This window comes from Subtercola frigoramans (assembly GCF_016907385.1).
Lineage (GTDB): Bacteria > Actinomycetota > Actinomycetes > Actinomycetales > Microbacteriaceae > Subtercola > Subtercola frigoramans.
In genome coordinates this window covers 738641-853983 of sequence record NZ_JAFBBU010000001.1, presented here as the reverse complement: position 1 = coordinate 853983, position 115343 = coordinate 738641, and the positions used below count along the sequence as shown (strand labels likewise).

At 64.3% G+C, this 115343-nt stretch carries 104 protein-coding genes, 4 tRNA genes and 6 pseudogenes (1 of these 114 cut by a window edge); 52 read left to right on the top strand and 62 right to left on the bottom strand.

The genetic code is table 11. The annotated features are described in order from the left end of the window. Positions 1-57: 57 nt before the first annotated feature. The 4 genes and pseudogenes from JOE66_RS04115 to JOE66_RS04100 all read left to right on the top strand — a co-directional run. Positions 58-909 (top strand): annotated as a pseudogene (locus JOE66_RS04115) (IS256 family transposase); the annotation flags it as partial. A gap of 57 nt (positions 910-966) precedes the next feature. After that, entirely contained in the window at positions 967-2175 is a 1209-nt protein-coding gene (gene istA, locus JOE66_RS04110) for an IS21 family transposase (protein WP_205106297.1), read from the top strand. Beyond that, positions 2175-2933, top strand: coding sequence for an IS21-like element helper ATPase IstB (gene istB, locus JOE66_RS04105; RefSeq protein ID WP_205107004.1), 759 nt, complete (start codon positions 2175-2177; stop codon positions 2931-2933). The genes istA (JOE66_RS04110) and istB (JOE66_RS04105) overlap by 1 nt, the downstream gene beginning before the upstream one ends. Positions 2934-2988: 55 nt before the next feature. Next, a pseudogene (locus JOE66_RS04100) lies at positions 2989-3408 on the top strand (transposase); the annotation flags it as partial. A gap of 439 nt (positions 3409-3847) precedes the next feature. Here the strand turns inward: JOE66_RS04100 and JOE66_RS04095 are convergent. The 9 genes and pseudogenes from JOE66_RS04095 to JOE66_RS04055 all read right to left on the bottom strand — a co-directional run bounded on the left by JOE66_RS04095 (position 3848) and on the right by JOE66_RS04055 (position 14582). Further along, positions 3848-4591 carry a TetR/AcrR family transcriptional regulator gene (locus JOE66_RS04095; RefSeq protein WP_205107002.1) on the bottom strand — a complete coding sequence of 248 codons (744 nt, stop codon included), beginning with the start codon at positions 4589-4591 and terminating at the stop codon, positions 3848-3850. A gap of 34 nt (positions 4592-4625) precedes the next feature. Then, positions 4626-6350: an allophanate hydrolase gene (locus JOE66_RS04090; RefSeq protein WP_205107000.1), complete on the bottom strand. Its 1725-nt coding sequence runs from the start codon at positions 6348-6350 to the stop codon at positions 4626-4628. Beyond that, complete coding sequence (gene uca / locus JOE66_RS04085) at positions 6347-9991, bottom strand: urea carboxylase (protein ID WP_205106998.1); 3645 nt, start codon at positions 9989-9991, stop codon at positions 6347-6349. Before uca ends, JOE66_RS04090 begins: the two co-directional genes overlap by 4 nt. Positions 9992-10005: 14 nt before the next feature. Then, positions 10006-10704 carry an urea amidolyase associated protein UAAP2 gene (locus JOE66_RS04080; RefSeq protein ID WP_307827276.1) on the bottom strand — a complete coding sequence of 233 codons (699 nt, stop codon included), beginning with the start codon at positions 10702-10704 and terminating at the stop codon, positions 10006-10008. A gap of 68 nt (positions 10705-10772) precedes the next feature. Continuing rightward, complete coding sequence (locus tag JOE66_RS04075) at positions 10773-11621, bottom strand: urea amidolyase associated protein UAAP1 (protein WP_205106996.1); 849 nt, start codon at positions 11619-11621, stop codon at positions 10773-10775. A 27-nt stretch (positions 11622-11648) separates the two neighbouring features. Continuing rightward, on the bottom strand, positions 11649-13199 hold the full coding sequence (locus tag JOE66_RS04070) for an APC family permease (RefSeq protein WP_307827040.1): 1551 nt from the start codon (positions 13197-13199) through the stop codon (positions 11649-11651). Between the two features lie 173 nt (positions 13200-13372). Continuing rightward, positions 13373-13565 (bottom strand): annotated as a pseudogene (locus JOE66_RS04065) (transposase); the annotation flags it as partial. 75 nt (positions 13566-13640) lie between these two features. Next, complete coding sequence (locus JOE66_RS04060; RefSeq protein ID WP_205106989.1) at positions 13641-13778, bottom strand: hypothetical protein; 138 nt, start codon at positions 13776-13778, stop codon at positions 13641-13643. Between the two features lie 261 nt (positions 13779-14039). Then, positions 14040-14582, bottom strand: a complete 543-nt coding sequence (locus tag JOE66_RS04055; protein ID WP_205106310.1) for a hypothetical protein — start codon at positions 14580-14582, stop codon at positions 14040-14042. 269 nt (positions 14583-14851) lie between these two features. Here JOE66_RS04055 and JOE66_RS04050 point away from each other — a divergent pair, with 269 nt between their 5' ends. From JOE66_RS04050 to istB (JOE66_RS04010), 9 genes and pseudogenes are all read left to right on the top strand, one after another. After that, entirely contained in the window at positions 14852-16243 is a 1392-nt protein-coding gene (locus tag JOE66_RS04050) for an ABC transporter permease (RefSeq protein ID WP_205106987.1), read from the top strand. Between the two features lie 7 nt (positions 16244-16250). Next, positions 16251-16940, top strand: a complete 690-nt coding sequence (locus JOE66_RS04045; RefSeq protein WP_205106985.1) for an ABC transporter ATP-binding protein — start codon at positions 16251-16253, stop codon at positions 16938-16940. Between the two features lie 25 nt (positions 16941-16965). After that, positions 16966-17646, top strand: coding sequence for a response regulator transcription factor (locus JOE66_RS04040; RefSeq protein ID WP_205106307.1), 681 nt, complete (start codon positions 16966-16968; stop codon positions 17644-17646). After that, complete coding sequence (locus tag JOE66_RS04035) at positions 17643-18590, top strand: sensor histidine kinase (protein ID WP_205106306.1); 948 nt, start codon at positions 17643-17645, stop codon at positions 18588-18590. Before JOE66_RS04040 ends, JOE66_RS04035 begins: the two co-directional genes overlap by 4 nt. 326 nt (positions 18591-18916) lie before the next feature. Continuing rightward, positions 18917-20197: a COG4705 family protein gene (locus JOE66_RS04030; protein WP_239518214.1), complete on the top strand. Its 1281-nt coding sequence runs from the start codon at positions 18917-18919 to the stop codon at positions 20195-20197. 24 nt (positions 20198-20221) lie between these two features. Continuing rightward, positions 20222-20839 (top strand): annotated as a pseudogene (locus JOE66_RS04025) (transposase); the annotation flags it as partial. A 212-nt stretch (positions 20840-21051) separates the two neighbouring features. Then, positions 21052-21255 (top strand): annotated as a pseudogene (locus JOE66_RS04020) (tyrosine-type recombinase/integrase); the annotation flags it as partial. Between the two features lie 217 nt (positions 21256-21472). After that, a complete protein-coding gene (gene istA, locus JOE66_RS04015; protein ID WP_205106297.1) occupies positions 21473-22681 on the top strand; it encodes an IS21 family transposase in 1209 nt (402 codons plus the stop codon). Further along, the gene (gene istB / locus JOE66_RS04010) at positions 22681-23439 is read left to right on the top strand and encodes an IS21-like element helper ATPase IstB (RefSeq protein ID WP_205106983.1); all 759 of its coding nucleotides are present in this window, start codon (positions 22681-22683) and stop codon (positions 23437-23439) included. The genes istA (JOE66_RS04015) and istB (JOE66_RS04010) overlap by 1 nt, the downstream gene beginning before the upstream one ends. Positions 23440-23728: 289 nt before the next feature. On the opposite strand, the gene JOE66_RS04005 is transcribed toward istB (JOE66_RS04010), so the two are convergent. Both JOE66_RS04005 and JOE66_RS04000 read right to left on the bottom strand, forming a co-directional pair. Beyond that, complete coding sequence (locus JOE66_RS04005; RefSeq protein ID WP_205106982.1) at positions 23729-28078, bottom strand: NACHT domain-containing protein; 4350 nt, start codon at positions 28076-28078, stop codon at positions 23729-23731. 79 nt (positions 28079-28157) lie between these two features. Then, a complete protein-coding gene (locus JOE66_RS04000; RefSeq protein WP_205106981.1) occupies positions 28158-28313 on the bottom strand; it encodes a hypothetical protein in 156 nt (51 codons plus the stop codon). 54 nt (positions 28314-28367) lie between these two features. Between JOE66_RS04000 and JOE66_RS03995 the strand changes: the two genes are divergently transcribed. From JOE66_RS03995 to JOE66_RS03985, 3 genes are read left to right on the top strand one after another with little or no spacing between them, the layout of a single operon-like run. Next, positions 28368-28706 (top strand): helix-turn-helix domain-containing protein, encoded by a 339-nt coding sequence (locus JOE66_RS03995; protein WP_205106980.1) that lies wholly within the window; start codon positions 28368-28370, stop codon positions 28704-28706. Continuing rightward, complete coding sequence (locus JOE66_RS03990) at positions 28703-29503, top strand: ImmA/IrrE family metallo-endopeptidase (protein ID WP_205106979.1); 801 nt, start codon at positions 28703-28705, stop codon at positions 29501-29503. The genes JOE66_RS03995 and JOE66_RS03990 overlap by 4 nt, the downstream gene beginning before the upstream one ends. Beyond that, positions 29500-30132: a PIN domain-containing protein gene (locus JOE66_RS03985; RefSeq protein WP_205106978.1), complete on the top strand. Its 633-nt coding sequence runs from the start codon at positions 29500-29502 to the stop codon at positions 30130-30132. Before JOE66_RS03990 ends, JOE66_RS03985 begins: the two co-directional genes overlap by 4 nt. Positions 30133-30299: 167 nt before the next feature. On the opposite strand, the gene JOE66_RS03980 is transcribed toward JOE66_RS03985, so the two are convergent. Next, positions 30300-30389 (bottom strand) — tRNA-Ser (locus JOE66_RS03980). Positions 30390-30476: 87 nt separating this feature from the next. Here JOE66_RS03980 and mgrA point away from each other — a divergent pair. The 4 genes from mgrA (at position 30477) to radA (ending at position 34749) form a co-directional block, all read left to right on the top strand. Then, the gene (gene mgrA / locus JOE66_RS03975) at positions 30477-31502 is read left to right on the top strand and encodes an L-glyceraldehyde 3-phosphate reductase (RefSeq protein ID WP_205106977.1); all 1026 of its coding nucleotides are present in this window, start codon (positions 30477-30479) and stop codon (positions 31500-31502) included. A gap of 100 nt (positions 31503-31602) precedes the next feature. Continuing rightward, positions 31603-32430 (top strand): PIG-L family deacetylase, encoded by an 828-nt coding sequence (locus JOE66_RS03970; protein WP_205106975.1) that lies wholly within the window; start codon positions 31603-31605, stop codon positions 32428-32430. Positions 32431-32447: 17 nt separating this feature from the next. Beyond that, positions 32448-33221 (top strand): hypothetical protein, encoded by a 774-nt coding sequence (locus tag JOE66_RS03965; protein WP_205106973.1) that lies wholly within the window; start codon positions 32448-32450, stop codon positions 33219-33221. Between the two features lie 199 nt (positions 33222-33420). After that, on the top strand, positions 33421-34749 hold the full coding sequence (gene radA / locus JOE66_RS03960) for a DNA repair protein RadA (RefSeq protein ID WP_205106971.1): 1329 nt from the start codon (positions 33421-33423) through the stop codon (positions 34747-34749). A gap of 118 nt (positions 34750-34867) precedes the next feature. On the opposite strand, the gene JOE66_RS03955 is transcribed toward radA, so the two are convergent. From JOE66_RS03955 to ptsP, 3 genes are all read right to left on the bottom strand, one after another. After that, positions 34868-36631, bottom strand: coding sequence for a carboxylesterase/lipase family protein (locus JOE66_RS03955; protein ID WP_205106969.1), 1764 nt, complete (start codon positions 36629-36631; stop codon positions 34868-34870). A 91-nt stretch (positions 36632-36722) separates the two neighbouring features. Further along, entirely contained in the window at positions 36723-37433 is a 711-nt protein-coding gene (locus JOE66_RS03950; RefSeq protein ID WP_205106967.1) for a hypothetical protein, read from the bottom strand. 25 nt (positions 37434-37458) lie between these two features. Continuing rightward, positions 37459-39147, bottom strand: coding sequence for a phosphoenolpyruvate--protein phosphotransferase (gene ptsP / locus JOE66_RS03945; RefSeq protein WP_205106965.1), 1689 nt, complete (start codon positions 39145-39147; stop codon positions 37459-37461). Between the two features lie 102 nt (positions 39148-39249). Between ptsP and JOE66_RS03940 the strand changes: the two genes are divergently transcribed. The 5 genes from JOE66_RS03940 to JOE66_RS03920 are packed head-to-tail and all read left to right on the top strand — an operon-like array spanning position 39250 to position 45035. Beyond that, positions 39250-40827: a phenylacetate--CoA ligase family protein gene (locus JOE66_RS03940; RefSeq protein WP_205106963.1), complete on the top strand. Its 1578-nt coding sequence runs from the start codon at positions 39250-39252 to the stop codon at positions 40825-40827. Next, positions 40827-41732, top strand: coding sequence for a hypothetical protein (locus JOE66_RS03935; protein ID WP_205106961.1), 906 nt, complete (start codon positions 40827-40829; stop codon positions 41730-41732). Before JOE66_RS03940 ends, JOE66_RS03935 begins: the two co-directional genes overlap by 1 nt. Further along, the gene (locus tag JOE66_RS03930) at positions 41729-42868 is read left to right on the top strand and encodes a hypothetical protein (RefSeq protein WP_205106959.1); all 1140 of its coding nucleotides are present in this window, start codon (positions 41729-41731) and stop codon (positions 42866-42868) included. Before JOE66_RS03935 ends, JOE66_RS03930 begins: the two co-directional genes overlap by 4 nt. Beyond that, positions 42865-43998, top strand: a complete 1134-nt coding sequence (locus JOE66_RS03925) for a hypothetical protein (RefSeq protein WP_205106958.1) — start codon at positions 42865-42867, stop codon at positions 43996-43998. Before JOE66_RS03930 ends, JOE66_RS03925 begins: the two co-directional genes overlap by 4 nt. Continuing rightward, complete coding sequence (locus tag JOE66_RS03920) at positions 43995-45035, top strand: alpha/beta hydrolase (protein ID WP_205106956.1); 1041 nt, start codon at positions 43995-43997, stop codon at positions 45033-45035. Before JOE66_RS03925 ends, JOE66_RS03920 begins: the two co-directional genes overlap by 4 nt. A 144-nt stretch (positions 45036-45179) precedes the next feature. Here JOE66_RS03920 and JOE66_RS03915 read toward each other — a convergent pair whose 3' ends face one another. From JOE66_RS03915 to ftsH, 19 genes are all read right to left on the bottom strand, one after another. Continuing rightward, positions 45180-45659 carry an 8-oxo-dGTP diphosphatase gene (locus JOE66_RS03915; RefSeq protein WP_205106954.1) on the bottom strand — a complete coding sequence of 160 codons (480 nt, stop codon included), beginning with the start codon at positions 45657-45659 and terminating at the stop codon, positions 45180-45182. Positions 45660-45668: 9 nt separating this feature from the next. After that, complete coding sequence (locus JOE66_RS03910) at positions 45669-46208, bottom strand: amino-acid N-acetyltransferase (RefSeq protein WP_239518213.1); 540 nt, start codon at positions 46206-46208, stop codon at positions 45669-45671. Between the two features lie 204 nt (positions 46209-46412). Then, positions 46413-48902, bottom strand: a complete 2490-nt coding sequence (locus JOE66_RS03905) for an ATP-dependent Clp protease ATP-binding subunit (protein ID WP_205106952.1) — start codon at positions 48900-48902, stop codon at positions 46413-46415. Between the two features lie 125 nt (positions 48903-49027). Further along, entirely contained in the window at positions 49028-50557 is a 1530-nt protein-coding gene (locus JOE66_RS17575) for a DUF4214 domain-containing protein (RefSeq protein ID WP_205106950.1), read from the bottom strand. 109 nt (positions 50558-50666) lie between these two features. Beyond that, positions 50667-51065 (bottom strand): DUF5684 domain-containing protein, encoded by a 399-nt coding sequence (locus JOE66_RS03895; protein ID WP_205106948.1) that lies wholly within the window; start codon positions 51063-51065, stop codon positions 50667-50669. Between the two features lie 78 nt (positions 51066-51143). Continuing rightward, positions 51144-51302 carry a hypothetical protein gene (locus tag JOE66_RS03890; protein ID WP_205106946.1) on the bottom strand — a complete coding sequence of 53 codons (159 nt, stop codon included), beginning with the start codon at positions 51300-51302 and terminating at the stop codon, positions 51144-51146. Positions 51303-51336: 34 nt separating this feature from the next. After that, on the bottom strand, positions 51337-51504 hold the full coding sequence (locus tag JOE66_RS03885) for a hypothetical protein (protein ID WP_205106944.1): 168 nt from the start codon (positions 51502-51504) through the stop codon (positions 51337-51339). A 2-nt stretch (positions 51505-51506) separates the two neighbouring features. Beyond that, complete coding sequence (locus JOE66_RS03880) at positions 51507-51650, bottom strand: hypothetical protein (protein WP_205106942.1); 144 nt, start codon at positions 51648-51650, stop codon at positions 51507-51509. Between the two features lie 55 nt (positions 51651-51705). Beyond that, on the bottom strand, positions 51706-53307 hold the full coding sequence (gene lysS, locus JOE66_RS03875; protein ID WP_205106940.1) for a lysine--tRNA ligase: 1602 nt from the start codon (positions 53305-53307) through the stop codon (positions 51706-51708). 189 nt (positions 53308-53496) lie between these two features. Then, positions 53497-54411 carry a pantoate--beta-alanine ligase gene (gene panC / locus JOE66_RS03870; protein ID WP_307827039.1) on the bottom strand — a complete coding sequence of 305 codons (915 nt, stop codon included), beginning with the start codon at positions 54409-54411 and terminating at the stop codon, positions 53497-53499. Positions 54412-54447: 36 nt separating this feature from the next. Then, positions 54448-55167, bottom strand: coding sequence for a Rossmann-like and DUF2520 domain-containing protein (locus JOE66_RS03865; RefSeq protein ID WP_205106938.1), 720 nt, complete (start codon positions 55165-55167; stop codon positions 54448-54450). Then, the gene (locus JOE66_RS03860) at positions 55164-56894 is read right to left on the bottom strand and encodes a PH domain-containing protein (RefSeq protein ID WP_205106936.1); all 1731 of its coding nucleotides are present in this window, start codon (positions 56892-56894) and stop codon (positions 55164-55166) included. Before JOE66_RS03860 ends, JOE66_RS03865 begins: the two co-directional genes overlap by 4 nt. Beyond that, positions 56891-57388 (bottom strand): PH domain-containing protein, encoded by a 498-nt coding sequence (locus JOE66_RS17110; RefSeq protein ID WP_205106934.1) that lies wholly within the window; start codon positions 57386-57388, stop codon positions 56891-56893. The genes JOE66_RS03860 and JOE66_RS17110 overlap by 4 nt, the downstream gene beginning before the upstream one ends. A 4-nt stretch (positions 57389-57392) precedes the next feature. Further along, positions 57393-57878 carry a DUF3180 domain-containing protein gene (locus JOE66_RS03850; RefSeq protein ID WP_205106931.1) on the bottom strand — a complete coding sequence of 162 codons (486 nt, stop codon included), beginning with the start codon at positions 57876-57878 and terminating at the stop codon, positions 57393-57395. Further along, a complete protein-coding gene (gene folK / locus JOE66_RS03845; protein ID WP_205106929.1) occupies positions 57875-58399 on the bottom strand; it encodes a 2-amino-4-hydroxy-6-hydroxymethyldihydropteridine diphosphokinase in 525 nt (174 codons plus the stop codon). Before folK ends, JOE66_RS03850 begins: the two co-directional genes overlap by 4 nt. After that, positions 58396-58827, bottom strand: coding sequence for a dihydroneopterin aldolase (gene folB / locus JOE66_RS03840; RefSeq protein WP_307827038.1), 432 nt, complete (start codon positions 58825-58827; stop codon positions 58396-58398). Before folB ends, folK begins: the two co-directional genes overlap by 4 nt. A 31-nt stretch (positions 58828-58858) precedes the next feature. Then, positions 58859-59653 (bottom strand): dihydropteroate synthase, encoded by a 795-nt coding sequence (folP, locus tag JOE66_RS03835; protein ID WP_205111580.1) that lies wholly within the window; start codon positions 59651-59653, stop codon positions 58859-58861. A 95-nt stretch (positions 59654-59748) separates the two neighbouring features. After that, positions 59749-60312: a GTP cyclohydrolase I gene (gene folE, locus JOE66_RS03830; RefSeq protein WP_239518464.1), complete on the bottom strand. Its 564-nt coding sequence runs from the start codon at positions 60310-60312 to the stop codon at positions 59749-59751. Positions 60313-60435: 123 nt separating this feature from the next. Beyond that, on the bottom strand, positions 60436-62448 hold the full coding sequence (gene ftsH, locus JOE66_RS03825) for an ATP-dependent zinc metalloprotease FtsH (protein ID WP_205106923.1): 2013 nt from the start codon (positions 62446-62448) through the stop codon (positions 60436-60438). A 255-nt stretch (positions 62449-62703) separates the two neighbouring features. On the opposite strand from ftsH, the gene JOE66_RS03820 reads away from it, so the two are divergent. Next, positions 62704-64221, top strand: a complete 1518-nt coding sequence (locus tag JOE66_RS03820; protein WP_205106921.1) for an MFS transporter — start codon at positions 62704-62706, stop codon at positions 64219-64221. Between the two features lie 107 nt (positions 64222-64328). Here JOE66_RS03820 and JOE66_RS03815 read toward each other — a convergent pair whose 3' ends face one another. Further along, on the bottom strand, positions 64329-64988 hold the full coding sequence (locus tag JOE66_RS03815) for a TetR/AcrR family transcriptional regulator (RefSeq protein WP_205106920.1): 660 nt from the start codon (positions 64986-64988) through the stop codon (positions 64329-64331). A 122-nt stretch (positions 64989-65110) separates the two neighbouring features. On the opposite strand from JOE66_RS03815, the gene JOE66_RS03810 reads away from it, so the two are divergent. Then, positions 65111-66655 carry an MFS transporter gene (locus tag JOE66_RS03810; RefSeq protein ID WP_239518212.1) on the top strand — a complete coding sequence of 515 codons (1545 nt, stop codon included), beginning with the start codon at positions 65111-65113 and terminating at the stop codon, positions 66653-66655. Between the two features lie 139 nt (positions 66656-66794). Here the strand turns inward: JOE66_RS03810 and hpt are convergent, their stop codons facing one another. Beyond that, on the bottom strand, positions 66795-67346 hold the full coding sequence (gene hpt / locus JOE66_RS03805; RefSeq protein ID WP_205106916.1) for a hypoxanthine phosphoribosyltransferase: 552 nt from the start codon (positions 67344-67346) through the stop codon (positions 66795-66797). Positions 67347-67510: 164 nt separating this feature from the next. Continuing rightward, the gene (gene tilS, locus JOE66_RS03800) at positions 67511-68629 is read right to left on the bottom strand and encodes a tRNA lysidine(34) synthetase TilS (protein WP_205106914.1); all 1119 of its coding nucleotides are present in this window, start codon (positions 68627-68629) and stop codon (positions 67511-67513) included. A 92-nt stretch (positions 68630-68721) separates the two neighbouring features. On the opposite strand from tilS, the gene JOE66_RS03795 reads away from it, so the two are divergent. From JOE66_RS03795 to JOE66_RS03775, 5 genes are all read left to right on the top strand, one after another. After that, positions 68722-69216, top strand: a complete 495-nt coding sequence (locus JOE66_RS03795; RefSeq protein ID WP_205106912.1) for an inorganic diphosphatase — start codon at positions 68722-68724, stop codon at positions 69214-69216. 210 nt (positions 69217-69426) lie between these two features. After that, positions 69427-69499 (top strand) — tRNA-Glu (locus JOE66_RS03790). Between the two features lie 113 nt (positions 69500-69612). Next, a tRNA-Asp gene (locus JOE66_RS03785) sits at positions 69613-69686 on the top strand. Positions 69687-69748: 62 nt separating this feature from the next. Then, positions 69749-69821, top strand: a tRNA-Phe gene (locus JOE66_RS03780). Positions 69822-69993: 172 nt separating this feature from the next. Next, a complete protein-coding gene (locus JOE66_RS03775; protein WP_205106910.1) occupies positions 69994-70569 on the top strand; it encodes a hypothetical protein in 576 nt (191 codons plus the stop codon). A 91-nt stretch (positions 70570-70660) separates the two neighbouring features. Here the strand turns inward: JOE66_RS03775 and JOE66_RS03770 are convergent, their stop codons facing one another. Next, positions 70661-71536 carry a bacteriorhodopsin gene (locus JOE66_RS03770; RefSeq protein WP_307827036.1) on the bottom strand — a complete coding sequence of 292 codons (876 nt, stop codon included), beginning with the start codon at positions 71534-71536 and terminating at the stop codon, positions 70661-70663. 138 nt (positions 71537-71674) lie between these two features. On the opposite strand from JOE66_RS03770, the gene JOE66_RS03765 reads away from it, so the two are divergent. After that, positions 71675-72130, top strand: coding sequence for a MarR family winged helix-turn-helix transcriptional regulator (locus tag JOE66_RS03765; protein WP_205106908.1), 456 nt, complete (start codon positions 71675-71677; stop codon positions 72128-72130). Positions 72131-72139: 9 nt separating this feature from the next. On the opposite strand, the gene JOE66_RS03760 is transcribed toward JOE66_RS03765, so the two are convergent. The 3 genes from JOE66_RS03760 to JOE66_RS03750 form a co-directional block, all read right to left on the bottom strand. After that, positions 72140-72916, bottom strand: coding sequence for a creatininase family protein (locus JOE66_RS03760; RefSeq protein WP_205106906.1), 777 nt, complete (start codon positions 72914-72916; stop codon positions 72140-72142). Between the two features lie 72 nt (positions 72917-72988). Further along, complete coding sequence (locus JOE66_RS03755; RefSeq protein ID WP_205106904.1) at positions 72989-74452, bottom strand: amidase family protein; 1464 nt, start codon at positions 74450-74452, stop codon at positions 72989-72991. After that, complete coding sequence (locus tag JOE66_RS03750; RefSeq protein ID WP_205106902.1) at positions 74449-75624, bottom strand: LLM class flavin-dependent oxidoreductase; 1176 nt, start codon at positions 75622-75624, stop codon at positions 74449-74451. The genes JOE66_RS03755 and JOE66_RS03750 overlap by 4 nt, the downstream gene beginning before the upstream one ends. Positions 75625-75754: 130 nt before the next feature. Here JOE66_RS03750 and JOE66_RS03745 point away from each other — a divergent pair, with 130 nt between their 5' ends. Continuing rightward, entirely contained in the window at positions 75755-76465 is a 711-nt protein-coding gene (locus tag JOE66_RS03745) for a GntR family transcriptional regulator (RefSeq protein ID WP_205106900.1), read from the top strand. Here the strand turns inward: JOE66_RS03745 and JOE66_RS03740 are convergent. The 8 genes from JOE66_RS03740 to JOE66_RS17570 all read right to left on the bottom strand — a co-directional run bounded on the left by JOE66_RS03740 (position 76429) and on the right by JOE66_RS17570 (position 85468). Then, on the bottom strand, positions 76429-77673 hold the full coding sequence (locus JOE66_RS03740) for an ROK family protein (RefSeq protein ID WP_205106898.1): 1245 nt from the start codon (positions 77671-77673) through the stop codon (positions 76429-76431). The two genes, JOE66_RS03745 and JOE66_RS03740, sit on opposite strands and share 37 nt — an antisense overlap. 106 nt (positions 77674-77779) lie before the next feature. Then, the gene (locus JOE66_RS03735) at positions 77780-78772 is read right to left on the bottom strand and encodes an isopenicillin N synthase family dioxygenase (RefSeq protein ID WP_205106896.1); all 993 of its coding nucleotides are present in this window, start codon (positions 78770-78772) and stop codon (positions 77780-77782) included. Positions 78773-78945: 173 nt separating this feature from the next. Next, positions 78946-79629 carry a GntR family transcriptional regulator gene (locus JOE66_RS03730; protein ID WP_205106894.1) on the bottom strand — a complete coding sequence of 228 codons (684 nt, stop codon included), beginning with the start codon at positions 79627-79629 and terminating at the stop codon, positions 78946-78948. A gap of 11 nt (positions 79630-79640) precedes the next feature. Beyond that, complete coding sequence (locus JOE66_RS03725) at positions 79641-80600, bottom strand: sugar phosphate isomerase/epimerase family protein (protein WP_205106892.1); 960 nt, start codon at positions 80598-80600, stop codon at positions 79641-79643. A 31-nt stretch (positions 80601-80631) separates the two neighbouring features. After that, on the bottom strand, positions 80632-81465 hold the full coding sequence (locus JOE66_RS03720; protein ID WP_205106890.1) for a carbohydrate ABC transporter permease: 834 nt from the start codon (positions 81463-81465) through the stop codon (positions 80632-80634). Then, positions 81462-82421, bottom strand: coding sequence for a carbohydrate ABC transporter permease (locus tag JOE66_RS17105; protein ID WP_205106888.1), 960 nt, complete (start codon positions 82419-82421; stop codon positions 81462-81464). The genes JOE66_RS03720 and JOE66_RS17105 overlap by 4 nt, the downstream gene beginning before the upstream one ends. Next, positions 82418-83722, bottom strand: a complete 1305-nt coding sequence (locus JOE66_RS03710) for an ABC transporter substrate-binding protein (RefSeq protein WP_205106886.1) — start codon at positions 83720-83722, stop codon at positions 82418-82420. Before JOE66_RS03710 ends, JOE66_RS17105 begins: the two co-directional genes overlap by 4 nt. A gap of 234 nt (positions 83723-83956) precedes the next feature. Then, positions 83957-85468, bottom strand: a complete 1512-nt coding sequence (locus JOE66_RS17570) for a GMC oxidoreductase (protein ID WP_205106884.1) — start codon at positions 85466-85468, stop codon at positions 83957-83959. Between the two features lie 51 nt (positions 85469-85519). Between JOE66_RS17570 and JOE66_RS03700 the strand changes: the two genes are divergently transcribed. Continuing rightward, positions 85520-86776: an amidohydrolase family protein gene (locus JOE66_RS03700; RefSeq protein WP_205106882.1), complete on the top strand. Its 1257-nt coding sequence runs from the start codon at positions 85520-85522 to the stop codon at positions 86774-86776. Between the two features lie 42 nt (positions 86777-86818). Here JOE66_RS03700 and JOE66_RS17440 read toward each other — a convergent pair whose 3' ends face one another. Continuing rightward, positions 86819-87541, bottom strand: a complete 723-nt coding sequence (locus JOE66_RS17440; protein ID WP_205106880.1) for a GntR family transcriptional regulator — start codon at positions 87539-87541, stop codon at positions 86819-86821. Between the two features lie 287 nt (positions 87542-87828). Between JOE66_RS17440 and JOE66_RS03690 the strand changes: the two genes are divergently transcribed. From JOE66_RS03690 to JOE66_RS03680, 3 genes are all read left to right on the top strand, one after another. Next, positions 87829-88572, top strand: coding sequence for a cysteine hydrolase family protein (locus JOE66_RS03690; protein ID WP_205106878.1), 744 nt, complete (start codon positions 87829-87831; stop codon positions 88570-88572). Positions 88573-88621: 49 nt separating this feature from the next. Then, on the top strand, positions 88622-89104 hold the full coding sequence (locus JOE66_RS03685; protein ID WP_205106876.1) for a cupin domain-containing protein: 483 nt from the start codon (positions 88622-88624) through the stop codon (positions 89102-89104). A 240-nt stretch (positions 89105-89344) separates the two neighbouring features. Further along, on the top strand, positions 89345-89680 hold the full coding sequence (locus JOE66_RS03680) for a hypothetical protein (RefSeq protein ID WP_205106874.1): 336 nt from the start codon (positions 89345-89347) through the stop codon (positions 89678-89680). 97 nt (positions 89681-89777) lie between these two features. Here the strand turns inward: JOE66_RS03680 and thiD are convergent. Further along, positions 89778-90608: pseudogene (gene thiD / locus JOE66_RS03675) on the bottom strand (bifunctional hydroxymethylpyrimidine kinase/phosphomethylpyrimidine kinase); the annotation flags it as partial. Positions 90609-90748: 140 nt separating this feature from the next. On the opposite strand from thiD, the gene JOE66_RS03670 reads away from it, so the two are divergent. Then, positions 90749-91096, top strand: a complete 348-nt coding sequence (locus JOE66_RS03670) for a VOC family protein (RefSeq protein WP_307827035.1) — start codon at positions 90749-90751, stop codon at positions 91094-91096. Positions 91097-91102: 6 nt separating this feature from the next. Here the strand turns inward: JOE66_RS03670 and JOE66_RS03665 are convergent, their stop codons facing one another. Next, entirely contained in the window at positions 91103-92110 is a 1008-nt protein-coding gene (locus tag JOE66_RS03665; RefSeq protein WP_205106870.1) for a DUF8686 domain-containing protein, read from the bottom strand. A gap of 208 nt (positions 92111-92318) precedes the next feature. On the opposite strand from JOE66_RS03665, the gene JOE66_RS03660 reads away from it, so the two are divergent. Continuing rightward, on the top strand, positions 92319-93221 hold the full coding sequence (locus tag JOE66_RS03660) for a hypothetical protein (protein WP_205106868.1): 903 nt from the start codon (positions 92319-92321) through the stop codon (positions 93219-93221). A 9-nt stretch (positions 93222-93230) separates the two neighbouring features. Here JOE66_RS03660 and JOE66_RS03655 read toward each other — a convergent pair whose 3' ends face one another. The 7 genes from JOE66_RS03655 to JOE66_RS03625 form a co-directional block, all read right to left on the bottom strand. Then, positions 93231-94175 carry a PfkB family carbohydrate kinase gene (locus tag JOE66_RS03655; RefSeq protein ID WP_205106866.1) on the bottom strand — a complete coding sequence of 315 codons (945 nt, stop codon included), beginning with the start codon at positions 94173-94175 and terminating at the stop codon, positions 93231-93233. 54 nt (positions 94176-94229) lie between these two features. Continuing rightward, the gene (locus JOE66_RS03650) at positions 94230-94634 is read right to left on the bottom strand and encodes a VOC family protein (RefSeq protein ID WP_205106863.1); all 405 of its coding nucleotides are present in this window, start codon (positions 94632-94634) and stop codon (positions 94230-94232) included. Positions 94635-94644: 10 nt separating this feature from the next. Next, positions 94645-95100 (bottom strand): helix-turn-helix transcriptional regulator, encoded by a 456-nt coding sequence (locus tag JOE66_RS03645; protein ID WP_205106861.1) that lies wholly within the window; start codon positions 95098-95100, stop codon positions 94645-94647. Between the two features lie 129 nt (positions 95101-95229). Continuing rightward, a complete protein-coding gene (locus JOE66_RS03640; protein WP_205106859.1) occupies positions 95230-97815 on the bottom strand; it encodes an ATP-dependent Clp protease ATP-binding subunit in 2586 nt (861 codons plus the stop codon). A 170-nt stretch (positions 97816-97985) separates the two neighbouring features. Continuing rightward, positions 97986-98744, bottom strand: coding sequence for an ATP-binding cassette domain-containing protein (locus JOE66_RS03635; protein WP_205106856.1), 759 nt, complete (start codon positions 98742-98744; stop codon positions 97986-97988). Continuing rightward, positions 98741-99775 carry an ABC transporter permease gene (locus JOE66_RS03630; protein ID WP_205106854.1) on the bottom strand — a complete coding sequence of 345 codons (1035 nt, stop codon included), beginning with the start codon at positions 99773-99775 and terminating at the stop codon, positions 98741-98743. The genes JOE66_RS03635 and JOE66_RS03630 overlap by 4 nt, the downstream gene beginning before the upstream one ends. Before the next feature lie 140 nt (positions 99776-99915). Further along, positions 99916-100926, bottom strand: a complete 1011-nt coding sequence (locus tag JOE66_RS03625; protein ID WP_205106852.1) for a substrate-binding domain-containing protein — start codon at positions 100924-100926, stop codon at positions 99916-99918. A gap of 227 nt (positions 100927-101153) precedes the next feature. Here JOE66_RS03625 and JOE66_RS03620 point away from each other — a divergent pair, with 227 nt between their 5' ends. From JOE66_RS03620 to JOE66_RS03575, 10 genes are all read left to right on the top strand, one after another. Further along, positions 101154-102299: a LacI family DNA-binding transcriptional regulator gene (locus JOE66_RS03620; protein ID WP_205106850.1), complete on the top strand. Its 1146-nt coding sequence runs from the start codon at positions 101154-101156 to the stop codon at positions 102297-102299. Further along, the gene (locus tag JOE66_RS03615) at positions 102296-102601 is read left to right on the top strand and encodes a putative quinol monooxygenase (RefSeq protein WP_205106848.1); all 306 of its coding nucleotides are present in this window, start codon (positions 102296-102298) and stop codon (positions 102599-102601) included. The genes JOE66_RS03620 and JOE66_RS03615 overlap by 4 nt, the downstream gene beginning before the upstream one ends. Positions 102602-102628: 27 nt before the next feature. Then, positions 102629-103603: a carbohydrate kinase family protein gene (locus JOE66_RS03610; RefSeq protein ID WP_205106846.1), complete on the top strand. Its 975-nt coding sequence runs from the start codon at positions 102629-102631 to the stop codon at positions 103601-103603. Positions 103604-103724: 121 nt separating this feature from the next. Further along, positions 103725-104348, top strand: coding sequence for a MerR family transcriptional regulator (locus tag JOE66_RS03605; protein WP_205106844.1), 624 nt, complete (start codon positions 103725-103727; stop codon positions 104346-104348). Between the two features lie 5 nt (positions 104349-104353). Continuing rightward, complete coding sequence (locus JOE66_RS03600; protein ID WP_205106843.1) at positions 104354-105244, top strand: hypothetical protein; 891 nt, start codon at positions 104354-104356, stop codon at positions 105242-105244. A 261-nt stretch (positions 105245-105505) separates the two neighbouring features. Next, positions 105506-106885, top strand: coding sequence for an LLM class flavin-dependent oxidoreductase (locus tag JOE66_RS03595; protein ID WP_205106841.1), 1380 nt, complete (start codon positions 105506-105508; stop codon positions 106883-106885). Then, positions 106882-108012: a methionine ABC transporter ATP-binding protein gene (locus JOE66_RS03590; RefSeq protein ID WP_205106838.1), complete on the top strand. Its 1131-nt coding sequence runs from the start codon at positions 106882-106884 to the stop codon at positions 108010-108012. Before JOE66_RS03595 ends, JOE66_RS03590 begins: the two co-directional genes overlap by 4 nt. Beyond that, positions 108009-108791 carry a methionine ABC transporter permease gene (locus JOE66_RS03585; protein WP_205106836.1) on the top strand — a complete coding sequence of 261 codons (783 nt, stop codon included), beginning with the start codon at positions 108009-108011 and terminating at the stop codon, positions 108789-108791. Before JOE66_RS03590 ends, JOE66_RS03585 begins: the two co-directional genes overlap by 4 nt. Positions 108792-109082: 291 nt before the next feature. After that, positions 109083-109997 carry a MetQ/NlpA family ABC transporter substrate-binding protein gene (locus JOE66_RS03580; RefSeq protein WP_205106834.1) on the top strand — a complete coding sequence of 305 codons (915 nt, stop codon included), beginning with the start codon at positions 109083-109085 and terminating at the stop codon, positions 109995-109997. A gap of 342 nt (positions 109998-110339) precedes the next feature. Beyond that, entirely contained in the window at positions 110340-110624 is a 285-nt protein-coding gene (locus tag JOE66_RS03575) for a GNAT family N-acetyltransferase (protein WP_205106832.1), read from the top strand. On the opposite strand, the gene JOE66_RS03570 is transcribed toward JOE66_RS03575, so the two are convergent. From JOE66_RS03570 to JOE66_RS03560, 3 genes are all read right to left on the bottom strand, one after another. Further along, positions 110614-111933, bottom strand: coding sequence for an ATP-binding protein (locus JOE66_RS03570; RefSeq protein ID WP_205106830.1), 1320 nt, complete (start codon positions 111931-111933; stop codon positions 110614-110616). The two genes, JOE66_RS03575 and JOE66_RS03570, sit on opposite strands and share 11 nt — an antisense overlap. Before the next feature lie 62 nt (positions 111934-111995). Then, the gene (gene gad, locus JOE66_RS03565; protein ID WP_205106828.1) at positions 111996-113489 is read right to left on the bottom strand and encodes a glutamate decarboxylase; all 1494 of its coding nucleotides are present in this window, start codon (positions 113487-113489) and stop codon (positions 111996-111998) included. A gap of 7 nt (positions 113490-113496) precedes the next feature. After that, on the bottom strand, positions 113497-114333 hold the full coding sequence (locus JOE66_RS03560) for a putative protein N(5)-glutamine methyltransferase (protein WP_205111574.1): 837 nt from the start codon (positions 114331-114333) through the stop codon (positions 113497-113499). A gap of 176 nt (positions 114334-114509) precedes the next feature. On the opposite strand from JOE66_RS03560, the gene JOE66_RS03555 reads away from it, so the two are divergent. Then, a complete protein-coding gene (locus tag JOE66_RS03555; RefSeq protein ID WP_205106826.1) occupies positions 114510-115238 on the top strand; it encodes a GAF and ANTAR domain-containing protein in 729 nt (242 codons plus the stop codon). 17 nt (positions 115239-115255) lie between these two features. Beyond that, positions 115256-115343 carry the beginning of a GAF and ANTAR domain-containing protein gene (locus JOE66_RS03550; protein WP_205106824.1) on the top strand. Its footprint extends 623 nt past the window's final position, so the window shows 88 of its 711 coding nt (coding positions 1-88); it begins with the start codon at positions 115256-115258; its stop codon lies beyond the right edge, outside the window.

Below are 115343 nucleotides of genomic sequence, written 5' to 3'. Positions count from 1 at the left end.
CGTGTGATGGTCAGTGAGAACCGATCAAAGCTACTCACAGAAAGACACAAACACACGATGGCTCTGGACCAGTCTGCCCTGCTCGAACTCCTCGCTCAACTCAAACTCACCGACGTGCCCGACCGGATCCGGGTCGCGACTGAGACGCTCTACCAGCAACTGATCGACGCGGAAGCGACCGCGTTCATCGGTGCCGCACCGTTCGAGCGTTCTGATGCCCGCACAGCTCAGCGAAACGGGTCACGCCCGCGAACCCTGACGACGACCGCTGGGGATCTGAACCTGTCGATTCCGAAGTTGCGGCAGGGCTCGTTTTTCCCCGCGCTGCTCGAGCGTCGGCGGCGGGTGGACCAGGCGTTGTACGCGGTCGTGATGGAGGCGTACCTGCACGGCGTATCGACCAGGAAGGTCGATGACCTCGTCAAAGCGCTCGGCGCTGACACCGGCATATCGAAGTCCGAAGTCTCCCGTATTTGTGCTGATCTTGATCAAGAGATCGGCCAATTCCGGAACCGCGACCTATCAGCGTTGGCGTACCCGTACGTGTTCCTGGATGCCACGTACTGCAAAGCCCGCGTCAATCACAGGGTCGTGTCCCAGGCTGTCGTTGTCGCGTTCGGTGTCGCCGCTGACGGGCGCCGCGAGGTCCTCGGCTTCGACGTCGGTGACAGCGAAAACGAGGCGTTCTGGACCGAGTTCCTGCGCACGTTGAAGGCCCGCGGGCTCGGCGGGGTGCGCCTGGTCATCTCTGACGCGCACTCCGGATTGAAGAAAGCTATCGGTGTCGTTTTCCAAGGCGCGTCGTGGCAACGCTGCCGGGTGCATTTCATGCGCAACGTGCTCGCTGTTGTGCCGCGTGCGTCGCAGGAAATGGTCGCGTCGATCATCCGGACCGCGTTGTTAACGCCGACTGAAAACAGGGCCAGTACTGCCAACTGAAAACAGGGCCACCAACCACTATGGAAGGTGATCACTTTGGATGACTGGGCAGAAATTCGTCGGTTGTATGCGTCGGGCGGGCACTCGAAAAGAGAACTCGCGAAACGGCTTGGCGTTTCGCGAGGGACGATCGATCGGGCGTTGCAGGCTGACCGGGTGCCGCGGTATGAGCGGGCGTTGACGGGGTCGAGTTTCGATGAGGTCGCACCGGCGGTTCGGAAGCTGCTGACCGACTCGCCGCGGATGCCGTCGCCAGCCCTGGCGGAGCGGGTGGGGTGGTCGGGTTCGTCGTCGTTGTTCCGGTTGAGGGTCGCAGCGATCCGGCCTGAATATCTGCCGCCGGATCCCGCTGACCGGATCGATCACCAGCCCGGTGTGCAGGTGCAATGCGATCTGTGGTTCCCGCACCAGGCGATCCCGCTGGGTCATGATCAGCACGGCATGCCGCCGGTGTTGGTGATGACGTCGACGTTCTCGGGGAACATCCAAGCGTTGATGCTGCCCTCCCGGACAACCCCCGACCTCCTCGGCGGGATGTGGCAGCTGTTGCAGCAGGCCGGCGCGGTGCCGGAGCGGCTGGTCTGGGATAACGAGACCGGTATCGGCCGGCGTAAGCTCACCGAGCCCGCTGCCGCGTTCGCTGGCACGTTGGGGACGAAGATCGTGCTGCTGCCACCGCGGGATCCGGAGTCCAAGGGCATGGTCGAGCGGATGAATCAGTTCTTCCGCTCGAGGTTCATGCCCGGCCGCAGCTTCGCATCGCCAGCGGATTTCAACAACCAGCTCGTTGACTGGTTGCCCGTCGCGAATGCCCGCTACTCGCGCTCACGGCGCGGGAAACCCGCCGAGCTTGTCGGCCGTGATCGGGCCGCGATGCGGGCCTTGTCGCCGGTGCCACCGGAGGTGCTGTTCCGGAACACGGTCAGGCTGCCTCGGGATTACTACGTGCGGGTTTTCACGAACGATTACTCGGTCAGTCCGGGCATGATCGGTCGGATCGTTGATGTTACTGCTGACCTGCACCAGGTCACTGTCACCCATGACGGCACTGTCATCGCGGTGCATCAGCGGGAGTGGGCCCGCCAGCTGATCGTCACCGATCCGGCCCATGTTGCCGAGGCGGCAGTGCTGCGGCAGGCGTTCAAACAAGTCCGCGGCTACCGGCCGTTGGAAGCTGTCGAAACCCGCGATCTTGCTTCCTACGACGACCTCTTCGGCACCGGACAGGTGGCCTGATGTCCGAGCTCGAATCCCAGTTGGAGTACTACGCCCGTGCATTGAAAGCGCCTCGGGTCGGTGAGGGTTTCCGCCGGCTCGGCGAGCAAGCCCGCGCGGACGGGTGGTCACACGAGGAGTACCTCGCCGCCGTGCTGTCGCGCGAGGTTTCCGAGCGGGAAGCATCAGGGGCGACGCTTCGGATCAAGGCTGCCCGGTTTCCCGGTTTCAAGACGTTGGAAGAGTTCAACTACGACCACCAGCCTGGCGCCGACCGCACCCTCATCGCACACTTGGGCACGAGCACTTACCTTCAGGAAGCGAAGAACGTCATCCTCCTCGGACCCCCTGGCACTGGGAAGACGCACATTGCGATCGGGCTCGGCATCAAAGCTGCGAAGACCGGCCACCGAGTGCTTTTCGATACCGCGAACGGCTGGGTCACCCGGCTGCAGGAGGCGCACTCCCGCGGCAAGCTCGCCGCCGAACTCACCCGGCTTCGCAGATACAGCCTGCTCGTCATCGACGAGGTCGGCTACGTCCCGTTCGATCAAGACGCCGCGAACCTGTTCTTCCAACTCGTGTCATCACGGTACGAACACGCGTCACTGATCCTCACCTCGAACCTGCCATTCGGGCGCTGGGGTGAAGTATTCGGCGACCCGACCATCGCGTCAGCGATGATCGACCGCGTCGTGCACCACGCCGACGTACTCAGCCTCAAAGGCACAAGCTACCGGCTCCGCGGCCACAAAACAATCACAAGTACGACAGACTAAACAAACCACGTGGCCCTGTTTTCAGTTGGCAACCGTGGCCCCATATTGAGTTGGCGTTAACACCGCGTTCGCGCAACCCGACAAAGAGCACGTCAACGCCCAGTTCGACGAGGTCGCCACGATGCTGACAAAGTCGCATCCGAAAGTCGCCAGCATGCTCCACGACGCACGCCCAGACCTCCTCGCGTTCGCCGGGTTCCCGCCGAAGCACTGGCGACAGATCTGGTCAACGAACCCGATGGAACGAGTGAACAAAGAGATCAAACGCCGTACCGACGTCGTCGGTGTGTTCCCGAACCCCGCAGCCCTGCTCCGCCTCGCCGGCGCTGTCCTCGTCGAGCAACACGACGAGTGGGAAGCCGGCGACCGCCGCTACCTCTCCGAAGCGTCGATGGCCGCGCTCCTCTCGATGGATATCGCGGAATCCGACACGCTAGAACAAGAAGTTGCGCTCCCAGAACTCATCGCCGCATAATCAAACAACTGACCCGCACGGTGTCGAGAAACTCCACCACACAGCGGGACGTGACCGATCCGAGAGAGAACTAACCGACCACCGGGTCAGGCTCAGACTGACGTGATCGGCTTAGCGCTCAATCCTGTTCCATTACTACCAAGACCCCTATACCGGGCCCGCTCCGCGCTCTTCCCTGCTTGGCCAACCATTTTCTGAACGACGCGCGTAGACGACAACATAACTCCTGAAACTACTCAGGTGTTGCAACGACAGTTAGAAACCGCCGCGCCCAGCTGGGTCCAAGTTGGGTTGACGTAGCCAGGAAACGGTGCTCCATCCTGCACCGATTTTTTGACGGTTTCCTCCGCGCCTGCTCTCCGAACGAGCTATTCGTTGCCCAACCCCCGACTTGGGTGGCTCAATCAGTTAGACGCGCGATAGTTTCACTGATCGTGCCCTAGTTTTCACTGGGGCGGCTGAGCAGACTGGGGCGCGTATCGGCGAAGCTTGATTGCAGGAGATTTCGGCCTTCCTCTTGCGCTCGTTCAATCTCGGGCGTGGTGAGACTTACCGCGCGGAGGCATGTCGTCGCGATCGTGAGGTCGTCGTCGCCGATGGTGCGCTCGCCGTTCCGCCGTAATTGAATGACCACCTCGACAATCTGCATCAAGATCGTACCGATGGTTGCTGGGTCAAGGAGCGGCCTTATTTCGGGTGACGCGGCTGCGGTGCCGAGTTGCCCGTATGCTTCACGCAAAGATGTGCGTTCGGCGCGGAAAGCTTCGAAACGTGGCTCCTGCACCTCGGGTAGCAGGTAGAGGGTGCCGATGTTGCGCCGGGCACGGCGCAACGTTTGAATGTCGACGCATGCTAAAGCAAACAATGCGCCGGCCGCGCTCACATGGGCTGGTACGCGCGCCTTGATGAGGTCGATGAAGTTGATGCTCGGGTGCACGGAATCGCTGAGCAACTCGGCGAGAATGTCGTCTTTGCCGGCGAAATGGTAGTAGAGAGATTGCTGGCGAATCCCGACCCGATCGGCTATAGCGCGCGTGGATGTGCCCGAGAAGCCTAGTTCGGCGAAGAGCGCTGCTGCCGCATCCAAGATCTGCTCACGACCCGTGAGCGACGAGACTTGGTCGGTGCTATTCGCGCGAGGGCGTCCGGCGCGTGCCGAGGCGCGGGGTTCGGCTGCGCTCATGGATCTAAGTCTTCCACGCCTGCCGCTTAGTGATTCACACCTTTACCGGGAGTTGGGTGTCAGCTTCAACGGCCTGCCGCCACGCGAGCCAGCCGCCGTAGGAACTGATGTCTTCGGCGCCCTGAATGGCGATCGGTTCGCAGAGAAATCCGCTGACGCTTGTTCCGTCGACGAGCGCAACGGGTCCAATTGTCATCGGATTCGGCAATCCTGCGACGAATCGGCCGAATCCTGCCGCGGGCAGTGACCAAACCTCGCCGCGTATGGAGTCTCCGCCGTCGCCGATGCGCAGCAGTCCGGGTTTCGGAGGAACGGTGTCGAGCGCGTAGAGCGCGTAATCGGCTCCGGTCTTCACGTCACGAACGAACGATGCGCCCTCAGCGATCAGCTGGTGGTTCAGCGGTTGGCCGCTCAGATGCGCACCTACGACCAGCAGTTCGATGCGTCTGGAGATCAATCGCCCGGCGAGCTGGTGCACGGCGAGGTCGTGGAATGCTGGTGCCGTGAACATCACGCCGAAAGGAAGGTTATCGACGACACCGGCGGGCACGGCGAGTGAGGTCATATCGAGCAGGTTGGCGAAATTAGTGAAGCGCCCCAGACGGCTGTTACCCCCGATGGGGTCGGCCGCGAGCTCATCGAACGTCGGATGCCACGTGGTGGTCGGAGTGAGCAGAGCTGAACATCCGGCCAACACCTTTTCAGAGGCGAGCCGCAGCAGATCGAGCTGCTCGCGGTCTGCGTAGTACTCCCACGCGAGCTTCGTCGCCCCGCCGAGCACAATGCTCGAGACCGTCGGGTCGAGGTCAGTTCCGATCAAGTCGCGATGTGAATCGATGTGCTGGCCGACAGCGGCGAACCGCTCGGCTACGAAGGCTCCTTCGTACAGGAGTCGTGCGGCTTCGAGCAGCGGTTCGATGTCAACTGCGACGATTTCGACCCCCGTCTCGCTCAGCTGAAAGACTGCCGCGTCGAAGGCCGTAGCCCAACCCTCCGCCAGACCATTGAGTTGTGCGGGCAGCGGCACGGCAACCCTTGGCCGGGGAGGTATCGTCACTTCTTCGAGGCTGACCGCCGCGAGCTCCGCAGCGGTCCTGGCCAATGGGTCGATTCCATCGGCGCCGGCGAGCATCTCCGCGGTACGGGTAGCGAGATCGAGGTCGCGGGCGAACACTGTGACGCAGTCAAGTGTGCGGCAGGCTGGCACGACACCCGTCGTGGGAATACGCCCGCGGGTCAGTTTGACGCCGACGATTCCGTTGAGCGCGGCCGGGACCCGGCCGGAGCCGGCGGTGTCTGTGCCCAGTGAGACATCGACGATCCCGAGCGCCACAGCGACGGCCGAGCCTGAGCTGGAACCCCCTGAGATCCGGGCAGTGTTCCACGCGTTTCTCACAGCGCCGTAAGGGCTGCGCGTTCCGACGAGCCCGGTGGCGAACTGGTCGAGATTCGTCTTGCCGATGATGACGGCCCCTGCGGCTCGGAGCCGGGCCACGGCGGTGGCATCGGAATCCGGCTCGAAGCGAAAGCTCGGTGCCGCGGCGGTGGTTGGCAGCCCGGCGACGTCGATGTTGTCTTTGACTGCCGCCGCGAGACCGGCCAGCGGCAATACCTCACCTACCAACTGTCGCTTATCGATCAGCGCTGCCTCGAGTAGGGCGTCGCTCTCGTCGCGGAGCGTGATCCAGATCTCGGGCCGGTCAAGCTGCCGGATGCGCTCATAAGCGAGCTGCACCCGAGAAACCGCTGAAATTGTCATGAATTCGCTCCAATGGACAGCAGAACCTGGCCGGGAGCGACCTGGTCGCCGCGCTCGATGTAGATTTCCAAAACGGTGCCGTCGGTGGGGCTTACCACGGTCGATTCCATCTTCATTGCCTCAAGCGACATGACCTTTTCGCCGGCGCTGACGCGTTGGCCCGGTGAAACGGAGACCTGCCAAACCGTCGAAGTGAACGGTGCTGAAACACCGGTGGCGCCATCGGGCACGACCACAGCATCCGCCGGCACGGGCTCTTTGGTATCGGGGCGCACGTCGAACTCACCCGAGGCGTGCCAGCGCTCTTTCTCCTCGGTGAACGCGCGTGTTTGGGTGGATCGAAAATCGGTGATAGAAGCGGCGTTCTCATCGAGAAAGCTCTGGTAGTCGGCGATCGCGAAGGTGCCCTCGTGCGTTTCGAAGTTTCCGCGGCCAGCGTCGGTTTCGGCGCGCAGTTCGAGCAGTTCATCCGCTGACACCGGGTACCAGTTGATCCGGTCGAAGAAGCGCAGCGCCCACGGGTTCTCGGCGAACAAGCCACCCCGCCTGAACCGGTTCCAGACCTGAACGGTCCGGCCGACGAACTGGTAGCCACCAGGACCTTCCATACCGTAAATGCACAGGTACGCGCCTCCGATGCCCACGGAGTTTTCGGCCGTCCAGGTGCGCGCCGGGTTGTATTTCGTGGTCACGAGTCGGTGCCGTGGGTCAAGCGGCGTTGCCACAGGGGCGCCGAGGTACACGTCGCCGAGCCCGAGCACCAGGTACGACGCATCGAACACTGTTCTGTACACGTCGTCGACAGAGTCGAGGCCGTTGATACGCCTGATGAATTCGATGTTCGACGGTGTCCACGGGGCGTCGTTGCGCACACCGTTCATATAACGCTCAATGGCGAGATGCGTGGCCGGGTCGTCCCACGACAGCGGCAGCCTGACTGTGCGCGAGGGCACCACCAGCTGGTTCGTTGCCGGGATCTCTGATTCCACCTCTTGCAGGAGGCCTGCCAGCGTCGAGGCCTTGAGAACCGCCTGGTCCGTGTGGATCTGCAGCGACCGGATACCCGGCGTGAGCTCCATCACGCCGTTGACTTTTTCGTCGTTGAGCTTCGTCATCAGCGCGTGCACTCGCATGCGCAACCCGAGGTCGAGGGTGAGGTCGCCGTATTCCACGAGCAGGTTGTCGTCGCCGTCACGCCGATACGTGACCGACGGACGCGCATCGGTCTGTTCTAGCCGTGCGATCACACCGTCGTCACCGTCACCCCCGCGGCCTGCCACCGAGTAAGAAGAACGGTATTCGATCAGGTCGGCCGCGTCGGCCTCCCGAATTGCCACGAACCTGATCGTGTCTCCTGGGCGTAACTGCCCGAGCTTCCAGAGGTCACCGCTTCCAACGACCGCAGGGCAGACGAACCCGCCGAGGCTCGGCCCGTCAGGACCCAGGATGATCGGGGTGTCACCGGTGAAATCGATAGCACCAACAGCGTACGGGTTGTCGTGGATGTTCGACGGGTGCAGCCCCGCCTCTCCCCCGTCACTACGCGCCCACTTCGGGCGTGGCCCGATCAGCCTGACACCTGTGCGGGCCGAGTTGTAGTGCACCTCGTAGTCGGTGGCATAGAAGGTCTGCATGTCCTCGCGCGTGAAGAACTCGGGAGCCGCGTGCGGGCCCTCGGTCACGGCGATCTGCCAGGTGTTCGTCAGAGCTGGGCGCCGATTAATCGGCGTGGGGCCGCTGGGCTCGCTGAGCCTGGCGGCGTCGGCAAACGCCGGATGCTCGGCCTCCGAGTCCGGTGAACCCGGCCGCAGCACGTCCCCGGGTAGCAGGGCACGCCCGGCGTGGCCGCCGAATCCGCCGAGCGTGAAAGTTGAAGCGCTGCCGAGGTAGAGCGGCACATCGATCCCGCCGCGGATCGCAAGATACGCGCGTTGCCCGGGGCCGGCGAGTGTGCCGATCGTCAGTGTCGCGCCTGCCGGCACTTCAACCGGTTCCCAGAATGCGATCGGTTCACCGTCGATGGTAGCCACTGCAGGTGCGCCGGTGAGGGCGATGAGGGAGGGCGTGCTGAACCGCAGTGTCGGCCCGGTCGCGGTGATTTCCATGCCCGGCGCACCGGACGGGTTACCGACGGCGAGGTTCGCCTCGATGAGCGAGACGGCATCCATAGGCCCGCTCGGGGGAACGCCAACCTGCCAGTAGCCTGTGCGGCCTGGGACATCTTGCACGGTCGTCATCGCTCCTGATTCGATGACGTCGATGCGGGGGTCTGGGTCGACGGTCACCTCAAGCGTTGACGTGGAATGAGTGGCTGAGCGCAGGGCTGTTTCGTCGGTGAGTGAACGTAGCAGCCCGAGGTTGGTGACAACGCCATCGACGCGGCTTGAATCCAGCCCCTCGCGCAGCAAATCAATCGCCTCATCGCGCGTCGCGGCGACGGCGATGACCTTTGCCAGCATCGGGTCGTAGAAGGGCGAGACCTCCAGACCGGTCTCGATCCAGCCGTCGACGCGCACACCGTGAAGCGCCGGGACACCGAGCCCGGGAAACACGGCTTGGGTGACGAGTCCCGAGCTGGGCAGACCGTTCTTCGCGGGGTCCTCGGCGTACACGCGGGCCTCAAACGCAAAACCGTGAGGTTCGAAGGTGCGAGTGAACGCGTTCGGCTCGAGACCATTTGCACCATCGCGGGCGAGACGCAGCATCATCGCGACCAGGTCGACACCGTAGACCTCTTCTGTCACCGGATGCTCGACCTGAAGCCGCGTGTTCACCTCAAGAAACGACGCCTCTTCGCGAATCGGGTCGTAAACGAACTCGACCGTGCCGGCTGAGCGGTAGTTCACAGAGGCAGCGAGGGCACGAGCGGATTCGTGCAACTGGTCACGCACGTGCTCAGGCAGCGCGGGCGCGGGCGCCTCTTCGATGACTTTCTGGTTTCGGCGTTGCAGAGAGCAATCGCGGTCGCCGATGATCGCGACACGGCCATCTCCGGCGCCGAACAGCTGCACCTCGACGTGCCGCGCCGGCCTGACGAGGCGCTCGAGAAAAACGCCGGCCGAACCGAAATTCTTCTCGCCGAGCCGCACGACGCGGTCGTAGGCGTCGAGCACCTCCTCGACACTAAAACAAGCCTGCATTCCGATGCCGCCGCCGCCGCCCGTCGCTTTCAGCATCACGGGCAGCCCGATGCGTTGCGACTCAGCCACGGCTTCGTCGGCCGATGACAACAGGCCCGTTCCGGCCAGCATGGGCACCCCGGCCGCCGCCGCGAGTTCGCGAGCGGTGTGCTTCTCGCCGAACGACGCAATCTGCTGCACGGTCGGGCCGACAAAGCTGATACCCTCGGCTTCGATACGCTTGGCGAATTCGAGGTTCTCCGACAGAAAACCATAACCCGGGTGAATGGCACCGACGCCGAACCGGTGCGCGGCAGCGATGATGGCGTCGACGTTGAGGTACGAGTCCGCGGCAGGGGCCGGGCCCAGCCGTACCGCTTCATCGGCCTCACGCACGTGCGGAGCGGCACGGTCGGCATCGGAGTACACGGCGACCGTGCGAAGGCCCAGGCTCCGCGCTGAGCGGATGATGCGCCGGGCGATCTCGCCACGATTGGCGACGAGTAGGGTGTCAAAACTCATGAGGTGCCTGCCGGTTAGATGGTGACGGCGTCGGCAGAGCTGCCGGCCGTTATCGGAGAGCCCGCTGCAGTCACGATCATCCGCAACGGCGTGCAGTTGAAGTCGTTACACGGGTTGTTCATCTGCGGGCAATTCGAGACGATGACCAGGACATCCATTTCAGCTTTGATGGCCACTCGTTTACCTGGCGCTGACATGCCGTCGACGATTCCGAGAGAGCCGTCTTGTTCGATTGGCACATTCATGAACCAATTGATGTTCGAGACCAAGTCTCGCGCACCGAGCCCGTGTCTGGCCGCCTCGGTCAGAAAGTTCTCTCGACAGGCGTGCTGGTACGCGGTGTGGTAGCCGTAACGCAGCGTGTTCGACTCTTTCGAGCAGGCGCCCCCGATGGTGTCTTGGCGATCGATCTCATTACCAATCAGCGTCATCAGTGGCCGGCCCAGGTTCGATCGCAGAACGCTCCCTTCTCGCAGGTAGGCGTTGCCCTGCCAGGCGAGAGTGTCGGGAACCGAATACCGTTCATCCGAGTTGGCCGCGCTGAATATGAGACAGTCTGCGGATTGGTTTCCGCCGACGTCGACGATCGTGAGGACGTCGCCGGATCGCACGATCGCCGACCAGGGCGCGCATGGCGCTACCGTCTCATCGAGCACGATCTCGGTGCCGACGAGCGGGCCGGACGGCTCGAGTGGCGTGTCAGGGGCGAATATTGCGCCGATCGGGACCGTCGACGAGAGCGTGCCGGTGGCGGTCGAGTAGGTCGCGGTCGTGGTCGAGGTCACAGAGCACGCGCCTTTGCATAGTCGAGGGTGTTGAGATAGGCCCGGTTCAGTTCCGGGCTGGCGGTGAAGCGGGCATCTGATTCGTTTGTTGCTTCGCCGGGCCACGCGTGCACCCGCAACGGGCCGACCAGATAGTCGCTCGACGGGTCAAGAGGGTGCGCGGTATTCGCGACAAGAACCACCAATGGCAGTTCGGCAGTGAGTTCCACGAACGAGGGGTCGCCGATGCTGCCAGTGAAGACGAACCTCCCATCCGGGTCGACCCGAACACCCTGGAAGAACGAGATGCTAGGCGGCAGGTCGCGAGCCGTGAGTCCGTGTTTCGCTGCGGCCATCGTGAACAGGGCTCGGCCCGACGGCGCCGGCCCTTCCGGCGCCGCCGTTCCGTATTTTTGTTTGTTGAACAGCTCGGTGCTTGCTCCGCAGAACGCGTCGTGCCGACCGGAGGTGTCCGCGGTGATTGTTGCCAGTACCCGACCGTCTCCGGAGAGCAGCGGATGCCCGGTGCCGAGGTAGGCCTGCCACGGAATCTTCACGGTGTCGGCGACATTCAGCCTCTCGTTCGTCTCTAGCGCGTTGTACAGAATGACGTTCGCGCACGCGGCCCCCGTCGGGTCGTCGAAACGAATCCGCGTGCCCCGGGCAATGACCCGGTGCGCGTACCCTCCAGGCGCGACCGTCTCTGCCCAGAGCAATGCTTCGGCCTCAACGCCCACGGGAACGTGTGGCGATGATGAGGCTGGCAGGTACGGCATGAACTCGGCGGTCAGCGCAGCGCGGGCTCGAGCATCGGCCTGAGCGGACAGCACGCTGTCGGTGGGGCGGGATTCGACTGGCGAAGACATGGAGCAGGTTCTTTCTGACGAGGGCGGTCAGGCCACGGAGCCGACGGCGCCGGAATCGGCGACAACCGCAATAGCGGCCGTCGCGGGCAGGTGGCCAAGTTCGATGCCGCCAGCTCGACGAACAACGAAGCGGTGTACGAAGAAGCCGACGACCAGCGCCGCGCCGATAAACAGAATCGCGCTCCACTGCAGCCACCAGGTGTTGCCGGTGAGGTCATAGATCTCCGTCCGGGGCCACGCGAGGTTGATCACCATGCCGATCTGGTAGACGATTGCGATGGCGTTCAACGGGATGCCCCAACGGCCAAGGTTGAACAGCGGTTTGCCGTCTTCGTCGACGCCGGGTGGGAAGCCCTGCTTGCGCAGCCGGACGCGCCGCACAAGCAGCGGAACGGTCACCCCCAGGTAAGCGAGATACAACATCGCGATGCACAGGCTTGACAGTGCGGTGAAGATGGCCGATTGCCCGAAATTCACACCCAGCGCGATTGCTGCTCCCACCCCGACGACAATGCTCGTCGCGACCGGTGTGCCGGTGCGTGGTGAGACCTTCGACAGGATGCGCCAAAACGGCAGGGCACGCTCTCTGGCCATCGAGTACATCATGCGTGAACCCGCAGTCTGAACCGCCAGCGTGCACGCGAACACCGCAATCGCGACCGCAACGAGAATGAGCCGGCCGAGGAACGGCCCGAGCCGCTCGGTGACCACGTAGGCCATGCCACCCGTCGCGAGGCTGCCATCGGTCAGACTGGGCGCGGCGACCAACGCGCCGATGATCAGCAGTGCACCGCCAAGACCCGACACGACAACAGCGCGGATGATCGTCTTCGAAATCGTTTTTCGCGGAGCGTGAGTTTCTTCGGCCAGCTCACCCGCGGAATCGAAACCGACAAGCACATACGCGGCCATCAACGAAGACGCCAGCCAAGCCCAGATATATGGGTTGTCCGTCGGCGCAGCACCCTCGGTCGTGAACACGACACCAGGGCTGCGCTCGGGCAGCAGCATGAGCGCAACAACGAGCACGATCACTCCCACGATCTCAATGATTACGCCCACGCTCGTGGCGAGAGCCATCAGACGCACACTCAAAATATTCACGATCGTCGTGATCACGAGCAGAATCACTCCGAGAAGCACGGCGTTCTGCGCTCCGGTCGGCGAGGTGAGGGCCGGGTTGGCCGCCGGACCGCCCACAATCTGAAAACCGTCCCAGATCGACGGCAGCACGGCCTGCACGGCGATAGCCGCGACAGCGACCGTCAACACTTGGCCGACGATCATCACCCACCCGGTGAACCAGCCAAATGTCGTTCCAGCCAGACGGCTTGTCCACTGGAAGATGGCGCCCGCAATGGGCCAACTCGCAGCGAGCTGCGCGAAGTTCAAGGCGACGAGCAGCTGGCCGGCGAAGACTAGCGGCCATGTCCAGAAAAACGCGGCACCGCCGAACCCGAAGCCCAGTCCGAAGAGCTGGAAAACCGTCGTGAGAATAGAGACAAAGGAAAATCCGGCAGCGAACGAGGAGAACGAACCGACACCACGGTGTAGCTCCTGTTTATATATCCTAGGCACCGCCGCAGTCGGCGACACGGAAGAACTTGGGTGGAGCTGGGTTGGTTCGGTGGCACTCATAACAAACGCCTTTCACAAGCGGAGCATCCAATACCTGTCAATCGACAGGTGATGTGCCAATCCTTGTCGCGGGCCATTGCCCAGCGATTTCGTCGACATTAAGTCTGTGTTTCGTCCAAGCGGCGTTTCCGCTAAGTACCATCACCCGCTCAGTCGACCCGTCACGATCCCTGCAAACCTGAATCTGAACTTGACCATCTCAGTCACCGTCTTCGACCTTGCCCCGATACGCATGTTCACGGCAAGAAATACGCCACCGTGTTCATGGCCGAGGTGCTCAGTCCACTCCTTTTCCAGGCCGGTCTGTTCCTCCTTGTCAGGAGTCAAACCGAAAATCGTACAGACCCGGATGGAACAGGCTCGAGGGGAGCAGGCTCGGGTCTATGGGCGCGTGTGCGACTCGGTTTCGCGGGCGTGAACCATCCGCCCGATCAGCACGGCGACAGCGACCGACAGTGGAAGCCAGATAGCCGCAGCGAGGGTTGTCGCTTTGACGGCATCGTGGAGAAGATCGTGCATCGTGTTTCCTTGTCATCTGAGTCGAACCCGTCCCATGCACTTCAGTTCTGGCATTTGCGCGAGGTACAACCCTCACACTATGAACCCGTTGATTAGATGGCATCGCCCGACCGAGCGATCCCTTTGTCATCCCCAAGGATTACGGACACGCCTTGCCCCTCGAGCGTTTGCCCATCAATCGAGGCGTGTTCGGGACCAGTGCTGAATTCCCATCAGGTGGTGATCCGAAAAATGATTGAGGGTGCGAGGCTTCGCGTCGGGCTAGCCGGGCGTGAGGGCTGTGACCACCGTTCGGGCGCTTGTCCAGTAGCTCGTGTAGTAGTCCGGGTCGGCGTTGACTTGCACGGCGTGTGCGGCCTGGGTGGGGGTGAGGCTGACCCATCCGGGAACTTTCATCAAGGCGTCGAAGAAGTTGGTGGCGGCCGTGTACGGGTTCATTCGATCGGCCAGCGATCCCCACGCTCCGTTGTCTCGTTGTTGAAACAGTCCGCGACTGTCGGCGCCAGCGGCATCGCCATAATCGAGGTTGACAAGGCCTGATTCACCCATGGCTGTCATGACACCGACGGCTTGGGTGTGCACGCCGACTCCGGCATCACGACCGGCGTTGATGATGTGGGCCGCGTTGACGAGTTCGGGTTGACAATACCCACCGATCGGGCCTGCCGGCACCGCGATCGTACCAACGTCAACCACGGCGGCGGCCGGGCAGCTGACCGCTCTGCCATGCGAAAGGGATCCCGTTGCGAAGGGGATGGACGAGCATCCTGCTGTGACGGTGAGGAGAACTGCCGATAGTGCCACCGGGATTACCGAGGTTGTACGAGTTCGCACAAGACCTCCCGACTCGAATTTTCTCAAAGACCACACTGGGCCAGCGGTGAGCATAACCAGCGGACATGTTCGAACCCATGAGTAACACTGTGAATCACATGATTGACCAGGTTCGGGGCTTCTTGAGGGCACCCGATCTGAGCGAATGTCTCTCCGAGTTCGTTCTCACGTTGGTCTCACTGAGCGGAGTCTACTTTTGGCCATGGGCCGTGAGCGGGTCTACACCGGAGGAGAGTGGCATGTGGGTTGGGTATATTCTTCGTGAACTCGGCCATCGATGGCGGCAAGCCGCCACGGTGATCCTCGGGATCGCGGTTGCTGTTGCGGTCGTGATCGTGATCGGTGGTGTCGCGCTCGGGTTGAAGGCGGCACAATCAGATGCGGTGGCGTCACTGTACGGCGTTGGTACGGACATTACGGTGACGCGGCCAGCCGCGCCCGGATCGGCTGCACCGACGTTCAATTTCGGCAAGGCGGACGGTGCTTCAGCGGGCGGTTCGACGCAGTTCGTTCAAAGCAAGCTTGCCGTTGCCCGAGGACTGGCGACATCGGATATGTCACAAACCGCCACGGTGGGCGCAGTCCCATCGGTGTCGTCAGTCGAGTCGGTTCTGATGCTCGACAATTACGACTTCAGTGGTGTGATCCCTGACATTACCGGGAACCTCCCACCCGCTTCGGGGGATGGCGTCGCTGCCGACGGCCCGACCGGGGCCGATGGTGCGGGTGGGAGCTCGTTCGGCGTCGATACCTTCAGCGTTGCTGGTATCGACGTGGCGCACGAAGCCGACGCTGGCCCTCTCGCATCGACGACGGTCACCGCGGGTCGGGCATTGACAATCGCGGATGTCGGACAGCGGGTGGCGTTAGTTGACGAGGCGTATGCGAAAGAAAACCAGCTCAGTGTCGGGGGTCCGGTGAACATCGGCGGCGTCGACATACCCATTGTCGGATTGGTGACTGCGTCCTCGACTGGCACTCCGACGCGGGCGAATGCGTACCTGCCGTTGGATGTTGCGCAGACTTTGAGTGGCCTGCCGGGCCAGATCACCCATGTCTACGTCAAAGCAGCGTCCGCATCCGATGTTGGCTCGATTCAGCAAGCGTTGAAGTCGGCGCTTCCGGAAACGGTTGTTGAAACTCAGTCAGAGCTGGCGGGTAGCGTAACCGGTTCGTTGACGACGGCCAACGATTTGAGCCGCACGCTGGGTTTGTGGTTGAGCGTCATTGCCTTTGCGGCTGCAACTCTTCTCGCCGCACTCTTCACCGTCGCCGGCGTCACCCGCCGCACCCGCGAATTCGGAACGCTCAAGGCTCTCGGGTGGAAGAACTGGCAAGTCTCTTCGCAGGTTGCCGGTGAGGCGGTGGTGGAAGCGATTTTCGGCACAGTCGTCGGGCTCGCCCTGGGTGCTGTGAGCATCCTGGTGGTCAACGCTTTCGCGCCGTCGTTCGCGGCCACCCTGTCAACGTCTGGGGCATCCGCACAGATTCCCCTCACGTCGCCGTTTCCTGCTGCTCTGGTGCCCGTGGTGGTTGGCCTGTCGATCGGCGCGGCTCTGGTTTCCTCGATCGCGGGCTCTCTGAGAGTCGCCCGCCTTCGCCCATCTGAAGCGCTTCGAAGCGCGGAGTAGAGAACCCATGTATGAGCTCGTGAACGTATCGAAGTCGTACCGCAGCCGGGACGGCGCCGTGACTGCTCTAGACGGGGTGTCGCTGGAAATCGGAGATGGGGAATGGGTGGCCGTTCAGGGTCCGACCGGCGGCGGGAAGTCCACGTTGCTGCAACTGCTCGGTGCTCTGGAGCAACCAACATCGGGAACGGTCACGCTCAGCGCTGATTCTGGTGCGCTTGATCTTGGGGCCCTGTCAGAGCAGAGACTTTCCGGGATTCGCGCGAATCGAATCGGGTTCGTCTTTCAAAGCTTCAACCTCATTCCGACTCTCACGGCTGTCAACAATGTGGTTGCCGCGCTTCGCCCGATCGGGGTGCGCGGGCCCGTTGCGCACGCTCGCGCCCGGGAAGCGCTCGGGCGGGTGGGGCTCGGTGACCGAGTCAATCACCTGCCGGCGGCGCTCTCCGGAGGCCAGCAGCAACGAGTGGCCATTGCGCGAGCGTTGGTCAAGAACCCGGATGTCATCCTGGCAGATGAACCAACCGGGAACCTCGATGAGAGGATGCGTGACGAGATCGTGAGCCTGTTGCAACGCATCTGCGAAGAACAGAAGGTGACGCTAGTGATGGTGACCCACGACCGCCAGGTTGCGTCCCGCGCGGGACGCATCCTGACCCTCGACGGCGGCCGACTCGTTTCTGGCGCGGAAGTCTAGGCGCGTCGTAGGTTACCGTGCAGCTATGAGAATTCTGGTTGTCGAAGATGATCTGAGAATCGCTGACGTTCTCCGGCGCGCCTTGGGTGAAGCTGGGTACGCGGTCGACGTTACTCATTCCACGTCGGCGGCGATGGAGGCGTTCTCTGTCGAGAAATATGATCTCGTTCTGCTCGATTTGCTGCTCCCCGGGTTGCCAGGCGGAGGGATGGAGGTGTGTCGACTGATCCGGGCAGAGAACAGGGACGTACCCATACTGATGCTCACGGCCGTCGATTCGCCGCGCAACCGGGTCAGCGGGCTGGACGCCGGCGCGGACGACTACCTGACGAAACCGTTCCACCTGCAAGAACTCTTAGCGCGCGTCCGTGCACTCCTGCGAAGGGCCCCGCGAGCCGATCATCCCATCGTCACCGTGGGGAGTGTTTCTCTCAACCCAGCAACTCGTGCAGCGAGCCGGGGGGATCGAACCATTGCTTTGACGAGCAAGGAATTCGCGGTTCTGGAATACCTGATGCGAAACGCCGGGACGATTGTCAGTGCCTCCGAACTCATCGACCACGCGTGGGATGGCAACTACGAGGGGTACAGCAACGTGGTGCAGACGTACATCCGGTATATCAGGCAGAAGGTCAACGAGCCGAGTGAAGCCGATTTCATTCGCACCCACCGCGGCATGGGTTATTCGGTGGAGCCGGGAGCATGATCTTCAGACAGGCGACGATACGCCTGACAGTGGTGTTCACGCTGATCCTCTTGGTACTTTTCGGAGCATTCGCTGCCGGGGTATACCTTTTCGTGGTCAGCTCCTTCGACTACGACAGCGCCCTCAACACCGGCAACAGTGCCGTGGATGCTGCCGAGCAAAGCTTCGCGGACCTCCGCTTCGGACTCGCGACCGGCTACCTGGCACTCGTGATCGTGCTGCCCGTCATCTGCTTCCTCATGGTCCGCCTCGTGCTCAGGCCTGCCCGCCGAGGATTCGAAGCTCAACAGCGTTTCGTCGACGACGCCTCGCACGAGTTCCGCACGCCGCTGAGTATCATCCAAGGCGAATTGGAACTCGTCATCAGCCGCCCGCGCCCCCGGGACGAGTACGTCACCGCAATCACCACCGCACTTGATGAAGTCGATCACCTCAACACACTCACAAGCGACCTGCTGCTTCTGACGCGCGCCAACACGGCCACGTTGATGACCGCGTTTCAGCCCGTCAGCCTCGGCACGGTCGTCGATCGGGCGGTCGACTCCTACTCGCGCGGACCCCAGACCGGCAGGCTCACCGTCACAGGCAGCGACGTGATCGTGTACGGCTCCGACGACCTCCTGATCCGTGCTGTGGGCAACATCATCGACAATGCCCTGAAATTCTCCCCTCCCAAAAGTAAGGTGTCGGTGACCGTTTCGGAGCACGCAGACCACGCACGCATCGTGGTCACGGACACCGGTACGGGTTTGACTTCTGGAGAAAAAACGCACGCGTTCGAACGATTCTGGCGCGCGGAAACATCTCGAACATTGCCCGGCCAGGGCCTCGGCCTGGCGCTCGTGAAACAAATCATCGAAGCCCACCACGGAACCGTGAAATTGGCGTCGAACGAAGGACACGGAACCCGAGTGACGCTGGAAATACCCACCGATGCACGCTGACCGATTTCACTGAGAAACCGCTGCGCCGCCCTGTGGCGAGGCCTGGACCGGGCGGCGTCCCAGAGCCGAAAATGAGACCACCGTGAGGACGATTCGGATGCCGCCTCTCCCATACCTTGTGGGCAGCTGGGAACCCCCGGGCAGCATCTATTCAGGCAGCCAACGATTTTAGCGGCGTTGATCAGGAACTTCACCTATGAACGGTGCTCGCGGTCCGGTCCGGCCGTCCAGGACAGGGAAATCTGGCCCAAGATTCTGTACACGCACTCAGGCTTATCAGGTGACGCTCAGACGCTGCTTTTCGGAGGTTCATTAGCATCCATCGCATGACCACATCCCTCGAGCCCACGGCGTACTCCGCACGACACATGCTCAGTAAAGTTCCAGCGATCACCATCTGGTTCTGGATCATCAAGATTCTGTGCACGACCGTTGGGGAAACCTTCGCCGACTTCATCAACGTCGCGCTCGGAGTGGGCCTAGTCAGCACGGCGATAATCTTCACTGTCGTGACGGCTGCGGTTCTGACGCTCCAAATGACGCGTCGGCGATACCAGCCAGGCGTGTATTGGCTGACCGTGGTCGTGATGAGCATCACGGGAACCCTGTACACCGACATCCTCACCGACCAGGCCGGTGTGCCACTCGGAGTCAGCGCCGCAATCTTCTCCGGAGCACTTGCCATCGTCTTCGCGATCTGGTTCGTCAAAGAACGCACCCTTTCCATCCACAGCATCGTGACCGCGCCGCGAGAAGCTTTCTACTGGCTCACCGTGCTCGTCACGTTCGCCCTCGGCACTGCCCTCGGCGACTGCACACTCGAGCTCACCGGATGGGGACCAGGCGCATCGATCCTGTTACCGCTGGTACTGATCGCGATCGTCGCAGCCCTCTGGCGCTTTGGCGCGAACCCCGTGCTCACATTCTGGATCGCGTACATCCTCACCCGTCCCCTCGGGGCGAACATCGGAGACTGGCTCGGACTCACACCAGCCGAAGGCGGCATCGGGCTCGGCACGCTGGTGACGAGCATCATCTTCCTCGCCGCAATCCTCGCAACCGTCGTCTACCTCTCGATCACTAAAACAGATGTCGACCAGAACGCCGAAGCCGAACCCCACACCGACGCCGAAAGGCCCGCCTCTCCCGTCAGGCGACGCGCCTCCGCGGTCATCCTGGTCGCCGTTGCCGCTGCAACAGTAGCGCTTCTTATCACCACCAGTAACCTTCCCCACACAAGCGCCCTCGCAGACGAAGCAGCGGCCCCCTCGTGCTCGGATACCTCCACCGCTTTGTCCCAGTCCGAAGCGCAAGCTGCGGTTAAGGCGAACTACCCCGCCACGAATGTCGACGAGCTCACAACAATCGTCACTGACACGCTCACCCTGGTCACCCAGAACGATCAAACAGGTGCCGCCGCCCGCGCCACAGATCTTGAAACAACCTGGGACGACAACCAACCAGAACTCAACGCTGCCGACTGCCGGGCATGGACATTCCTCGACAAGCAGATCGACCCCGTGCTCAAATCCGTACGCGCACAAACACCCGATCCGGCAAAGGAACAACAAGCGCTACAGCAGCTCCTCACCACCCTCACTTCTTAACCAAGCGAAGAACACGACTTCGGCACCGTGAACGCGGCCATCAAGGCGGGTGCTGACGTGTCGATCACCGCCCGGCAGGACCCAGCCGTGAAACGTGCGATCGCCGCCATCCCTGATGACGCCTGGCAGAAGATCAGATACACCAATGCCATCTTCGACCACGACAGCCGCGTCTGGATCTCCGTCGCGGAAGTCGCCGAGGTGCCCTTCACCGCGTTCAGCTCGAAGGCGAAGAAGGACCGTGTCCAAGGGCGTCTGGTCGTGCGGCGCATTCCGGAGCTGAACAAGAAAGACCTCGAGCACCCGACCCTGTTCGACACGCACCGGTTCCACGCCCTCTTCACCACGACCGCCCTCGACACGGTCACCGCGGACCAGGTCCACCGCCGGCACGCGATCATCGAACAAGTCAACGCCGACCTCAAACATTCAGCCCTGGCACATCTGCCCTCGGGCCGGTTCACCGCGAACGCGGCCTGGCTGGTTCTCGCCGTCATCGCGTTCAACCTCACCCGCACTGCCCCCACCATCACCGGGCCCGACCTCCGGTCGGCGACGACGACGACCCGCCGGAAACTGATCACCATCCCGGCGAGGATCGCGTCTTCCGGACGACGCATCACGTTGCACCTCCCCCGCGCTTAGCCCTGGGAGGCCGCCTGGACAACCCTCTCCAGCCACGCTCTCGCGCCCCCACAAAGCTGAGCACCCCGACCGACCAGCCGACAAGGCGCGAGCAGAAACACACACTGGAACACCCAGGGCAGAAAGGCCCACGGCTCCGCCGCGCCCACCCAGCACCACCAGCCCAAACAGGGATCGACAGCCCCTCACCTTAGAACATCGGTGGATTCAGGCACACTGCCGCCTCACTCGCGATCAGTGCCGGCGCGAACGTTAAGGCCGTGCAACGGATGCTCGGCCACGCATCTGCGGCGATGACCCTCGACACCTACGCCGACCTCTTTCCCGACGACCTTGACGCGGTCGCAGAATCCCTCACCGCAGCACGCGAAAAAGCAAATGTGTGGTTTTTGTGGGGTTGCGAGGAGCCGTGAGCAAACCAAAGCCCCTCACATCCCCGTGAATACAGGGAAGTGAGGGGCTGGAAGATGGCGGTACCGGTGGGATTTGAACTCTAATCTGGCCCCTTGCGGCACCTGGCATCTGTCCAAAATCCGCGGAAATTCAGGCTTCTCGACTCATCTGTTAACGCCGACTGAAAACAGGGCCAGTACTGCCAACTGAAAACAGGGCCACCAACCACTATGGAAGGTGATCACTTTGGATGACTGGGCAGAAATTCGTCGGTTGTATGCGTCGGGCGGGCACTCGAAAAGAGAACTCGCGAAACGGCTTGGCGTTTCGCGAGGGACGATCGATCGGGCGTTGCAGGCTGACCGGGTGCCGCGGTATGAGCGGGCGTTGACGGGGTCGAGTTTCGATGAGGTCGCACCGGCGGTTCGGAAGCTGCTGACCGACTCGCCGCGGATGCCGTCGCCAGCCCTGGCGGAGCGGGTGGGGTGGTCGGGTTCGTCGTCGTTGTTCCGGTTGAGGGTCGCAGCGATCCGGCCTGAATATCTGCCGCCGGATCCCGCTGACCGGATCGATCACCAGCCCGGTGTGCAGGTGCAATGCGATCTGTGGTTCCCGCACCAGGCGATCCCGCTGGGTCATGATCAGCACGGCATGCCGCCGGTGTTGGTGATGACGTCGACGTTCTCGGGGAACATCCAAGCGTTGATGCTGCCCTCCCGGACAACCCCCGACCTCCTCGGCGGGATGTGGCAGCTGTTGCAGCAGGCCGGCGCGGTGCCGGAGCGGCTGGTCTGGGATAACGAGACCGGTATCGGCCGGCGTAAGCTCACCGAGCCCGCTGCCGCGTTCGCTGGCACGTTGGGGACGAAGATCGTGCTGCTGCCACCGCGGGATCCGGAGTCCAAGGGCATGGTCGAGCGGATGAACCAGTTCTTCCGCTCGAGGTTCATGCCTGGCCGCAGCTTCGCATCGCCAGCGGATTTCAACAACCAGCTCGTTGACTGGTTGCCCGTCGCGAATGCCCGCTACTCGCGCTCACGGCGCGGGAAACCCGCCGAGCTTGTCGGCCGTGATCGGGCCGCGATGCGGGCCTTGTCGCCGGTGCCACCGGAGGTGCTGTTCCGGAACACGGTCAGGCTGCCTCGGGATTACTACGTGCGGGTTTTCACGAACGATTACTCGGTCAGTCCGGGCATGATCGGTCGGATCGTTGATGTTACTGCTGACCTGCACCAGGTCACTGTCACCCATGACGGCACTGTCATCGCGGTGCATCAGCGGGAGTGGGCCCGCCAGCTGATCGTCACCGATCCGGCCCATGTTGCCGAGGCGGCAGTGCTGCGGCAGGCGTTCAAACAGGTCCGCGGCTACCGGCCGTTGGAAGCTGTCGAAACCCGCGATCTTGCTTCCTACGACGACCTCTTCGGTACCGGGCAGGTGGCCTGATGTCCGAGCTCGAATCCCAGCTGGAGTACTACGCCCGTGCATTGAAAGCGCCTCGGGTCGGTGAGGGTTTCCGCCGGCTCGGCGAGCAAGCCCGTGCGGACGGGTGGTCACACGAGGAGTACCTCGCCGCCGTGCTGTCGCGCGAGGTTTCCGAGCGGGAAGCATCAGGGGCGACGCTTCGGATCAAGGCTGCCCGGTTTCCCGGTTTCAAGACGTTGGAAGAGTTCAACTACGACCACCAGCCTGGCGCCGACCGCACCCTCATCGCACACTTGGGCACGAGCGCTTACCTTCAGGAAGCGAAGAACGTCATCCTCCTCGGACCCCCGGGTACGGGGAAGACGCACATTGCGATCGGGCTCGGCATCAAAGCTGCGAAGACCGGCCACCGGGTGCTTTTCGATACCGCGAACGGCTGGGTCACCCGGCTGCAGGAGGCGCACTCCCGCGGCAAGCTCGCCGCCGAACTCACCCGGCTTCGCCGGTACAGCCTGCTCGTCGTCGACGAGGTCGGCTACGTCCCGTTCGATCAAGACGCCGCGAATCTGTTCTTCCAACTCGTGTCATCACGGTACGAACACGCGTCACTGATCCTCACCTCGAACCTGCCATTCGGGCGTTGGGGTGAAGTATTCGGCGACCCGACCATCGCGTCAGCGATGATCGACCGCGTCGTGCACCACGCCGACGTACTCAGCCTCAAAGGCACCAGCTACCGGCTCCGCGGCCACAAAACACTCACAAGTACGACAGACTAAACAAACCACGTGGCCCTATTTTCAGTTGGCAGCCGTGGCCCCATATTGAGTTGGCGTTAACACTCATCCAAGAGCTGTTCGAATGATCAGAATCACGCTGAGTTGTGGGCAAGAAGTGGGCAAGTCAAAACGGCTTGAGTCGAAGATGAGCAATTATCCGTGGTGGCTTCCCCCCGATTGGTGCGGTTTCGCCGTACTGGTCGAGCTAGAGCCACATACGAACGGTCGCCACAGCGTTAACTGGCGGAGCTCGACGCCGTTGGTATTTGAAACATCCCGCGCCATTCGGCTATCGTGCGTCGTCGAGTGCCTGATCGACTCTCCACAGCTGCAGTAGGACAGTTTGATCGATGAGGTCTAGCGCCGCCTCGCGCCCAGCCTCATTAGAAGCGCGATAGAGCCGTACGAGGATCGCGACAAGGTTTCCAGTTAGCACTCCGATGCCGCGGGGCGAGGAAACCGCAATCACGTCGATCGCGCGTCGGCACACTTCCCATGTGATTGGCGGTAACTCACCTGGCAGCTCCTCGATTGCGTCGAGCAAATCGTCGGTTGCACCATCGAACGCGGCACTTTCGACGAATCTTAGAATTAGCTCGCCCCTCTTGGAATCGGCCATGTCTTTTAGGTAGTGCATGCTGCGGCCAGCCTGTCGCCGAACTTCAATGCTCCGGTCCTCAAAGAGACTTGTGAGGAGCGCGATTCCGAGTCCGGGGTCTGGTGCAATCGCCTCAGCGACTCCGATGCGTGCGCTCTCAGAGAGAGTCATTACATCACCCGGCACGGACCCGAGCGCGCCATTGACGGCGCAATTTGCCCAAATTGCGCCAGCTAATTTTGCATCTTCTGCATCAAGTGCGCGGATCAGAAAAGTCCCGAAGCGATCGGCATCCCAGAGCATCGCCCAGCGAAGTGCTCGAAGAGCGGAAGATGACGTGAGCACTAAGTCGTCATCAAGCAAGCGCGCGAGCAGATTCAATCCGTCTTCACGAGAGATCGAAGCGTAAGCGAGCACCGCCTCCGTCGTAAGACTACGCACAGCGGCAATCGGGTCCACCACGAGGTGCTGTAGTACTCCTAGCGAGGGCTGAAGGCGGGAATGGTTCGCGAAGATGACGCGGGCAAGTGTGTTCGCGGCCTGACCGCGAGTGCTGTTAATCCCAGCGCTAACGAGATCCCCGCCGAAATAGAACCCGGAGCCTGTCGGTTCCCGTGCAAATTCCCGGGTTGGGTCCGGGTCTTCGGCAAGGACCAACAGCTCTTCGAATAGTTGATCAGCGAGGTCGCCCGCATGCTCATCAATGGCAGAAACTACGGCGCGCCCCGAATCGGCGGGGTGATCAGTCCGGAACTTTCGAAGCAGGGGAAGCAACTCGAGCTGGCCGGTTTCTCCGGCAAGATTGCGGATTACATGCTCGGTATAGGTGGCAGGCGTCGTAGCCGGAAAAGTCAGGGCGAAGCTAAGGAACCGCCCCGGATTGTCTTTGGCGAGTGCGCCCATCATGCTTGCTAGTTCGTGAGTGCCGCCGAATGCGTCGCCGTCACGGAAAGTAGTGCGGTCGACGTCTTTGTACTTCTCAATCGCACGAATCCAATGACTGTTCGTCATCCGTTCCGCGTTCGGGCGACTAATCGGCGACTGAACCGTTCCGCCCGAAATGCCTTCTGGCTCCTTTGGTTCCCACCACTCGAATTTCCGACGTAGCTCCGCGATCCGCCGTTTGGCTGACCGCCCAAGACGGTCGGCGGCGAGCGCGCTGAGGAGTTCCAACTCTGCCAGGCCGCTCCATCGGAGTTTGCTCGCCGGGTCCTGATATTCATGATCCCAGTACAAGATAGAGGACTCTAGCGAGGTGAAACGGTCATCAGAGCAGGTTCGACTGGCATGTTCGATTAAACGCCGCGATTCCCAACGGATATCCGACATCCAGCCGATGTCGCGGTGCTCTTGGGATTCGAGGATCCAGTCCGCGCCTCGATCGCCTGGTGCTTCACAGAGTGCGCGGCAGACGAGAAAGTCGAGCGCTTCGAGGTGGTGATTCGACAACCGTTCCAGGAGCGGAATCGCTTGATCAGGGTGGGTACGGGTCAGCCGCGTGAGCGCCTCGTCGAAGGCATTAAAGAGGTCCTCGCCGAGGTCGCTATGCCTCGAGCGAATTCTGTAGCGCCACATCTGGCGACCATCCGACGGAGCGTAAGTGGCGATCTTCTCGATGAGTGGGAGCGTCGTCTCGACGAACTCGCCCCCGGTATCTGATGCGAGTTGCTCGATCTGACCGGCCTCCGCGAAGTTACGTCCTCGCCGGGCGAGTAGGTTATCGAGGCCAGCGTTCCCTTCGAGAATCTGACGGTCGATATCGTGCGTGAGGGTCGCTGTCATCAGGTGCAGAGCGTCGACTGGGTGGGGGCCGATCAAGCGATGAAAGAAGGAACTTTCGAGAACATCGAACGGCTGATCTGGCAGATCGAGGCCCCCGATCATTATTTGTTCAAGCGCGAATGCAGCCCACACTGGTGAATCCGAAACTTCGAGAGCCGAACGTAAGGCCTTCACCCAAGCGTCGCCTTTCTGCTGGCGCGGTCGCAGAAGCTCGAGCACACGTTCAGGTACGTCGCCGGCCAATCCAGCTACTAGACCGGGAAGGATCTCCTGCCATTCCGGATCGTCAAGGAGTCGATCGACGTCGCCAGCCGCATCGGCGGCTGCAAACCACTTCGGGCCACCGATGAGGGCGATCACTCGCAACTTGAACGGGTTGTCTGTCGAGGCCAGCCGCCGGATCGCTATCCAGTCCGTGAAAGCCGGGGAATAGTCGCCAAGGATCGTGTAGGCAATTGAGACGAGATGCGGGCGGAGCTTGCTGTCAGCGATCGCTGAAATCTGACTGATGAACTCGGCTCGTTCCTCGGTGCCTATGTACGCAAGAAGCTGGCGAAGTTGCGACCGGCGAAACAACCCCTGTCCGGTAGTCGCGAACCAGTGAACGAGGTGTTGACCTCGCTGAGCGAACGACTTTGCAAACAGATAGTCGAAGTATGTTTCGTGAAACAAAGCTAGGCGACCCTCGTCACGGATCAGGACGTTCGCTGAGATGAGTGCCTCGACATAGAGCGGTCGGATGTGCTCAAGCGCCACCGCAGGTACGGTCAGTGCTTCATCCATATTCATACGCTCGACAAGCACCCGCGACACCTCTGGCCACTCGTCTGGGTAGCCAGCTAGCTCTAGTCTCGTGCGAAATGACCGCGTAAACGCGCCGTATAGCGAGGTAAGTGTCGCGTAGGGAACGGAGCGCATCGTCGGGTCGAGTTCGCTGAATACATAGAGGTGGATCGGCAACCGAAGCAGCTGCAAGGTCGATGAATTGAGCCTTGAGACATCCATGCCAATTTGCGCAAGGTACGACCGAACATCATCGGGATCCAGTTCACCCACCTCGACGATCGGCACGTTTTGACCGGCTAGTTTTCTGAGTCGCGGATCTTCCTCGAGGTCGATCGAGCGGACGGCCAAAATCACGCGGACGTTGCCGAGAAGGCGTGCTTGTGTCAGCGCCTCGTCTACGGCTTCATAAACTGCCGGCATCCGGCCGCTGTAATTGCTTACTGCGTCAAGCTGATCAATCACGAGGACTCCGTCGAAACCATCTGGAGAGACCTCGGACAGGGAAATCACGGGCGAACGCTCGAGATCCATCGCCGTACCAACCTGCGCAGCGGTTGAGGTATTTGGGTTCAGTCGGTCCAACCGCACTGCAGCGACGTGCCGTCCGGAGCGCGCGAGTTCCTCCGCGGCGTCAGCGACCACCACCGATTTTCCCGCGCCAGCCTTGCCGACTACCAGAAGTATCGGAGAGTCGGACGCTCCGATCTTCTCGATGATCTCGCCAACTTCGCGGCGGTGAATAGTCCCTGCGCTTGGCACTGACGACCGGACCGCCCGAGCATACTGGGCCAGCGCGTCGCTGAGCCGTGAAATCGTTGGACCTGGCTCGAGACGCGGGCGTGGAGCGAGTCCCGCCGACTCAAGCGCTGCCCAAACCTGCGGCGCGGTAAATGTCGTCGTGACTCTCGCTTCAAGAAAGTTGCGGAGAACGCCCACAGCAAAATTCGCGTTGCCTATTACGAGAGTCTCAAGCGTAAGTTCGACGAACTCCTTCAGGTGCGGGAGGCCATCGTGCCGCACAGAGGTCTGAAGCAGATAGGCCCGTGTCTCTTCTTTCCCGCCGCTCCATGCGTCGCTGAGTAGGTTGAGATCGTTCGAGTTTTCGGCAGCGCCCCACAGCTCTTCACCGGATGACGTTGCGGCAGCCAACGCTATTAAGCGTTCTAGCTCCTCCGACGACTGAGATAGGACAAGAAGCACTTGGCATCCGGCTGCGTAATGCCGTCGAAGCTTCGCGAGAATTCCATCCGATCGCAATCGCGACGGTGTCCATCGCCCGGATGATCTGAACTTCACCTGATCGTAAGTGCGGACCCCCTTGGCCTCGACCCAGAGCTCAGCGCCGTCGCCGCCAAGCGGTTCAACTGCCATCGCGTCGATATGGCCTCGAAGCAGCTGGGTAACGCGACGCAGCGTCCACCAAGTCTCATACTCGTTGCCCACCTTGTCGGCGGCGCCTCCCGCAAATGCCACACCGTTGAGCCTAGTGGGCGCCGTTTCAATGGCTTATGTCTCGTGAACAGGAGTCCACCCATGGTCCTTTCGCTGAGTCTCACTGGCCATCGGCCGAAGCAATTCTGAGCTCACCTGCCCGCACGGCGCCGTTGTTGCGAGCGCCGATACCGATGATGAGGATGGTCTCGCGGTCGAGGTCACAGCCGTGCGAGTCATCCAGATCCGTGACGACGAATTGAACTTGTTTCCGCACAATCCGTCATGAATCAGCTAGACTCATTTTGATTCAGAAGGAGTGTGGAAGATTATGACTATTGACGCAGCAAGACAAATCACGCGAATTCGGACGGGCAGAGAGCTGCTTGGGCTTGATCAGCGAAACGCGGCGGAGATCAGTGGCCTGTCGCAGCCGATGTGGTCGCGAATTGAAAGCGGCAAGAAGGTCGCGTCGCTGGGCGAGATTCTTGCGATCGCTGAGACTCTCGGAACAACCCCGGGATACCTTACCGGAAATAGCGATTTGATGAAGCGCGTGGCGGTGGCTGCGCGCACCGATGGTGTTGACACGTCATCGGTTGAGGATCGACTCCGCCACCTCATGGAAGTTGATGCTCTCTTTGACCGTATCGAGGCCTCTAACCGGTGAGGGAGCACGAGGCTGAGGCCGAGGAGAAGGCGATCGCTTTCCGCGATCGGCACGGTCTCGGTATCGCACCGATCAAGGATCTAGTGGCTCTCGCGGAAGAATACATGGGACTCGACCTCGTATTCGAAGAGTTGCCAGTCGGTATAGACGCTCTGACCACGAAGGACCCAGAGAAAGGCAAGGTGTTTGTGGCGGTGGCGGTCACCGCCAACGTCGAGCGGCAGCGATTCACCATCGCTCACGAGATCGCCCACATCGAGTTCGATGATCTCGTGGAGGGCTTTAGCCCGCACCCGGTCAATCCGGTCCTTGAGGACCGTGCCCATTCATTCGCCCGGCATCTTCTCATCCCCCACTCTGGCATTGAGCACCGCCTTATTGAGAGCGGAGCCAAACCGATGAAGCTACAACTAGAGCATCTCTCGCTGCTCATTCAATACTTCGGTGTCTCACCTACGGTTGTCTCTATTCAGCTGCTTGAGGGAAGCTGGATCAGCCAGGAAACTTTCGATGAGTGGACTGAGCAAGACGCCGGGCGCCTGTCCCTTCGCTATGGCTGGGAAGTTCAGCGAAACGCGGCGCGCGCTATCAGTTCACAGAAGCGGCCCTCGCAACGCCTGGCGAGCAGGGCCATCGAGCTCTATCGGCGGGGGCTCGTACCAATTTCTCTTGTTGCTAGTGTCCGTGGGCGATCGATCGACGAGACCAAGAACGACATGATCGCGGCAGGAATTTTCCCGGAAAACGTCACCGCTGACGAAACCTCCGGCGACCTGGGTTTCGTCGACGAACTGTGACGAAATTTACCCTCATCGATGCTGGCCCAGCTCTCAATTTTTTCTCCGCCGGCCACAAGGATCTTCTTATCGCGGCGCTGTCCGCAATTGACGCGGACATCAACATGCCGGAAGAGGTCGAGACTGAAGTGCTCCGAAAAGCACGTCAACGAATTCACGGTCAGCGATCAAAGTTCGCGGCCGCGGAGCGCAGACTCGGCGGCCTAGTGCAGGCGGGTGTGATCACGGTGCTCCATTCGCTACAAGACGATCCTGACCTGAACCGCATTGCCGAGAATGTATTCGCAGACACGGTTTCCGCGATCTCGGGGCGAAGCAAAGACCTCGGCGAGACAATGGTCATCATCCACGCGCGTCGCCAGATGGAGCTAGGCAAAGACGTAGTGGTTCTTATCGATGACGGAAATGGTCAGAAACGAGCAAAACAGGCAGGCGTTACAACCGTCATCGATACGGCTTCGATACTTATCAAGTGCGCCAAGATCGGAAAAGTTGAGAGCCCGGCCAAAATGAAGATCATTTACGAGAAACTACGAACCCTCGACAACGGCCTGGTCCCTTGGCCGAATACGCGGCCGCAGCTTCGTGACCCTGCAACGTACGGGGCCGAGAAATCGATTACCCAATGATCACTGCGCTGATCGATCAGGTTGCGAAATCACCCGCTGCGATCCACCCGCCATGGATACCATCTCGCCGGGGCACTTTGAGATCGGAACCTTGGAACACTTTGTGGTTGAATTGTGGCAAATCACGCCCGCTTAGAATGCTAATGCCGCTCTGATCAGGGGTTTTATGGCGGTACCGGTGGGATTTGAACCCACGGTGCTCTTTCAAGCACACATGTTTTCGAGACATGTACCTTCGGCCGCTCGGACACGGTACCGGAGCATACTTTACGGCAGACCACGCGGGTGCGCCAATCGGCGGCCGGGCATCCACACCGGCGATGCCCGCGTGGCATGATCGGAGCGTGACCTTCATTGCTGCAGACGACCGCTACGAACTCCTCCCCTACCGCCGGACCGGGCGAAGTGGGTTGAAACTGCCGACGGTGTCGCTGGGGTTGTGGCAGAACTTCGGGGACGGCGTTGCGACCGAGACGCAGCGTGCGATCCTGCGCCGGGCGTTCGACCTGGGCGTGACGCACTTCGACCTGGCCAACAACTACGGGCCGCCCTATGGAAGCGCTGAGACGAATTTCGGGCACATCTTCGCCGAAGACTTCGCTTCGTACCGGGACGAGATGGTGATCTCGAGCAAGGCCGGGTACGACATGTGGCCGGGCCCCTACGGCGACCTCGGTTCGCGCAAGTACCTGCTCGCAAGCCTCGACCAGTCGCTGGGTCGACTCGGGCTCGACTATGTCGACATCTTCTACTCGCACCGGGCCGACCCCGACACGCCGCTCGAAGAGACCATGGGGGCGCTCCACACCGCCGTCACTTCGGGTCGCGCGCTGTACGCCGGAATCTCGAGCTACTCGCCGGAGCGCACGGTGGCGGCCGCGCGGATTCTCAACGACCTCGGCACTCCCCTGCTGATCCACCAGCCGTCGTACTCGATGTTCAACCGCTGGATCGAGTCGGGCCTGCTCGACACGCTCGGCGATCTCGGCGTCGGATGCATCGCCTTCTCCCCGCTGGCGCAGGGGCTGTTGACCGACAAGTACCTCGGCGGCGTTCCGGCCGATTCTCGCGCTGCACAAGGCGGGTCGATGTCGCAGAAGTTCCTGAATGACGAGACGCTCGGTCATGTGCGCGCCCTGAACGAGATCGCCTCCGGCCGCGGGCAGACGCTGGCGCAGCTCGCGCTGTCGTGGGCGCTGCGCGACGAACGCGTCACGTCGGTACTGGTGGGCGCCTCGAGTGTCGAGCAACTCGAAGACAATCTTGAAGCGACCTCGAACCTCGCGTTCGAACAGTCTGAGCTCGACGCAATCGACGAACATGCGGTGGATGCCCGGCTCAACCTGTGGGCACCATCGAGCGCGGTCTGACCACACCCTGCTCACAACCTGATCGAAGCCGGCGCGGGCCGACGAGCAGACTCCCCCCTCGACAGGCAATTTGGTCGAGCCAGCCGCATAGGCTGGGTTCGTGCTGTTTCCCGAGCTCTCCGACCCTGCCCGAACCGACGAGGCCGTTCTTCTCCTGCACGCACACCCCGATGACGAGACGCTCGCCACCGGCGGCCTCATGGCGAGGCTGGCGGCCGACGGGTACTCCGTTGTGCTCGTCACCGGCACGCGCGGCGAGCGCGGCGAAGTCGTACCTGGGCCACTGAAACACCTCGAAGGCACACCTCAATTGGCCGAACGACGTGTGTTCGAACTCGCAGAGGCGATGCGCGAGCTGGGCGTAGCCGATCACCGCTTTCTCGGCGAAAGTATCGCCGATGGGGTGCCCCCGCGTGTGTATTCCGATTCGGGAATGCAGTGGGGCCCGGCCGGCACCGCGATTGCGGCCGACGACGCGCCGGTGGATGCCCTGAGCCTCGCCCCGCTCGACGAAGTGGTCGAAGCGATCCTTCGCGTGATCGACGAGACCGGGCCAGCCGTGCTGGTGAGTTATGACGAGAAGGGCGGGTACGGGCATCCGGATCACGTGCGGATGCACGATGCAGCAACGGCGGCTTCGTCGCAAGCAGGGCTGCCGCTCTACATGGTGGTTCCGCAGGCTGACCCCTCGCAAGGGGGCGACCTCGAAATTCCGCTCGAGCCCTACCGCCACACCGTCATGCGCGCACTTGCCCAGCACCAGACGCAGCTGACTCTCGACGGCGACGACATCGTGCTGTCTGGTGGCCAACGCCACACGCTTGCCGCATTCGAGCGATATCGGCTGGCTGCAACAGCTGGCACAGGCTCATCAAGTGTTAGCGTTTCTCTACGGGACCCTGAGCATTCGGGCCCGGCCGTTCACTGAGAGGCACCTTCACCCCGATGAGCTACATCAGATCTGCAGCATTCGCCGACAGCGGTTACGTCGTGCTCGACACCTACAACCAGGCTGCTGATCCGGAAGAGTGGCTCGACCTCACCTTTGTCGACTGGAAGTCGTCGGGAGACACCCGTTTCGCACCCATCGCGAGTGCGTTCGGCCAGATGGAGTGCAACGGATTCTGGAACCACACCCCACCACGCGCCGACAAAGACGGAGTCTGGGTGCAGGGGAACGTTGAACGGGCGCCGATCTTGAAAGCCCGCGCCGAAGAGCCCGGGGCGAACGTCGGTCGGTGCCGCGTCATAGAGTTGCAGCCGAACGACTACGAGACGGCCGTCTACAACCTGCACCAGGATGACAACAATCGGCTGAACCCCGACGGCACCGGGTGGATCGTGCGCGGCTTCTTCAACCTGAGCGACAACCCCGACTCGGTGCTCATCCTGCGCGAAGATCGGTTCGACCCCTCGACCGAGGTGCGCATTCCGCTGCCTGCCGGTTCGCGACTGATCGTCGACACGCAGCGGTTCTGGCACGCCGTGTGGCACACCGGCCCCGAACCCCGTTTCAGCCTGATCACGTCGTGGACTTCCGGCCCCGAGCTCGACGAGTACATCGAGAAGTACAACGGCAAGCCCCAGGAGTCCAACCCACCGCTCGACCAGAAGGTGATCGACGACACGCAGACAGAAGTCAATCGGCGACTTGCTGAGCGCGCCGCCGTCCTCTCCGCGAAGGGCAAAGCCAAGGCCCAGACCGACGACGAGGACTGACCTCCCGTTCCCTTCGCCAGCCAACTCGTCCTCACTCGGCGGTCTTGGATGATCGGCAGCAGTCGCTCCGACTCCACCAGCTCGAGCGCGGGCGAACCGGCCCCCGCTGGTCCCTCACAATTCGCGTCACGCGACGGGGTTGCACCACTCGCGCACGAGCTCGAGATCAGTGTCGGCAGCCGCGCCTAGTGTTGGCTGTATGGCGACCAAACCCCTCAGCAACTTCAAGTGCACCGAGTGCGGGTGGACGACCCTGCGCTGGGCGGGCCGCTGCGGTGAGTGCCAGTCGTGGGGCACCGTCGTGTCTTCAGCAGAATCGACCGGGCTCCAGGGGCAGATCAAGGCCGTGAGCGTCGACCAGGCGAGCATCGCTCGCCCGATCACCGAGATCGAGACCGACGCGGCAACACACTGGGCAACGGGCATCACCGAGTTCGACCGTGTTCTGGGTGGGGGTCTCGTGCCCGGCGTGGCGATCCTGCTCTCGGGCGAACCCGGAGTCGGCAAGTCGACTCTCCTGCTTGAAGTCGCCGCCCGTGCTGCACAGGAACACCTGCGCGTACTCTACGTCAGCGCCGAAGAGTCGGTGAGCCAGATCAAGATGCGAGCTGAACGCACGGGTTCGCTCTCGCCCACACTCATGCTCGCCGCCGAGACAGACCTCGCCACGATCCTCGGGCAGATCGATGCCGTCATGCCGCACCTGGTCATCGTCGACTCCGTACAGACGGTGAGCAGTTCGCAGATCGATGGAGCGGCCGGGGGCCCGACGCAGGTTCGAGCCGTGGCAACCGCCCTGATCCGCGTCGCCAAAGAACGCTCCCTGCCGGTGTTGCTCGTCGGGCACGTCACCAAAGACGGCTCGATCGCCGGGCCCCGGGTGCTCGAGCACCTCGTCGATGTGGTCTGCCAATTCGAGGGCGACCGGCAGACATCGCTGCGCTTCGTGCGCACACTCAAGAACCGCTTCGGCCCCACCGACGAGGTCGGGTGCTTCGAGATGACCGGGGAAGGCATCCGCGAAGTACCCGACCCGAGCGGGCTGTTCCTGAGCCGCGGCACAGAGGCGGTGAGCGGCACGTGCGTGACGGTCGCACTCGAGGGCAGGCGGGCACTTCCCGTCGAAGTGCAGGCGCTTGTCGTGGCCACCGGGGCACCGAACCCGCGCCGCGTGACGAACGGCGTCGACGCGTCACGTGTCTCCATGCTGCTGGCCGTCCTCGAGCGGCGCCTCAAGATCAAGCTGAGCGACAAAGACGTCTACGTCTCGACGGTCGGAGGAGTGAAACTGACCGATCCCTCGGCCGACCTCGCGATCGCCCTGGCGATTGCTTCAGCAAACAGCGACATCGCGCTGCCGCACAACTTCGTGGCGTTCGGCGAGATCAGCCTGGCGGGCGAAGTTCGGCCGGTCACCTCGGGCGCCCTGCGCACGACGGAGGCCAGACGGTTGGGCTTCACCTCCGTGCTCGGCCCGGGAGAGACCGCGATCAAGCTCGCGTTCCATCGGGCGTTCGACGCGGCCTGACCCGACAGCGGTCGCACCAGATCGATCAATCGTCGGCCCTCGGTGAAACCGTGCGAAATAGTGCGGCGGATTGGTCCAGGGCCGACGATTGCGTTATCGGGGTCGGGAGACAGGGTTCCTAGACGTGAGGAACGAAGGCTTGCCAGGCCAGGCGACGCGACGCGCGCGGATCTGACTCCACCCGGTCGACCGCGTCGATGATGAGCGTGAGGCGGGATTCCTCCTCGTACCGTGGCCACGGAGGGCGCGACCGGTCCAGGCCCGACTCCCCGGCACTCGGAGCGCCTACCGCCGCACGACGCTCACCATCCCACGCGGCGGCATTCGGAGCGGCTACCGCCACATCGCGCTCGCCGTCCCCGGCACTCGGAGCGCCTCCCCCGGTACCGCGCCCACCGTTCCACCTATCGGCATTCGGGTCGCCCTCGTACGCGAACGCGCTCCACCAGCCGCGCATGCGGGCTCCCGAACGCAGGAACGACCTTCGCCCGCCCAACAGCGTCATCGTGCGGCCGAAGGCCCCGTGCATCCGGTCGAACAGCGCGAAGAGCTCGATGCCGTGCGTCGCATCGAATCCGGCCAGGCGCACCAGACGCGGGGCGAGGTCGAAGCGGTAGAAGTACACCGGCGCGAACCGCGAGTGACGCTCGGCTACCTTCACCGTGGGGTACCAGAAGGCGTAATCGCCACCGAAGTCGGCCGCCGGGCGCTTCTCGGGCAGGCCGGGGTACTCGGCCTTGATGGCCTTGCGTGCCTTCTTCTTCGTCTTGGAGAAGATCGCCCGGATTCGCTTGGGCGTCGTCGCCAGAATGTCGAGTCGCCCGATGAAGAGCGCCCCCTCGCGGTCATTGGTGCCGATGATGAGCGGCACCCGATGCGCGCGGCCCGCCTTGAACACGTCGAGCGGGCGCTCCGGCAGAAAGTCACCGTCGATGACCGGGCAGAGCGCGATCGTGCCCGGGTCTGTGTCTGGCGCCCGCATCGTGAGGGCATCGGTCGCCCTCACCAGGTCGCCCCAGCGCGCGTTCACGAGCATCTCACCCCCGTCTTCTGCCGTGGTGTTCTCGACGCTGTCGTTCGCAATGCGTTCACTGAGCAGCTCGACGAACTGTTCGGCCCAGACGCGGGTGAGCTCGGGCGGATAGACCGCGTTCGTCGGCGAGCTCTGGGCGATCGCGCGCGCAAAGAGCCCGGCGGCCGACGGCACGGTCATCAGCGTCGTCACGGCGTTGGCGCCGGCAGACTCGCCGAACAGCGTCACTGAATCCGGGTCACCGCCGAACGCACGGATGTTCGCCTGAACCCACTTCAGCGCCGCAACGCAGTCCTTCAGCCCCAGGTTGTTCTCGATCGGGCGGTCGGCGCTCGAGTAGGCCGTGAAGTCGAGAAAGCCGAGCGCCCCGAGGCGGTAGTTGATGCTGACGTACACGACGTTGCCCTCGCGCGCTAGGGTGTCGCCGTTTCGCGGCACCTCGGCAGACGAGCCCACGCTGTACGCCCCGCCGTGGATGAACACCATGACGGGAAGCAGGTGGCCTGCGTGCGCGGCCTGCACTACGTCCGGCTCCGGATGCCCGGCCGACGCGCCCCGCACAGGCCGCACCACGTTCAGGGTCAGGCAGTCCTCGCTCATGGTGGCGTTCTTCGCCGCACCGATGAAGTTGCCCTCGCGCGACTGCGGCGAGACGTGGCCGAAGTGCCGGGCATCCTGCACGCCGGTGAACGGCAGCGGAGGCCGGGGCGCCCTGAACCGCAGTGCACCGACAGGCGGCTCGGCGTAGGCGATGCCACGCCAGGTTTCGACGCCGCGTTCGCGTACCCCGCGCACGATACCTTCGGCCGTCTCGATCTCGAGGTCGTTGCGCAGAACCGAAGTCGACATGCTGCGATGCTAACGCCCGAAAGTGACGGCCGAGCGAACCGAAGCGCCGAAGTCATCCGCGCGTGACGCGCACGGTTACCAGACCTGAAGACTACTCGAGGATGAACTGTGCGGAGTCCTTCGAGCTGATGCCGTCGACGGAGACCTTCAGGTGATACGACGCCCCGCCGGAGGGAACGGCGACAGGTGCAGCATCACACGCGGCCTTGTTCGATCGGACCCGGTTCCACCCGAACGGCGTCGCCGAGACCGTCTGGCCCGGTGCGAGCATCGCCAGGGTGTCTGCGGCGCCGGTCTGGCAGTCCGTCGACGTCCAGTACACCTCGGTGCCACTGGTGATCGTGTAGACCTGCTTCGAGGTGCCGGCGTTGATCGTGCAGGGGTCAGAGCCGGTGTTCGTCAGTGTGAAGGAGAGTTGCGGCTGTGACCCGCTCGAGTAGTCGTTGGAGTCGGTCTTCGGCGTGACGGTGATGTTGCCGGCCGCACAGGCCACGGAGCCGTCGGCTGCAGCCGGCCCGGGTGTGGGCGTCGCTCCTGTCGAGGCGTCGCGGTTCACTGCGGGCGAGGAGGTGGCCGGGTCTGCAGCATCGGTCGACGCGGGCTGGGTCGGTGCGACGGACCCAGCTGCCGAGCCGGTCTGTGCGGGAGCGCCGGTGGGCGAGCCCGAACCCGACCCGGGCCGGAAGACGATCAACAGAACGATCACGATCACCGCGAGAACACCCAGCAGAACGACGAACCGGCGCCGCCGGTACACCTTCGCCGACGGGCGTCGACGGGGTGATCCTGCGGCAGACGACATGCTCCAAGAATACCGGGGGGCCTCTTCAGCCCACGGCGTTGGCAGCGGAGAGCCGCAGCACAGCCGTGCGGGCACGCTCCGCCGAGGTCGCTGCGATGGCCGCGCGCGCAAGCTCCTGGGCCTCGGCCAGCGTGTGGCGTGCGAGTTCGGCGCGCACATCGGCCAGCGCAGCAGGCGTCATCGAGAGCGTCGTGACCCCGAGCCCCACCAATACCACCGCAAGCGCCGGGTCGGCCGCGGCCTCGCCGCACACACCCACGGGCTTGCCCGCATTGCGGCCGGCCCTGCCGAGCATCCCGACCAGTCGCAGCACCGCCGGGTGCCACGGGTCCTGCAGGTTCGCCACCGAGCCGAGCAGGCGGTCGGCGGCGAGGGTGTACTGCGTGAGGTCGTTGGTGCCGATGCTCACGAAGTCGGCCGTCTCGAAGATCTGGTCGGCCACGAGCGCCGACGACGGAACTTCAGCCATGACGCCCGCGACCCGGATGCCCGCCTCCCGCGCCAGCGAGACGAAGTACTCGGTGTCGTCACTGTCGGCGATCATCGGCGCCATGACCCAGAGCTCGACCCGCTCACCCGGGGAGGCCGAGTCATTCACGGCGGACTCCGCCAGAGCCAGCGCGGCGAGCTGGTCGGTGAGGATCTGCTCGCTCGCCCGAAGGGCACGGATGCCCCGCAGTCCCAGTGCCGGATTCTCCTCCTTCTCGTCGTTGAGAAAACTCAGCGGCTTGTCGGCACCCGCGTCGAGCACACGAACGACGACCTTCTTGCCGGCGAAGGCCCGCAGCATCCGCTCGTATTCGCGCAGCTGGGTCTCGACGGAGGGCGCCTCGGTCGCATCGAGAAAGAGGAACTCGGTGCGAAACAGCCCCACACCCTCGGCCCCCGCTGCGAGCGCCTCTTCGGCGCCGTCGGCCGAGCCGAGGTTCGCGAGAAGCGGCACGAGCGTTCCGTCAGCCAGCGCTCCGGGTGTCAGCGGCGCCGAGGCCACGGCCAGCCGCTCGGCGATGCGGATGTTCGCCTGTTCGATCTCTGATGTCGACGGCGCGGTGCGCACAGTGCCGGCTCCAGCATCCAGAATCACCAGCGTGCCGTCGGGCAGGCCTTCTGCCCCCTCGACACCGACGATCGCCGGGATCGACTTCGACCGGGCGAGAATGGCGGTGTGCGAGGTGGGGCCACCCTCGCGGGTGATGAGGCCGATGACCTTCGCGAGGTCGAGCAGTGCCGTGTCGGCCGGGGCGAGGTCGTGCGCCACGAGAATGAACGGCGTGTCTGACTCGGGAACACCCGGCGCCGCAACTCCCCTGAGACTCGCGATGATGCGCTGCGAGACGTCATCGAGGTCGGTCGCGCGTTCGGCCATGTAGCCGCCCATCTGCAGCAGCAGGTCGCGAAAGTTCGCAAACGCCTCGAACACGGCCCGGTCGGCCGACTTGTGGTTCGCCAGACGCTCTTCGATGTCGTCGACCAGCGTCGGGTCCTGGGCCATCAGGGCCTGGGCACCCAGAACATCCTGCGCTTCTCCCCCGGCCTTCTCGCCGCGCGCTTCGAGGTCGGCTGCAACATGGGCCAGCGCAGCTTTGACCCGTGCGAACTCCTCGGCAGGCGACGCCTGGCTGATCTCATCGGCGGGCTCCGGCAACGGTTCAGGCATGCGCAGGGTCGATCCGACAGAAAGGCCCCGACCGACACCGACACCGTGCAACAGCATTCTGGTACTCCTTCTGGCAACCCGCACTCCCGATCAAGAATAGACCGGCTGTAGGGTTTAGAACCCTGTGTGATTCGGCAGCACCGCGAGATAATGTGAACCATGCTCACTCAACCCGTTCCGCTTCGCCGGCAGCAGCTGCGTCAGGCCGCACTCCGCGTCGCCACGGCCGGGGTGACGGCGTTCTACAGCGTCTATCGCCTGCACCCGGCGCTCTGGCGCTTCACCGCGCGGCACTACCAGCCGTCATTCGAGCGCTTCGCGCGAATCAACGCATGGATGATCTGCCAGCAGGCCTATCTCGACGTGCCGGCGTACCGGCAGTACCAGAACGAGAACGGATTCCGGTTTCGCTGGTGGAGGCTGGGCGCCTACTCGCCCACCTCGAAGAAGGAGTACGTCGACCGCTACCCGGAGGCCTCGAGGTGCTGGAACGGCGAGATCGTCACCGTTGGCACGGTCGTCGACGAGTCGAGCGGGTCCAGCGGCAAGCCCTACAACTGGATGCGCTCCAAACAGGAACTCGCGACCGTGCACAAGAACGTGGCCGGCTACATCACCCTGCTCTTCGGCTCTCGAAAGCTGTTCTGCATCAATGCCTTCTCGATGGGCGCCTGGGCGACCGGAACCAACACAGGGCTCGCCATGTCGAAGGTCGCCATGGTGAAGAACACCGGCCCCGACATCGACAAGATCGTCGACACCCTGCGTCACTTCGGGCCGGGCTACACCTATCTCATCAGCGCCTACCCGCCCTTTCTCAAGCACCTGCGTGACCGGCTCGATGCCGAAGGTTTCGACTGGGACGCCCACGACCTCAACGGCTTCGTCGGTGGCGAAGCGCTGACCGAGGGCCTCCGCGACTACATCGAGAAACGCTTCTCTCGCGTGTATTCGGGGTACGGGGCCTCTGACCTGACCATCGGCATGGCGGGCGAGAGCGACCTCTCGGTGTGGCTGCGCCGGAGCCTGGTGGCCAATCCCGCGTTGCGCACCCTCGTGCTCGGTGATGGCGAAGAACGCACCCCGATGATCTTCCAGTACAACCCGCTCGAGACCTACCTCGAGACCACCGACGCCGGTGAACTTCTCGTCACGCTCAACTCGACCGCGATCATGAGCCCCAAGGTGCGCTACAACATCGGCGACGAGGCCTCGATCGTCACGTTCCCCGAGATGCAGGGCTACGTCAGCCAGTTTCCGCGCCTCGCCCTTGCCTTCGAGCGGGCTTTCGCCATCCAGCGCATGAAGCTGCCGTTCGTGCTGCTCTTCGGCCGTAAGGATTCGACGATCTCCTACATGGGCGCGAACATCTACCCGCTCGATGTGGAGAACGGCCTGTACCAGAACAACCCCCACGCCAACGCGATCGAGTCGTTCAAACTGAGCCTGCTCGACATCGGCGACCTCGAACAGCGGCCGGTCATCCACCTGCAGTTGCGGGCCGACGCCGAGCTCGACGAGAAGGCCGTCGCCGAGTTGCGGGAGCGATCCGCTGCGGGAGTGCTCGCGCATCTGGCCAGCGTGTCGCGAGACATCGCGCAGTCGCTCGAAGAAGACCCGACCGCCTCCGACGTGCGCATCGAGGTGCACCCGCACGGCACCGGGGTGTTCGCCGGCGGGTCTAGCAAGATCAAGAATGTTTACCTGGTGGACGCGGATGATCGGGGGGCCGCCTGATGCGGACCACCGATTTCTCGAAGGCACCGCCACAGGCAAGGGCCGGCGCGATCCTGATCGTCGAACACACGCGAGGTGCCGGAGCGAGCGGGCGCTCGGTCGTCAGGAGTGCGCGCGGCGCGGCGGGATTCGTCTGGCTGACGTCGTTCCGGCGAAGTGGCCGCGGTGGCGAGCGCACGTCCGGCGCGATCGTCTGCTTCGCCACGGCACGTGATGCCACCGTCTTTGCGGAGTCACTGAACAACACGGCCGGGACTCACTCCGCCACGAGCTCACCTCCACCGCAACCTCGTGCTGCAGAGCACGGCGGATGGCGGACCCGAGTGCTGAATGCCGAGCCGAGCGGCTACAGCAACGGAGTCTGGCGTGCGGAGTCGAACGTCATGGCCCACATCGAGCACTTCACTCCGACCTCTACTGAACAGGCCCACGGCACGACCCCGCCCCGGGTGGCGGCGCCGGGGTCGACTCGATCACACCCCTCCTCCGGCCGCACCACACACGAGCCCCGACCGCTCAGCGATGCCCACGCCATGTTCATCGGTGCGACGAAGTACCGCGGGCTCGGTTCCTGGCTGGTGCTGTCGCGCACATGGTACCCCATGGTCGCCCGCATGAAACACCTTCGCGGCTACGTGTGGCACACCGTGTACTGGGAGGCCCCGTTCACGCTCGGCACCCTGGCATTCTTCGCGGGCCGCGACGACCTTCTGGCGTTCGCGAGGCTCCCGGCCCACCGCCAGCTCATGCAGTGGATCACGGATGGCACCCGCAACGGAACAGGCGGGTACATCCGCATCCACACTGCATCGACAGACGTGACGACAGGAGCCGCATTGCCTGGCACGGAAGCGTCGGCCGCAGGACCCGCGGCAGCCTCATCGTCGGGGGGTGACGAGCGATGAACGCGGTCACGGTCGAACGGGTCCGCAGCGAGAAACAACTCCGTGAGTTCATCGCCATGCCGCTGCGTGTGCAGCCGCGAGACCTGGCTGTGCCGTTACTGGAGTCGAGCATCCGGTCGTGGCACAGGGGAACCAGCCCCCACCCCGAACCAGTCGAACTCGTCATCGCCCGTGACGCCGGCGGCGAGGTGGTCGGCCGCAGCACACTGCACACCGATGCGCGACTCGACGCGAAGCTCGGCGAGAAGCTGCTGCTCTTCGGCGCGACCGAGTTCCGCGACGGCGAAGCGGCGAGCGCGCTTTTCGAATACTTCACTGCGCATGCCGCCTCCACAGGCACAGGCGCGGTAACAACATCATCGCCTCCGTTCGACGCGCTCTTCGGCCCGGTCACCCTGCTGCCGAACCAGGCCGGCGGCGTGATCACCTCGGGGTTCGAACAGCGCGGATTCATCGATTCGGCCTGGAACGAGGAGTGGGTTCCCCTCGTCTACGAGGCTGAGGGCTTCGAGCGCTGGGGCGAGGCCGACACCTGGGTCGTCGATGTCGCGCAAGCGAATGCTGTCGCTCCTCGCGCGGCAGAGTGGGCCGAGGCCGGGCTCGTACTCGAGTACGGCTCGAGGCGGCGCGTGTCGCGGCTCATCCCCGAACTGCTCACCCTGCTGAACTCCTCGTTCGAGCAGCTGCCGTACTACACGCCGATCACCCCGGCAGAGATGGCGGCCGCCACCGATGGGCTGGCCTTCCTGCTCGACGAGAAGCTGCTTCTGCTGGCCAGGGATGCCCGATCATCCGTGCCCGTAGCATTTGTGCTGGTCATCCCCGACATCACCGGGTTCGTGCAGAAGGTGGGCGGCCGTCTCTCTGGCCTTCGGCAGGTGCAGCTGCTGCTCACGCGCCAGAAATACCGAACGGATGCTGTGCTCGTCATCCAGGGAACAGAACCCACCCGGCAGGGCCAGGGCATTCTCACGCTGCTCAGCCGCCAGCTGCAGGCGAACCTCGCCGAGGCGGGCTATTCGCGACTTCGATCGACCTATGTGGCACGCGGTAATTTTGCCTCGACGGCCCAGTACACCCGGTTCGGCGGTCACCCCCTGCACGGCTACACGTTCTACCGGAAGGGACTGCGATGAGCACGCTGCTCGACGACCTGATTCTGCTGGCGAGCCGCGCGCCATCGGCGCACAACACGCAACCGTGGTCTGCCCGCATCGTCTCCGAGACGTCGGTGGAGGTCTCGGTCGTGCCCAGCCGCACCCTGCCGGCGGGCGACCCCAGTTTTCGGGACGTCGTGCTCGCGCTCGGCGCCTGGGTCGAGAGTTTCGCAATCGGCGCTTCTGAGCTCAGGTTCGATGTCTCCGTCGAGGCGCTCCCCGCCCTCGAACGGCTGGAGGAGTTACCGGTGGTGGGGCGGGCAGACCCGTCATCGCCAGTGCTGAGGGTGACGCTCCGGCCGCGTGAGGCCGGCACGGGCTCGCCGGTTGGAACTTCACCATTCAGCGCCGACGATGTTCGCCAGAGGGGTGTGTTCCGCGGGCGGCTCGCCGGGCATCCGGAGACCTGGGACGACCTCGTCGACGTCGACCTGCCACCGTGGCTGAGTGTTCGGCGGCTCGACGACCGGGCGATGGCGTACCTCAGCCGGCTCGGCATCGCGTTCACCGCATCGCGGCCGAGCGTGGCGAAGGAGCTGCTCTCGTGGCTGCGGCTCGACCCGAAACACCCGAGATACCGGCTCGACGGCATGACCGATGTGATGCTCGGCCTGCCGCGGCCCCTGGCGAGGCTGGCGGCCCCTGCCACGCGGCGACGACACCTGCGTGACCCGCTGCTGGGTGTAGCCGGCGTCATCGGCGGGGCCTCAGAGTCGCTCGAGCGGGCCCGGAGCCTCCGACCCCTCGCCTTGTCGCTCGCCGAGAGTTCACCCGACTCCCCGACGCATCTCGTGCTTGTCGCCAATGCGCGTCTCGCGGCTCTCGACGACGCGCCCCGCGTCACCGCTGCGATGGACAGCAGCATCGGCATCGCCGAGCCCGACGTGCTCGACGCTGGGCGCGTTCTGCAGCGCCTCTGGCTGCACGCGTTCACCCGGGGGCTCGCGGTGTCACCGCACTCCGAGCTGATCGACTCGCCACTCGCGCATGGGCTCTTGCGAAAACGCCTCTCGCTCGGCCGGAGCGACGTGGCGCTGGCCGTCTTCAGCGTGGGCGTGCCGAGCGGCGAGGTGCCACGGTCACCGCGCCTGACAGACGTCGTGTCATGACGAAGTCGATGCCGACCCCGATCCCGGCGCGCGTTCGCGCCTGGGGTTGGTTCATGGACCGCTTCCGCTCGATGCACATCGCCACAATGAGCCCGGCAGACATCGCCCACAACCAGACGATGCGGCACGTGCCGGCGCCGGTTCGCCGGATGCTCTTCGGTTCCCGTCAACCGGGCACCACGGTAGAGGATTGGTCTGTGCCGTCACTGAACGGTCACACCATCCCCGTGCGCATCTACCGACCGCGGGCATCGGGAGATACCTCGGCGGGCCTCCCTCCCGCGCCACTGCCGGTCGTGATCTATCTGCACGGCGGCGGCTGGACGCTCTTCGGCGGGCTCGACATGTGCGACTGGCTTCCCAGCAGGGTGGCGGCCCGGCTGGGAGCGGTCGTGGTAGCCGTCGACTACCGGCTGGCCCCCGAGCATCCGTTTCCCGCAGCAGTCGACGACTGTTACGCCGCTTTGGAGTGGGTGTCTGCCAACGATGTGGAGCTCGGTGTCGACCCGAATCGCCTCGCAGTGATCGGCGACAGCGCGGGCGGCAACCTCTCGGCCGTGCTGACGTTGCTGGCCCGTGACCGCTCGGGCCCACCCATCGCCGCCCAGGGGCTGATCTACCCGGTGACCGACACGACGCTCGACGATGAGTCGATGCGCGAGAATTCCGACAAGCCCGTTCTGCACAGGGACGACATGGCTGCGTTCTTCGACTACTACCTCGGTTCAGACGAGTCGGCGCCCGAGCGAAGCGATATCCGGGTTGCGCCACTCAGGGCGGTTTCGTTCGCCGGGCTGCCGCCCACTCTCGTGCAGGTCGGCGAGCACGACGTTCTGCGCGACCAGGGCGTCGCCTATGCACGTGGTTTTCAGCAGGCCGAGACCTATGTCGAGCTGATCACCTATCCCGGTGCGCCCCACGGCTGGGTGACGTACCCGCTGATCATGAGGTCAACGGCCGACCGCGCCACCGACGACCTCGTGAAGTTCCTCAGCCGCTTCCTCTCGGCTCCGCACCCATCCACGCTGGTTGAGTAGCTGCGCATCGGCGCATCGAAACCCCCACGAACCTCGGTTTCGACGCCGGTTGAGTAGCTGCGCAGCGGCGTATCGAAACCCCCACGCGTTTGGGGTTTCGCTACGCGAGGCTGCGCCCCGCTACTCAACCAGCGCATCATCCGTTCATTGGATCAGCGAATCGGCGACCGTCGCGTTGTCGGCGTTGAACGAGAACCACGCGTCGACACGCTCGCCGCCCAGCACTCGCGGCAGCCAGTGCTTCGCGTCGTCCCACATCTCCGCGACCGGCAGTTCGTCGAGGGCGAACCATTCGGGGACAAGCTCGGCCGACGCTACAGCTTCACCCTCCCACACCTCGCACACGAACACCGTCGAATCCTGGCTCCACGAAGGCTTGTGCGGGAACTCGTAGCGCAGGTACCCCGCCTCCCTCAGGTCGTCCGGGGCGACTCGGATGCCCGTTTCCTCCCAGACCTCCCGAACGATTGCCTCGCGCGCACTCTCGCCCAGCTCGATCTTGCCGCCCGGGCCGACGACCTTGCCGATGCCCAGCCCCGTGAGCTTGCGGCCGAGCAGCACCTCGCGGCGACCATCCGGCCGCTCGCGTGTGAGGTAACAGACGCACACCTGGTAGCCCGCCATACCAGCCCTCTACAGGTGCTTCAGCATGCGCGTGTTGCCGAGAGTGTTCGGCTTCACGCGCGCGAGGTCCAGGAACTCGGCGACACCCTCGTCGGGTGAACGCACCAGCTCGGCGTAGACGTCGGGTGCGACGAGCGCCAAGGGGGAGGCCACAAAACCGTGCCGCTCGAAGAACGCGACCTCGAAGGTGAGGCAGAACAAGCGCGAGAGGCCGAGCTCGCGGGCGTCGTTCTCGATCGCATCCAGCAGCGCGTGGCCGACGCCCCTGCCCAGCCAGCCGCGGTCGACCGCGAGGGTACGGACTTCGCCGAGATCTTCCCAGAAGACGTGAAGCGCGCCGCAACCGATCGGAGTGCCGTCTGCGTCGACCGCGATGCGGAACTCCTGCACCGCTTCGTAGAACACCACAGAGTCCTTGCCGAGCAGAATGCGTTCCTGCACGAGCGGCTCCACCAAGCGCTGGATCCACGGCACATCGCTCGTGCGCGCGCGCCGTACCGTGATTGCCCCTGATTCGGGGCGGGCGGCGGACATATCTGCGCTGGTCATCCCTCCATCCTCCCAGCCCGGCGCCCCATTCGCGAAACGCCGCCGCCTCGAAGGAGAAAGTGGCGCAAACAGCTGCACCCCGAGGGAGAGAGAACAGTTCGCGTCACTTTCTTCCACCCTGCTCACGAGAAGGGGCCGACCACTGTGGGTGGTCGGCCCCTTCTCGTGAGCGACGGATGCCCGGCATCCGTGGTTCGTGACGTGCTAGTCGATCGCAGCAGCCCCGGCGGCCTCAGCCGTGATGGCTGCAAGGGGCTCGGGCGACGTCGTCAGGAAGGTGAACTCGCCCTCGACGAAGTCGACGTAGATCTTGTCGCCCGCGTTGAGTTCACCCAGGAGGATGCGCTCAGACAAGCGGTCTTCGACCTCGTTCTGCATGGCACGACGCAGCGGGCGAGCACCGAGGGACGGGTCGAACCCGACCTCGATGAGGCGCTCCTTCGCAGCGAGCGACAGCTCGATTGACAGGTCGCGGTCGAGAAGGCGATCGCGCAGGCGGCCGATGAACAGGTCGACGATCTGCAGCAGCTCCTCTTTCGACAGCTGCGGGAACACGATCGTGTCGTCGACGCGGTTCAGGAACTCGGGCTTGAAGTGCTTCTTCAGCTCCTCGTTGACCTTGCCCTTCATGCGGTCGTACGACGTCGACACGTTCGTCTGCGACTGGAAACCGATCGGCGACCCGGTGATGTCTTTCGTACCGAGGTTGGTCGTCATGATGATCACGGTGTTCTTGAAGTCGACGACGCGACCCTGTCCATCAGTCAACCGGCCCTCTTCCAGAATCTGTAGCAGGGAGTTGAAGATGTCGGGGTGAGCCTTCTCGATCTCGTCGAACAGCACCACGCTGAACGGCTTGCGGCGCACCTTCTCGGTGAGCTGGCCACCCTCTTCGAAACCGACGAACCCGGGAGGGGCACCGAAGAGGCGCGAAACGGTGTGCTTCTCGCCGTACTCACTCATGTCGAGCGAGATGAGCGCGTTCTCATCGTCGAACAGGAACTCCGCGAGTGCCTTGGCGAGCTCGGTCTTACCGACACCCGTGGGGCCGGCGAAGATGAACGAGCCTGAGGGGCGCTTCGGGTCTTTGAGGCCCGACCGCGTGCGGCGGATCGTGCGCGACAGGGCCGCGATGGCCTCTTCCTGCCCGATGACCCGCTGGTGCAGGGCCTTCTCCATGAACATGAGACGGCTGGACTCTTCTTCGGTGAGCTTGAAGACCGGGATGCCCGTGGCCTGGGCCAGCACCTCGGCGATCAGCCCCTCGTCGACGATGCCCGACGCCTTGACGTCACCCGACTTCCACTTCTTCTCAAGCCTCAGTCGCTCGCCGAGGAGGTTCTTCTCCTCATCGCGCAGCGACGCGGCCTTCTCGAAGTCCTGCTCCTCGATCGCGGCCTCTTTACGGCCACGAACAAGCGCGATGCGCTCATCGAACTCACGAAGCTCCGGCGGGGCCGACAGGATCGAGAGACGCAGACGCGCGCCGGCCTCGTCGATCAGGTCGATCGCCTTGTCGGGCAGGAAGCGGTCGGCGACGTAGCGGTCGGCCAGATTCGCCGCCGCGACGATGGCGCCGTCGGTGATCGACACCTTGTGGAACGCCTCGTACTTGTCGCGCAGGCCCTTCAGGATGTTGATCGTGTGGGGCAACGACGGCTCGGCGACCTGGATCGGCTGGAACCGGCGCTCGAGCGCCGCATCCTTCTCGAAGTGCTTGCGGTACTCGTCGAGTGTGGTGGCGCCGATGGTCTGCAGCTCACCTCGGGCGAGCAGTGGCTTCAGGATGCTCGCCGCATCGATCGCGCCTTCTGCTGCGCCTGCACCCACCAGCGTGTGGATCTCGTCGATGAAGGTGATGATGTCGCCGCGGGTGCGGATCTCCTTCGTGACCTTCTTGAGGCGCTCTTCGAAGTCGCCGCGGTACCGACTGCCGGCGATCAGCGACCCGAGGTCGAGCGTGTAGAGCTGCTTGTCTTTCAGCGTCTCCGGAACGTCGCCTCGAACAATCGCCTGGGCGAGGCCCTCGACAACGGCCGTCTTGCCGACGCCGGGCTCACCGATCAGCACGGGGTTGTTCTTCGATCGGCGCGACAGGATCTGCATGACGCGCTCGATCTCCTTCTCGCGCCCGATGACCGGGTCCAGCTTGTTGTCGCGCGCAGCCTGCGTGAGGTTGCGACCGAACTGGTCGAGAATCTGAGACCCCTTGTCGGGAGCCTGCTCGTTGCCTCCCACAGCAACAGCCTCCTTGCCCTGGTACCCACTCAGCAGCTGGATGACCTGCTGACGAACACGGTTGAGGTCGGCCCCGAGCTTGACCAGAACCTGGGCGGCAACACCTTCGCCCTCACGGATGAGGCCGAGCAGGATGTGCTCGGTGCCGATGTAGTTGTGCCCGAGCTGCAACGCTTCACGCAGCGACAGTTCGAGAACCTTCTTCGCGCGGGGCGTGAACGGAATGTGACCCGTCGGCTGCTGCTGGCCCTGGCCGATGATGTCTTGCACCTGCTCGCGCACAGCGTCGAGCGAAATGCCGAGGGATTCGAGCGCCTTGGCGGCGACACCCTCACCCTCGTGGATCAGGCCGAGCAGGATGTGCTCGGTGCCGATGTAGTTGTGGTTGAGCATCTTGGCTTCTTCTTGGGCCAAAACGACGACACGGCGGGCACGGTCGGTAAATCTCTCAAACATGCTGACTCCTTGGGTACCGGGGCAGTGTGACGGTAGCCGGTATCTAAATGTTAACGACGCCGGGCCACCGAAACTGCTCTGTTCGCCGTGGGCAGATTGCAGTTGCCCCCGGCGAGCCCATACCCCTAGTGCTCGGAGAAGCGGTACTGCGAGCGAATGAAGTATTCGTCGCTACCGGTGAGGCCGGCACGCAGGCCGGAGTCGCCGATCTGGAGCGCAAGTCCGACCCAGGTGGCAAGTCCCGAGGGGTCGGGTGTACGACCGAGGTAGTGCGCGTACATCAGGCTCACGCGCTCGGAGATCGTCTCGGTCGAGTCCCAGAACTGCGCAATGACCCAGGCGCGACCGTGCTGCTGAACGAGCTTCGTCCAGAAGGCGTAGTCCGTCGACGTTCCCCCGCGGTGAAGGAGTGTCTGGTAGAGGGCATTCACGAACGCGGTGTTCGTACCACCCTGCTTGGTGAAATACTCGTCAGACGCGTAGAACGACGTCTCGATGTCGTCGGTCGTGATACGACCCTGCTGCATCCAGTGCAGCCAGTCGAGCCGGCCCGCCGGGTCAGCCCCACGCCCGAGAATCGTCTCATAGGCCGCGTTGATACGGATCAGTCGGTATTCGTCGCTCGTGACGAAGCCGGTCGCAACCGCTCCGGGATCAGAACCGCCAGCGAACTGCCCGTTCCAGAAGGTGACGTCGTGGGCACTTGGAAAGCGGGTGAGAAAGTCGAAGTACAGCGCATTCACGACGGAGTTGATGGCGGGTTGCACACCGGAGACCGGCGCGATCAGCCGGGGAATGATGACGTCTGCTGAGACCGCTGACCGCGCGTTGACGGTGTAGTCACGAGAGAAACCGAGATTGCTGAAATCGCTCGAGCCGTTGAATCTCGCATAGGAGTAGTACGAGCCGGGGTACAGAACCTGGACGTCGTACCTTCCGGCAGAATCGGGCTGTGCGCTTGCGACGTTGAACCAGTCGTTGCGCGCCGGGTCGAACTTTGCAATGTAGACGATCACATCGGCCGAGGCCGGCGGCGCATCGCAACCCTCACACGAAACGGCGCCCAGAACCTCGCCCGACAGGGTGAGCGCCCAGCTTGCGTCGACCGACTGCCCGTCGGCGACAGTAATGGCAGAACCGTAGGGGTCGAATTCTGACGAGCCGTACCACTGGACCGTGGGCACGCCGGGCTTGGTGGCGTCATAGAACAGGAGCCAGTAGTCGGCGGGCGCAAGTCCCTGGATCGAGAAGCTGCCGTCGGAGGCCGTCTTCGTCTCGCTGGTGAACTTGATCGCCCCAGTGACATCGTCAAAGAGAATGGCGACCACGGTGATGCCAGCACCCATCGGCGCCGACGTCGACGCGAGCGTCACGAGGCCACCGATGGCAGCGGTGCTGGAAGCGGAGCTCTTTCCCTGCGTCGACGAGTTCGCACTCGTAGCGATGTCTGACGGCGTAACCAGGGGATGGGTGGCAGCAACCTCGCCCTGGGGCGGTGAGGCAGGCGGTGCGACGATGTCGCTGTGCGTAGCAGAACCGGCGACGGTGATTCCGACCGTCTTCTCGGCCGTCTTCTCTGCGGCGATCGCTGGAGACGAGACGAATCCCGCTCCGACCATGACGATGACGGCCACTGCCGCGGTGAAGATCTTCACTGGTTCCCCTTGCTCTTCGCATAGGCGCCGGATCCCCCTGGCGCGCGAACTGAAACCTATCAGAAGAAGATGGATTCCGGAGAGTCGAACCGACGCAGTCCAAATCAGATCAGAACAGCGGCGTGCCCTCGAACTTCGCCTTGCCGAATCCCAGCATCATGAAACCGATGAACGGGAACAGCCACAGCCCGAAGATGCCGAACAGCGCCCCTTTGCGGAATGCGGCCGCCAAGTCGAGGACGATCACGATGTAGAGCACGATGTTGACCAGCGGAATGAGGAACAGCAACAGCCACCATCCCGACCGGCCGGTGATCTTGATCATCGTGTAGAGATTGTAGAAGGGAATGATCGCGGCCCACCCCGGCCGCCCTGCCTTAACGAACGTGGCCCAGAGCCCGATGACGGTGAGAATGGCGAAGACGAGGCCGAAACCCTGCCCGTAGATCTGGCTCCCGGCCATGCCGTAATTCACCTGGTCGGCCAGAATGCCCACGGCATGCGTCATCGTTCTCCTCGGGGTTGCGCTTCACAGCATAGTGAAGCGACGGCCCCACGCGACGCGTGCCTGATCGGCTCGATGCCGTTACATGCCTCGCCGGGCGCGCTCTTCGGCCTCGTACTTCGCGAGAACCTTGCGCTCCGTCTTGTCTGAGCGGATGATCGCCCGCATGATGAACCAGAACAGAAGCCCGACGGCAACGGTCGGCAGAAGCACAGCACAGGCAGCCAGGAAGTCACTCATAACGCCTCAACACTACGCCTGAAACCTGAGGCGATCATTTCGTGACGAACTGCACGAAGCCGACGATCAGAAATGTCAGGCCCACGCCCGCCACGACGAGGCGCGCATAGAACAGACGACGTCGTTTCTGTTCGGCGTCCGCCGCATCGTGTTCATCAGCACCCGGTGAGTCCTCCGGTTCACGCCCGTCGTCGTTCGACACGGTCAATGACCGCCGGTGGCGATGCCGATGATGCCCGACACCAGAAAGTACAGCCCGACAGCACCGACTCCGACCCAGATCATGATGCGCGTCGTCGTCGGCTTGTTGTTCTTCTTGTCGTCTTTGTCTTCGGGAACGTAGCTCATCGTCTTCTCTCTTCGTCTGGGCGCCGACCGGGTCTCGAGGCGGCACCCACGGGGGTCATTTGACCAGGGGGAACAGGATCGTCTCGCGAATACCGAGGCCGGTCAGGGCCATCAGCAGGCGATCGATCCCCATTCCCATGCCTCCTGAGGGTGGCATACCGAACTCGAGCGCCCGAAGGAATTCCTCATCGAGGCGCATCGCCTCGTCGTCACCGGCGGCGCCGAGCAGTGCCTGCTCGATAAAACGCTCCCTCTGGATGACCGGGTCAACCAGCTCGGAGTACGCCGTCGCCAGCTCGAACCCCCTGATGTACAAGTCCCACTTCTCTACGACCCCGGCAAGGGAGCGGTGCGAGCGTGTGAGCGGGCTGGTCTCGATCGGGAAGTCCATCACGAACGTCGGGCGCACGAGCGAGCCCTTGACGAAATGCTCCCAGAGTTCTTCGACGTATTTGCCGTGGTTCGGCACGTGCACCTCGACGCCTTCGCGGGCAGCCAGCGCCTTCAACTCTTCGGTCGTGGTCTGGGGGGTGATCCGCACGCCGGCCGCCTCACTCAGCGACTCGTACATGCTGATGCGGTCCCAGTCGCCGCCCAGGTCGTACTCCGTGCCGTCGGCCCACGTCACGACGTGCGAACCGGCGACCGCGAGCGCGGCGTTCTGGATCATCGTCTGCGTGAGAGTGGCCATCGTGTTGTAGTCGCCGTAGGCCTCATACGCCTCGAGCATGGCGAACTCTGGCGAGTGGGTCGAGTCGGCCCCTTCGTTGCGGAAGTTGCGGTTGATCTCGAAGACACGGTCGACGCCACCGACGACGGCTCTCTTGAGAAAGAGCTCCGGGGCGATCCGCAGGAACAGTTCCGTGTCGAACGCGTTGCTGTGGGTCGAGAACGGCCTGGCCGCGGCTCCTCCGTGCATGGTCTGCAACATCGGGGTCTCGACCTCGATGAAATCTCGGTCGGCGAAGGTTTTGCGCAGGCTCGCCACGGCGGCAGCGCGCGTTCGCACCATCACCCGCGCCTCGTCGCGCACGATGAGGTCGAGGTAACGGTTGCGCATGCGCGTCTCTTCGTTGAGCTCGGAGTGCAGGTTCGGTAGCGGCAGAAGGGCCTTCGATGCGATCTTCCACTCGGCCACCATCACCGAGAGCTCCCCGCGACGGGAGGAGATGACCTCGCCGCTCACGAACAGGTGATCACCCAGGTCGACGAACTCTTTGAAACCCGCGAGCGCCTCGTCGCCGACCAGCGCGAGCGAGACCATGGCCTGGATGCGTGTTCCGTCGCCGGACTGCAGCGACACGAAGCACAGCTTGCCGGTGTTGCGCAGGTGCACGACCCGGCCCGCGAGGCCAACGACGTCACCGGTCGTCTCGTCGGCGACGAGATCGCCGTATTTCGCGCGAACGGCCGGGATGGTCGTGGTGATCGGCACCGAGACGGGATAGGCCTCGACCCCGCTCTCGTTCAGTCGCTCGCGCTTTCCAAGCCGGATTAGCTGCTGCTCGTTGGTGGCCGCAGCCTCAGCGGCGGCCTCGGCAGCGGCTGCCTCTGCGGCCGCATCGTTGGCGAGCGCGTCAGCCGCGGCGATGCGTGAGCTGGCCTCGCCGCCTTCGGGGGCCGCTGCGAGGTCAGGATGTTCGGGGTTGCTGGTCATGCGAAGAAGCTCCTTGAAGTCGCCCCAAGTTTACGTGCCGCACCACACGGGTCGTCGACGTATGGTGGTTTCGATACGCCACGCTTCGCGCAGCTACTCAACCAGCGAACCGCAGAACACGCTGATTGAGTAGCTCCGAAGGCGCGTATCGAAACCTCAAGCGAAGCAGCATTCCGGTTTGTGACGCATTCAACCGAGGTACACGGATTCGTTGTCGATGAGCCTCGTCGAACCGACTCGAGCCGCGACGGCGACGATGGCCTTGCCGTGGTAGTTGTCGTCGACGGGGAGGAAGCTCTTCGGGTTGACCACCGCCAGGTACTCGAGTTTCACGAGCGGCTCCCCCATGCTCGCCGACTGCGCGGCGGCGATCACGGCGTCGATTCCGCTCGATGCTGCCGACTCCGCCGCCTCGAGGGTCTGCGACAGAACACGGGCAGCAAGTCGTTCACCCTTGTCGAGAAAGCGGTTCCGGCTCGAGAGCGCGAGTCCATCATCCTCTCGCACGGTCTCGACGACCTCCACCACGACGGGAATGTTCAGGTCGCGAACCATCCGGCTGACGACGAACACCTGCTGGGCATCCTTCTGCCCGAACAACACGACGTCGGGGCGCGCAATGTTGAGGAGCTTGTTCACGACGACGAGCACGCCGTCGAAGTGCCCGGCACGACTGCGGCCTTCGAGCAGGTTGCCGACATTGCCGGCCGAGATCTTGGTCTGCGTCTTGCCGTCGGGGTACATCTCCGCGGCACTCGGGGCGAACACGATGATCTCGCCGACCGAAGAGGAGCCGGAGCCCGGGCGCGGTACGGCTGAGGCCGTGGCTTCGTCGAGTGCCGCACGGTCGCCAGTCAAGTCGCGGGGGTAGCGGTCGAGGTCTTCTGCCTCACCGAACTGCAGGGGGTTGACGAAGATCGAGACCACGACGACATCGGCCATCTCACGCGCGCGGGCGACCAGCGCCAGGTGCCCGGCGTGAAGCGCACCCATGGTCGGCACCAGCGCCACCACAGGGTTCGCGGTGCCCTGGCTTCGTGCGGCGTGCGTGGCGGCTGCGATCTGTTCGCGCACTTCTGCGATCGAAACAGCGAGTATCGACACCGAATCTCCTTTTGTAACCCCGATGAATGCTACCGGCTACGAGCCGAGCGGCAGCGCATCATCCGGCCCCGCTGCCCGTAGGAGCGCATTCTCGACCGAGGAACGAACAAGCGGCCCGAGCACTCGACCGGGTGCCGTCATGCCGATCGAGGCCAGGATGCCCGTGGCCTGGTCGACAATCGAGCTCGAGAAGCTCGTGGCCGTCTCGACCGCCTCGGCGTAGGCCGCTCGGTCTCGTTCGGCGACGATCACGGGCTCTCCGCCCATCTCCACAACGAGGGCCTGCCCGATCGGGAGAACGGGGCCGGGCGCCGTGACCGCGAAGTACGTGCCGGCAAGCCGGGCGATGTCGATGCTCGACCCGGTGAAGGCCATCGCGGGATGCACTGCCAGCGGAATTGCACCCGCGGCAAGGGCTGGGGCCAGCACCTCGATGCCGAACCCGGCCGCCGTGTGCACCACGAGTTGCCCGGGCTGCCATGCCTTCGTTGCGGCAAGCCCCTCGACGAGACTGCGCAGCTGGTCGGTCGGCACGGCGAGGATCACCAGCTCGCTGCGCTCGATGAGGTCGGGAATCTCCAGGAACGGCACCCCGGGCAGCATCGCTTCGGCGCGTTCCCTGCTGGCTTCAGAGACGGCTGCCACCCCGACGATGGCGTGGCCTGCGCCCGCGAGCGCCGCACCGAGAACGGGCCCGACGTGCCCGGCTCCGATGATGCCGATACCGAGCCGGCCGGATCGTTGCTGGGGGTTCATCGCGGGCTCTCCGATGTGGTGGTGGTCGTGGTTGTGGGCGAAGCAGTCGGCAGAGGAACGACCGGGTCGGGTATTCCTGACCGCGTACGCGTCTCGGCCCAGCGGTGCGAGCCATCCGCCTCGGCGGCGCGTACGGCGCTGTCAGAGAGCACTCTGAATGCTTCCAGGGCCTCGCGCCGGCCGATCACACCGAGAGTCGCCCGCACAGGGCCTGCGATCGTATTGAACTGCAGTTGCGCCAGGTCGAGCGCCCGGCGTACCGGCCCCTGAGCCACGTGAAGGCTCTGCAGTCGCGCAAGAGGAACAACACTCAGGCGTCGCCAGATGAAGCCGCTCCGGAGCAGAACAGCGTCGGAGGTCACTGCCATACCTGTGCGCCGGTACGAGAGTGGCCGGAGCCAGAACGCACGCCGGGGAGCGTCGGCGAAACCCTGCCCCGAGCGGGCCGACAGCCCGGCGAGCACGAGCTGCTGGATCTCCTGACCCGCCGTACCGGGCAGCAACAGCCCCAACACCTTCTGCACATCTCCCGCGCGGCCGACAGGCAACAGCAGGGTGTGCGGCTGGCTCGAACCGCTCCGGCTCGAAGCGTGCCCCGCCCTGTTGATGCGGATCATCCACCATCCGGCCGGCCGCCAGAGGATCGGCTGCGTCACCTCGATCGCGTGGATGCGACCGGGTGGCAGCGTGTCGTTGCTCGTGCTGAACATGCCGAATCCGACGCGCACTCCGTCGGCGGTGCCGGCGATCGAGTAGCGAAGTGACTTGCTGAACCGCCGCCAGTAGTAGCCGAGCGAACCGATGACGCTCGGCAGCAGCAGGAAGAGCACGAGAAACCGGTGGCCCCACAACGTCGAAACGAAGAGCCCTGCGATCACCAACAGCAGCACGACAGTGAATTCGCTGAGCACCAGCGAACCGATCAGCCGGCCGGGCGTGATCTTCACGACGGATTCGGGCGGGGCCGTGTCCGGGTCGAGTTCGGGCGCCAGCAACTCCTGCACTCTGCGCTGCAGGAGGCCATCATCCACCCTCACCGGCGTCGCCCCGGCGATCGTCAGGTGCGACTCCGTCGCGAGCCAGGCTTCTGCAGCGACAGCACCCGCACCGGCCGCATTCGCTGCGGCGCTGTGTTCCTCTGCGCGAACTCCGGATGCCCTGCTCAGGATCTCGCGCCGAAGCTCATCGACCTGCCCCGACCCGAGGTACGCAAGTTCGACCTTCGCGTCCTGGCCTGCGACGCTGAGCTCGATCTTCGCTGCCCCGAAGAACCGTGCAAACAGGGGGCGGGTGATGTGGATGCCCTGCAACCGGTCGAGCCGCGCCTTGCGGTGGTGCCGGAACAGCACGCCACTGCGCACCTCGACCGCGTCAGCGCCGATGCGGAAGCTGTGCATGCGCCAGGCCACAGCGAACGATCCGACGGCGATGAGGAGTATGCCGGCGATCACGAGGATCGCGACCCCCGTCTGGCCGCGGTCGTAGACCATGGCGATGATGTCACCGTTGTCTCCGGGCCCTCCACCGCCACCCCGACCACCGTCGTTCGCCGGGCCCGTACCGATGAAGAACTCCACCAGCCGCTCCCGCAGGTTGGCCAGCACGAAACCCACGATGGCGACCAGCCAGAAGCCGCCCTTCAGAAGCGGTGACGCCCAGTGCAGGCGGTGCCACTCGCCGTCGACCAGCCTGGCCGTCGCACCCGTGGGCAGCCCACCACTGGTCACAGGCCGGACCGCCGCTGCTCGGCCAACCTCACGAGCGTGTCGCGGAGCTCGTCGGCCTCTGTTGCGGGGAGGCCGGGAATCGAGACGCCGGTTGTTGCGGCGGCGGTGACGAATTTCAGGTCGCTGAGCCCGAGCGCGCGTCCCAGCGGCCCCCTGTTGACGTCGATGAGCTGCATGCGTCCGTACGGCACCGCCACAATGCGGAAGAACATGATGCCTCGGCGGAAGAGCAGGTCGTCGTCGCGCAACTGGAACTCGTACGCGCGGGCGCGCCGGGGGGCTACCACGAGCAGGATGATCGTGATCAGCACCGCGGCCCCGAGCATCCACCACCCGAACCAGGCGCCTGCGACCACGATGAAGAAGACGCTCACCCCAGCCAGCACGAGTCCCGTGACGAACGAGGCCGCAAGCTCGACGGCGACGTATTTGGGGCTGACCCGACGCCAGGGGCCCTCGAAGGAGAGCCTGCTCGAATCGGGAGGAGTGCTCACTGCCTCAGCCCAGTCGTCTGTCTGGTTCGGGTTGCCCGTCGTCCGGGTTGCGGTCGTCGGGAGGAAGGGTGCAGAGCTTCTCGGCGACCAGCCCGCAGGCCAGGAGCACCGCACCGGCGACGGCAGCGGCGATGCTCAGCCAGAGCGAGGCCACTGCGGGTATGACGGCTCGCGACAGCAGGTAGACGACCACACCGAGGCCGACCCCGGCGATCAGCGAACCGACCATGCTCGACGCTTTTGCCAGCACGGCGACGCGCATCGCCCGAAAGGGGTTGATCGGGCGCGGGTTGGTGCCCCGGATCGCGCGCGCGATCGGCACAGCGAGCACGACGACGATCGCACCTGCGGCGACCAGGGTGATGGAGAGCGAGAAGGGCAGGGCGACGATGGGTTGCCCTGAGGAGGCGAGCGCGACCTCGAGGAAGAAGCCGAGGAACGCGCCGGCGATTCCGAGGAGAACGAGGGTGATGGGGCGCGTGCGCTTCATCGCATCCACCCGGTGAAGAGCCGCGGGCTCTCGTACGTCTTGGCCAGCAGCGCGTCGATGGGGCCCTTGCCCACCAGCGTGGCGCGGGGCGCGATCTCATGCCACGGCGCCAGCACGAAGGATCGCTCGAACGCACGCGGGTGGGGCAGGGTGAGCACGTCGTCACTCAGTTCGAGGTCAGCGAACGTGATGAGGTCGAGGTCGAGGGTCCGGTCGCCCCAGCGCTCGACGCGCACCCGGTCGTGGGTCTGCTCGATGCTCTGCAGGGCATCCAGCAGTTGGTGAGCAGTGAGAGCGGAGCGAACGAGCATGACGGCGTTCAGGTAGGCGGGGGCCGAGAGGTCGATGCCCTCCGGCTTGAGGGCATCGGTCTCGTACAGGCTCGAGACCGCGTCGAGGATCACACCGTCGAGAACCTCGATCTCAGCAACAGCAGACCGCAGTGTCGCCTCCCGATCGCCGAGGTTGCTGCCGAGCGCGATCACGGCCGGAAGCGTGACGCGCAGCTTCTCCTGCCTCATGCCCGTCTCCGCGTGATGGTGATCGAGACGTCGCCGAATGGAACGGCGATCGGCGCCTCCGGCTTGTGTACGGTCACCTGCACTCGGTCGGCGATCGCGTGCATCAGGACGACGAGCGCGACCCGCTCAGCGAGGGTCTCGATGAGGTCGACGGGGTCTTTCGATGCCGCCTCGACGATCTCGCTCGCGAGGTCACCGTAGTGAAGCGTCTGGTCGATGTCGTCGCTTGACGCCGCATCGACGGTGTTCAGCCACACGGTCACGTCGATGACGAACGGTTGGCCGTCGCGACGCTCGAAGTCGTAGACCCCGTGGTTCGCCTGCACGGCGAGACCCGTGAGGGTCAGCGAGTCGGGTTCGGTGGGTACGAGCACGGCGGGTGGGGTCTCGGCCGGCGGGGTCTGGGCCGGCTCGAATTCATCAGTCACGACGGCGACACTAGCGGATGCCCGGCCGATCTCACTCATCGAGAGCCCCCGTCTTCCACGCCTCTGCCACAGCCAGCGCGGCCGTGGTGGTCTCGATGTCGTGCACTCGCACCGCCCACGCGCCTGCCTGCGCGGCCAGCGCCGCGGCAACGGCGGAGCCGAAATCCCTCTCCTCCATTGCAGCACCCGCGGGCAGCAGTTCACCGATGAACCGCTTGCGCGACGCTCCGACGACGACCGGCAGCCCGAACGAGGTGAGGGCGTCGAGGTGGCCGAGGATCTTCCAGTTGTGTTCGGAGTTCTTGGCGAAGCCAAGGCCCGGGTCCACCAGCAGCCGATCGATCCTCACACCCCGAACCACGAGCTCGGCTACCTGGTATTCGAGCTCGGCGCGAACCTCGGCAACGACGTCGGCATACACGGCCCGCGAATTCATGGTGTCACTGTGGCCACGCCAGTGCGAGACGATGATCGGGGCTTCGAGTTCGATGATCGTGGGAGTCATCAGCGGGTCTGAAGCGGTGCCTGAAACGTCGTTGACGAGGATCGCTCCGGCTTCGATCGCCGCTCGTGCGGTGGACGCGTTCATCGTGTCGATGCTCAGTGCGACCCCCCGCCGGGCCAGCTCGCGAATGACCGGGACAACACGATGCTGTTCTTCCGCTACGGGTACGCGCCTCGCACCCGGCCGCGTGGATTCACCGCCGACGTCGATGAGGTCGGCCCCTGCCGCAACCAGCTCGAGCGCGTGCTGGATGGCGGCCTCCGAACGAAGCCAGCGCCCGCCGTCGCTGAACGAATCGGTTGTCACGTTCACGATGCCCATGATGAGGGTGCGACCCTTCGGCAGCCCCTCGAAGGTTGCAGGCACAACGTCGATCGCCGGCCTTCGTCTCCGCGAGAGGCCTTCGCCGATGCCACTCACCGTGTGCCCGCTTCGGCGGAGGGCAGCGGAATCGCTCCGATCAGGGTCAGGATCTCAGCGCGGGCAGCGGGCTCGGCTAGCGACCCCCTGGCGGCGATGGTCACGGTCGAGCTCGCTGTCTGGCGCGCGCCGCGCATGGTGACGCAGCCGTGTGATGCCTCGAGAACGACCAGCACCCCCATGGCGTCCAGTCCGTCGGCGATGGCCTGGGCGATCTGTTCACCCAGTCGCTCCTGCAATTGCGGGCGTGACGCGATGACGTCGACGATCGCGGGCAGCCTGCCCAGACCAACCAGCCGGTCGCTCGGCACATAAGCGATGTGTGCCGTGCCGAGGAACGGCAGAAGGTGGTGCTCACACATCGAACGAAAGGAGATGCCCCTCACGAGCACGGGTTGTTGGCTGCCCGCACCCGCCTCGGGCTCCAGGGGGAATGTCTCTGTCAGGAGGTGCGACGCGTCGACACCCACACCCGAGAAGAATTCCGAGTACGCCTCGGCAACCCGCCGGGGAGTGCTCACGAGTTCCTCCCTGTCCGGATCTTCGCCAATGGCCAACAGGAGCTCCCTGACGGCCGATTCAACTCTCTGCGAGTCGACTCGGTTGACGCTGCCGTCGTGGCTGGCTGCATCGGCGCGCGTGGAAACTGTGCGACCAGTGTTCACAACGAGTGCGCGCGCCGACTACGCAGTTGCGGGTCGGGGCGTGCTCTGCGGAGCGCGCTTCGGCTTGGCCTCGGGTTCGGGTTCCGACGTGATGCCACCGTCTGTTGCCCCGAGGTCGATCGGCGCTTTGGCTGCCTTGAACTCGATCGGGGGGATCGACGAGACAGGGCGCCTTTCGCTGGAGAGCCATTGCGGGCGGGGCGGGAGGTGGCGCACGTCTTTGAAGATCTCGGCGAGGTCGTGCTGGTCGAGCGTCTCACGCTCGAGCAACTCGGTGGCCAGGCGGTCGAGAATGTCGCGATTGTCGTTCAGCACCTGCCACGCTTCGTCGTGCGCGGCCTCGATCAGTTCACGCACTTCGGCGTCGACCTGCTGCGCCAGGGAATCGGAGTAGTCCCGTTCGTGACCCATGTTGCGGCCGAGGAACATCTCACCCGAGGAGTTGCCGAGCTTGACGGCGCCGACGTGCGAACTCATTCCGTAGTCGGTGACCATCTTGCGGGCTGTCGAGGTGGCCTTCTCAATGTCGTTCGACGCACCCGTGGTGGGGTCGTGGAAGACGACTTCTTCGGCAACCCGGCCTCCCATGGCATAGGCCAGCTGGTCGAGCAGCTCGTTCCGGGAAACGGAGTATCGGTCTTCAAGCGGGAGCACCATGGTGTAGCCCAGCGCACGACCACGCGGGAGGATCGTGATCTTGGTGACGGGGTCGGTGTGGTTCATCGCGGTGGCAACCAAGGCGTGCCCGCCCTCGTGGTACGCCGTCACGAGCTTCTCGTGGTCGCGCATGATGCGGGTGCGGCGCTGGGGGCCGGCCATGACACGGTCGACGGCCTCATCGAGCGCACGGTTGTCGATCAGCTGCGCGTTCGAGCGGGCGGTCAACAGAGCGGCCTCGTTCAGCACGTTCGCCAGGTCGGCGCCGGTGAACCCGGGCGTCTTGCGGGCGAGTACCTCGAGGTCGACACCAGCTGCGAGCGGCTTGCCGCGCCCGTGCACCTCGAGGATCTGCTTGCGACCCTGGAGGTCGGGCGCGTCGACGCCGATCTGCCGGTCGAAGCGACCCGGGCGGAGGAGCGCGGGGTCGAGGATGTCGGGGCGGTTGGTCGCCGCGATGAGGATGACGTTCGTCTTGACGTCGAAGCCGTCCATCTCGACCAGCAGCTGGTTGAGGGTCTGCTCGCGCTCGTCGTGGCCGCCGCCCATGCCGGCACCGCGGTGACGACCGACGGCGTCGATCTCGTCGATGAAGATGATGGCGGGCGAGTTCTGTTTGGCCTGTTCGAACAGGTCGCGAACCCGGCTCGCGCCGACACCGACGAACATCTCGACGAAGTCGGAGCCGGAGATCGAGTAGAAGGGCACTCCGGCCTCGCCGGCGACAGCGCGGGCCAGGAGTGTCTTACCCGTACCGGGAGCCCCGTAGAGCAGAACACCCTTCGGGATCCGCGCACCCACGGCGAGGAATTTCGACGGGTCCTTCAGGAAGTCTTTGATCTCTTCGAGCTCTTCGATGGCCTCGTCGTTGCCGGCGACGTCGGCGAAGGTGACCTTCGGGGTGTCCTTCGAGACGAGCTTGGCTTTCGACTTGCCGAACTGCATGACTTTGTTGCCGCCACCCTGCATGCCAGAGAGCATGAGCCAGAAGAAGGCGCCGATGAGGATCACCGGCAGAAGGATGCCCAACAGCGAGAGGAACCAGTTGGTCTGAGGCACCTGGTCGTTGAACCCATCGGTCGGTGCGGCTGCGGTCACGGCATTGACGACCTCTGTGCCACGCGGGGCCACGTAGTAGAACTGCACCTTGGTGCCGTACTTCGCGTCGGCCGCGGCAAGGGTGAGGTCGACGCGCTGTTCGCCGTCGATGATCAGCGCCTCGGAGACCTTGCCGTCCTTGAGGAACTGCAGGCCCTGCTGGGTGGAGACCTGCTGGAAGCCGGTGCCGGTGATCAGGCCGAAGCCGATCCAGAGTGCGATGGCACCCAGAATGATGTAGGGAATCGGAGACCTGAAAATACGCTTCATGCTCATGTCTCTTTTAGGTTCTTGCGGCAATGCCGGCACCTTTCTGGTCACCAAAGTACTTGGCCCACAGTACTCGGGGGCGACTGGGTGCCGCCTGCGTGTTCCCCGTGGGCTTAACTTCACAGCAATCAATAGGCGCGGCCCGGGAATGATCGTCCGTGGCACACGGTTGCCCAGATGTATCGCGAGGATTGTTTCCTTCAGGTAAATTCAGGAACTGTTCATTTCCGAAACTACTCAGTACCGCATATAGTTGCGGACATGTCTGAAACCTCTCCCGAAACACCGGTCGCCTCCTCCCGGCGGTGGTGGACCCTCACCGTGGTCGCTCTTGCCCAGCTGATGGTCGTTCTCGACTCCACCGTCGTCAACATCGCCCTCCCCGCCGCCCAGGCCGACCTCGGCTTCTCCAATGCCGACCGCCAGTGGGTCATCACCGCCTACTCCCTCGCCTTCGGCAGCCTGCTGCTGCTCGGTGGCCGCCTTTCTGACCTGATGGGTCGCAAACGCACATTCATCATCGGCCTGATCGGCTTCGCCATCGCCTCGGCACTGGGTGGGGCCGCCGACAGCTTCGGCACCCTCGTCGCTGCGCGAGCACTTCAGGGAGCCTTCGGCGCGCTGCTCGCGCCCACTGCTCTTGCTGTGCTGACGACCACCTTCACCATCCCCAAGGAACGCGCCAGGGCCTTCGGTGTGTTCGGTGCAATCGCGGGCGCCGGTGGCGCTGTCGGCCTGCTTCTCGGCGGCGTACTCACCGAGAACTTCAACTGGCGCTGGAACCTCTATATCAACGTCTTCATCGCCATCATCGCCGTGATCGGTGCCGTGATCTTCCTCACGACGGTCGCGCGCACGGGACCTCGGCCCAAGCTCGACATTCCCGGTACCATCCTGGTCTCCGGCGGCCTCTTCTCCCTGGTCTTCGGCTTCTCGAACGCCGAAACGGATGGCTGGGGCGCGGCTTCGAGCTGGGGCTTCCTGGTCGCCAGTGGCGTGCTGCTGGTCGGGTTCGTTCTCTGGCAAAGGGTGGCGAAGCATCCATTGCTGCCCCTCGCCGTGGTGCTTGACCGCAACCGTGGAGCATCCTTTCTCGCCGTGCTGATCTCGGGCGCCGGAATGTTCGGCATCTTCCTCTTCGTCACCTACTACCTCGAAGTGTCGATGCACTACTCGCCGATCCAGACCGGTACTGCCTTCCTGCCGATGATCCTGATGCTGGTCGTCTCCGCGCAGCTCTCGACCAACATCTTCGTGCCGCGATTCGGGCCGAAGGTCATGGTTCCGACCGGCATGGTGATCGGTGTGGTCGGGATGCTCCTGCTGACGACCCTCGATACGAACAGCTCCTACGCGGCGAACATCCTGCCGGCCCTTCTGGTGATCGGGTTCGCCATGGGCTCGATCATGCCCGCGGCCATGCAGACCGCGACCCTCGGAGTGAACCGCCAGTTCGCCGGAGTCGCCTCGGCAAGTGTGAACACCAGCCAGCAGGTGGGTGGCTCGATCGGCACGGCCCTCCTGAACACGCTTGCGGCAACCGCTGCGACCGGTTACGTCGCGTCGCACCTTCCGGCCTCTGCTCAGGTCGCCTCCGACGCGGCCATCGCGAGCTACAACACGGCGTACCTCTACAGTGCGCTGTTCTTCGCCATTGGAGCGGTGCTCTCCGCACTGCTCTACACCCGCAAGTCGACGGTCACGGAGACGGCCCACGCCGCTCATGCCGAGGCGCAGGCCGAAGACGCCGACGATCTGCCGTTGGTCGCCATGCACTAACCAGCCCAGCGCGAAAAAGCCCCCTTCTCTCTCTTGCGAGGCAGGGGGCTTTTTCGTGCAAGCAACTGTGCGCGAGCGCGTGGATGCGCCCACAGCTTCGAACGAGACTAGCGGGAAGCGGGCGCGGTCCGCCTGATCCCCAGGGCGGGCAGGATGACGCCGTCGATGATCGAGATCAGAAACTCGCGGTCGATCGGCTTCTTCAGAATGAGCGTGCGATACGAGGCCATCGAGGGGGTGATCATCGAGAGAGTCTCGATGTCTGCGTCAGCCCGGATCTCTCCGCGGGCGATCGCACGCTTCATGAAGAGGCGATTCACCTCTGCACGGGGCTCGACGATGGCCGCATTGACGACGTCGGCGAGATCGGGGTCGCGGGACAGCATCGACATGACGCCGGCCATGATCTGCATCTTGCGTTCGCCGTCTTCGATCGAGTGCGGCTTGATCATGGCGACCAGGTCGCCGCGCAGGGTGCCGGTGTCGGGCAGGGTGTCGGAGTCGTAGTCGCTCTTCTTCATGCAGGCGACGGCGTCGAGCACAAGGTGGGCCTTCGAGGGCCATCGGCGGTAGAGCGTGGCCTTGCCGGCCTTGGCCCGCGCCGCGACCATGTCGATCGTCATGCCGTCATAGCCCGTTTCGGCGAGAACGTCGAGTGCAGCATCCAGAATCTCAGGGTCACGGGAGTGGTCCCGTTTGCGGCCGAGTTTCGGCGCAGTGTCGGCGGTATCTGCGAGGGTGTCTTCAGGGGCATCGGTGTGCGCCATTACAGCACCTGCCTTTCTGTGTTGATGATGTGTGAAACACCGTGGCGTTGCGAAGAGTGATGTTCCTCAGACGAGAGAGTTCCAATATCCGAAACTGGTGAGTACCGTATATGCTATCAAACATGTCGGAGAAAACAGCGGCAGAGACCGCATCCACTCGTCGCTGGTTCACTCTCGCCACGGTCGCGCTCGCGCAGCTCATGGTCGTCCTCGATGCCACCGTGGTCAACATCGCGTTGCCAGCGGCACAGGCCGACCTCGGCTTCTCGAACGGTGACCGCCAGTGGGTGGTCACCGCCTACTCGCTCGCCTTCGGCAGCTTGCTGCTGCTCGGCGGCCGGGTGTCAGACCTCATCGGTCGCAAGCGGGCCTTCATCATCGGCCTCATCGGTTTCGCTGCAGCCTCCGCGCTGGGAGGCGCGGCCGACAGTTTCGGCACACTCGTCGCAGCGCGGGCCCTGCAGGGGCTGTTCGGCGCCCTGCTCGCGCCGACCGCGCTCGCCGTGTTGACGACGACCTTCACCATTCCCAAGGAGCGCGCTCGGGCCTTCGGCGTGTTCGGTGCGATCGCCGGCGCCGGCGGTGCAGTCGGCCTGCTGCTGGGTGGCTACCTCACGCAGGACTTCAGCTGGCGCTGGAACCTCTACATCAACGTATTCTTCGCGATCGTCGCCGTGATCGGCGCCCTCATCTTCGTGCCGACCAACAAGCGCACCGGGCCCCGCCCGAAACTCGACGTTCCCGGCACCCTGCTGGTCTCCGGTGGCCTGTTCGCCCTCGTCTACGGGTTCTCGAACGCGGAGACCAACGGGTGGGGCGACTTCTGGACCTGGAGCATGCTCGTCGCCAGCGGCATCCTGCTGGTGGCCTTCGTTCTGTGGCAGCGACGCGCGAAGCACCCGCTGCTCCCCCTCAAGATCGTTCTCCATCGCAACCGTGGCGCGTCGTACCTGTCGGTGTTCGTGGCGGGGTCGGGCATGTTCGCCGTCTTCCTGTTTCTGACGTACTACCTGCAGACTTCGCTCGGCTTCTCGCCGATCACCACGGGGCTCTCGTTCCTGCCGATGATCGCCTGCCTGGTGCTGGCCGCCCAGCTCGGCACGAACATCTTCGTTCCGCGCTTCGGGCCGAAGGTGCTGGTGCCGATCGGCATGGTCATGGCGTCGGCAGCCCTCGCCTGGATGACCCTGCTCGACCTGTCGAGCACGTATGCCGCGAACATCCTGCCGCCCCTCATGCTCATGGGGCTCGCCATGGGAACGATCATGCCGGCGTCGATCCAGACCGCCACGCTCGGCGTCGACCGCCAGTACGCTGGCGTCGCGTCGGCGATGGTGAACACCAGCCAGCAGGTCGGCGGCTCGATCAGCACCGCCCTCCTCAATACGCTGGTGGCAACAGCGGTGACGAACTACATCGCCTCGAACATCGCCGGGGCAACGACGCCGGCCGCCCAGGCTGCAGTGGCGGCTCAGGCCGCGGTGAACGGGTACCACGTTGCCTACTGGTGCGCGTCGGGCTTCTTCCTGGCCGGGGCGATCATGGCCGCGCTGCTGTTCGAGCGCAAGGCGTCGATTCATGCCACCCTGCACGCCGCCCACGCCACGGCCGAGCAGCACCGCGAGAACGACCGCCAGGCCGACGCCTCAGCAGCCACGGCTGGCTGAGGAGCGCCGGAGGGCGTGCCGAAACCCACCCCGAACCGCCGGTTGAGTAGCACGACGCTGAGCGTCGAGCGTATCGAAACCCCGTCCGCGCAGGGGTTTCGATACGGCCTGCGGCCTACTCAACCAGCGACGATGCGTCTCAGGAGTAGGTGTGGGGTGCGAGCACCCCGATGTCTTTCAGGTTGCGGTACTTCTCCGCATAGTCGAGGCCGTAGCCCACCACGAAGTCGTTGGGGATGTCGAAACCGACGTACCGAACATCCAGTTCGACGCGCACCGCATCAGGCTTGCGCAGCAGCGCGCACACCTCGACCGAGGCCGGGCCGCGCGAACGCAGGTTGCCGAGAAGCCAGGAGAGCGTCAGCCCCGAGTCGATGATGTCTTCGACGATCAGCACGGTGCGGCCCTGCAACTCGGAGTCGAGGTCTTTCAGAATGCGTACGACACCGCTCGACTGGGTGCTGTTGCCGTAGGAGCTGACCGCCATCCAGTCCATGCTCACCGGCAGGTGCAACTCGCGGGCCAGGTCGGCCATGACCATGACCGCACCTTTGAGTACGCCGACGAGCAGCAGATCCTGGCCCGCGTAGTCGACTTCGATCTTTCGCGCGAGCTCGGCGATCTTGGCGTGGATCTCGCTCTCGGTGATCAGAATGCGTGACAGGTCTGCTTCAACATCGCGGGAATCCATGGTGCCAGCCTACCGAACCCCCTTTGGGTGCGATGTGCCCTGTGGGCCCCTGCCCGCCGAGCAATTCGTCGGAGAAACCCGTGTGGCAACGAGAATACGGCGATGCCCACCCACAATCTCCGACCAATGCGCTCGCCCGATCGCCTTCGAGCGAGGGACGCGTGTCAACTGCGACGGGCGAAGACGAGCCGGCCGTCGATACGCGCGACACGGATGCCCGGCAGATCGACCCCGGCCTGCCCGTGCCACTCGGTCACCAGCTTCAGCACCGCGAGTGTCTGGGCGCGGCTCAGGGCGGTGCCGAATTCTGCTGCCACGACGAACCGCACGATGCGCTGGGCGAGAGCGGCAGGGTTCGACGCGAGTCCGTGCACGTCGACCGCGATGCCCGCCTCGGCGTGGTCGACGATCTCGGCGGCCCATTCGGCGGCCAGGGCATCCAGAGCGTCGGAGTCTTCGCGCAGCTGGTCGGCGGTGCGGGCGAGGGCGTCTGCGATACCGGGCCCGAGCTCAGCCTCGAGTAGCGGCAGAACTGTCTCGCGCACGCGCACCCTGGCATAGGCGTGGTCGAGGTTCTGGGGGTCATGCCAGGCTGTCAGCCGCTGGTCGGCCAGCGCTTGGTGCACCACCCCGCGATGGATGCCCAGCAGCGGCCTGAGGTAGACACCGTTCACCGCGCTCATGCCCGACAGGCTCGCCGGCCCCGAACCGCGGGCGAGGCCCAGCAGCACCGTCTCGGCCTGGTCGTCCAGCGTGTGGGCGAGCAGCACGTGGCTGGCGCCGGTCGTGGCGAGCGCGCGTTCGAAGGCCGCGTACCGTGCCGTGCGGGCTGCGGCCTCGGGGCCACCCGTCGGCCCCGAGACGGCAGTGCCCCGCTCCACCGTCACGCGCTCGACCAGCACCGGATCGAGGCCCAGCTCGCGCGCCTGGCGAGCGGCCTCTGCCGCCACCTGGGCCGAACCGACCTGCAGCCCGTGGTCGACGACGATCGCGCCGGCACGGATTCCTGCGCGCGGAGCTTCGAACGCGGCCGCGGCGGCGAGGGCGAGCGAGTCGGGTCCGCCGCTGAGCCCGACGAGGATGAGGGGGGCGAGTGGGGTGTCAGGGCGTGCGGGCGTGGGTGATTCGGGGCGGCTGAGCCGGGCATCCGGAGCAGTGTCGGCAGCACGCTCGGGTACGCGGTTGCTGGCCGGCGGTAGCTCGGTGGCGAGCAGTTCACGCACGGCACGGCGCACGTCGGCCATCGCCGGGGTGAGGCGCGGTCGGCGGGCGTTCGTGTGCATCCAGTAACGTTATTGCAGTTTCAGCACTCGCAGACTCTGCGCAGAGAACCAGCGCACGCCACTCGCACAACCCATCAGAAGGAGCAGTTGCCATGGGCACCTACGACGCCGTCATCGAGATCCCCAAGGGAAGCCGCAACAAGTACGAGGTCGACCACGAGACCGGCCGCGTGTACCTCGACCGGGTTCTGTTCACCACTTTCGTCTACCCCACCGATTACGGCTTCTTCGAGAACACCCTCGGCCTCGACGGCGACCCGGTCGACGTGCTGGTGCTGCTCGAGTACCCGGTGTACCCGGGTGTCGGCCTCAAGGTGCGCCCGGTCGCCGTCTTCAACATGAGCGACGAGGCCGGCATCGACTCGAAGGTCATCGCGGTGCCTGCCAAAGACCCTCGCTGGGCAGGCATTCAAGACCTGGATGATCTGTCCACCCAGTTGCGCGCCGAGATCGAGCACTTCTTCGAGCACTACAAAGACCTCGAGCCCGGCAAGTGGGTCAAGACCGAGGGCTGGGGTTCGGCCGCCGACGCCGAGACGATCGTGCAGAACGGCATCACCAAGCTCGCCGCCGAGGGTTCGCACTAGCCTCCCGATCGACCAATCGTCGGCCCACAGCCGAACCTCGGCACTATCTGCGACGGTTTCACTCAGGGCCGACGATTGATCGATCTGGCTGGCGGGCTGGTGCGCCGTCAGCGGCGCTGAAGCGGGCGAATCCGGGGCGGCTCGCCGGGCATCCATGCCGGATTGGCGGCGGCACCCGTGAATGTGGCATACTCGTTGAGTTGTCAAAACGGCCCCATCGTTTAGCGGCCTAGGACGCTGCCCTTTCACGGCAGTAGCACGGGTTCGAATCCCGTTGGGGTCACTGCTTGCTGATCATGCGATTTGCTTCCGCAAATCGGGTCCCGTGAATGCGGTCCGCGAAATGGGCCGGGGCAATGCAGGTATAGTAAGTGCGGTTCACAATTTCATAAGTTTGGCCCTGTAGCGCAGTTGGTTAGCGCGCCGCCCTGTCACGGCGGAGGTCGCCGGTTCAAGTCCGGTCAGGGTCGCAAAGGTTCGGACTGCCCTTCTTCGGAAGGGTTTTTCGGCCTCTGGAGGGGTTCGCCTCTTCGGCTCTGTAGCTCAGTTGGTAGAGCGTTCGACTGAAAATCGAAAGGTCACCGGATCGACGCCGGTCGGAGCCACTGCCCTACTTCGAGGCTTCTACTTGGAGTAGGGCTTTTTTGTACCCTTTTCTCGACGCGCGGTTTTGACCCTTAACCCCCAGTTCTTGCGCCGAGAACACAAATCCTAGAGCCACGCAAGTTACTTGTGGGTAGCCTGAAGCCATCCGAAACGTGTCGAATAGTGGGATCCGTGGACATCGTCGATGAAGCGATCGAAGTGCTGCGCATGGTTGGCGTTACGCTGGAAGCCGGCCTTTCAGAACCTGAATTCCGCCGCATCGAGGGTACTTTCGGCTTCCTGTTCGGCCCTGATCATCGAGAGTTGCTGTCGAGGGTGCTTCCTCTAGGCAAGGGATGGGTCGACTGGCGACACGACTCCGACGATGAGATCAGAATTCGGCTCGATCGACACAAAGACTGGGTGATTTCCTACGTTGTCGAGAATGGCGTGTGGGGCCGCACGTGGGGCGAGCGGCCAAGCTCGTTGTTCGAGGCGGCCGATATTGCGATGAGGCACATCAACGCGTGGCCGACTCTGATTCCGTTGTACGCGCATCGGTACATGCCCGCCGAACCCACCGAACGAGGTGCGCCGGTGTTGTCTGTTCACGGGCTCGACACGATCTTCTATGGCACGAATCTCGCGAAGTACTTCTTGACGGAGTTCCACCTCATGGATTGGGAGCCTCCCACCGACTATGGCGAAGATCGAAAGCCGCCGTGGTCGCAACTCGAATTCTGGTTCGGAGAACCTGACTTCTGGTGAAATGACGTCTACGAAGGAGGGGCAGACGTGAAAAAGGCGCTGCCACCACGGGTTACCGTGATGGCAGCGCCTCAGCCGGTGAGGGCAGCGATTACTTCGCCGCGCGAACCTCCTCGGGTGACAGTTCGACGGCAGCGAAGGCAGTATCGTCGTCGAACGATTTGATGCGCGCCACGTGGAAGATGATCAGGGCGTAGACGGCCTTGGCGAGAATGTCTGCCACGGAGTACCCGACCTGCTTGTAGACCCAGGCGTCAGACCCCGAGATGTTCAGCAGGGGCAGGAGATAGGCGACCGGGTAGACACCCCAACTGAGCAGAAGGAGAAAGCGGAGCCGGCTCAGGGTCTTGCGCACGCCGGCGGGCTGTTTGTCGAGCGACTTTCCGAGCTGCACGAACAGGACATAGAGAATGTAGACGAAGGGGATGGTCGACAGGAGCCCGAACAGGCCGCGAATTCCGTTGTCGCCGCTGATCTCGCCGGGGTAACCGAGAGCAATCATCAACGCTGCTGCGGGCACCAGTCGCGCCAGAAGCCGCGACTGCACAGAGCGAGCGAGAGCGAGAACAGCTACGAGCTCCACGAGGAGCAGCGGAACGGTGAGGAGCCAGTCGACATACCGGTAACCCTCGTTGAAGCCCTGGCCGACGGCCTGGGTGTAATCGCCTGTGCCACCGACCGAGGTGGTCACGAACGCGGCTTTGAACGAGTCGAAGATGCGGAAGTAGTGATACGCAGCGATTCCGCAGACGATGATTGCGACCGTGATGGCCTGCCGATAGCGAGGCAGGATCCGCGGCAGCGAGACCAGCAGGAACACCGCCGTGAAGAGCTGCGATGCAATCACAAGCGAGAGGAAGTTGTACACGGTCTCGTATTGGCCATGCGAGAGGAGGTCAGGTATCACGGCGTTCTCCATCAGATCGGAATCGGCGAATCGCCCCGAAAACACATTCTTTTGGGGCACACCAGATACCTTACAAGATAAGTAACTTATTAAGTCAATTACTTTGTGAGCATTCCGAAGGAGGGTCTGTAGAATGATGCGACCAGAACAGACGAAGTGACGGGCTCGCTCGCAGCCTCAGCCAGCCGGAGGTGCAATGTGCGTGACGAGCAGGCCGCCCACACGCTGAGCGGATTCCCGAAAGCTGCGACAGACTTCGTCAGTGCCCTCGATGCCAACCGGCTCCGCATCGCCCGGGACGCCGGCGTCTCGGCCACTGAGTTGCGTGCGCTGTTCAGGATCGCCCAGGCCGTGAGCCTGACTCCCAAAGACCTTGCTTCGCACCTGGGCATGACAACGGGTGCCGTGACGGCAATCGCACGACGGCTGGTCGACCTCGGGCTTGTGCACCGGGTCGATCATCCGGATGACCGGCGGAGCCTGTACCTCGAGCTCTCTGCCTCTGGTCACGAAGTGATGGCCGGCATCCATCGAAGCTTCACCGAGATGCTCTCGGCATCAGCGGCGCACCTCGACCCCGGTCAGCTCGCGGCATTCACCTCTGCGCTGGAGTCGGTCACTGCGGAGATCCGCACCCGCCTTGCCTCACTCTGACCCGACTCCTCAGATCTGAGGGAAGCGGAAGTCGCGGATCTCGATCAACGCCTCGGCCAGCACCCGAGTCTGCTCCTGCACGATCAGGTGACCCGTGCGCGCGTCTGCGGCAGTGGGATCGCCCAGCACGCCGGACTTCGAGACGTCGTCGATGACCCAGGCCGTTGGCACCGGCCCTTCCAGGGATAGGTGTGCAGTGTTCTCGTAGAGCCGTCCGACCGCCTCGCCGTCTTTGCGAGCGCGGCTCATCGTCACCAGTTCAGGAGCAAGGGCGAGCATGATCGATGTCTCGATCTGGCCTCCGTGAATACCGTAGTGGGTGTCGATCTGCTCGACGCCGTCTGGCAGCGCGAACCGGCCCGGCATCAACGGGAAGACCTCGAGCCCGGACTGCACCCGGATGTCGCGCGCCACCAGGTCGAGCAGGCTCGGCTGGCCTCCGTGGCCGTTCACGAAGACCAGCTTTCGGAACCCCGAGGCAGCGAGCGAGGCTCCAAGATCCATGCAGACTCCCATCAGCGTGGCGGCCGACATGGCGATCGTGCCGGCACGGCCGAGATGCTCGGTCGACTTGCCGTAGTGGATTGTCGGGAGCTGCCAGATGTTACTGCCTGCAGGCAGCGACCGGATGGCGCGATCGGTGATGTGCTCCGCGGTGAGCGCATCGGTGATCACAGGAAGGTGAGCGCCGTGCTGTTCCATCGCTCCGATGGGTTGCACGATGACAGCGTTGGAGGCGTCGATCGCGGCGATGTCAGTGGTGGAGAGGTGGGCGAGCTGATGCATTCGAGGTCCTGTCTGTGTCGGTCAGTGGTGTCGGTCAGTGGTGGCAGTCAACGACGAGGGGCTCGCGCGTCGTCATGACCAACCCGGGGCGGCGCGGAAGCCCGCCAGCCCCGCGCGTTCCGCCTCCACGGCGAAGCGCAACGGGGTGAAGTCCTCCAGGTACGGGCCGAGAACCTGCACACCGATCGGCAGGCCGGTGTGGGCACCCGGGCCGAGGGCGAGCATCGTCGAGGGCAGCTTGCCGATGCTGCTCATGCGGTTCCAGGCAAACAGGACCTCGGTGGAGTACTCACGCCCACCGATCGCCGTTCGGCCATCGGGATGCTCGCCGAACCGAGTTGCCGCACGACCCACCGCAGGCGCCAGCACAACGTCGACAGTCTCGAACATTCGCTGCCAGCGCCTCATGGCCGCGTGCTGCTTCTCAAGATCATCCATCGCAGACCGGAAGGGCTGCACCACCGCTCGCGAGAATCGCACCTCGTCGCTGTCGTCGGGCCGGGCCGCGACAGACAGGTGATACGCCCACATCTCGTCGTCGAACCCGTGTACGACCTCACCTGCCTGCAGGCGCCGGAAGAGTTCCAGATCGGCCGGGCCACCGACTGGCGCGTCGTCGAGCAGGGTGACGTGCGCCCCTGCAGTGCCGAGCGCCGCGGCGAATTGCACGATCGCGGCGCGCGTCTCGGCGTCGGTCGGGCACGATGGGTCGTCGAGCCAGACGGCAACGCGGGCTTCGCTGAGGGCGGTGATTCGCGGGGGCGGAAGCTCGATGCGCCAGCCCCTGGAATCCGGTCCCTCGACGCCGATCATGGCGCGAAGGAAGAGGTCTGCGTCAGCAGCGTGCCGCGTGAGGGGGCCGACCGAGGAGACGTGCGGTTCGAGCAGTCCTCCCTGTGGCCACGGCAGGTTGCCCAGTTTCGAGACGATCCCATTGCTCGGACGGTGACCGGAGAGCCCGCACCATGACGCCGGAAGCCGGAGCGAGCCGGCGAGATCGCTGCCGAGGTCGGCCACTGCGAGCCCGCCCGCGACGGCGGCGGATGACCCACCCGACGAACCGCCGGAGGACCGTGCGGCATCCCAGGGGTTGACGGTTCGACCGAACGCCTCGTTCGAGGTCTCGTGGCTGGCAAGATACACCGGCACATTCGTCTTGCCGAGCACAACACACCCGGCTTCACGCAGGCGCCGAACGGCCGGGGCATCTGTCGACGCGACATACGAATCGGACAAGCGGCCATGGGTGCTTCGCAGGCCCGCAGCGTCGATCGAGTCCTTGACGCTGATGGGGAGACCGGCGAGGGCACCGACATCCTCACCTGCCGCCCGGCGCCGGTCGATCGCCCTGGCCGCGCTGAGGGCACCTTCGTGGTCGACGACGACAAAGGCATTCAGCGACGCGCCCACCCCGTCGATGCGGTCGAGATGCGCCTGGGTGAGTTCAACAGCCGACACTGCCCCTGAGCGCAGGGCCGCCAGCATCTCCCCCGCCCGAGCAGTCGTGTCGATACCCGTGCCGCCAGCAGCCATCATTTCGCGCTCGCTCCCATCGAGACGCCGAGCAGGGGGGCCACGTCGGAGGAGACTCGGTGCATCTGTTCTTCGACGTGCTCACGCAGGAGCCCGGGGCCGTCCAGCGAGAGCGAGAGGAGTTCCAACCCGATCTCCTGGCGGTAACGGTCGATCGTTGCGGCGACGTCGTCGGCCGTGCCGACAGCGTAGACGCCCTGCTCGATCGACTGTTCGAGGGTCGGGAGAAAGTCGAACGGCGTCGAATCCATGCCGGCGGGCGGGTCATAGGTGGCGAACCTGCCGTAGGGCGACAACAGCTTTGCGAGCTCGTCGTGGGTGGCGCGTGCGCTGGCCATGGCCGATTCCATGGTGTCGCCGACGTGAGCGTGGAGCACGAGCATCCGTTCCTGACCCGGCTGGAGAATGCGCCCGTGCGCCTCGGCGAGTTCAGCATGCTTCTCCCAGGCCCGCTTCATGCGAGTGAAGGACTGCCGGGTGTAGACGCCCACGTGACCGTGTTCGGCGACATAGTCGACCGTCCGAGGTGAGGTGCAGGCCTGGTAGATCTCGACCGGGCGCATCACGTTCGGTACAAGGGTGAGTTCGGTCACCACGCCGTCGCGGTCGGGGATGCCCGGCGGCGGCGCCACGAAATGCTTGCCTTCGAACGAGAATGACTCCTCCGCGAAGGCGAGGCGGATCAGCGCCATCGCCTCTTCGAAGACTTCACGGTTCGCCTGCTCTGCCGTCGCATCCATGCCGTTGTCGCCGGACTCGATCATCGCGCCGAGCGTCTGCATCTCGCGGGGTACCGTGCCTCTGCCGACGCCGAATCTCATTCGGCCGCCGCTCAGGATGTCGGCCATGGCGAAATCCTCGGCGAGGCGCAGGGGGTGCCACTGCGGAACGATGTTGAACATCTGGCCGAAGTTCAGGCGTTCGGTCTTGGCCGAAGAGTAGAGCCCGAGCTGGATCTGGTTCGGGATGACCTCGTAACCCTCGTGCTGGAAGTGGTGTTCGGTGTACCACAGGGTGTCGAAGCCCGTCTCGTCCGCCGTCCGGGCATAGGCGAGGTAGTCCTGGTAGGCGTCGGCGAAGGCCGTGCGCCCGTAACGTCGCGAGGTCGCGGCGGGGCCGTCGTGGCCGGCGTCAGGCATGGCTACTGTGCCCAGAAGATTCGTGTCGATTCGCATGGCAGCAATGTATACAACCAATGTTTCCGGCACGTGAACGGTGGACTTGTTGAGCCACATCCTGCACAGATGTAGGCATCCAGGTTGAATACAACCGCCGAGATCGGGCCGAGGCTTGTACAATCCGGGTATGGAGAGATCGCTGGGCACGACCGGCAGAGTGAGCCTGAGCCAGCGTGTGACCACCGATCTGCGACGGGACATCGTCTCTGGCCGCTTCCAGCAGGGCGAGCGGCTCACAGAAGCGAGGCTCTCTGAACTCTATGGCGTCTCGAGGATCCCGGTTCGCGAAGCGCTGCGTGCGATGGAGAGCGAAGGCTTCGTCATCGTCAAGTCGTACACAGAACGTATTGTGGCAACCATCACCTTCGAAGATCGACAGGTGATCCACGAAATGCGGGTCGCGGTCGAGTCACGGGCAGCGGAACGGGCCGCAGAGAATCTCGACGCCGCGGGGCGCCAGAAACTGGTCGAGACCCTGAGCCTGGGCATGGCGGCGGTCGCGCGAGGCGACTACGACACGGTCTCGCACATCAACAGTCTCCTGCACGGGGCGATCGCCGAAGCGAGCGGAAGCCCGATGCTTGCTTCGTTCTTCTCGCAGCTAGGGGCGATGGTGACCTGGACCGACTCAGACGTTCCGAAACGCCGCGCCATCACGTCGTGGATGGAGCACGCCGACATCGTGGGCTCGATCATTGCCAGCGACGGTGCGGCGGCACGTCAGAAGATGGTGGCTCACCTCGGCGAAGTGGCCAAGCATGTTCGACAGTCGACAATGACCGACGACGCCGAGCGCGCCGTTCATGCCGATCGGCCGGACGCCACCAGACTCGGCTGAGACTGCTGGGTGCCCGAAGCGGAGGAGCCGCCGCGACCCGGAGCCGAAGGCGTCCTGTGACGCCCGAACAGATGGACGGCCAGCAGTTCGAGGGAACGCTGTGTGGCGCCTGCGACGATCGCCCGCTCGCCCAGTCGGGAGCGAACCACCCGCGTGGGTACGGAGTGCAGACCGGCAGAGAGTTCGGTGTTGATCGCCGGCACCAGGAGATCCGCTATGAGGTTCAGGGAGCCGCCGATGACGATCTCCTCAGGGGCAATGATCCAGCTGAGAGTCGTGAGCCCGGGGACAAGACTCACAGCGAGCTCACGCACTGCCGCAAGTGCCTCCGGATCGCCGGCGCGAGCGTCGTCGGCAAGCTGTAAAGCCGCAGCATGTTCTGGAGTACCGGGCTTGGCAAGGGCCCCCATGATGTGTGACTTGACGGGCTCATGGATCTCCAGGCCCGTTGCCCACACGACCTCACCGGCGGACCCATCGTGCCCACGATAGAGTTTGCCGTCGATCACCAGTCCCATTCCCACGCGAACCCCGTCGACGCGGAGCCAGAGGAAGTTCTTCACGGGGCTTTCGAGGTGAGCGAGTTCACCCAACGCAGCGAGCTTGGCGTCGTTCTCGACGGAGATCGCCGTAGCGAACGACGTCTCGAGGGAGGTCGCGATCGAGAACCCACTCCAATCCGGAATCGACATCGGCAGGTCGACTGCACCGTCGTCGTGCACGATTCCCGGCGTCGCCACGGTGAGCGCGAGGACCGCACTGCGGTCAGCCCCTGCCCGGCCGAGAAGGTCGTCGACGGCGTCCACCACCACTTGGAGGCGCGCTTCGCGGCCCAGCCGGGCATCCAGCGCGGTGCTCGTCTCGGCAATCTGTTCGCCGGTGAGGTCAGTGAGTGACACGAGCACATTCTCGATGTCGAGCTGGATGGCGACGAGGCAGCCCGCCGAAGGCACGAAGGCGTACGACTTCGCCGGCCGGCCGACCGGACGTTCGCCCTGCACGACGGGCAGCACCTCCTCGACCCACCCGAGGTCGACGAGTTCGACGAGGATGAGCTCGAGCGTTCTGCGCGAAATCGAGGTCTGCGCCTGGAGCTGGGCCATCGTCAGGCGGCGACTGAGATAGAGCACCTTGAGCGTGCGTGCGGCATTCATGCGACGCAGAACGCTGGGGTCTCCGCGCTCGACGACGTTATCTGGACTATTCATGAGGGTTCCAATATCGCATTGCCTGCCGGTAATGCGGCCATCCACGCGGATGCGCCGGGGAACTCGTCCCCGGCGCATCCGTCAGATCGTCACAGAAAGCTTCGCATCAGGCTGCGTAGTTCGCCCTGATCCGTTCGAGCAGGAATTCACGAGCCGTGATGGATTCCCAGGCGCCTGACGGGCTCTGCATGACGACATCGCGGTCGGCCTGGGCGAAATAGGCGATGCTGTACCGGGCATCCTGGTTCTCTCCCGGTTTCGGGCCACGCACCCGGTGAAAGTTCGACGGCAGTACGTCGTCGCTCCAGCGCATCAGCATGTCACCGATGTTGCAGGTGATGGAGTCGCTGGTGGGAACGACGGGCGACCATTCCTCGCTCTCGATCTCCCGGCCCGGCAACACCTGCAGTCCGCCTTGACCTTCCCGCTGGAACAGCAGCGTGAGCACGTCGAAATCGGTGTGGGCACCCGCACGCCACGGCGCGGCTTCGTTCCGGGCCTCCTCGGGGATGGCGAAGTAGTGCAGGAGCCGCAGTGTGCTCTGGTAGTTCGGCGATTCGGGATTGTGCGCGGCGGTGAAGAAGTCGCGGTCAAAGCCCAGCTTGTCGGCGAAACACGAGAGGACCTGCATTGCGAGCTCCCAGCAGCGGTGCTCAAAACCGAGGATCGTGGCACGGAACCCCTCGAGCTCGGCATCGCTCGGCCAGAGCTCGTCCATGAACGGCCTCGTGATCTGGAAGGACTCCTTCTGGTCGGCCACGCCGATCGAGGGCCGCACCTGCGACTTGAATTCCCATCCCGCGTTGTGTTCCTTGACGAGCGGGTACTGCTGCTTGACCTGTTCCGGCAGTGCGAAGAACTGTGCAGACATCGCGAAGGCCCGGTCGACTTCGGCGATGTCGATGCCGTGGTTGACGATCTGGAAGAAGCCGACATCCACCGCCGCTGCCCAGAGTTGTTCGGTTATCTCGGCCCGGCGCGCCTCGAAATCCGAGAGGTCGATCCGCCGGATCTCGCGCGCTGTGTTGATTGTGCCCTCACCGCCCATGCGGCGTTCCTTCTGGAGTTCCACAAGGGAGGTGTCAGTGGGAGTTGTCATCGTTTTTCCAAACTCACCTCAAAGGAGGTGAAGTGAGAGATCGACGAAGCAGGTCGCTACGCCCGCCGGTGATTACATGCAATTACCGGCCGCCGTTTTCAATGGTGCCACACGAAGCATCAAATCAGGATGTCCGTGACGTTAATTGCATGTAACAAGTCCAACTAGATCGGTCAGTTGCGCGGAGAATGCATCCACTCCAGCGTGTCCCGTGACATCCGAACGAGCACAGCGCGGACGTGAGCCTCGGCCGCATCCCCCGCGGCAGTCTGGTCCCCGGCGCGAAGCGCGGCGAGGATGCGTTCATGTTCTTCAACCGCCACCCGACGGTTGTCATCGAGGTTCCACATGTCCGAACTGTACAGGTGCGCGAGCGCCTCGAGCCTGGCCAGTGACGCGCGAAGCGGTTCGTTGTTCGCACTGTCGCGAATCAGCGAGTGGAACCGCAGATCGAGCTGGGAATCGCGATGCCCCTCTGGCGGCATAACGAGGAGCTCACGTTGTTCGCTCACCACGACATCGAGCTCTCCGAGTCTCTCGCGGGTGATGATCAGGGCGGCATGCCGCGCGGCGAGGCCGTCCAACACCTCACGAACGCTGAACACCTGGCGCACGGCTTCAGCATCGAGTTTCTGCACCCGCGCACCCGCGTAGGGGACATGTACCGCGAGGCCCTCATTGATCAGCTGCTGTACTGCCTCGCGCACGGGGCTGCGGCTGACGTTCAGCTGCCCCGCGAGCTTCGGCACGCTGAGGGCCTGCCCGGGGTGGATCTCCCGCGTGAAGATCATCTCGCGCAACTGCTGGTAGATGTGGTCGCCGAGCAGGGGGTCCTCCCCCGTCAACTTGATGGCCATTCGACTCCCTGTTACCCGTTCGGGGTCAACGCTAACAGCGATCGCATCCACTCGGCACTCACCAGTGCACTGTCGAAAGGCGGCATCGAGGCACGGTCGACTTCGATGATGATCCAGCCCTCGAACGCGGCCGGTAGAGCGTGGAGTACACCGCTGACATCAAGGTCTCCCAGGCCCGGTTCGAGGAACAGGCCTCTGTCCACCGTCGACTTGTATGGCGCCGGGTTGGCTCGGCTTTCGCGAGCGACGGTCAGGTTCAAGTCCTTCACGTGCAGATCCCCGAGACGGTCAGCGTAACGCTGGAGCATCGACGAGGGATCGATTCCCGCCCACGCGAGATGGCCGATGTCGAAGGATGCACGCAGCTCAGGAATCTCACTGAGCACGTGGTCGATCTCGGACTCGGTCTCGACCCAGGTGCCGACATGATTGTGTAGACCAGGCACGATTCCCTCTGCCAGTAACACCTCTGTCGCTTCAGCGAGCACTTCAGTGACCCTGGCCAGTCGATCTGGGTCGAAATCGGCACCGACTGCAGAAGCGGTCATCGTGCGCGCGGTGTCGAACCACGCCACTTCGGGTGCGAGGAAGATGGTCGGGTGGCCGAAGAAATTCGACTCCTCCGCCTTGCGTCGAACCGAGTCGAACCAGCGCACCCATTCGGAGCTTCCCGGAGTGAGCGAGAGTCCATGATCGCCCGGGATTCCGATCTGGCAGTAACCGGGTCCGAGGCCCAGCCCCGAGTCGGCGATCATCGCGGCGTAGTTCTGCAGGGTCTGCGTGTCGAGAACCTCCATCATCACGTTCTCGAAACCGGCTTCGCGCACCTGGTTGAGCACGTCAGGATACATGGAGCGAAAGCGTGGCTCCCGGTAGAGCCACACGTCGGGGCCGTCCGGGTCGTTCGGGTCTTCCTTCACGTTGATCCACTGGATCGCGTTCAAGGCAATTCGGTCTGCGCTGATGGTCATGGTCGTGCGAGAGCCTTTCTGGGTTTCATCATCATTTCAGGCCCGTTGTGGCGATGCCCTGGATGAAGTAGCGCTGGAGGAAGAGGAAGAGGATGAGCACAGGAAGCAACACAACCACCGACCCGGCCAGCAGCACTCCATAGTTCGTGGTGTTCGAGTCCTGCGAGGCGATCGCAAGACCGACGGGCAGGGTGTACATGTTCTGCGTCTGGGCGACGACGAGGGGAAACAGGAAGTAGTTCCACGAGCTGAGGAAGGTGAAGATGGCAACCGTTGCTGTCGCCGGGCCCAACAGGGGCATGAAAATCCGGAAGAAGATTCCGGCCTCGCTTGCTCCATCGATGCGTGCGGCTTCGATCAGTTCGTCGGGCACACCCAGCGCGAACTGCCTCATGATGAAGACGGCGATCGGCATCACAAGCATGGGAAGGATGATTCCCACATGCGTGTTGATCAGACCCAGCTGTGCGATCACGAGGAATTGCGGCACGAAGATCGCCACATATGGGACGGTCATGGCGATCATGACCGCGAGGAAGACCAACGACTTTCCCCTGAACTCCAGCTTCGCGAGCGCATAGCCCGCCATAGAACTGAAAAGCACATTCGCCACGACTGTGGCCACTGAGACGATGATCGAATTCACCATGTAGGTGCCGAAGTTCTTCTCGACGAAGAGCACGACGAAGTTCTGGACGTTGGTGAACGACTGCGGAAGCCAGCCACCCGGATCAGCGATGAACTCGCCCTGGGACTTGAACGCCCCGAAGAAGACGAGCGCGAACGGAACGAGCATCAGAGCGCAGATCACGGCGATCGCGAGATAGAGCACTCCCGAAACGAGGGGGGAACGGCGGGTGATCATGCTTTTGACCTCAGGAAGCGGATTTGAAGGAAGGCGATGATGAGCACGATGACCAAGAGGACCCACGATCCGGCCATCGACCCCGCGATGTTGCCATAGCCGAACTGCTCATAGACCCACTGGGCAATGGACCGTGTCGAGTTCAACGGACCGCCGTTTGTGACGAGGAACGGCTCATCGAACATGTTCAGGAAGTTGACCGTCATCAGCACAGAGACGAGGAGAGTCGTCGGCTGCAGGAGAGGGACGGTCATGCTGGCCACGCGGCGCCAGTACCCGGCACCATCGAGCGATGCGGCTTCATGCACCTCCTCCGGTACAGCCTGCAGGCCAGCCAGAAAGAGAACCATGCACGTGCCGATGTTGCGCCAGATGCAGAGGAGAAGAACAACGAAGACCGCCGTGCCCGGTTGGCTCAGCCAGTTCGGGCCCGTGATTCCGAGGGTCGAGAGGGCCGAGTTGATCGGCCCCTGGTTGGTGAAGGCGTACTGCCAGATCACGGCTGCGGCGACCACGTTCGCGATCACGGGCACGTAGATCAGCGCGCGGAAGAGCCCCTTGAGTCGTCGGATTCCTGCGTCGAGCACCAACGCCAGGAGAAACGCGATCACCATGGTGACCGGCACACCGATGACCACGTAGATCAGGGTGTTCAACGCGGATCTCTGGAAGCCGGCATTGCCCAGCACCTTCACGAAGGTGTCGAAATACACGAACCCCACACCGAAGGGATTGCGTACATCGGAGGCCTTGATGTCGGTGAAGCTGAATCCGAGCGCCATGAACGCCGGAATCAGTGTGAAGAGCACGAAGATGATCATGAACGGCGTGACGAACGTCCAGGCGATCCTCCCGTGCGTCGACGTCAGGTGGTGCCGGCGGCGGCCAGACGGGGCGCGCCCGGTGGCGCGGTGCACACGCACCACACCACCGGGCTTCTCTGCGAGCTGGGTCACTTCACTCCGGTGCCGATGGATGCAGCCTGCGACTGTGCCTCGTCGAGTGCTTCCTGCGCGGTGGCTTCACCGCGGGCGACCCGTTCCATCTGGGTGCCGATGACAGTGCCGACCTCGCTCCAGGTGGGAACCTGAGGGACGGAGACTGCGGTCGGGATGGATGCCTTCACTGCGGTGAGCAACGGGTCAGTCGAGATCGCCGTGGATGAGTCCCAGGCGGACTGCACGGCGGGCAGGTTGCCGAAGGTGTCGTACCACTTCGCCTGCACATCGGGCTGCGACATCCACTGCACGAGCTTCCACGCAGCAGCCTGGTTCTTTCCATCCTTGAGGACGGCGAGGCTGCCGCCGCCGATCGATCCGACGGATCCGTCGACGCCTGCGGGAGCAACGATCGATCCGACGTGCGTCGCAGACCAGCCCGCGCCGTTCGCGTCGTCGAGCCAGCCCGGGAACCACGGCCCGTTGTTCAGCAGCACGGTCTGGCCGGAGGAGAACCAGGGAGTGGTGTCGAGGAACTGGGGGCCGTCGGCCGAGGCATAGCCCTTCTTGATGAGGCCTGCCCAGTAGTCGAGGGCCTCCACGTTCTCCTTCGAGTTGATGGTCCATTCCTTGTTGTCGTCGGAGATGAACGATCCGCCATTGGCCTTCGCGAACTCACTGAGGCTCTGTGCGGAGTAGCCGTCCCACGCCACGCTGAGGCCGATCGGGTTTGCCACACCGGTCTTCTGCATCGACGCCGCAAAGGTCTCCATGTCTGCCCAGGTCTTCGGCAGCGGAACGCCCGCTGCCTCAACGAGGTCCTTGCGGTAGTACCAGACGTTCGCGTAGGAGTACCACGGCACCGCATACGCGGTCCCATCGACCAGCGTGCCGTCGTAGGAGGTCTTGAAGAAGCTGGCGGGGTCTACGAGTCCGGTGGGAACGGGAGCGAACGCATCGGTGGCGAGCATCGAACTCTGCGTCTGCGAGTAGAGGAAGACCATGTCTGGCACAGTGCCAGAGGAGATCGCGGTGGTGAGCTTGGTGTCGAAGCCGTTCGACGGCGCCACCGTCACATTCACCTTCACATCGGGATTGGCTGCCTCGAACGGGGCAAGGAACGCTGGCAACGAGTCGCCGTCTGGCGCACCGGCCCAGAATTCGATGGTGCCGGTCGCGGGCGAATCGTCGACGGGGGTAGCTGTTGCCGCTCCGACCGAATCCGTCCTTCCGCAACCGGAGAGAAGGAGGGTGGCTACTACAGCGGGTACTGCGCCGAGGAATACTGCACGTTTCACGCGGTGTCGGGTGATCGTCATGACTCGCGGATCCTTTCTGATGGACGTAGAGGTGCGGGTGGGGGCGCTTGAAGTAAGGGGCGCTTTTCCACGCTAAGCGACGTGCTTCGGGAGCGATGTCGCGAGGCACCAGAGTTAACGACCGCGAAACACGCAGGGTAATTTTGTTACCTTGTAGAAATATTCCGCATGCGAATTTGGGCGCGAAAAAGCGCACTGCGCATGGATTACATGCGAAGTGCGCTTTTTCGAGCGTTACGCGCTCAGCGTTCTGATGATCTCGCGACCGGCTCGAACCGCTGTGACCATGCCCGTCAAGGTCGAGTTGCCTACCACAGCCGTCGGAATCACGGCTCCGCCAGCCAGGAAGAGATTGTCGAATCCCCACACGCGCCCATGCGGATCGCACACGCTCGTGCCGTCGTCTGAGGGCCCGGAGCGGGCCGTCCCGGTGAAATGGAGCGAGGATCCGGGAGACAGCCGGGCCGAATCGCGCTCCGGGCGGAAGTCGCCGAGCGCGAGCCCCGCCTCGAGCTGACTCGCCCGCGCCTGGGAGAACAACCCCTCGTCGTCGGCGGTGTAGGCGTAGTGGATCCGGGTTCTGGGCAACCCCGCAGCATCCAGCACCGCTTCGTCGAATTCGAGGCGGTTGTGCTCTGAGATGCTCGTCGGCACATACCAGGAGAGCCCGACCGAGTAGGCGAGCGGGCCGCCAGACTCGTCGATGAAGAGGCGATCCATGATCTGGCCATGGAACGGCTGGGGGCGCCCACTGTGCGGCAGCCAGTACGAGCCGATCAGCCACTCCCCCGTCATCGGCCGCGGTATCGACTCCAGGGGAATGTCGAGCCGGTCGAGATCGGCCGTCACCTGGCCCGTGAGAAAGGCGTGTTCATTGAGGAAGCGGCCGAGGGCCCAGGGGCGGATGCCCGAAGCGAAGAGCAGTTGTGGCGTGCGCAGGGTGTCAGCGGCGACCACCGTGGTGACGGCCTCGATCACATACTCCTCGCCTGAATCGATCTCTCGGACCCGGGCTCCTCTGGCGTGGGAACCGTCGTGCACGATCTCGACTGCCAGCGTGCCGGGCACCAGGGTGAAGTCGTCGCCGGCCGGCTCCTTCATCCGTGGAAAGATCCGGTTCGGCCCTGTGCGCGGCATGGGCCCGCTGTCTTGGCGCTTCACTGCCATCGGCATGGCCTGCGGGTGACGGCCCGGTGCGCTGACCGGCCCGAACAGGCCATCGAGCACCCCGAGCATGCGAGTGCCGACCTCGGTCGGTGCGAAGGGCTGTTTCTCGACGTGCAGCAGCTCCTGGGCTTTGCGGAGTTCCCCTGCCCACTCGCCCTCGCCCGTGTACGCGAACACTTCGTCACCCCACGGCCACGGCGTCGCCGCCGTCCAGTGGATGCCCATGCCCCCCACATTCCAGGCGAGCGCACTGGCGGGCATGTCTGTCGCATCCGACTCGAAAGCCGACACGTTGTACATGCCGGGTCGGATTCCCTTCACGTCACCGCCGATGTCAGGTGTCACCGCTGCGCCGAGATACAGCGACTGCACACCGGGAGACGCTGCCTGAATGTATTCGTCCCTGACCGTCGGTTCGGCTGTGTCGTGCAAGTGTTGACCGGGTACAGAACCGATCACACTCCCACCGTCGACCATCACGATTCTGGACTGCGGCGCGGATTGCCGGAGCTGCTCCGCTAACGCGGCCCCCATCAGCCCGCTCCCCACGATCAGCACGTCGGCCTGTGTTGTTCTCACGGTCACTTCTCTTTCACGGTAAAATATGCGCGTTAGTAGCAGAATAGAGCAATGTCTGACTCCCTCCTGCACCCCACCGTCCTCCGCAACGCCCGCCTGAGCGACGAGACCGTTGTCGATCTGACTCTCGAAGACGGGTACGTTCGTGCAGTGGACCCCGTCGATCCACGGGAACGGCGAACGTCTCCCGGCCGCCCCGGTGAACTCGATCTCGCCGGCGGGCTGCTGCTCACCGCCGGAGCAGAACCGCACACCCACCTCGACAAGGCGCTGGTGTACGACCGGCTCAAACCTGACTACGGTGACCTCGCGAGCGGAATCCGGCAGTGGCAGCAGCACGCGGCGACCCTCGACGAGAATGATTTCGTCGAGCGCGGCCTGGCCGCCGCGCGGCGCTTTCTCATCAACGGGGTCACCGCGATCCGCACGCATGCGGAGATCTTCCCTTCGAAGGACCCCCTCGTGAGCGTTCGCGCGATGGTGCGCGTACGTGAGCTCGTTCGAGAGGTGATGGATGTGCAGGTCGTCGTTCTTCCCAAGAACAACATTCGAGGCGCCGTGATCGGTGCCGCGATCGACGCCGGCGCAGACCTCATCGGGGGCTCACCCCACAACACGCCAGACCCCGACGCCGAATTGGCGCGACTCCTCGCCGTCGCGCGTGATCGAGGCATCGGAATCGACATCCACGCCGACGAACGACTGGATGCCCGTTCCCTCACTGTGCGCACGCTGGCCGAAGAGCACCTGCGCTCGCCGCTTCGGGGCACCGTCACTGCCAGTCACTGCGTCAGCCTCGGCCTGTTGCCGACACCGGAGCTCGTCGAGATCGCTGCGCTGCTCCGCAGTGCAGGCGTGGGGGTCATCGCGGCCCCGATCACGAATCTCTACCTGCAGGGACGCGATGTTCCGGTCGCCACCCCGCGCGGAATCGCTCCGGCGAGGCGACTGCTGGAGGAGGGCGTGCTGGTTGCGGGCGCGGGCGACAACCTCCGCGACACTCTGAACCCGCTGGGGGCGGCCGACCCCTTCTCCACGGCGGCATTGCTCGTCGTCGCCTCGCACCTGACGATCGAGCAGAGCTATCGCGCCGTCAGCGACTCGGCCAGAACCGTCATGGGCCTGGAGGCCGCCGGAGCCGAGGTCGGCGCGCTCGCCGACTTCGTGGTGGTTGACAGCGCCAGTCTTGCCGATGCTGTCTCAGGGGCCGCACTTGGGCGAATCGTGCTGCATCGTGGCCGCGTGGTGAGCAGGCGCTCCACGAACGTCCAGACCGGATTTCCTTCGGGCAGTGGGCTGCGAAGTTAACACGTTCGTTACACAGTGGTCAGTGTAATCTGGCTGAAATATTCAGGGCCGCTGAGGTACGGAACGGATGATGCTGTACTCGACGACGCTCTGGAGGTGGGTCTCGCGCGCCACGTAGAGCGGCGTTCCCCGAAGGTTCACCCCGACCATCCGGAGGCCCAGGACCGGTTCGGAGCGGGCCAGCCCCAGGTACTTCTTGTCGTGGGCATCGGCAGTGCGCGCACGCACGGTGGTCATCTCCCATTCGATGCGGGTGCCTCGGAGCAGCTCGACGATCTCGAACACCGACAGCTTCGGGTCCACGTCGAGATCCGCCCGCGAAGAGCCGGGAACCACGTCGACTGCGACCATGATGGGTGCACCGTCGACCAGCCATCTCTTCACGGTGCGAAAGGCTGGCCCACCAGCCTTTTCTTGCAAGAGCGCTGCATCTGCACCCGTCAGGGTCGTCCACCCGGATTCGATGATCTCGACCGTCGGCTCGAGCCCTGCTTCGCGGAGCATCTCTGAGAATTCGTAGCTTTCATTGAGTCGCATGCTCTGGCCGAGCGCTGCCGGATTGGGGAACGTCCCGCTCCCGGCGTGACTGCTCACCAGGCCTCGCTGTTCGAGGCGGACCAGAGCTTCACGCACGCTTGGGCGGCTCGCCCCGAGCAGCTCCGACAGGGCAGCCTGCGAGGGCAGTGGCTCTGCCTTGAGGGCGGCCTGTCGCCACAGCTGCATCAGTCGCTGGTCGAGGGACTCCGGACTGTTCCTCATCGTCATGCTGCACACGCTACCGTCGATTCCGCGCAGGTCCCGGCACCAGCCTGACGAAACATGTTCGTTACACGGTTGTCATACCGGAGCAATATCGGGGAAGAGCATCCGGGCGGGCAGACACAACCCACGAGAGCTCTTCCTCCATCGGCACTATCGTCAGAGCACGATGACATATTTCCCTCGAGCCCGATTGCTCCGTTGCAGGCAGGAGCCCTCGCAATGAGTACCGCACAGAGCTCCGCCTCGCCGTCGGTCACCGCGCCGAAGCACGGCGCGTCTGGGAGTTCATCGTGAACGGGCCCCGTCGCTGGACGAGCACCGCCGACCATGTCACCCTCACCGCACAGCACCCTGCGCCGCGCATCGCGAGGATGGAGTCGCTGCCGCAGTCGATCACGGTGGACCTCGCGCGGTCGGCCCTGGTCGTCATCGACATGCAGAACGATTTCTGCACCCCGGGGGGCTGGCTCGACAGCATCGGCGTCGATGTGCGCCCAGCTGCTGCAGCCGCCACCGAGATCAACACCATCACGCCACTCTTCCGAGCAGTCGGTGCCCCCATCATCTGGTTGAACTGGGCCAACCGACCCGATCTGGCCAATCTCCCACCGAACGTGGTGCACGTCTACGACGGCGACGGCACGGGCGGCGGGATCGGCGAACGAGCGGGTAGCAGCGATGCCGTTCTGACCGAGGGCAGCTGGGGTGCAGCGATCATCGACGCTCTCGACGTTCAGCCGTCTGACCTCCACATCGGCAAGTTCCGGATGAGCGGCTTCTGGGACACCGCGCTCGACAGCGTGCTCCGAACACGCGGCATCGACTCGATCTTCTTCGCCGGAGTGAACGCCGACCAGTGCGTGCTCGCCACCCTCACCGATGCTGCGTGCATCGGTTACGACTGCATTCTCGTCGAAGGTGCCTCTGCCACGACTTCACCCGGCTTCTGCCTTGACGCAACCCTCTACAACGTGCGCCAGTGCTTCGGCTTCACGGTGTCGACTGCGGCACTCGCGGCGAGCATCTCCGCCTGACCGCATCCACATCTGTCCAGCATCCCCCAACCGAAAGGACCATCACCCGATGTCAACCGCCCCTCTCCTCAAGCACGAGACCGACTACACCGCCTACCGCATCACAGCAGAGGACACCGTTCGACTCGTGCCGCTGACCGGCCCTTCCGACGGCTCGCCGACAAGCGTGTTCTTCGAGATCTGGGACCCGCAGGGGGTGCAACCAGACAATTCGCACCCGGAATCGGTGGAAATATTCGTCTTCCTCCAGGGCACCGGTATCGCCTACAGCGACGAACACAGCGTCGAAGTGACGGCCGGAGACGTCATCGTCCTCCCCGTGGGTTCTGTGCACCACATCAAGAACACCTCGTCCACGGATCGGTTGTATGCCGTCACCGTCATGGCGAACGACCTCGGCTCCCAGCCCGACGATTCGACCGTCACCGGTTTCCATGAACTCGTGCTCGGCGGCGTCGTCGACGGTCTCGATGACGCCGATCGAAGTGTGCTCTTCGCAAACGCGGGCACTATCGGGCACTATACGCACTGATTTCGAGCGCGATGATGGGAGCTGGCCCGGCATGGCGGAATTTTGACGTCTCGGCTGGACAGGACTATAACTGATTAGGGCAGAGCAACTACTCGATTGCACAAGCCCCCTTTACCGGGATGCCGGTGACCGTTATTGTCTGTCGAGTGGCGTGAGTCCCGACAGAGGGACTGCCGAGTCGAAGGGAACCGTCGGCCAGTGTCTACTCATGATGTGACAGCACCGCAGAAACACGAACTGATGTCTGCCGAACAGAACGTGCAGCGCATCATGCGCACCGGCACGGTCTGGTTCGCTGCAGCCGTCGGGTCTGTTGCCGTTGTACTCGGCCTCCTTCTCTCGTCTGGCTGGCGGCCGGCTGCGCTCACCGGCGGGGTCAAGCTTCTCTGGTGGGTGGGTTCCAGTCTGGTGACGGTGAGTATCGGCCTGATCGGATGGTCGGGGTGCCCGATTCTCGAAGTCGACGTTCCCACCGCTGACAAGAACAAGACCCGCACGATGCAGCTCGGAACGATGCTCTTCATCGTCGGCAGCGCTGCCGCGCTCTTCGCGGTTCTGCTCGGCCCAGCGGGCTGAAGAACCACGCCCCTCTCCGCCTGAGAAGACTGCCGCCTGAGCAGACCGCTTCGGCGTTTCGGGTTCTCGAAGGGGGGCGAACTCAGTCGAAGAATCGGTGAAAGTGGTGAATAGGGCCGTTGCCGCCGCCGACTTCGAGCAGGTCTGAATGCGCCAGAGCGTCGTCGAGCCAGGCTTTGACCTGGGACAGGCTGGCGGCCCAGTCTCCGGTCTGCGCCTGCACGGTGGCCATGGCCGACGACAACGAACACCCTGTGCCGTGGGTGTTACGCGTGACGACCCGTTTCGAGACGAACTCGACCACGGTGTCGGCCAGCGCCCCGTGCGTGTCGATCAGGGCATCCGGGCACTCGTCACCGGCGAGGTGCCCGCCCTTCACCAGAACCGTCACCCCGGCCGACTGAGACAATCGCTTGCCCTGGCCGAGGGCAGAGGCCCAGTCGGGAGCGATCTCTTCCCGAAGCAGCACGGCGAGCTCGGCGAGGTTGGGGGTGACGAGGTCGACGAGCGGCACGAGGCGCCGCATTGCTTCTTCTGCCGACTCCTCGAGCAGACGGTCACCACTGGTCGCGACCATGACGGGGTCGAGCACGACGAGGGGTGGGCACGTCCCCTGCAGCCAGGACCGCACTTCGTCGATCACAGCGAGGTCGGCCAGCATGCCGATCTTCACGGAGTCGATCTCGACATCGTCGCTCACTGCATCGAGCTGTTCGCGCAGAAATGCCACAGGCGGCACGTGCACGGCTCGAACTCCGCGCGTGTTCTGGGCAACCAGAGCCGTGACCACTGCCATGCCGTAGCCGCCGTTGGCAGCGATGCTCTTGAGGTCGGCCTGGATTCCAGCGCCGCCCGTCGGGTCGGTACCAGCGATGCTCAACACCCGAGGTGTGGCCCGAAGGCGAAGTGCAGCGTCGTGCTTCACCATTCGACATCCCTTCGCTGGTGCTGGCCAGACAGGTTCGACGGGTATCACTCTCAGCTCGCAGCCTTCAGGCTGCAGCACCCCGTGTCAGAAGACCACAGTTTATCGTGCTGGCGGACGGTCACCGCCGATAGGATCGGCTCGTGATCGGGAGCATTGACGAAGTTGTGATGGACTGCTCAAACCCGGAGGCCCTCGCGACGTTCTGGGCCGCGATCCTTGGCGGCGAACCACGCGGGCGTGACGAGTCGTGGTGGTACGTGGTGCCCCCAGGCTGGAGCCAGCTGTCGTTCCAGAAGGTGCCAGAGCCGAAGTCGGTGAAGAACCGACTGCATCTCGACGTGCGTGTCGACGACATCGCCGCGGCGACGACCCTGGCAGAAATGCTCGGAGCGCGGCGGTCCGGCGAGGTTCACCACGACACGGCCGGGTCATTCCAGGTGCTGCTCGACCCCGAAGGCAACGAATGGTGCGTGGTGAGACCGGCCTGATGGAGGCTATTGCGCTGGTGCTCCTTCTGGAGCTTCCGGAGCTTCCGGTTGATCTTCAGCGCTCGGTGCGTCGGGAACACTCGGGCTCCCCCACTTGACCCACGCTGAAACGTAGATCGCCAGCCCGGCTATCAGGCCCACGATCACCCACAGCACGATCAGAAAGTCGATCCATGAACCGATCGGCGGCGACCCTGGAAGAAAGGTGCGCAGCGGAATCGTCGCGAAGAGCATCGCACCCATCCAGCTCATGAACGACGCCTCGACCTTGCGCCGCCCGCGATAGACCGTGATCGCCACGAAGAGCACCAGCACCGGCATCACGATCATGAGCCCCAGCAGCACGATGCCGAAGGCGACGGTGCTCGCCGAACGGGTGGCTGCGACAGAGAGTACGGGCAGGTCCTCCGTTTCGCCGGCCACCGTGACGTTCACTGTGTCGGTCGGCACCTCCCGACCCGCCAGGCTCCACCCCGGCATGTCTCCCGTGAGGTAGACCTTCGTGGGAACCGGTGTCGCAACGCCGTCTGCCATCGTGTATGCGATCACAACCAGATTCTGCTGGCGATAGGAGTCGAACGGCCATTTCTCCACCTCGCCCGGCGTCAGCAGCGTCACCGTCTTGGTGCCGGGGATCGAGTCCTTCGCAAAGTCGATCGATTGGTTGCCTTCGACGGGCGAGATGATCACACTGACCTGTTCCGGGAGAAACGCGGAGTCGACGGGCTGGATCTGGTCGGAGGTCACGAGCTTGAGTTGCATGGTGATGCTCTCGGCGACAGGGTTGACGGCCTGCGGGGTGAGCAACACCGTCACTCCACCGGCTGGAGCAGTGGAGTCCTTCTCGCTCAGGGAGACCACGCGTCCACTTGAGGCATACAGCAGGACGACGCCGACATACACGAGCACCGCGAGTGCGACCGCGCCGACGAGAATCCACCGCCTGCGGGATGCCCGGCCGCGGCCGGGCGCAGGCGGGGCTCCCCTCGGGGTCGGCATCTGGTGCGTTGTCACAAGGCGAGCCTATCGAGCGGGCTGCTGCCGGGCATCCACTCATCGCTGGCATGTGACAGAAGTGGGCCGAGCGTGCCGTGCGGTCTGATGAGCGCGCCCTGCGGTCTGAATCGTTATGAGCGGTGGAGGCAGAACCGTGCTTGCTGGCACTCGAGTGGGTGAGAATGAGCGAAGGCGACACACGGCGCCGACCTGGGGGGACACGGAGATGCCACAGAGGCACATATCGACTGGCCGTCGGCACACTCTGGCTGTCGTTCTCTCCCTCGCTGCAGGGCTTGCATTGAGTGGATGCGCCACGGGAACCATCGGCCAGGCTTCGACGGCGACGCCGTCTGCCACCATCCAGACGACGTCACCCGATCCCAGCCCGGCCGGCACGACGGCAGGGCCGCACATCTCACTGGCCACCAATGGTTTCACCGCTCCCTCGTGGGGAACATCGGGGTTGACCGCGGCGCTCGACGGTTTCGCGGCAGACACGACGTACCCAGTGACAGTGTCGTCGCACTACCCCGGGGAGAAGTCGCCTCCCGCGGTCTTCTTCGAAGTCGAGACGACTCCGGTAACGGTCACGACGGATTCCTCTGGCCGGGCAACCCTCACGTGGGTGCCGGACGACTTCCCGCGCGCCTTCACCAACAGTGGTGAGAGCGGCACGCTCATCGACAGCTTCATCAAGGTCACGACCCCCGACGACCAGGAGATCCTCAGCGCCCCGCTCCAGCTTGCCTTGCGGCCGGTCAGAGAGGTGACGGTCACCGCTTCCGCGTCCTGCGTCGCACAATCGGAGATCTCGGGCAACGGAAGTGGGGTCGGCGTAGCTCTCACCGGGCTGGTGCCGAAGGAGGAGGGCTTCGTCGTGGTGCCGTCGGTCGATGCCGACGGCGTGATGGTCGGTGGTTTTGTCGCCGTCGGCCAGTACCGCGCAGACGAGGCAGGGGCCGCCTCCGTCTCGCTGAAGAACGGCAGCTCGGACTACCTCGTGCCGCTGTCGTCGGTCATTGCTCCCGAGCGGTATGAGATTCAGTGGTCGAGAAATTTTCGCGACCCCGTGACCGACGGCGGAAGCTCCGGGATTCCCTTGCAGGTGGGCGGTTGCAGCCAGTAGAGCGCCCAGTCAGACTGCGGCCGCACGCACCGCCGAGCGCACGATGAAGTCGGCAGCAGCAACGTTGGCCTCGGCGACGGCCGCGACCGCGTCACCGCTGTGGAAGTACGAGAGTGCGAATTCGGCGCTGAACACATCACCCGTGCCGATGGCCTGGCCGACGGTGTCGATGGGGTGCGCGGCGACATGCGTGGCAGAGCCCGCGCTGAAGATGGTGGCCCCTGCGCTGTTCTGGGTGACGACGAATCGAACCCGTGGGTAGAGGCCCGACCAGTTCCTGGCGACGACCAGCGCGTCGGAGATGTCTTCGTCGGAGAAGACGACGAGGTCGAACAGCGGCAGGATTTCGGCGTGTTCGCTGAACGCACGCTTGACCACGACAGCATCGTCGGTGACATCGCGCAGATAGCCCTGGGCAATCAGAATCGTGACGGCGTGCGAGGGCACTCCGCCGGCGAGCTGGCGAACGTAGTCGGCCGTGAAAGTGGGCAGGAGCGGCGCGACGACCAGAATGTCGGTTGACGCCAGACGGGCGCTGATCGCCTCATTCAGAGGCACCGGTTCGGCTGCAGCAGACGCTTGGCACTCCTGACGACGCAGTCCGCCCTCAATGATGTTGCGGTACAGCATCGTCGTTCCCGCCTGCGGCGGGTTCAGAAAGTCGAGCCCTGCCCCGAGGCTCGGGAAGTCGTCGGCGTAGGGGGCGAGCACGCTCACGTCGTCGACCGAGTTCCTGCTGAACTGCGGGGCCATGAAGACCGCCGGCGAGCCGGCCGAACGCCTGGTCTCACCCGATCCGCTGCTGGCATTCGTGCCGTCGCCGGAACCGCCGCGGCCCAGGCTGTCGACGTTGGGCTCGTCGACAGCGCTATCGTCGTCAGCGCGGTTCTCGTCGATACACACGTGCCCAACGATCGTCACGCTCGGCGAGAGGGTTGCACTGAGAAGGTCCATTACACAGGGGTCAACTCGTGACTCGCTTGCCGTATTCCACGGCGGGACGCGGCCCTACACCGCCTGGTTGATACGAACCGTGTTACCCGAAGGGTCGCGGAACGCGCAGTCGCGCGGGCCCCACGGCTGGTCGATCGGCTCCTGCAGCACCTCGGCGCCCGCGGCCCGCACCCGCTCGAACGTCGCATCGAGGTCGTCGGTACTGAACACCATGATCGGCAGAACGCCCTTGGTCAACAATTCCTGCATGGCGTCGCCATCTGCTTGGGAGCGACCGGCGTGAGGCTCCGAGAGCACGATCTCGAGCCCGGGCTGCGCGTCGCTGCCGAGCGTGAGCCAGCGATAACCGCCGTTGGCCACGTCGTTGCGCACCGTGAAGCCGAGCGCATCACGGTAGAAGCCCAGCGACTCGTCGACATCATTGACCGTGATCTGGGAGTACCTGAGTGAAATCGTCATGCCAGCAACGCTAGACGGATGCCCGGGCCGCCGCTTCTCGAATCCTGCTCCCCTGCGGGGCACCGCCCGCCCGCCGTCGTGGCCGGGTCTGTTCCTGTGCGATCCTGGTCGGCATCGCGATCACGGCCAGGTGCTCTCGTGCCCGATACACGCTCGGAGGTTCGCCGACCAGCTCGGTGAACCGTGTGCTGAACGAACCGAGCGAGGTCGAGCCCACGGCCATGCACGCGTCGGTCACAGTCATGCCGGCCCGAAGCAGCGCCATCGACCGCTCGATGCGACGGGTCATGAGGTAGCCGTAGGGAGTCTCGCCGTACGCCGCGCGGAACAACCTGGAGAAGTGCGCGGGCGACATCAGGGCGCGCGCAGCCATGATCGGCACATCGAGCGGCTTCGCGAAGTCGCGGTCGATGAGGTCACGCGCCCGACGCAGGTGCGCGAGGTTTGCAAGCTCTGCTGGCGTCATGCGACGACAGTACCCCAGACCGCCCCCGTGAGCACGAACACCGACAGAGAAGCCCCGAACGGATTTCCTCCGTGGAGGTCGATCTCGTTCGGGGCCCTGCCGTGTGCGCCAGAGGGAACGCGAGTCGTATCAGGCAGCCAGGGGCAACCCGGCGTCGGCCAGGGAACCAGCAGCCACCACGAGGGAGCCATCGTGGGCATCGACGATGACGGAGCCACCGTCGCCCAGCGAACCTGTCACCAGGAGATCGGCGATGCGATCATCCACCTCGCGCTGGATGATGCGGCGCAGCGGGCGAGCACCATATTCGGGCTCGTACCCGGTTGAGGCGATCCAATCGATCGCAGCATCCGTCACCTCGATGGTGATGTCACGAGCAGCCAGACGGGCGCTGGTCGCCCCGAGCAGCAGCCCGACGATCTCACGCAGCTGCGCGGTCTCGAGTTTTCTGAACAGCACGATCTCGTCGATGCGGTTCAAGAACTCGGGGCGCATCGCTTCGCGAAGCTTGCCCATCACGCGGTCACGAAGCGCCTTGTCACTGCCGAAACCGCCGCCAGCTGTCGGGTCGGCCACGAAGCCGATGGCCCCGCCCCGGCTCGCCAGGAACTCCGAACCGAGGTTCGAAGTCATGATGATGACGGTGTTGCGGAAGTCGACCGTGCGGCCCTGGCCGTCGGTCAGGCGACCGTCGTCGAGCACCTGCAGAAGCAGATTGAACACGTCGGGGTGCGCCTTCTCGATCTCATCGAACAGGATGACCGAATAGGGGTTGCGGCGAACACGCTCGGTCAGCTGGCCGGCCTCGTCGTAGCCGACGTAGCCGGGAGCGGCGCCGACCAGGCGCGACACCGTGTGGCGCTCACCGAACTCGCTCATGTCGAAGCGCAGCATGGCCTTCTCGTCCCCGAAGAGGCTCGAGGCGAGCGTCTTTGCGAGCTCGGTCTTGCCGACGCCGGTCGGGCCGAGAAAGAGGAAACTGCCCACGGGCCGACTCTGGTCGCCCATGCCGGTGCGATTGCGGCGAACGGCTTTGGCGACGACGGTAACGGCATCATTCTGGCCGATCACCCGCTCGTGCAGCTCGGTCTCGAGCAGTGCGAGGCGCTCGCGGTCGACCTGGCTGAGGCGAGAAGCCGGGATGCCCGTGGCACGCGAGATCACGGCTGCGATCTCGGGCTCACCGACGACGGTAGACGAATTCGGTGTGCCCGCCGAGGCGTGACCAGCCGAGCCCGCAGAGAGTTTGGCGTGCACCGTCTCGATCTCGTCGCGCAGACGTGAAGCCTCTTCGTAGTGCTCCGCCGCAACGGCGGAGTTCTTCGAGGCCTCAAGCTCGGCGAGGTGCTCCAGCAGGGCAGAAGCGTCGAACTTCAGACCCAGCTTGAGACGCAGGCGTGCACCGGCCTGGTCGATCAGGTCGATCGCCTTGTCGGGCAGGAAACGGTCGGTGACGTAGCGCGCCGACAGCTCGACGGAGGCACGGATCGCCTCGTCGGTGTAGCTCACGCCGTGGTGGTCTTCATACGCCCCACGGAGACCCGTGAGGATCTTCACGGCGTCTTCAATGCTCGGTTCGCCGACCACGACGGGCTGGAAGCGGCGCTCCAGGGCCGGGTCCTTCTCGATCGAGCGGTACTCCTTCAAGGTCGTCGCACCAACCAGGTGCAGGTCACCCTTCGCCAGGCGAGGCTTGAGGATGTTGCCGGCGTCCATGCCACCCTCGCCAGAGCCTCCGGCACCGACAACGGTGTGCAGCTCGTCGATGAAGACGATCAACTCGGACTTGTGGGCTGCGATCTCGTCCATGAGCGTGGTCAGACGCTCCTCGAAGTCACCACGGTACTTCGTGCCCGCCAGCATCGCCGGCAGGTCGAGCGATACCACGCGCTTTCCGCGCAATTGCTCGGGAACCCTGCCGTCGACGATGGCCTGGGCGATACCGCCGATGATCGCCGTCTTGCCGACGCCGGCCTCCCCGATCAGAACAGGGTTGTTCTTCGTACGACGAGAGAGGATCTCGATGGTCTGCTCGATCTCGTCGGCGCGACCGATCACGGGGTCGAGGTCGCCTTCGCGAGCCATCTCGGTGAGGTCGGTGCCGAACTTGTCGAGCATCGGGGTTTCAGACTCCGGTGCCGTGGGCGACGTCGGGTCAGACGCCTCGCCCGCACTGACGGTCTCGCGCATTCCGGCCTGCAGGGCATCCGGAGTCACACCGGCGGCAGCAAGAACCTGCCCAGCCGGTGAATCCTGATTGATGACCAGCGCGAAGAAGAGGTGCTCGGGGTCGATGTAGGTCGAGCCGGATGCCCGGGCGACCTGGTACGCGTGAAAAAGGGCGCGCTGGGCCGACTGGGTCAGCGAAGGCAGAACGTCGGGGCGTTCGGTCGACGACTGCGGCAGGCGCTGCTCGGCGGCGTGCGCTATCGCCGAGGGGCTCGCGCCGAGGCGGGTGATCGCGTCGGAGGCCGGTTGTTGCTCAGCGATGACCCGGAGAACGTGCAGCGCGTCGAGCTCGCTCTGGCCGTGGGAGAGGGCGAACTGGCCGGCCTCGGCCAGTACCTCGTGCGTGCGCCGGCTCATGAGCCTGCTGATGTCGATGGGACGACCGGCTTGGGCGGCGCGCTCACCCTGCAGGTAGCGGGCGAGGAATTCGTCGAATGAACTGGAGCCTTCGGCTGCGGGGCCGAGGTTGTCGGGCGAAGTGGGCAAGTGGTCCTCCTGTGAAACTTGAGTGCCTTCGTATCAAGTTAACGCACACGAGGTGACTCTATTCCCTGAAGGAGCTGTGAACCCTGGGCGGGCCGTAAACACAGAAAAGCTGCGACCACCGGAGAACCACGAGTTCCCGGCAGCCGCAGCTGACCTGTTCACGAAAGCGGTCAGACGAGCAGACCGGTGATCGTGCCGAGCAGGGTGTCCACGTCGAAATCCGCCGTGGGTGCGTCTTTGACGATCTTGCCGAGTCGCAGCACGACGACACGGTCGGTGACCTCCAGCACGTGAGGCAGGGTGTGCGAAATGAAGATCACACCCAGGCCCTTCGCTTTGGCGGCACGGATGACCTGCAGAACTTCCTTCGACTGTCTCGCGCCCAGGTGGTTCGTGGGCTCATCGAGGATGATGACTTTGCGCGCCCACGACACGGCACGGCCGATGGCGACAGCCTGGCGTTGCCCACCGGAGAGCTGGGAGACGGGGCGATTCGACGCCGGTACCGCGATACCGACACGCTCGAGGTCGGCGTGGGCTTCAGCATCCATTCGTTTCTGGGCCAGGAAGCCGAGCTTGCCCAGCAGACCGGGGCTTGGAATCTCGCGCCCCAGAAAGACATTGGAACTCACCGAGAGATGCGGGGCGAGGCTCGACTCCTGGTAGAGGGTCTCGACGCCGGCTTCGAGCGCTTCGTGCGGGCTCTTCCAGTGGCGTTCGACTCCCTCGAGCAGGATCTGGCCGGAGTCGGGTTGGTGTGCTCCGGCGAGTGCCTTGACGAGCGTGGACTTGCCGGCGCCGTTGTCACCGACAAGGCCGATGACCTCGCCGGCCCTGACGCTGAGGCTCACATCGTCGAGAGCGACGACACTGCCGTACTTCTTGGAGATGTTGCGTACTTCGTAGAGAGGTGCATCTGCGAGGGTCATGAGCGTCTTCCGTTCGCGCGCAGGGCCTGCAGCGAGACCGCTGCGGCGATGAGGATGGCGACGACGACCTGCTTCCAGTTCGGTTCGACGCCGATGATGATGAGGCCACTGGTCACTGTCGCGAGGATGAGCGAGCCGAGAACGGTTCCCGACATGCGGCCGACACCGCCCGAGAGGGCGACACCACCGATCACGACCGCGGCGATGGCATCGAGCTCGTCTCCGACACCGGAGGTCGGGGCACCCGAACCGAGACGGATGTAGAGGAACATGCCGGCCAGACCCGAGAGCAGACCCGACAGAACGTAGACCTTCGTCAGGTGACGCTTCACGTTGATACCGGCGGCGAGGGCGGCGAAGGAGTTGGAGCCGATCGCGTAGGTGTACCGGCCGAAGCGGGCCTTGTGAAGAAAGAGACCGGCGATCACGACGATGATGATGACGAAGATCAGCGGCCACGAGAGCGGGCCTAGCCACGGCACGCTGAGCAGAATGGCGCTCTGCGGGCCCTCACCGATCGGCGCACCGCCGGTGAGCACGATCGACATTCCGCCGGCGGCACCCAAGGTTGCGAGGGTTGCGATGAACGGCACGAGGTGCAGCTTGTTGATGAGCACCGAGTTGACGAAACCGACGAGCACACCGGTCGCCGCCGCCACGAGCGTTCCGATGAAGATCGTGATGCCGTCGTTCTGGCCGGCGGCAGTCATCGCCTGCATGGCGTACGCCGCGATCACGCCGGAGAAACCCAGGGTCGCCCCGACCGAGAGGTCGATTCCGCCCGAAATGACGACGAACGTCTCCGCAACCGCGATCAGGACGATGGGGCCCCAGTCGAGCAGGATGTTGCCGAACACGTCGACGGTGAAGAAGACGGGGTTCAGAACGGAGAAGACGATCACCATTCCGATCAGGACCAGCAGGAGGATGGTCTGCTGGTTGGTGAGCAGCTCGATGAACCGCTTGCCGGGACTGACAGGCGGTTGCGCGCCTGAGCCCGGCTTCAGTTCGATTGTTTCGGTGATTGCCACGGGGGTGCCTTTCGCGTCGTATGAAGACAGCGTCGAGAAATGCATGCGGTGATGCTCGGGCATGCGGTGGTGAGTTGAGGGGGGTGCGGCTTCGCCGATCACATTCGGGTGATGACCGGCGAAGCCGCAGTACAGGGTGCCTACTGGACGTAGGTGTACTTCGTCAGGTCTGCTGCCGAAGTGTCTTTGTTCAGCGTGATGTTCGGCAGGGTGACCTTGGCTTCGATGCCAGTGGTCTTGTTGCCATTGTCGATGTAGGTGTGGCACGCGTCGACGGCCTGTTTGGCTTCTTCGGCCGGGTTCTGGGCGATGAGTGCGGTGAAGACGCCCTTGCCGATCAGATCGACGTTGGACTTATATGCGTCGTAGCCGATGAGCGCGACCTTACCCGTGAGGCCCTTTGCCTGGAGAGCAGACGAGGCGCCGGTGGCGTTGGTGCCGTCGATGGCGAAGATTCCCGCAAGGTCGGGGTACTTGGTCAGCCAGTTGCTCACGTTGCTGTCAGCGGTGGCTGCCTGCGACTGCGAGTAGGCGGTGTCGACGAGTTCGATGCCCGGGTACTTCGCTGCGAGCTGGTCTTTGAAGCCCTTGAGGCGGTCGACGTTGGTGGTCGCGGTGGCCGAGGTCAGGCCGGCAACGACCTTGTAACTGCCGCCGGACTTGTAGCCGATCGCCGTAGCCATCTGGTCGGCAGCGGCCTGGCCACCCTGAACGTTGTCTCCGGTGATGAACGAGATGACGTTGCTGAGGTCGGTGACGTGAGTGTCGACGTTGACCACAGGGATCTTCGCTGCAGTTGCCTTCGTGACCGAAGCCTGGAGCGCGTCAGGATCGGTCGGGATCAGCACGAGGCAGTCCGGCTTCTGCGCCAGCACCTGGTCGACGATGGGAATCTGTGTTGCCGGCGAGTAGAGCGAGGGGTCGCCCTGCCAGATCAGTTTGTCGCCCTTGGCAGCTGTCTCCGCAGCAGCGCCGACATTCATCGCCTTGAAGAACGGATCTGCCTCTGCGCCCATGACGAAGGCGATGGTGAGCTGCTTCGCTCCGCCTGCGGTCGAACCTGCAGTGGTCGAGCCACTGCAGCCGGAAGCGACGAGAAGCAGCGATGCTGCCACACTGACTGCTCCGACGGTCTGAACGATACGTTTCATTTCGGGTAACTCTCCTTTGAGTGCGATTCGACTCTCTCACTTTCGCCGGATGAAGGAGAACGAGTGGCAGAGTCTGACGTCGCTTGCGGTGTGGTGCAGGTGTCTTCGTGAAGTCATCAGGCCTATATTGAGATCGATCTCAGAAGTTTTGTGAGATCGATCTCGGTGATGATGGGTATGATCATCACACCGTTTATCTCCGCTGTCAAACCATCAGGAAAAAGCTCATGAAACAATCGGGTAACGAAGCCCACCCCACGATCAGCGATGTGGCCAGGCACGCAGGAGTGTCCCGGGCCACTACGTCTCGTGCGCTGAGCAACTACGGGGTTGTCAATTCGGAGACCCGCACAAAAGTGCTCCGGAGCGCAGAAGAACTGGGTTATGTGCCCAATGTGCTCGCCCGTTCGATGCGCGCCGGCAGCACCCAGACCCTCGGGCTCATCATTGCCGAAGTGGGACTGAGTGTCTTCGACCTGGCCATGCGATCGGTCATCGAGTCGGCCAGCCTGCAGGGCTACCAGGTGCTCGTCACCAATACCAACGAAGACCTGATCGCAGAGCGCGCATCCATTCGCGTCATGCTCGAGAAGCAGGTCGACGGCCTGATCGTCGTGCCGAGCGCCGTTGTCGACCTCGAGTTCCTGAGCAGATCCGATCTCAAGGGCAAACCTGTGGTGCTCCTCGACCGCTCGCTCGTGACGCTGGGTATTCCCAGCGTCACGGCAGACAACAACCGGGGTGCGCGCGACGCGATCGAACACATGCACTCGCTCGGTCACACCAAGATCGGCTTGATCGTGGTGACGGCGAATCTCGAGGGCGAGACCGGCGAGCGGCCGCGTGGCCTCATCTCGACCATCCATGATCGTGTCGAGGGCTACCACGCCGAGATGGCCGAGTCCGGCCTGCCTGTCAACCCCGACTGGGTACGGTACTGCGGCGATGCCGGTGAGTCGGCGCTGACGGCAGTTCGTGCGATTCTCGATTCACCGGAGCCGCCGACAGCGCTTCTGGCCTCGAACGGCAACATGTCGCTCGCCGTGTTGCGGGTGGCAAAGGAACGGGGTCTGGTCATCGGCCGGGACCTGTCGCTCGTCGGCTTCGACGACGCCCCCTGGGCCACCGTGCTCACCCCGAGCCTGACCGTGGTCGACCTGCCCATCGAGGAGATGGCCAAGGCCGCCGTCGACAACCTCATCGCGCAGATCGCCGATCCTTCCGCTGAACAAGCCTCGGTGACCCTGCCGACCAGACTCCTCGTCCGGCATTCCGTCGACGACCTCACGGCCCATCCCGGTGCCGTGATCCGCACACACGCAGCACCCGCGACACCGCTTCGCACCCAGAAAAGAGCACTCACTTCGCCATGACAATCGCCCTCTACGCGGAGTTCACCGCCTCAGCCGGCAATGCTGCCGCAGTGTCTTCGCTCATCGACGAATTCGCGACGGTCGTGCGTACTGAACCCGGGAATCTGCGATTCGACCCCCATCGCCTAGCCAGCGACCCGCACTCGGTTTTCGTCTACGAGCTCTATCGCGATCAACTCGCCTTCGACACGCACCTCGCCAGCGCTCACGGCCTCGAGTTCAACAGAAAGCTGACTTCCCTCATCACCGGTGGACAGTCACAATTGACCATGCTCGACCCCATCGGCGTCTTCCCCGCCTGATGCTCGCAGCAGAAAGGATCCGACACCGTGACCTCTGAATCAGACTCCGCCGCGCAGCCAGCGGCCCCAGCACTACCAGCGAGAACGGCCGGGCCGGTCATCGTGATCGGCGAGGCCCTGACCGATATCGTGATCAGTCCGAACGGTGTCTCCGAACATCCCGGCGGCTCCCCCATGAACGTCGCCATCGGCCTGGCTCGGCTTGGTGACGCTGTCGAGCTGGTCACCCGCATCGGCAGCGACGTGCGCGGGGGCGAACTGAAGCAGCACATCGAAGGCTCGGGCGTCGCCTTCTTTCCGGGCTCCATCATCGACGAGCCGACCTCGACAGGTACCGCGCTGCTCGACGAGTCCGGCGCAGCCACCTACGAATTCGACATCCGCTGGTCACTCGAATTCGTCAGAGAACTGCCCGCAACCGCACTCGTGCACACCGGTTCGATCGCCGCCTTCCTCACCCCGGGCGCCTCAGACGTGCGGCGCCTCCTCGCCGAAACGCCCGTGGGCACGATCGTCACGTTCGACCCGAACATCCGCCCATCCCTCCTCGGCGCCGTCGAGGCTGCACGATCAACAGCCGAAGACCTGATGGCGCTCTCCACCGTGGTGAAGCTCAGTGACGAAGACGCCGAGTGGCTCTACCCTGCACTGGCACCCGCCGAGGTGCTCGGCCACATTCTCACGCTGGGGCCGTCGCTTGCGATCATGACCCGCGGGGCATCCGGTGCCCTGCTCGTCTCTGATCTCGCGACCATCGACCTGCCCGGCAGGCGTGTGGTCGTGGCAGACACCATCGGCGCGGGCGACTCCTTCATGAGCGCGTCGATCCACACGCTGCTCCGGATGCTCGGCGAAGGCACCACGGCCGAATCCCTCGTCGACGGCTCGGCCTTCACCGCCGAGACGCTCACTCGTCTCGGCAGTTTCGCGATCGACTGCGCCGCCATCACCGTGTCGCGCTCTGGTGCGAACCCGCCGAGCCTGGCCGACATCTCCGCCTAGACAGGACTTTCGTCGGAGCAGAGCGAACACGTCGACGCATCGGGGGGCGACGCGCTCATCTCCGACAAAAGTCTCGCGAAGCTATAGACAGTGACACTATCGGATAGTTATAGTATCCGTTATGAAGATGTCGGAGTTGAGTTCCTTGGCCGAAGTGCCCGTGGCCACCATCAAGTTCTACCTGCGCGAAGGACTGCTGCAGGCGGGCGTCGCGAGCAGCCCCAACCAGGCGAGTTACGACGAGGAGCATGTTCGCCGATTGCGGCTCATTCGCGCACTCCTCGATGTCGGCGGGCTGAGCGTTGCCTCAGCGCGTGGGGTCATCGACTCCATCTACTCCGACGCCACGCTCGCCGAGACGTTCGAGATTGCACAGAATACTGTTTCTGAGGCGCTCGACGCCGAACAGCTCGACCCCTCCGCACTGCAGCGCATCGACACTCTTGTCTCCGATTGGGCTTACCAGCCCACCAATCCCGGGCGTCTGGCTGCCGGCCGGGTGCTCAGCACCTTCGAGGCCGTGGGCCAACGGGATGATCGGGGCTGGTTCGCCCGCTACAAGACTGCCGCCCTGCTCGCCGCCGAGGCCGACCTCGACGAGATCGAAACGCGCCAGTCGCGCGAATCGCAGGCGGAGACGGTGGTCGTCGGCACCGTTCTCGGCGATGCGCTCTTTGCGGCGCTTCGCCGGATCGCCCAGGAACATGTCACCCATCAACGCTATTCACCGGAAGGAACCGTGTGACCGCCATGACTGATCTTCACTCTGCGACCGACTCGTCCTCCTCCACACTCCGGAACCTGACGCTGCGCCGCGTGACCTGGCACCGACCACTCCTCGTGGTAGCGCTGGCGATGGCAGCACTCGCCGTCTGGTCTCTGGTCGGTATCTTCGCCGACCCGCGGATCATCACAGGGGCACCGCTCTGGGCGAAGCCATTCAAGTTCGCGACGTCGGTCTTCGTCTACTCCCTCTCCCTCTCCTGGCTCATCGGATTGGTGCGGGGTTCGCGGCGGGTCCAGCGCGTCGCCTGGTGGACAGGCACGACGGCGGCCGTCTTTCTGGCCATCGAGATCGTGATCATCGTCTCGGCCGCGGCTGCCGACACGACGAGCCATTTCAACGTGTCGACGCCACTGCAGACAGCCGTCTGGGCAGTGATGGCCGTCTCGATCGTCATCGTCTGGAGCGCGGCTGTCCCCGTGGCGGTGTTGCTGTTCCGCACTGACCTGGGCGACCTAGCCCGAACACTCGCAATCCGCTCCGGTCTGATCATCGCCCTGGTGGGCATGGGGCTCGCGTTCCTCATGACGGGCCCGACGGCAACGCAGCTGGCCGACTACCACGGCATTGTCGGCGCCCACACGGTCGGCGTGCCAGACGGCGGGCCGGGGTTGCCTCTGCTCGGCTGGAGCACGGTGGGCGGCGACCTGCGGATTCCCCACTTCGTCGGGATGCACGCCCTGCAGATCATCCCGTTGGTCGCAGCGGCCCTCGAACTGCTGTCGACGCGGGTTCGGGCGCTTCGTTCCCCGGGCACGCGACTCACCGTCATGCGCGTCGTCATGGGTAGCTACCTCGCGGCACTCGTCTTCGTGACGTGGGAGGCCCTGGCCGGCATCCCGCTCCTCCGCCTCTGACGCCCCTGTGCCCGAGCCACACGCCGGCCACGGTAGATCGGGCGGAGCAGGGCCGACATCCGCCCGATATCCCGGGATGTTGGCCCAGCTCCGCCCGTTCTCCCGTCGTCCCGTGAGGGCTGGCAGGGATGCTCGCTTAAGCCGAGACACCGAAGCAAACCGTGCGCTGCCGAGGCCGTATGCACGGTCTGCGCGGGGGGAATGTGACGGTTTGTGGCAGCACGGCGCGCACTGCCCGCGGATCTCGCGCACTATAGCCTCATGACCCGACAGATTCGTTTCAACGCCTTCGACATGAACTGCGTCGCCCACCAGTCCTCTGGAATGTGGCGTCACCCCCAGGACCAGTCGTGGCGCTACAAGCAGATCTCCTACTGGACCGAGCTCGCGAAACTGCTCGAACGCGGCAAGTTCGACGGCATCTTCATCGCCGATGTGCTGGGCACATATGACGTCTACGGCGGCTCGAATGAGGCCGCCATCCGCCACGGCGCGCAGGTTCCGGTCAACGACCCCATTCTGCTGGTCTCGGCCATGGCCGCGGTCACCGAGAACCTCGGGTTCGGAATCACCGCCGGCACGGCCTACGAGCATCCGTACCCGTTCGCCCGCCGCATGTCGACGCTCGACCACCTCACGAACGGCCGCGTCGGCTGGAACGTCGTGACGGGGTACCTGCCCAGCGCCGCACGCAACATGGGTCACGACGACCAGCTCGAGCACGACGAGCGCTACGACGTCGCCGACGAGTACCTCGAGGTGCTCTACAAGCTGTGGGAAGGCTCGTGGGAAGACGATGCCGTCATCCGCGACCGCGAGTCGGGGGTCTTCACCGACCCGAGCAAGGTGCACGAAATCGGGCACTACGGCACGCACTTCACCGTTCCGGGCATCCACCTCTCTGAGCCGTCGACCCAGCGCACACCGGTGATCTACCAGGCCGGCGCCTCGCCCCGCGGCATCGAATTCGCTGCGGGCAACGCGGAGGCGATCTTCGTAGCGTCATCGACCAAGGCCGGCCTGAAGGAGACCGTGGGCAAGATCCGTGATGCTCTCGAAGCGGCCGGTCGCGACCGGTACAGCGCGAAGATCTACACGCTCCTCACGATCATCGTTGATGAGACGACCGAGAAGGCCAAGGCCAAGCATGCCGACTACCTGAGCTACGCCAGTGAAGAGGGTGCGCTCGTGTTCATGTCGGGCTGGATGGGCATCGACCTCTCGCAGTACGACCTCGACGAGCCGATCGGCAATGTCAAGAGCAACGCGATCCAGTCAACCGTCGCCAACTTCCAGGCCGCGAACGAAGACGGCAGCGAGTGGAAGGTGCGCGACATCGCCAAGCTCGGCGCGATCGGCGGCCTCGGCCCGTTCGTCGTCGGCTCGCCGACCGAGGTCGCCGACCACCTGCAGGAGTGGGTGGAAGACACCGACGTCGACGGGTTCAACCTGGCCTACGCCATCACCCCCGGCACTTTCGAAGACGTGGTCGAGTTTGTCATCCCCGAGCTGCAGAAGCGCGGCGCCTACCAGACGGACTACGTCGAGGGCACCCTGCGCAACAAGCTCCACGGACGCGGCGACCGCCTGCCTGAAGAGCACCTCGGTGCCCAGTATCGCGTCGGGGTGCCGGTCACGTGATCACTCTCGAGAAGCTGACGAAGGTCTACGGTCACGGCGATACTGCCGTGACCGTGCTCGACAACCTCGACTTCAGCGTGGCACCCGGCGAGATCTTCGCCGTCGTGGGCCCGAGTGGAGCAGGCAAGAGCACCCTGGCGCAGTGCGTCAACCTTCTCGAGCGCCCCACCTCCGGCTCCGTCGTGGTGAACGGCGAGAACCTGTCCCAGCTCAGCGAGGCGCAGTTGCGTGCCGCTCGACGCCGAATCGGCACCGTCTTCCAGTCCGACGGGCTGTTCAGCCGTCGCACGGCAGCCGAGAACATCGCCCTGCCGCTCGGCTACCTGGGCGTGACCCGCCGGGACTCGAAGAAGCGGGTCGCCGAGCTTCTGGATCGCGTGGGCCTCTCGGCACGCGCCGACTACTTTCCTCACCAGCTCTCCGGCGGCCAGCGCCAGCGCGTCGGCATCGCCCGCGCTCTCGCCCTGAAGCCGACGGTTCTGCTGGCCGATGAAGCGACCTCGGGGCTCGACCCCGAATCGACCACCTCGATCACCTCGCTGCTGAAGGAGCTGCGCGACGACCTCGGCCTCTCGATCCTCTTCATCACCCACGAGATGCAGACCGTCCTGCAGGTCGCCGACTCCGTCGCCCGCCTCGACCACGGCCACATCGTCGAATCGGGCCGTGTCGTCGACCTGCTGCGTGACCCGGCTTCCGATCTGGGTAAGGCGCTCAACCCGGCGAAGCCCGCACTCGAGGCAGCCGTCGACGAGACCACCTGGTTCGTCAGTTACACCTCGGCGGGGGTTCCCGCGGACTGGGTCACTCGACTCTCAACCGAACTCTCGACGCCCGTCTCGCTCCTCGGCGCCTCCATCGAGACCATCAACGGCGCCATCGTCGGGCACGCGAGTGTGGGGCTCCGCGCCTCGAGCCAGCAGGCCGTCGTCGATGCCGCCCGGCGGTTGGGTCTGGATGCCCGGCTCACGCCTGCGGAGTCGCCGGTTTCGCAGGCCGAAGTCCGTGTCGAAACCCCCGCGCACGACACCGAGGTTTCGATACGCAGCTCCGCCGCTAGTCAACCAGCGGGCAGCAGCTCCGCCGCTACTAACGCAGCGGATTCTGAGAAGGAGTTCGCCGCATGAGCGCCGCGACTCTCGCGAGCGCCGTGCTCGCCAACAACGACGTGCCGCTCGCGCAGATCCCCGCCCTCGTGCTGCCTGCGCTCGGCGAGACCCTGATCATGGTGGGCATCGTGATGGCGATCGTCGTGGTCGTCGGCGTGCCACTCGGGGCGATAATCCACAACCTCGCCCGTGACGGTCTCTTTCCGAACCCTGCCCTGCACAGCGCGCTCAGCTGGATCGTGAGTGTCGGGCGGTCGCTGCCGTTTCTCATTTTGATGGTCGCGATCATTCCGTTCACCCGGCTCATCACTGGTACGAACATCGGTATCGCGGCTGCCGTCGTGCCAATGTCGGTCGCCGGCATCGCGTTCTTCACGCGAATCGTCGAGAACTCGCTGCGCAGTGTTCCGCCCTCGCTGGTGAAGGTCGCGAAGGCCTCCGGCGGGTCGAGCTTCCAGATCATCCGCACGGCGCAGCTCGGTGAAGCCGTGCCCTCGCTCATCGGTGGCCTGACGATCAACACCATCGCCATGATCGAGTACTCTGCGATCGCCGGCACGATCGGCGCCGGTGGCATCGGTTATGTCGCGATCACGTACGGCTACCAGCGCTTCGACAACCAGGTCATGCTCGCGACGATCATCATCCTCGTCGCCCTCGTCGCAGCCGTGCAGCTGGTCGGCGATGCCCTGGTGCGCCTCACCACGCCGCACAGCTCGACGGCCAGCGATCGCCGCTTCGCTCGCAGGGTCGCCCGTATCGACATCGAGTCCGCCAATGCTGCGTCACCCGTCTGAGTCTGAGCCTGGCTCTGGGTCCGGACTTGCGTCCGGATCTGGGTCTGGGTCTCAGCGCTTCACCGCCGCGACCCCAGCACGATGTCCCGCGTCCCGCGTGATGCTCTAGCGGTCGCTCACCGACCGCCATCCCCCTCCCCACAAGCCCCCTCCCCACAAGCCCCCTCCCCTCAAACCCCCGCCACGGAATAGTCCACACGGCTCGTCGCGTGCAGCCTGCACGTGCTCCTGCCCCCTGACTGTTCCGTGGAGTTCATCGGATCACACAGCAGCCCGAAAGGCACTACACCCATGTCTGAAACACCCTCCACCACCCCCTCAGCCGCCGAAACCGGCCACGGATTCGAGCTCAAGAAACGCAAGAAGTGGCCCTGGATCGCCGGAGGTGCCATCGTGGTCGTCGGCGTCGTCGCCGCGGTCACCATCCCGCTGCTCAGCCCGTCAGCGTCGGCGAACAACACTGCCGGAGCGACCCTCTATGTCGCCACCGCAGAGGGCAACGCCTCTGAGCAGGCCCTGGTCAACTTCGTCGCGGCCAACGTCGCCCCGAAGTACGGCATCAAGGTCGAGTTCAAGGGCCTCTCCGACAGCAACACGATCAATCGCGCTGTGAGCGACGGCGAAGTCGCGGCGACCGTCTACCAGCACAAGCTCTGGCTCGGACAGGTTCTCGAGGCAAACCCCGACTTCAAGGAAGAGGCGGCGACGCCGGTGTTCCGCTGGGGCTTCGGTCTCTGGAGCGACAAGTACACCGACGTGAGCCAGATCCCCGATGGCGGTACCATCTCGCTGTACTCCGACCCGGCCAACGAAGCGCAGGGCCTCTGGATTCTCGACAGTGCGGGCCTCATCACCCTGAAGCCCGGCACCGGCAAGGGCACCGCGACCCAGGCCGACATCGCCACCAACCCGAAGAACCTGAAGTTCACCCTGCTCGACTTCGCAGCGCAGTCACGCGCTCTGCCGGACCTCGACGCGGCCGTGGGCTACACCGAGTACTACCTCGCCGCGAACATCCCGATCGAGAAGCAGATCTTCGCGCCCCAGGCACCAGACGAGTTCGCCGGCCAGCTCACCATCGGCTCGAACTTCACAGGCAGTGACAACATCAAGAAGCTGGTCGCGGCCTTCCAGGACCCGGCCGTGCAGACCTTCCTCGCCACCGACCCCTCGGTGAAGAGCATCCTGCTCCCGCTCAACCAGTAACACTCATCGCCGGTTGAGTAGCTGCGAAGTGGCGTATCGAAACCTCTGCCTTGCACGCGGGGGTTTCGATACGGCCTGCGGCCTACTCAACCGGCGATCACAACCCGCCGCGCTCAACGCGCCGCGCTAAAGCGAGCGCCTGTTCAGGGCGCCCGCCGCGCTCAACGCGCCGCGCTAAAGCGAGCGCCTGTTCAAGGCGCCCGCCGCGCCCGACGCGCCGCGCTAAAGCGAGCGCCTGTTCAAGGCGCCCGCCGCGCTCAACGCACCGCGCTAAAGCGAGCGCCTGTTCAGGGCGCTCGCCGCGCTCGCCTACGCAACCGACGATGCACGTAGGCTGGAAGCATGGCACGCGAACTCATCCACGACACGGGGCGCCACCGCTACGAGCTCCGCATCGACGGCGCGCTCGCGAGCGCCGCCGACTACATCGAGCGGGCTGACAGCATCTCGTTCACGCACACCTTCACCGACCCGAAACTCCGGGGCCAGGGGCTCGCCGGCGAGGTCGTCACGTTCGCAATGGATGACGTCGAGCACAGCTCGACGCTTCCGGTCATTCCGATGTGCTGGTATGTCGGCCAATGGTTCGACGAGCATCCGGAGCGCCAGACGCTGCTCACCCGCTGACGGGGCCCCTCAGCGGTACCGGTACGTCGACGCCGCCTTCGACGGTGAGGCGGTCGCGCACCTGCACGATCACCGGGCCCGGGGCGAACCCGCCAGCAAAGAGCGCCTCACCCTGGCGGAAATTCGGAGACTGCGAGACCAGCGCCGCCGGAGCGAAGCCGAAGATCGTTCCGAGTTCTTCGAGGTCGTGGGGCGAACTCATCTTCATGAGCGCGAGGTTGTCGCACTGCGAGATGATGCTCGGGTGCACCTTCGAGGGGCGCTGGGTCGACAGGAGCAACCACAGGCCGAACTTTCTGCCCTCTGCGGCAATCTGCATGATCTGCTCACGGATGGCGACCTGCAGGGGCGAGGTGAGGTCAGGCGAGCAAAGGTTGTGGGCCTCATCGATCACGATGAGAATGGGGCGGCGTTCTTCGCGGCGCGCCCACAGGTCGTCAAGCACCGACAGCGCCGCGATCAGGGGTTCTTCGGCGAACTCGAACCCGCCGAGGTCGAGCACGGTGGCGTTGGGGCGGTCGACGATGACCTCGGTGGCCGCGACCTCCTCCCGCGCCCAAACACTCCATGCGAGCACATTCAGGTTGTCGATGCGCAGGGCCAGGGCGTGTTCGCCGGGATTCTCCGAACCCAGGAGCCGCCGCATCAGGGCTACCGTGTCTTCGTTCTGGAACGCCCCCTCAAGGTGCAGCATGGTGTTGTACTCGTCGCGATCGAGCAGCGGGTCGAGACGCAGCAGGGCCGCCTTCACCGGGAACGGGAGTGCGGTGAACCGGGCACGCAGGTGTTCGCCGTCACCATCCGGCCGCAGGATTCTGATCTCCCTCGAACGAAGGAGCTCGGCCTCCTCTTCTGAGGCGCCCGGGCGCACCCGGTCGAGCTTCACGAAATCCGAATTCGGGTCGAAGATCACCACCGGCAGGTCGGTGTGCGAGAGAAGCTGCTCGATCAGAACGCCGAGCGCGAAGGTCTTTCCCGACCCGCTCTGCCCGCACCAGAAGGTGTGCCGGTTGAAGCGGTGCGGCAGTAGGCGCGCATCGACGCCCGGGTAGCTTGCGAGCGTCCCCACCGCGAGTGTCGCCTTCGCCGATTCGTGCACGAGCTCGAGCACGGCGGTGTCGGCCGCGGCCACAATCGCCGATTCGAACGGTTTGGCTCCGCGCGCGTTCAGCCGGGCATCCGGATGCACGGAGCCGAGCAGGCGGCCGAACCCCGTGGTCACGCCAGGCCCCGTCACAGAGTGAGCCTCGACGTGGCCCACGGCAAGGTCGCCAGACGCTGAAGCGAGCGTGACGAATTCGCCCGGCATGAACGAGGTCTCACTCGACACCTCGAAGGTGAAGGTGCGGCCGTCGAGGGAGAAGCCCGAGCTCAGTGCGTGAACGATGACACCATTCCCTCGGTCGGCATGGGCGACTCGAGCCGGTCGAGATAGTCGACCGCCTCCCTGATGTCGACCATCAGGCTCTCGGCGAGGTTGAGGCTCAGCCCGTTGCGCACGACGATGCGCTGCACCACCACGTCGGTGAGGTTGTCGGGCATGGGGTACGCGGGAATCAGCCAGCCCTTCAGGCGCAGTCGTTCGGACAGGTGGTAGAGGTTCCAGTTCTCGGTGTGCCCCTTGGCAAGCTGCCAGGCGAACACTGGGATGTCTGTGCCGTCGTTCCAGAGGTCGAAAGCCCTCATCGCACCGATCTCACCCGCCAGGTACACCGCCACGTCGTGCGAGGCCTTCTGCACCTTGTAGTACCCGTCCCAGCCGAGCCGCAGGAACAGGTAGTACTGCAGCAGCACCTGCGCGCCGGGTCGCGAGAAGTTCAGCGCAAAACTCGGCATGTGACCGCCGAGGTAGGTGACGTCGAAGATCAGGTCACTCGGCAGGTCGTCGACCGTGCGCCAGATCACCCAACCGAGGCCCGGGTACACGAGCCCGTACTTGTGCGCCGAGGTGCTGATCGAAGCCACCCGCTCGAGCCGGAAGTCCCAGACCAGCTCCGGCTGGAGGAACGGCGCGATCATGCCGCCCGAGGCGCCGTCGACGTGGATGGGAACGTCGAGCCCAGTCTCGGCCTGGATGCGGTCGAGGGCCGCGGCGATCAGGGCGACCGGCTCGTACATGCCGGTGTACGTCACACCCATGATCGCGACGACGCCGATCGTGTTCTCGTCGACGTACGACGCCAGGTCGTGCCCGTCGAGAACCTTGTGCTCGTCGGTGATGGGCACGTAGCGCGGCTCGACGTCCCAGTAGTTGCAGAACTTCTCCCAGCACACCTGCACCGCGCTCGAGAGCACCAGGTTCGGCCGCTCGGTCGATTTCCCTGCAGCCCGGCGAGCCTGTTGCCAGCGACGCTTGAGCGCGAGGCCGCCGAGCATGCAGGCCTCCGACGACCCGATCGTCGAGGTTCCGATCGAGTTGTCGGGGTCGGGTGCATTCCACAGCTTCGAGAGCATCTTCCAGCAGCGCGTCTCGATCGCCGCGGTCTGTGGGTATTCGTCTTTGTCGACCATGTTCTTGTCGACGGTCTCGGCATAGAGGCGGGTGGCCTGTTCATCCATCCAGGTGCCGACGAAGGTGGCGAGGTTCAGCCGCGAATTACCATCGAGCATTGCCTCGTCGTGCACAATCTGATAGGCGGTCTCCGGCAGGGATTCGCCGTCGGGAAGCGTGTTCTGCGGAAAATCCGTCGCCTCGCCTTCGCGCGCGAAGATCGGGTTCAGCTGGTTCTGGCCCGAGGTACCCACGTGCCCGGGCCGGCTCGGGTGGGCGCGTGCCCGACGGGGCTGTGAAGAGTGCGACCGCGGCGTGGCCTGAGGCGGGCTCTGCGGATCGTCGGGTGCCGGTGGCGTCGTCGTCTGGCTCATAGTGACCTCACTCTGGCAGGTGGCCACCACGCGGCGCAATGGATGATCGGCCCGCCCTCCTGGCAGGCATCGTCGCGATCACGACAGTCGCATCGTATTCGTGTGAGCACTCGACACGGGATTCGAGCCCTGCCTCGCCGAAGAGCGCAGCAGTTCTCTCGGCCTGCAGCGCGCTCGTCTCGATGAAGAGGCTCCCCCCTTCGATGAGCCAGTCCGCGGCACCCTTCGCCACACGTCGCTGCACGTCGAGCCCGTCGCCCCCGCCGTCGAGTGCGACGTGAGCCTCGTACAACCGCGCCTCCGGCGGCATCAGCTCGATCGACTCCGTCGGAACATACGGGGCGTTGACCAGCAGGGTCGTGACCCGCCCCCTCAGGCGCTCGGGCACCGCGTCATACAGGTCACCCTCGAATACCTCGCCGACTCCCGTCAGGTTCTGCCGGGCGCAGGCAACGGCCGAGGGGTCGACATCGACCGAGACCAGCACGGCATCCGGTCGCTCGCGGGCAACGGCGAGCCCGAGTGCCCCCGAACCGCAGCACAGGTCGAGAACCACCAGCGGGTCGGATGACCGGCTCTCCTCCAGCGCCAGCTCGACCAGGTACTCCGACCGCCGCCGCGGAACGAACACGCCCGGCCGCACGCCGACTCGGCGCCCGCAGAACTCCGCCCAGCCGAGGATGTACTCCAGCGGCTCCCCGCTGACCCGCCTGTCCACCAGCCCCTGGAGCCCACCCGGTGACTCCGCGGCCTCACAGACCAGGGCCGCCTCTTCTTCGGCAAAGACGCATCCTGCCCCTCGGAGACGCGCGACCACCTGGGCGAATTCCTGCTCCGTTTGCATAACTGGCACGCTGCCACTTTAATTGGATTCACCCGCACTCGCTCAAGGAGAACGACATGCCAGAACTACTGCTCGGTTTGCTCGCCTTCCTCTCGATCGGGGTCGCCATCACCGGAATCGTCGCGGGCATCGCCATGGTCAAGTCCCCTTACCGCGATTAGCCTGCGGCGCGCACCATGAGCGGGAACGATCGCGAGGCGTACCTTCTCGCGCACAGTGAACTCTCGCGTGCGCACGAAGGAGACGGTACGGCGAGCATCTGCCGACCGTTCCTGCGGGTCGCCCCCGTCTCGGGCGCGGCAGTGTCGACGATCGGCAGCGGGCGCCTCGGCACCTCCACCATCTGCGCGACCGATCCCAAGGCTGTTGTGATCGACGAGCTGCAGATCGACCTCGGCGAGGGCCCCTGCTGGCAGGCGCTGAGAACGAGGAAGCCAGTACTCTCTCCGAATTTCGCGCTCACCGAGCATCCGGCCTGGCCCGTCTTTGCCAAAGCACTCCGCGAGTACGAGATCGGCGCACTCTTCGCCTTCCCGCTGACGCTCGGCGGGCTCGACGTGGGGTCGATCGACCTGTACTCGCACGAGCCACTCACGCTGACCGAGACCGAGGTCTCGGACGTCGTCTCCCTCACCGAAATAGCGGCCTGGCAGGTCTTGCGCAGAGTGCTCGCCGACGATTCGGTGAACCTCGCCGACGTCGACAGCGACCCGAGCCCCGGGTTCTCGCGCAAGCAAGTTCACCAGGCGACCGGCATGATCATCGCCCAGTTGGAGGTCTCGTCGACTGATGCCCTGCTCCTGCTGCGAGCGCACGCCTTCGCTTCGGGGCGGAGCGTGCGCGAAGTCGCTCACGCTGTGGTCTCACGCCGTCTCGATTTCACCGACGACCGAGCGCAGCAATAGAGAGGGGTGAGCCGGTCATGACGGAATCCCGAGAGGGACTGCTCGCAGCCTCGTTCGTATCGCTTGCCGACACCCTCGTCGTCGGCTACGACGTCGTCGATCTGA

Excerpts from the sequence above, each read along its gene's own strand:
- istB (WP_205107004.1), top strand. The coding sequence starts at position 2,175 with ATGTCCGAGCTCGAATCCCAGTTGGAGTACTACGCCCGTGCATTGAAA.
- JOE66_RS04095 (WP_205107002.1), bottom strand. The coding sequence starts at position 4,591 with ATGAGCGCAGCCGAACCCCGCGCCTCGGCACGCGCCGGACGCCCTCGC.
- JOE66_RS04090 (WP_205107000.1), bottom strand. The coding sequence starts at position 6,350 with ATGACAATTTCAGCGGTTTCTCGGGTGCAGCTCGCTTATGAGCGCATC.
- uca (WP_205106998.1), bottom strand. The coding sequence starts at position 9,991 with ATGAGTTTTGACACCCTACTCGTCGCCAATCGTGGCGAGATCGCCCGG.
- JOE66_RS04075 (WP_205106996.1), bottom strand. The coding sequence starts at position 11,621 with ATGTCTTCGCCAGTCGAATCCCGCCCCACCGACAGCGTGCTGTCCGCT.
- JOE66_RS04060 (WP_205106989.1), bottom strand. The coding sequence starts at position 13,778 with ATGCACGATCTTCTCCACGATGCCGTCAAAGCGACAACCCTCGCTGCG.
- JOE66_RS04050 (WP_205106987.1), top strand. The coding sequence starts at position 14,852 with ATGTGGGTTGGGTATATTCTTCGTGAACTCGGCCATCGATGGCGGCAA.
- JOE66_RS04045 (WP_205106985.1), top strand. The coding sequence starts at position 16,251 with ATGTATGAGCTCGTGAACGTATCGAAGTCGTACCGCAGCCGGGACGGC.
- JOE66_RS04040 (WP_205106307.1), top strand. The coding sequence starts at position 16,966 with ATGAGAATTCTGGTTGTCGAAGATGATCTGAGAATCGCTGACGTTCTC.
- JOE66_RS04035 (WP_205106306.1), top strand. The coding sequence starts at position 17,643 with ATGATCTTCAGACAGGCGACGATACGCCTGACAGTGGTGTTCACGCTG.
- JOE66_RS04030 (WP_239518214.1), top strand. The coding sequence starts at position 18,917 with ATGACCACATCCCTCGAGCCCACGGCGTACTCCGCACGACACATGCTC.
- istB (WP_205106983.1), top strand. The coding sequence starts at position 22,681 with ATGTCCGAGCTCGAATCCCAGCTGGAGTACTACGCCCGTGCATTGAAA.
- JOE66_RS03995 (WP_205106980.1), top strand. The coding sequence starts at position 28,368 with ATGACTATTGACGCAGCAAGACAAATCACGCGAATTCGGACGGGCAGA.
- JOE66_RS03965 (WP_205106973.1), top strand. The coding sequence starts at position 32,448 with ATGAGCTACATCAGATCTGCAGCATTCGCCGACAGCGGTTACGTCGTG.
- radA (WP_205106971.1), top strand. The coding sequence starts at position 33,421 with ATGGCGACCAAACCCCTCAGCAACTTCAAGTGCACCGAGTGCGGGTGG.
- JOE66_RS03955 (WP_205106969.1), bottom strand. The coding sequence starts at position 36,631 with ATGTCGACTTCGGTTCTGCGCAACGACCTCGAGATCGAGACGGCCGAA.
- JOE66_RS03950 (WP_205106967.1), bottom strand. The coding sequence starts at position 37,433 with ATGTCGTCTGCCGCAGGATCACCCCGTCGACGCCCGTCGGCGAAGGTG.
- ptsP (WP_205106965.1), bottom strand. The coding sequence starts at position 39,147 with ATGCTGTTGCACGGTGTCGGTGTCGGTCGGGGCCTTTCTGTCGGATCG.
- JOE66_RS03940 (WP_205106963.1), top strand. The coding sequence starts at position 39,250 with ATGCTCACTCAACCCGTTCCGCTTCGCCGGCAGCAGCTGCGTCAGGCC.
- JOE66_RS03935 (WP_205106961.1), top strand. The coding sequence starts at position 40,827 with ATGCGGACCACCGATTTCTCGAAGGCACCGCCACAGGCAAGGGCCGGC.
- JOE66_RS03930 (WP_205106959.1), top strand. The coding sequence starts at position 41,729 with ATGAACGCGGTCACGGTCGAACGGGTCCGCAGCGAGAAACAACTCCGT.
- JOE66_RS03925 (WP_205106958.1), top strand. The coding sequence starts at position 42,865 with ATGAGCACGCTGCTCGACGACCTGATTCTGCTGGCGAGCCGCGCGCCA.
- JOE66_RS03920 (WP_205106956.1), top strand. The coding sequence starts at position 43,995 with ATGACGAAGTCGATGCCGACCCCGATCCCGGCGCGCGTTCGCGCCTGG.
- JOE66_RS03915 (WP_205106954.1), bottom strand. The coding sequence starts at position 45,659 with ATGGCGGGCTACCAGGTGTGCGTCTGTTACCTCACACGCGAGCGGCCG.
- JOE66_RS03910 (WP_239518213.1), bottom strand. The coding sequence starts at position 46,208 with ATGACCAGCGCAGATATGTCCGCCGCCCGCCCCGAATCAGGGGCAATC.
- JOE66_RS03905 (WP_205106952.1), bottom strand. The coding sequence starts at position 48,902 with ATGTTTGAGAGATTTACCGACCGTGCCCGCCGTGTCGTCGTTTTGGCC.
- JOE66_RS03895 (WP_205106948.1), bottom strand. The coding sequence starts at position 51,065 with ATGACGCATGCCGTGGGCATTCTGGCCGACCAGGTGAATTACGGCATG.
- JOE66_RS03890 (WP_205106946.1), bottom strand. The coding sequence starts at position 51,302 with ATGAGTGACTTCCTGGCTGCCTGTGCTGTGCTTCTGCCGACCGTTGCC.
- JOE66_RS03880 (WP_205106942.1), bottom strand. The coding sequence starts at position 51,650 with ATGAGCTACGTTCCCGAAGACAAAGACGACAAGAAGAACAACAAGCCG.
- lysS (WP_205106940.1), bottom strand. The coding sequence starts at position 53,307 with ATGACCAGCAACCCCGAACATCCTGACCTCGCAGCGGCCCCCGAAGGC.
- JOE66_RS03865 (WP_205106938.1), bottom strand. The coding sequence starts at position 55,167 with ATGAACCCCCAGCAACGATCCGGCCGGCTCGGTATCGGCATCATCGGA.
- JOE66_RS03850 (WP_205106931.1), bottom strand. The coding sequence starts at position 57,878 with ATGAAGCGCACGCGCCCCATCACCCTCGTTCTCCTCGGAATCGCCGGC.
- folK (WP_205106929.1), bottom strand. The coding sequence starts at position 58,399 with ATGAGGCAGGAGAAGCTGCGCGTCACGCTTCCGGCCGTGATCGCGCTC.
- folP (WP_205111580.1), bottom strand. The coding sequence starts at position 59,653 with ATGGGCATCGTGAACGTGACAACCGATTCGTTCAGCGACGGCGGGCGC.
- ftsH (WP_205106923.1), bottom strand. The coding sequence starts at position 62,448 with ATGAGCATGAAGCGTATTTTCAGGTCTCCGATTCCCTACATCATTCTG.
- JOE66_RS03820 (WP_205106921.1), top strand. The coding sequence starts at position 62,704 with ATGTCTGAAACCTCTCCCGAAACACCGGTCGCCTCCTCCCGGCGGTGG.
- JOE66_RS03815 (WP_205106920.1), bottom strand. The coding sequence starts at position 64,988 with ATGGCGCACACCGATGCCCCTGAAGACACCCTCGCAGATACCGCCGAC.
- JOE66_RS03810 (WP_239518212.1), top strand. The coding sequence starts at position 65,111 with ATGTCGGAGAAAACAGCGGCAGAGACCGCATCCACTCGTCGCTGGTTC.
- hpt (WP_205106916.1), bottom strand. The coding sequence starts at position 67,346 with ATGGATTCCCGCGATGTTGAAGCAGACCTGTCACGCATTCTGATCACC.
- tilS (WP_205106914.1), bottom strand. The coding sequence starts at position 68,629 with ATGCACACGAACGCCCGCCGACCGCGCCTCACCCCGGCGATGGCCGAC.
- JOE66_RS03795 (WP_205106912.1), top strand. The coding sequence starts at position 68,722 with ATGGGCACCTACGACGCCGTCATCGAGATCCCCAAGGGAAGCCGCAAC.
- JOE66_RS03760 (WP_205106906.1), bottom strand. The coding sequence starts at position 72,916 with ATGCATCAGCTCGCCCACCTCTCCACCACTGACATCGCCGCGATCGAC.
- JOE66_RS03755 (WP_205106904.1), bottom strand. The coding sequence starts at position 74,452 with ATGATGGCTGCTGGCGGCACGGGTATCGACACGACTGCTCGGGCGGGG.
- JOE66_RS03750 (WP_205106902.1), bottom strand. The coding sequence starts at position 75,624 with ATGCGAATCGACACGAATCTTCTGGGCACAGTAGCCATGCCTGACGCC.
- JOE66_RS03745 (WP_205106900.1), top strand. The coding sequence starts at position 75,755 with ATGGAGAGATCGCTGGGCACGACCGGCAGAGTGAGCCTGAGCCAGCGT.
- JOE66_RS03740 (WP_205106898.1), bottom strand. The coding sequence starts at position 77,673 with ATGAATAGTCCAGATAACGTCGTCGAGCGCGGAGACCCCAGCGTTCTG.
- JOE66_RS03735 (WP_205106896.1), bottom strand. The coding sequence starts at position 78,772 with ATGACAACTCCCACTGACACCTCCCTTGTGGAACTCCAGAAGGAACGC.
- JOE66_RS03730 (WP_205106894.1), bottom strand. The coding sequence starts at position 79,629 with ATGGCCATCAAGTTGACGGGGGAGGACCCCCTGCTCGGCGACCACATC.
- JOE66_RS03725 (WP_205106892.1), bottom strand. The coding sequence starts at position 80,600 with ATGACCATCAGCGCAGACCGAATTGCCTTGAACGCGATCCAGTGGATC.
- JOE66_RS03720 (WP_205106890.1), bottom strand. The coding sequence starts at position 81,465 with ATGATCACCCGCCGTTCCCCCCTCGTTTCGGGAGTGCTCTATCTCGCG.
- JOE66_RS03710 (WP_205106886.1), bottom strand. The coding sequence starts at position 83,722 with ATGACGATCACCCGACACCGCGTGAAACGTGCAGTATTCCTCGGCGCA.
- JOE66_RS03700 (WP_205106882.1), top strand. The coding sequence starts at position 85,520 with ATGTCTGACTCCCTCCTGCACCCCACCGTCCTCCGCAACGCCCGCCTG.
- JOE66_RS17440 (WP_205106880.1), bottom strand. The coding sequence starts at position 87,541 with ATGACGATGAGGAACAGTCCGGAGTCCCTCGACCAGCGACTGATGCAG.
- JOE66_RS03685 (WP_205106876.1), top strand. The coding sequence starts at position 88,622 with ATGTCAACCGCCCCTCTCCTCAAGCACGAGACCGACTACACCGCCTAC.
- JOE66_RS03680 (WP_205106874.1), top strand. The coding sequence starts at position 89,345 with ATGTCTGCCGAACAGAACGTGCAGCGCATCATGCGCACCGGCACGGTC.
- JOE66_RS03660 (WP_205106868.1), top strand. The coding sequence starts at position 92,319 with ATGCCACAGAGGCACATATCGACTGGCCGTCGGCACACTCTGGCTGTC.
- JOE66_RS03655 (WP_205106866.1), bottom strand. The coding sequence starts at position 94,175 with ATGGACCTTCTCAGTGCAACCCTCTCGCCGAGCGTGACGATCGTTGGG.
- JOE66_RS03650 (WP_205106863.1), bottom strand. The coding sequence starts at position 94,634 with ATGACGATTTCACTCAGGTACTCCCAGATCACGGTCAATGATGTCGAC.
- JOE66_RS03645 (WP_205106861.1), bottom strand. The coding sequence starts at position 95,100 with ATGACGCCAGCAGAGCTTGCAAACCTCGCGCACCTGCGTCGGGCGCGT.
- JOE66_RS03635 (WP_205106856.1), bottom strand. The coding sequence starts at position 98,744 with ATGACCCTCGCAGATGCACCTCTCTACGAAGTACGCAACATCTCCAAG.
- JOE66_RS03625 (WP_205106852.1), bottom strand. The coding sequence starts at position 100,926 with ATGAAACGTATCGTTCAGACCGTCGGAGCAGTCAGTGTGGCAGCATCG.
- JOE66_RS03620 (WP_205106850.1), top strand. The coding sequence starts at position 101,154 with ATGAAACAATCGGGTAACGAAGCCCACCCCACGATCAGCGATGTGGCC.
- JOE66_RS03615 (WP_205106848.1), top strand. The coding sequence starts at position 102,296 with ATGACAATCGCCCTCTACGCGGAGTTCACCGCCTCAGCCGGCAATGCT.
- JOE66_RS03605 (WP_205106844.1), top strand. The coding sequence starts at position 103,725 with ATGAAGATGTCGGAGTTGAGTTCCTTGGCCGAAGTGCCCGTGGCCACC.
- JOE66_RS03600 (WP_205106843.1), top strand. The coding sequence starts at position 104,354 with ATGACTGATCTTCACTCTGCGACCGACTCGTCCTCCTCCACACTCCGG.
- JOE66_RS03595 (WP_205106841.1), top strand. The coding sequence starts at position 105,506 with ATGACCCGACAGATTCGTTTCAACGCCTTCGACATGAACTGCGTCGCC.
- JOE66_RS03585 (WP_205106836.1), top strand. The coding sequence starts at position 108,009 with ATGAGCGCCGCGACTCTCGCGAGCGCCGTGCTCGCCAACAACGACGTG.
- JOE66_RS03580 (WP_205106834.1), top strand. The coding sequence starts at position 109,083 with ATGTCTGAAACACCCTCCACCACCCCCTCAGCCGCCGAAACCGGCCAC.
- JOE66_RS03575 (WP_205106832.1), top strand. The coding sequence starts at position 110,340 with ATGGCACGCGAACTCATCCACGACACGGGGCGCCACCGCTACGAGCTC.
- JOE66_RS03570 (WP_205106830.1), bottom strand. The coding sequence starts at position 111,933 with ATGCCGGGCGAATTCGTCACGCTCGCTTCAGCGTCTGGCGACCTTGCC.
- gad (WP_205106828.1), bottom strand. The coding sequence starts at position 113,489 with ATGAGCCAGACGACGACGCCACCGGCACCCGACGATCCGCAGAGCCCG.
- JOE66_RS03560 (WP_205111574.1), bottom strand. The coding sequence starts at position 114,333 with ATGCAAACGGAGCAGGAATTCGCCCAGGTGGTCGCGCGTCTCCGAGGG.
- JOE66_RS03555 (WP_205106826.1), top strand. The coding sequence starts at position 114,510 with ATGAGCGGGAACGATCGCGAGGCGTACCTTCTCGCGCACAGTGAACTC.